Source organism: uncultured Flavobacterium sp., from assembly GCF_951805225.1.
In the GTDB taxonomy this organism is placed as follows: Bacteria; Bacteroidota; Bacteroidia; order Flavobacteriales; family Flavobacteriaceae; genus Flavobacterium.
Window position 1 is genome coordinate 5,421,113 of record NZ_OX638201.1, and the last position, 115,343, is coordinate 5,536,455.

Annotated in this window: 89 protein-coding genes, 2 tRNA genes and 1 riboswitch (1 of these 92 cut by a window edge); of the genes, 48 read left to right on the top strand and 43 right to left on the bottom strand. The window is 34.4% G+C overall.

Going from position 1 to position 115,343, the window contains the following annotated elements:
* Positions 1–232: 232 nt before the first annotated feature.
* Together WN975_RS22560 and WN975_RS22565 are read right to left on the bottom strand one after the other, a co-directional pair.
* Entirely contained in the window at positions 233–2,254 is a 2,022-nt protein-coding gene (locus tag WN975_RS22560; RefSeq protein WP_337968445.1) for a hypothetical protein, read from the bottom strand.
* Between the two features lie 296 nt (positions 2,255–2,550).
* Positions 2,551–2,769 (bottom strand): hypothetical protein, encoded by a 219-nt coding sequence (locus WN975_RS22565; RefSeq protein ID WP_233209723.1) that lies wholly within the window; start codon positions 2,767–2,769, stop codon positions 2,551–2,553.
* Between the two features lie 393 nt (positions 2,770–3,162).
* Between WN975_RS22565 and WN975_RS22570 the strand changes: the two genes are divergently transcribed.
* Positions 3,163–3,918: an NUDIX domain-containing protein gene (locus tag WN975_RS22570; protein ID WP_337968446.1), complete on the top strand. Its 756-nt coding sequence runs from the start codon at positions 3,163–3,165 to the stop codon at positions 3,916–3,918.
* Between the two features lie 64 nt (positions 3,919–3,982).
* The gene (locus WN975_RS22575) at positions 3,983–4,303 is read left to right on the top strand and encodes an MmcQ/YjbR family DNA-binding protein (RefSeq protein ID WP_337968447.1); all 321 of its coding nucleotides are present in this window, start codon (positions 3,983–3,985) and stop codon (positions 4,301–4,303) included.
* A 28-nt stretch (positions 4,304–4,331) separates the two neighbouring features.
* Here WN975_RS22575 and WN975_RS22580 read toward each other — a convergent pair whose 3' ends face one another.
* The 9 genes from WN975_RS22580 to ahcY form a co-directional block, all read right to left on the bottom strand.
* Positions 4,332–4,940, bottom strand: coding sequence for an alpha-ketoglutarate-dependent dioxygenase AlkB (locus WN975_RS22580; RefSeq protein WP_337968448.1), 609 nt, complete (start codon positions 4,938–4,940; stop codon positions 4,332–4,334).
* Positions 4,927–5,172: an Ada metal-binding domain-containing protein gene (locus WN975_RS22585; protein WP_099710682.1), complete on the bottom strand. Its 246-nt coding sequence runs from the start codon at positions 5,170–5,172 to the stop codon at positions 4,927–4,929. Before WN975_RS22585 ends, WN975_RS22580 begins: the two co-directional genes overlap by 14 nt.
* Positions 5,173–5,467: 295 nt before the next feature.
* The gene (locus WN975_RS22590) at positions 5,468–6,181 is read right to left on the bottom strand and encodes a 2OG-Fe(II) oxygenase (protein WP_337968449.1); all 714 of its coding nucleotides are present in this window, start codon (positions 6,179–6,181) and stop codon (positions 5,468–5,470) included.
* Positions 6,182–6,385: 204 nt separating this feature from the next.
* Positions 6,386–7,231 carry a methylated-DNA--[protein]-cysteine S-methyltransferase gene (locus tag WN975_RS22595; RefSeq protein ID WP_337968450.1) on the bottom strand — a complete coding sequence of 282 codons (846 nt, stop codon included), beginning with the start codon at positions 7,229–7,231 and terminating at the stop codon, positions 6,386–6,388.
* 143 nt (positions 7,232–7,374) lie between these two features.
* Positions 7,375–7,836: a GNAT family N-acetyltransferase gene (locus WN975_RS22600; protein ID WP_337968451.1), complete on the bottom strand. Its 462-nt coding sequence runs from the start codon at positions 7,834–7,836 to the stop codon at positions 7,375–7,377.
* Between the two features lie 17 nt (positions 7,837–7,853).
* Positions 7,854–8,186: a multidrug efflux SMR transporter gene (locus WN975_RS22605; RefSeq protein ID WP_337968452.1), complete on the bottom strand. Its 333-nt coding sequence runs from the start codon at positions 8,184–8,186 to the stop codon at positions 7,854–7,856.
* Between the two features lie 69 nt (positions 8,187–8,255).
* Complete coding sequence (locus tag WN975_RS22610) at positions 8,256–10,574, bottom strand: patatin-like phospholipase family protein (RefSeq protein ID WP_337968453.1); 2,319 nt, start codon at positions 10,572–10,574, stop codon at positions 8,256–8,258.
* Between the two features lie 168 nt (positions 10,575–10,742).
* The gene (locus WN975_RS22615; protein WP_337968454.1) at positions 10,743–11,240 is read right to left on the bottom strand and encodes a hypothetical protein; all 498 of its coding nucleotides are present in this window, start codon (positions 11,238–11,240) and stop codon (positions 10,743–10,745) included.
* A gap of 387 nt (positions 11,241–11,627) precedes the next feature.
* Complete coding sequence (gene ahcY, locus WN975_RS22620) at positions 11,628–12,944, bottom strand: adenosylhomocysteinase (protein ID WP_026983772.1); 1,317 nt, start codon at positions 12,942–12,944, stop codon at positions 11,628–11,630.
* Positions 12,945–13,373: 429 nt separating this feature from the next.
* Here ahcY and WN975_RS22625 point away from each other — a divergent pair, with 429 nt between their 5' ends.
* Entirely contained in the window at positions 13,374–14,036 is a 663-nt protein-coding gene (locus WN975_RS22625) for a 4'-phosphopantetheinyl transferase superfamily protein (protein WP_337968455.1), read from the top strand.
* Between the two features lie 207 nt (positions 14,037–14,243).
* Here the strand turns inward: WN975_RS22625 and WN975_RS22630 are convergent, their stop codons facing one another.
* The 3 genes from WN975_RS22630 to WN975_RS22640 form a co-directional block, all read right to left on the bottom strand.
* Positions 14,244–14,660: a group III truncated hemoglobin gene (locus WN975_RS22630; protein ID WP_337968456.1), complete on the bottom strand. Its 417-nt coding sequence runs from the start codon at positions 14,658–14,660 to the stop codon at positions 14,244–14,246.
* Complete coding sequence (locus tag WN975_RS22635) at positions 14,657–14,944, bottom strand: hypothetical protein (protein ID WP_337968457.1); 288 nt, start codon at positions 14,942–14,944, stop codon at positions 14,657–14,659. The genes WN975_RS22630 and WN975_RS22635 overlap by 4 nt, the downstream gene beginning before the upstream one ends.
* An 81-nt stretch (positions 14,945–15,025) precedes the next feature.
* A complete protein-coding gene (locus tag WN975_RS22640) occupies positions 15,026–15,622 on the bottom strand; it encodes a Crp/Fnr family transcriptional regulator (RefSeq protein WP_337968458.1) in 597 nt (198 codons plus the stop codon).
* A 93-nt stretch (positions 15,623–15,715) separates the two neighbouring features.
* Here WN975_RS22640 and WN975_RS22645 point away from each other — a divergent pair, with 93 nt between their 5' ends.
* The 5 genes from WN975_RS22645 (at position 15,716) to WN975_RS22665 (ending at position 22,074) form a co-directional block, all read left to right on the top strand.
* Positions 15,716–16,447 carry a geranylgeranylglyceryl/heptaprenylglyceryl phosphate synthase gene (locus WN975_RS22645; RefSeq protein ID WP_337968459.1) on the top strand — a complete coding sequence of 244 codons (732 nt, stop codon included), beginning with the start codon at positions 15,716–15,718 and terminating at the stop codon, positions 16,445–16,447.
* A 29-nt stretch (positions 16,448–16,476) separates the two neighbouring features.
* On the top strand, positions 16,477–17,100 hold the full coding sequence (gene pnuC / locus WN975_RS22650) for a nicotinamide riboside transporter PnuC (protein ID WP_337968460.1): 624 nt from the start codon (positions 16,477–16,479) through the stop codon (positions 17,098–17,100).
* Complete coding sequence (locus WN975_RS22655; protein ID WP_337968461.1) at positions 17,061–19,175, top strand: DUF4301 family protein; 2,115 nt, start codon at positions 17,061–17,063, stop codon at positions 19,173–19,175. Before pnuC ends, WN975_RS22655 begins: the two co-directional genes overlap by 40 nt.
* On the top strand, positions 19,176–19,580 hold the full coding sequence (gene arfB, locus WN975_RS22660) for an alternative ribosome rescue aminoacyl-tRNA hydrolase ArfB (protein ID WP_337968462.1): 405 nt from the start codon (positions 19,176–19,178) through the stop codon (positions 19,578–19,580).
* A gap of 304 nt (positions 19,581–19,884) precedes the next feature.
* Positions 19,885–22,074 (top strand): TonB-dependent receptor, encoded by a 2,190-nt coding sequence (locus tag WN975_RS22665; protein ID WP_337968463.1) that lies wholly within the window; start codon positions 19,885–19,887, stop codon positions 22,072–22,074.
* Positions 22,075–22,129: 55 nt separating this feature from the next.
* On the opposite strand, the gene WN975_RS22670 is transcribed toward WN975_RS22665, so the two are convergent.
* Complete coding sequence (locus tag WN975_RS22670; RefSeq protein ID WP_337968464.1) at positions 22,130–22,543, bottom strand: hypothetical protein; 414 nt, start codon at positions 22,541–22,543, stop codon at positions 22,130–22,132.
* A gap of 155 nt (positions 22,544–22,698) precedes the next feature.
* On the opposite strand from WN975_RS22670, the gene greA reads away from it, so the two are divergent.
* Both greA and WN975_RS22680 read left to right on the top strand, forming a co-directional pair.
* On the top strand, positions 22,699–23,175 hold the full coding sequence (gene greA, locus WN975_RS22675; RefSeq protein WP_065448058.1) for a transcription elongation factor GreA: 477 nt from the start codon (positions 22,699–22,701) through the stop codon (positions 23,173–23,175).
* 74 nt (positions 23,176–23,249) lie between these two features.
* The gene (locus tag WN975_RS22680; RefSeq protein WP_121326923.1) at positions 23,250–23,636 is read left to right on the top strand and encodes an HIT family protein; all 387 of its coding nucleotides are present in this window, start codon (positions 23,250–23,252) and stop codon (positions 23,634–23,636) included.
* A 61-nt stretch (positions 23,637–23,697) separates the two neighbouring features.
* Here the strand turns inward: WN975_RS22680 and WN975_RS22685 are convergent, their stop codons facing one another.
* Complete coding sequence (locus WN975_RS22685) at positions 23,698–24,846, bottom strand: HAMP domain-containing sensor histidine kinase (RefSeq protein ID WP_337968465.1); 1,149 nt, start codon at positions 24,844–24,846, stop codon at positions 23,698–23,700.
* 164 nt (positions 24,847–25,010) lie between these two features.
* On the opposite strand from WN975_RS22685, the gene WN975_RS22690 reads away from it, so the two are divergent.
* The 4 genes from WN975_RS22690 to WN975_RS22705 all read left to right on the top strand — a co-directional run bounded on the left by WN975_RS22690 (position 25,011) and on the right by WN975_RS22705 (position 28,020).
* The gene (locus tag WN975_RS22690; RefSeq protein ID WP_337968466.1) at positions 25,011–25,886 is read left to right on the top strand and encodes a flavin reductase family protein; all 876 of its coding nucleotides are present in this window, start codon (positions 25,011–25,013) and stop codon (positions 25,884–25,886) included.
* Between the two features lie 30 nt (positions 25,887–25,916).
* Positions 25,917–26,288 carry a DUF3127 domain-containing protein gene (locus WN975_RS22695; RefSeq protein WP_041516416.1) on the top strand — a complete coding sequence of 124 codons (372 nt, stop codon included), beginning with the start codon at positions 25,917–25,919 and terminating at the stop codon, positions 26,286–26,288.
* Positions 26,289–26,584: 296 nt separating this feature from the next.
* Positions 26,585–27,223, top strand: a complete 639-nt coding sequence (aat, locus tag WN975_RS22700) for a leucyl/phenylalanyl-tRNA--protein transferase (protein ID WP_337968467.1) — start codon at positions 26,585–26,587, stop codon at positions 27,221–27,223.
* A 2-nt stretch (positions 27,224–27,225) separates the two neighbouring features.
* The gene (locus WN975_RS22705) at positions 27,226–28,020 is read left to right on the top strand and encodes an MOSC domain-containing protein (protein ID WP_337968468.1); all 795 of its coding nucleotides are present in this window, start codon (positions 27,226–27,228) and stop codon (positions 28,018–28,020) included.
* On the opposite strand, the gene WN975_RS22710 is transcribed toward WN975_RS22705, so the two are convergent.
* From WN975_RS22710 to WN975_RS22760, 11 genes are all read right to left on the bottom strand, one after another.
* The gene (locus WN975_RS22710; protein ID WP_337968469.1) at positions 28,017–28,727 is read right to left on the bottom strand and encodes a HesA/MoeB/ThiF family protein; all 711 of its coding nucleotides are present in this window, start codon (positions 28,725–28,727) and stop codon (positions 28,017–28,019) included. The genes WN975_RS22705 and WN975_RS22710 overlap by 4 nt on opposite strands.
* Positions 28,728–28,808: 81 nt before the next feature.
* Complete coding sequence (gene thiH / locus WN975_RS22715; protein WP_337968470.1) at positions 28,809–29,945, bottom strand: 2-iminoacetate synthase ThiH; 1,137 nt, start codon at positions 29,943–29,945, stop codon at positions 28,809–28,811.
* 146 nt (positions 29,946–30,091) lie between these two features.
* Complete coding sequence (locus WN975_RS22720; RefSeq protein WP_337968471.1) at positions 30,092–30,871, bottom strand: thiazole synthase; 780 nt, start codon at positions 30,869–30,871, stop codon at positions 30,092–30,094.
* Positions 30,852–31,490, bottom strand: coding sequence for a thiamine phosphate synthase (locus tag WN975_RS22725; RefSeq protein WP_337968472.1), 639 nt, complete (start codon positions 31,488–31,490; stop codon positions 30,852–30,854). Before WN975_RS22725 ends, WN975_RS22720 begins: the two co-directional genes overlap by 20 nt.
* On the bottom strand, positions 31,480–32,235 hold the full coding sequence (locus WN975_RS22730) for a hydroxymethylpyrimidine/phosphomethylpyrimidine kinase (protein WP_337968473.1): 756 nt from the start codon (positions 32,233–32,235) through the stop codon (positions 31,480–31,482). Before WN975_RS22730 ends, WN975_RS22725 begins: the two co-directional genes overlap by 11 nt.
* On the bottom strand, positions 32,202–32,789 hold the full coding sequence (locus WN975_RS22735; protein WP_337968474.1) for a thiamine phosphate synthase: 588 nt from the start codon (positions 32,787–32,789) through the stop codon (positions 32,202–32,204). Before WN975_RS22735 ends, WN975_RS22730 begins: the two co-directional genes overlap by 34 nt.
* A 35-nt stretch (positions 32,790–32,824) precedes the next feature.
* Positions 32,825–34,648, bottom strand: a complete 1,824-nt coding sequence (thiC, locus tag WN975_RS22740) for a phosphomethylpyrimidine synthase ThiC (RefSeq protein ID WP_099710710.1) — start codon at positions 34,646–34,648, stop codon at positions 32,825–32,827.
* A 251-nt stretch (positions 34,649–34,899) separates the two neighbouring features.
* Positions 34,900–35,106: a sulfur carrier protein ThiS gene (thiS, locus tag WN975_RS22745; RefSeq protein WP_337968475.1), complete on the bottom strand. Its 207-nt coding sequence runs from the start codon at positions 35,104–35,106 to the stop codon at positions 34,900–34,902.
* Between the two features lie 64 nt (positions 35,107–35,170).
* Positions 35,171–35,268: riboswitch (TPP riboswitch) on the bottom strand.
* Between the two features lie 136 nt (positions 35,269–35,404).
* Positions 35,405–35,965: a DNA-3-methyladenine glycosylase I gene (locus WN975_RS22750; protein ID WP_337968476.1), complete on the bottom strand. Its 561-nt coding sequence runs from the start codon at positions 35,963–35,965 to the stop codon at positions 35,405–35,407.
* A 53-nt stretch (positions 35,966–36,018) separates the two neighbouring features.
* Positions 36,019–36,462, bottom strand: coding sequence for a lipocalin family protein (locus WN975_RS22755; RefSeq protein ID WP_337968477.1), 444 nt, complete (start codon positions 36,460–36,462; stop codon positions 36,019–36,021).
* 43 nt (positions 36,463–36,505) lie between these two features.
* Positions 36,506–37,186 carry a queuosine precursor transporter gene (locus tag WN975_RS22760; RefSeq protein WP_337968478.1) on the bottom strand — a complete coding sequence of 227 codons (681 nt, stop codon included), beginning with the start codon at positions 37,184–37,186 and terminating at the stop codon, positions 36,506–36,508.
* A 201-nt stretch (positions 37,187–37,387) separates the two neighbouring features.
* Between WN975_RS22760 and WN975_RS22765 the strand changes: the two genes are divergently transcribed.
* Entirely contained in the window at positions 37,388–39,475 is a 2,088-nt protein-coding gene (locus WN975_RS22765) for a M3 family metallopeptidase (RefSeq protein WP_337968479.1), read from the top strand.
* A 71-nt stretch (positions 39,476–39,546) separates the two neighbouring features.
* Here WN975_RS22765 and tsf read toward each other — a convergent pair whose 3' ends face one another.
* From tsf to WN975_RS22795, 6 genes are all read right to left on the bottom strand, one after another.
* Positions 39,547–40,509: a translation elongation factor Ts gene (gene tsf, locus WN975_RS22770; protein WP_083693452.1), complete on the bottom strand. Its 963-nt coding sequence runs from the start codon at positions 40,507–40,509 to the stop codon at positions 39,547–39,549.
* Positions 40,510–40,646: 137 nt separating this feature from the next.
* The gene (rpsB, locus tag WN975_RS22775) at positions 40,647–41,429 is read right to left on the bottom strand and encodes a 30S ribosomal protein S2 (RefSeq protein ID WP_121326891.1); all 783 of its coding nucleotides are present in this window, start codon (positions 41,427–41,429) and stop codon (positions 40,647–40,649) included.
* Between the two features lie 185 nt (positions 41,430–41,614).
* Positions 41,615–42,001 (bottom strand): 30S ribosomal protein S9, encoded by a 387-nt coding sequence (gene rpsI / locus WN975_RS22780; RefSeq protein WP_099710716.1) that lies wholly within the window; start codon positions 41,999–42,001, stop codon positions 41,615–41,617.
* Positions 42,001–42,456: a 50S ribosomal protein L13 gene (rplM, locus tag WN975_RS22785; protein WP_026983738.1), complete on the bottom strand. Its 456-nt coding sequence runs from the start codon at positions 42,454–42,456 to the stop codon at positions 42,001–42,003. The genes rpsI and rplM overlap by 1 nt, the downstream gene beginning before the upstream one ends.
* Before the next feature lie 194 nt (positions 42,457–42,650).
* Positions 42,651–43,463: a ferritin-like domain-containing protein gene (locus tag WN975_RS22790; RefSeq protein WP_337968480.1), complete on the bottom strand. Its 813-nt coding sequence runs from the start codon at positions 43,461–43,463 to the stop codon at positions 42,651–42,653.
* A 26-nt stretch (positions 43,464–43,489) separates the two neighbouring features.
* Positions 43,490–44,239, bottom strand: a complete 750-nt coding sequence (locus WN975_RS22795) for a ferritin-like domain-containing protein (RefSeq protein ID WP_337968481.1) — start codon at positions 44,237–44,239, stop codon at positions 43,490–43,492.
* Between the two features lie 523 nt (positions 44,240–44,762).
* Between WN975_RS22795 and WN975_RS22800 the strand changes: the two genes are divergently transcribed.
* Positions 44,763–45,788: a LacI family DNA-binding transcriptional regulator gene (locus WN975_RS22800; RefSeq protein WP_337968482.1), complete on the top strand. Its 1,026-nt coding sequence runs from the start codon at positions 44,763–44,765 to the stop codon at positions 45,786–45,788.
* Positions 45,789–45,840: 52 nt separating this feature from the next.
* Here the strand turns inward: WN975_RS22800 and WN975_RS22805 are convergent, their stop codons facing one another.
* Together WN975_RS22805 and polA are read right to left on the bottom strand one after the other, a co-directional pair.
* Positions 45,841–46,350 carry a hypothetical protein gene (locus WN975_RS22805; protein ID WP_263762728.1) on the bottom strand — a complete coding sequence of 170 codons (510 nt, stop codon included), beginning with the start codon at positions 46,348–46,350 and terminating at the stop codon, positions 45,841–45,843.
* Between the two features lie 60 nt (positions 46,351–46,410).
* Positions 46,411–49,257: a DNA polymerase I gene (gene polA, locus WN975_RS22810; protein ID WP_337968483.1), complete on the bottom strand. Its 2,847-nt coding sequence runs from the start codon at positions 49,255–49,257 to the stop codon at positions 46,411–46,413.
* 351 nt (positions 49,258–49,608) lie between these two features.
* Between polA and WN975_RS22815 the strand changes: the two genes are divergently transcribed.
* The 7 genes from WN975_RS22815 to WN975_RS22845 all read left to right on the top strand — a co-directional run bounded on the left by WN975_RS22815 (position 49,609) and on the right by WN975_RS22845 (position 54,374).
* The gene (locus WN975_RS22815; RefSeq protein ID WP_337968484.1) at positions 49,609–49,830 is read left to right on the top strand and encodes a hypothetical protein; all 222 of its coding nucleotides are present in this window, start codon (positions 49,609–49,611) and stop codon (positions 49,828–49,830) included.
* Positions 49,831–49,887: 57 nt separating this feature from the next.
* Complete coding sequence (locus tag WN975_RS22820; protein WP_099710723.1) at positions 49,888–50,079, top strand: hypothetical protein; 192 nt, start codon at positions 49,888–49,890, stop codon at positions 50,077–50,079.
* A 192-nt stretch (positions 50,080–50,271) separates the two neighbouring features.
* A complete protein-coding gene (locus WN975_RS22825; RefSeq protein WP_337968485.1) occupies positions 50,272–50,946 on the top strand; it encodes a response regulator transcription factor in 675 nt (224 codons plus the stop codon).
* A gap of 10 nt (positions 50,947–50,956) precedes the next feature.
* The gene (locus WN975_RS22830; RefSeq protein WP_337968486.1) at positions 50,957–52,294 is read left to right on the top strand and encodes a HAMP domain-containing sensor histidine kinase; all 1,338 of its coding nucleotides are present in this window, start codon (positions 50,957–50,959) and stop codon (positions 52,292–52,294) included.
* A gap of 105 nt (positions 52,295–52,399) precedes the next feature.
* On the top strand, positions 52,400–52,585 hold the full coding sequence (locus tag WN975_RS22835; protein WP_089353114.1) for a hypothetical protein: 186 nt from the start codon (positions 52,400–52,402) through the stop codon (positions 52,583–52,585).
* A 176-nt stretch (positions 52,586–52,761) separates the two neighbouring features.
* Positions 52,762–53,997: a metallophosphoesterase gene (locus tag WN975_RS22840; protein WP_337968487.1), complete on the top strand. Its 1,236-nt coding sequence runs from the start codon at positions 52,762–52,764 to the stop codon at positions 53,995–53,997.
* 74 nt (positions 53,998–54,071) lie between these two features.
* Complete coding sequence (locus WN975_RS22845; protein WP_068844990.1) at positions 54,072–54,374, top strand: thioredoxin family protein; 303 nt, start codon at positions 54,072–54,074, stop codon at positions 54,372–54,374.
* Between the two features lie 25 nt (positions 54,375–54,399).
* Here the strand turns inward: WN975_RS22845 and WN975_RS22850 are convergent, their stop codons facing one another.
* Both WN975_RS22850 and WN975_RS22855 read right to left on the bottom strand, forming a co-directional pair.
* Positions 54,400–55,035, bottom strand: a complete 636-nt coding sequence (locus WN975_RS22850; RefSeq protein ID WP_337968488.1) for a polysaccharide deacetylase family protein — start codon at positions 55,033–55,035, stop codon at positions 54,400–54,402.
* A gap of 92 nt (positions 55,036–55,127) precedes the next feature.
* Positions 55,128–58,406 (bottom strand): DUF2723 domain-containing protein, encoded by a 3,279-nt coding sequence (locus tag WN975_RS22855; RefSeq protein ID WP_337968489.1) that lies wholly within the window; start codon positions 58,404–58,406, stop codon positions 55,128–55,130.
* Positions 58,407–58,651: 245 nt separating this feature from the next.
* On the opposite strand from WN975_RS22855, the gene WN975_RS22860 reads away from it, so the two are divergent.
* Together WN975_RS22860 and WN975_RS22865 are read left to right on the top strand one after the other, a co-directional pair.
* Positions 58,652–58,722, top strand: a tRNA-Gln gene (locus tag WN975_RS22860).
* A gap of 95 nt (positions 58,723–58,817) precedes the next feature.
* A tRNA-Gln gene (locus tag WN975_RS22865) sits at positions 58,818–58,888 on the top strand.
* 227 nt (positions 58,889–59,115) lie between these two features.
* Here the strand turns inward: WN975_RS22865 and WN975_RS22870 are convergent.
* From WN975_RS22870 to WN975_RS22880, 3 genes are all read right to left on the bottom strand, one after another.
* Positions 59,116–59,922, bottom strand: a complete 807-nt coding sequence (locus WN975_RS22870) for an AraC family transcriptional regulator (protein ID WP_337968490.1) — start codon at positions 59,920–59,922, stop codon at positions 59,116–59,118.
* Between the two features lie 70 nt (positions 59,923–59,992).
* A complete protein-coding gene (locus tag WN975_RS22875; protein WP_337968491.1) occupies positions 59,993–61,408 on the bottom strand; it encodes an aldehyde dehydrogenase family protein in 1,416 nt (471 codons plus the stop codon).
* Between the two features lie 206 nt (positions 61,409–61,614).
* On the bottom strand, positions 61,615–62,439 hold the full coding sequence (locus tag WN975_RS22880; RefSeq protein WP_337968492.1) for a universal stress protein: 825 nt from the start codon (positions 62,437–62,439) through the stop codon (positions 61,615–61,617).
* A gap of 177 nt (positions 62,440–62,616) precedes the next feature.
* Here WN975_RS22880 and rimP point away from each other — a divergent pair, with 177 nt between their 5' ends.
* The 3 genes from rimP to infB are packed head-to-tail and all read left to right on the top strand — an operon-like array spanning position 62,617 to position 67,279.
* Complete coding sequence (gene rimP, locus WN975_RS22885) at positions 62,617–63,081, top strand: ribosome assembly cofactor RimP (RefSeq protein ID WP_337968493.1); 465 nt, start codon at positions 62,617–62,619, stop codon at positions 63,079–63,081.
* A gap of 13 nt (positions 63,082–63,094) precedes the next feature.
* Positions 63,095–64,342, top strand: a complete 1,248-nt coding sequence (nusA, locus tag WN975_RS22890; RefSeq protein ID WP_099710734.1) for a transcription termination factor NusA — start codon at positions 63,095–63,097, stop codon at positions 64,340–64,342.
* A 48-nt stretch (positions 64,343–64,390) separates the two neighbouring features.
* On the top strand, positions 64,391–67,279 hold the full coding sequence (gene infB / locus WN975_RS22895; RefSeq protein WP_337968494.1) for a translation initiation factor IF-2: 2,889 nt from the start codon (positions 64,391–64,393) through the stop codon (positions 67,277–67,279).
* A 117-nt stretch (positions 67,280–67,396) separates the two neighbouring features.
* On the opposite strand, the gene WN975_RS22900 is transcribed toward infB, so the two are convergent.
* Positions 67,397–68,197 carry a helix-turn-helix transcriptional regulator gene (locus tag WN975_RS22900; protein WP_337968495.1) on the bottom strand — a complete coding sequence of 267 codons (801 nt, stop codon included), beginning with the start codon at positions 68,195–68,197 and terminating at the stop codon, positions 67,397–67,399.
* 99 nt (positions 68,198–68,296) lie between these two features.
* Here WN975_RS22900 and WN975_RS22905 point away from each other — a divergent pair, with 99 nt between their 5' ends.
* Entirely contained in the window at positions 68,297–69,505 is a 1,209-nt protein-coding gene (locus WN975_RS22905; RefSeq protein WP_337968496.1) for an MFS transporter, read from the top strand.
* A gap of 118 nt (positions 69,506–69,623) precedes the next feature.
* On the opposite strand, the gene WN975_RS22910 is transcribed toward WN975_RS22905, so the two are convergent.
* A complete protein-coding gene (locus WN975_RS22910) occupies positions 69,624–70,013 on the bottom strand; it encodes an SPOR domain-containing protein (protein WP_099710738.1) in 390 nt (129 codons plus the stop codon).
* Positions 70,014–70,232: 219 nt separating this feature from the next.
* Here WN975_RS22910 and WN975_RS22915 point away from each other — a divergent pair, with 219 nt between their 5' ends.
* From WN975_RS22915 to WN975_RS22985, 15 genes are all read left to right on the top strand, one after another.
* On the top strand, positions 70,233–71,567 hold the full coding sequence (locus WN975_RS22915; RefSeq protein WP_337968497.1) for a c-type cytochrome: 1,335 nt from the start codon (positions 70,233–70,235) through the stop codon (positions 71,565–71,567).
* Between the two features lie 32 nt (positions 71,568–71,599).
* A complete protein-coding gene (locus WN975_RS22920; protein WP_337968498.1) occupies positions 71,600–74,653 on the top strand; it encodes a TAT-variant-translocated molybdopterin oxidoreductase in 3,054 nt (1,017 codons plus the stop codon).
* Between the two features lie 34 nt (positions 74,654–74,687).
* Positions 74,688–76,088: an NrfD/PsrC family molybdoenzyme membrane anchor subunit gene (gene nrfD / locus WN975_RS22925; protein ID WP_041516374.1), complete on the top strand. Its 1,401-nt coding sequence runs from the start codon at positions 74,688–74,690 to the stop codon at positions 76,086–76,088.
* Complete coding sequence (locus WN975_RS22930) at positions 76,081–76,605, top strand: DUF3341 domain-containing protein (protein WP_041516373.1); 525 nt, start codon at positions 76,081–76,083, stop codon at positions 76,603–76,605. Before nrfD ends, WN975_RS22930 begins: the two co-directional genes overlap by 8 nt.
* An 8-nt stretch (positions 76,606–76,613) precedes the next feature.
* On the top strand, positions 76,614–77,159 hold the full coding sequence (locus WN975_RS22935) for a cytochrome c (RefSeq protein WP_121326848.1): 546 nt from the start codon (positions 76,614–76,616) through the stop codon (positions 77,157–77,159).
* Between the two features lie 27 nt (positions 77,160–77,186).
* Positions 77,187–78,581 carry a quinol:cytochrome C oxidoreductase gene (locus tag WN975_RS22940; RefSeq protein WP_337968499.1) on the top strand — a complete coding sequence of 465 codons (1,395 nt, stop codon included), beginning with the start codon at positions 77,187–77,189 and terminating at the stop codon, positions 78,579–78,581.
* Between the two features lie 19 nt (positions 78,582–78,600).
* On the top strand, positions 78,601–79,791 hold the full coding sequence (locus WN975_RS22945; protein ID WP_337968500.1) for a cytochrome c oxidase subunit II: 1,191 nt from the start codon (positions 78,601–78,603) through the stop codon (positions 79,789–79,791).
* A 31-nt stretch (positions 79,792–79,822) separates the two neighbouring features.
* Positions 79,823–81,625, top strand: coding sequence for a cbb3-type cytochrome c oxidase subunit I (locus WN975_RS22950; RefSeq protein ID WP_337968501.1), 1,803 nt, complete (start codon positions 79,823–79,825; stop codon positions 81,623–81,625).
* Between the two features lie 133 nt (positions 81,626–81,758).
* Positions 81,759–82,781, top strand: coding sequence for a Holliday junction branch migration DNA helicase RuvB (ruvB, locus tag WN975_RS22955; RefSeq protein WP_337968502.1), 1,023 nt, complete (start codon positions 81,759–81,761; stop codon positions 82,779–82,781).
* Positions 82,782–82,790: 9 nt separating this feature from the next.
* The gene (locus WN975_RS22960) at positions 82,791–83,606 is read left to right on the top strand and encodes an alpha/beta hydrolase (RefSeq protein ID WP_337968503.1); all 816 of its coding nucleotides are present in this window, start codon (positions 82,791–82,793) and stop codon (positions 83,604–83,606) included.
* Between the two features lie 63 nt (positions 83,607–83,669).
* Positions 83,670–85,016: a cytochrome P450 gene (locus WN975_RS22965; RefSeq protein WP_337968504.1), complete on the top strand. Its 1,347-nt coding sequence runs from the start codon at positions 83,670–83,672 to the stop codon at positions 85,014–85,016.
* Complete coding sequence (queG, locus tag WN975_RS22970; RefSeq protein WP_337968505.1) at positions 85,013–85,939, top strand: tRNA epoxyqueuosine(34) reductase QueG; 927 nt, start codon at positions 85,013–85,015, stop codon at positions 85,937–85,939. Before WN975_RS22965 ends, queG begins: the two co-directional genes overlap by 4 nt.
* Before the next feature lie 745 nt (positions 85,940–86,684).
* The gene (locus WN975_RS22975; RefSeq protein ID WP_337968506.1) at positions 86,685–105,005 is read left to right on the top strand and encodes a tandem-95 repeat protein; all 18,321 of its coding nucleotides are present in this window, start codon (positions 86,685–86,687) and stop codon (positions 105,003–105,005) included.
* 52 nt (positions 105,006–105,057) lie between these two features.
* Complete coding sequence (locus WN975_RS22980) at positions 105,058–105,969, top strand: type IX secretion system membrane protein PorP/SprF (protein ID WP_337968507.1); 912 nt, start codon at positions 105,058–105,060, stop codon at positions 105,967–105,969.
* Positions 105,970–105,981: 12 nt separating this feature from the next.
* Positions 105,982–107,985: an OmpA family protein gene (locus WN975_RS22985; protein WP_337968508.1), complete on the top strand. Its 2,004-nt coding sequence runs from the start codon at positions 105,982–105,984 to the stop codon at positions 107,983–107,985.
* A gap of 245 nt (positions 107,986–108,230) precedes the next feature.
* Here the strand turns inward: WN975_RS22985 and WN975_RS22990 are convergent, their stop codons facing one another.
* Positions 108,231–108,566 (bottom strand): hypothetical protein, encoded by a 336-nt coding sequence (locus tag WN975_RS22990; protein WP_337968509.1) that lies wholly within the window; start codon positions 108,564–108,566, stop codon positions 108,231–108,233.
* 690 nt (positions 108,567–109,256) lie between these two features.
* Between WN975_RS22990 and WN975_RS22995 the strand changes: the two genes are divergently transcribed.
* From WN975_RS22995 to sprA, 4 genes are all read left to right on the top strand, one after another.
* Positions 109,257–109,682, top strand: a complete 426-nt coding sequence (locus WN975_RS22995; protein WP_099710752.1) for a CBS domain-containing protein — start codon at positions 109,257–109,259, stop codon at positions 109,680–109,682.
* A gap of 159 nt (positions 109,683–109,841) precedes the next feature.
* A complete protein-coding gene (locus WN975_RS23000) occupies positions 109,842–112,133 on the top strand; it encodes an NADP-dependent malic enzyme (protein ID WP_337968510.1) in 2,292 nt (763 codons plus the stop codon).
* 78 nt (positions 112,134–112,211) lie between these two features.
* A complete protein-coding gene (gene ruvA, locus WN975_RS23005) occupies positions 112,212–112,793 on the top strand; it encodes a Holliday junction branch migration protein RuvA (RefSeq protein ID WP_099710754.1) in 582 nt (193 codons plus the stop codon).
* Positions 112,794–112,817: 24 nt separating this feature from the next.
* Positions 112,818–115,343, top strand: partial view of a cell surface protein SprA gene (sprA, locus tag WN975_RS23010; protein ID WP_337968511.1) — the 5' end (the start) only. The gene runs 4,719 nt beyond the window's last position; 2,526 of the gene's 7,245 nt are visible here — the first part of the coding sequence; its start codon is at positions 112,818–112,820; the stop codon falls past the right edge of the window.

Below are 115,343 nucleotides of genomic sequence, written 5' to 3' on the forward strand. Positions count from 1 at the left end.
ACAGGTAAGGTATTAAATAAAAAACTCGATCTAAAAAAGTTCTTTAAAGTAAAAAGAGGTATTCAAGTAAGTTAAAATAAGCTCTGAGAATACTTTGTACGAAAGTGTTTTCTATTACCTCCGAGTATACCAAGAAAAAAGAGGTTGTTTTGCATTTAAAAACAACCTCTTTCGATAAACAGCTACTTTTTAAGTACTCTTCTATTTTAAATAAACGTTTTTTGGTCTACAATTATTTAACCAGTTTATTGAAATTAAACTTCATCAAATTCATAAAGCCTTGTTCTATAATATCAATTCCAATTCCAGAATTGCTATCAGCCACTTCGTGATGTGCATTTCTGAAATCTTCAAAATCCTTCTCCGGAATTTCTAAGTTAATCAAAGGTTTAAAATCTATCCAAATCGTTCCTCCGTTTTTGGTGATTTTTTTACGACTGCTATAATCAAAATAAGGATTGCTGATCGTACTTTCCTGAACCGTATATTTTTCGGTCGTATCTATTTTCTGATCCGTCAAAAGTTTGATTTCATATCTTTCACTGTCAAAATTATGCCAGAAAGCAATGTCTTTGTGCATAAAATCTCTTGCATTGTTTTTAGTAATATTAGGATCGAAATACATTAAAAAACGATTCTTTTTTTCATCAGTATAATACGCATTCTCAATTGTGGTTTTGTACTCAATTTTAAATTCGTTTAATTTTTTATCATCGCTTATAATTTCAATTGCAGCATCCTTAAATATATGTCTAAGGTCAGTTCCGTTTCTGTCGTTATTGTAGTTTAGCGTGTAAAACAGGAAATTATTCCAACTGTCAATAATTTCTCTTTTGTTCGTTTTCTTGAAATATCTACGCATACTATTCGCGCGATTTCCTTTGTAAATTGTTGTTAGTTTTAATTTACCAACATTATTTTCTACAATAACTTCTGATTTTTCATCAACAGCATAATAAGGAAAACGATGTGGCGGATTAATTTGTAATTCCAGATTTGGCTTCACTTCCAGATAATGCATGAAAAAGATAAAGCTACGATTTTCAATTAATCCAAATTCATCACGAAGCGTTACATCCGTAAAATAACTTTGGCCGTTGTAATTTATTTTTACAATTACATGGTTAAAAGTCAATAACGAAGGTAAATAATATTTCATGTAGAAATCAACATTGAAATTCACCAAAGCCATAGAAGAATCAACACCAATATAATCCAAAATCACTTTCAATAAAACAGATTTTGCTTTGCAATCTCCCTGTTTATTTTCATAAGTAACACCAGGTTCCTGAGGTTTATGACCATTCATTTCATCTGCATTGTAGATATAATTAATATGATTTTGCACATATTCTATCGCAAATTGCAGTTGCTCATCTTTGTTGTCGATTTTGTCAAGTTTAGCAACTAAATCCGGCGCAAATTCGGGAAGAGAAGATTTCTCAAAAATAGTATCATAAATTGGAGCGATATAATTTGATAATTCGTTCCAATTCGCATCCGTTGCAAAATCAATATATGCAGAAACTTCTCTATTTGAGTCTACAAAATTGATGTAGTTTTCCTCTTCGATTACATATTTTTCTCCTTTTTTCAAATAGTTGACTTCCGGTTCAAGAACATTTCCGTCCTCGTCTCTAAAAAAGGTTTTCTTGTAGGCAATTGTTCTTTCGCGATCGTTTTTAAAAGTAAACTTATATTTTCCATAAGCCCAATAAGTATCGGGACCAACCCAAACATATTTAGAAAACTCTTTACGTAAAAAATCACGTTCCGTAAAAACTTTAATTCTGGAATCCTCCATAATCAAAATGTCATAAAGACGAAGATCTTTTATCGTGATATTGACTTTTTTGTTGCTGCTAAGAACGCCGCCACTGCTTTGGTTTTCGCTGTCTAAAGTTTTGATTTTAGTGTCAGGAATTTTATCCACAAGAACGCCATCTCTTAAAACGCTGATTCTGTGTATAACATAAGTTTCGTTTTCTTCCAGAACAACATCAACCACAGAAGCCCTTTCTAAATTTGCAGGTTCATTTAGCGTGTATGCCAAACAAGCATATTCACTATTTTGATTGTCGTTTGTATAATATATTTTATCTAAAAAGTAGCAATAATCGCGTCCTTCATCTGCTTGTTTTTGAGAGAATTCAGATTCTTTGATATATTCAATAAGTTGAGCGTCATTGATATCGCTTGCCCAATTTTCTGGCTTTTGAATTTTATAATTTTCTGATTGAATGGCTTGTTCCATAGTAAGGCTTTTAATTGAAGTAGGTAAAATCTTTCGTATAAAACAAAAATATAGAATTTTGCCAATATCTGACAGTAGCAAAATGATTATTGAGATAAGTTTGGTTTTCTTACAATAAAGAATTTATTATCTGATTTAATAGAAGTTTAATCTTAGATAATTTAATAAAATCCCGAAAGAATTGAGAAAGTTGTAAAGAGTATTATTACTAAAAAGCCCCGTAATTAATGAGATGCAGTAACAATTGACGAAAAATAAAGGAGATAAAAATTAAGAAGTTTAATAAGAAATGAGAATTATTTCAAAACTGTATTTATAAAATCCATAGCGCCAATTCCTTTGTAAGAAGCATATAAAGCTTTATCAAAAGCTTCACGTTTTGCTTTCTTATCCTTAGCCTCAGTTTCAACAATCATCTGATTGAAAATTCGTTCCTGTTCTTCGCTATATTTTATAGAAGCTTCCAGAAGATCATTTTTTGATACTAATCCAAAAGAAGAGTATAGCTTTTTCATAAACTTCTTATTCAGTTTTTCTAGGTTTGGAATGCTCATATTTCAACCAGTTTTATTTTCTATATATAAGAGACGTAATATTTTAACATATGTTACAGAGTTTCAGTTAAAATCGTCAATTACATATTTTCTTCTCGTAATTACTTTTTTTTAATGCCTTTTTGTTGCAAAAACAACAAGTTAAATGCTATATGTGTTATTATGACGCAATGTACTTATTTTTTCAATTTGTTTTTTTATTTTTAAGTTAAAATTGTGATTTTAACACGTGTTTTTTAGGAGGATTCAGGATTAGAATTTAGCTGGAATTTCGAAAAAATCGCTTCGTTTTATAAAAATGAATTAAATTGCAGTACCAATCCAAACTGGAAAGTTGTATTTAATAAAAAGCAGATGCTAAAAGACATTATAGAAAATAATCAAAATTATCAACCTGGGCTTTCAATAGATTGTGTAATTTTTGGTTTTCATGATAATCAGCTTAAGGTTTTATTAATCAAGATTCCGCATCGAAATACATGGTCATTGCCCGGCGGATTTATCCCAATTGATCAGGATATCGATACAGCCGCGGTGACTGTTTTGAACGAAAGAACTGGAGTTGAAGGAATATTTTTGAGGCAATTTGCGACTTTTGGAAAAATAAAAAGAAACGACCAGCACTTTGGAAAAGAAGTTTTAGAATATTTAAAAATCGAAGAAGAAAAAGGGAAGTGGCTCACACAGCGTTTTGTGACAATTGGTTATTATGCTTTGGTTGATTTTTTAAAAACAATTCCGAGATCTGCCAATAAAGAACAAATTATAGAATGGATTGATCATAAAGAAGTGCCTGAACTTATTTTAGATCACAAAGAAATTCTAGATAAAGCATTAGATACATTGAGAATTGAGCTCAATTTAATGCCAGTTGGTTACAACTTATTACCAGAGAAATTTACGATTCCGGAGCTTCAGAAATTATACGAAACTATTTTGGATCGAAAACTTGACAGAAGAAACTTTCTAAGAAAAATAACCAATATTGGAATCCTGACCAAACTCGACGAAAAGAAAAGCAACGTAGCACATAAAGCGCCAAATTTATATTCGTTTGATAAAGATAAATACGAAGAAGTCCTTAAAAATGGATTAAATCAAGGTTGGTAAGATTATAGACAACAGAGACCCGACAGGTTTCAAAAACCTGTCGGGTCTAATAAATCAGTACTAAATGGTAAATATTGAAACCTTTAGAAAATTAGCTTTAGCGTTTGAAAATGCAACTGAAGAACCACATTTCGAGAAGATCTCATTTCGTGTCAACAAGAAAATATTTGCCAGTTTTGATGAAAAGAACAATCGGGCAGTTTTGAAATTTAACGAAATCGATCAATCTGTTTTTTGTGCGTCAAGCGAAATGATTTTTTATCCAATTCCGAATAAATGGGGCAAACAAGGCTGGACAATTGTAGAACTTTCAAAAGTGAGACCAGAAATGTTTGAAGATGCGTTAAAGCTTTCCTTTCAAAATGTTACTTCAAAAAAGAAATAATTTCGAGCTTATAAATCTAAAGTTTTACTTACTCAACAATCGTTCTGAAAGTCAAATTTACCCTCGGTTTTGATGTTGTTTTGGTTGGCGGTAAACGATGTAGCCAATGCGTTTGTGTTGTACCTTTCATTACCAATAAACTACCATGTTCTAAGATTAATGAAACCGTTTCTTTCGTTTCTTTATGCTTGAAAGCAAACTTTCTTTCAGCTCCAAAACTTACCGATCCAATCGCACCATTTTTCTTTAAATCTTTTTCGGCATCGCTGTGCCACGCCATTCCTTCATCGCCGGAATGATATAAATTGAGCAAACAAGAATTGAAAGTTTCGCCTGTTTCTTGTTCCATAATCGCTTTTAATTCCAGAAGTTCCTTCGTCCACGGAAGTGCTTTTTTTGTGGTATTCGAATACGTATATTCAAAACTCGAATCTCCGTACCAAGCTACTTTTCGTTTCGTAAGAATCAATTTCCCGAAGATAATAGCTTCGTCATTTTTCCATTCGATGGTATTCAAAAGCACATCCAGATAACGATTAGAATCTTCTCGGGAAAATAGTTTTCCATAATAATTTACAGTTCCGTCTTTAGGAAGTAAATTGGTCGTTTCGTCTGTATGCGGATTAAATAAGTCCATTTTTCCAGTTTTGATATTCGGTTTTCATGCAATGTCCGCAAGGTCTGAAACCATTTTGTTTGGCTTCATTTTCAGATAAAAAGAAAACCCGATTTTCACGTTTCATTCTTTTTCCTGACGAACATTTTAAAGTTCCGTAGATTTTTAGTTTTCGGTTTCCACCAAAGCAAATTTCCGCATTTTTAATTTTATTTCGTAGATCGCGGTCGAGAATTTTATTGTGTTCGATCATTTGTTTATTATTTTTTTTGTCACAGATTACAGGATTAAAATGATTTAAAAAATCTGCTCAATCTGCGTGAAAAAATTATCAGTTTTTATATTATAGAGGCGCACAGCAGTGCATCTAACGTTTTGAGATTTTCCGCCACGAATGCACGAATTAAATCAATTCTATTCGCATAGATTTTAAAAATAATTCGTGAATTCGTGGCAAAAGAACATGATTTCAGACGCACTGCTGTGCGCCTCTACAGATATGCGTGTGTTTAAGCCTTTGAACCTTTGTACCTCTGTCTCTTTGCACCTTAACTTAACGCATCATGAAAAATAATCCCCAATGTATGTCGTTCTCCAGAATGAATTTCGCTAACACCATGTTTTATATTTACACGATAATATCCTTTTGTGCCTTTTACAGGTCTGAAATTGGTTGTAAAAACTAAAATATCACCTTTTTTAGGTTTCAGGACAATAGCTTTAGATTGTGCTCTTGGAGTTTGTTGTGTCAAAACAAATTCGCCACCAGTAAAATCCTCGTCAGGTTCATTCAGAAAAAGCACAATTTGAATAGGAAAATAAACATCACCATATAAATCTTGATGTAAAGTATTGAAACCACTTTTGCCATATTTTAAAATCAAAACAGTTGCTTTTAGCTGATTATTAGCGTGACATTGCTCTAACAATTTTTCGTGCGTTTCTGGAAAAACAGTGTTTATATTTAGGACTTTCATCCAGGCATTTGCAATTGGAGCGAGTTTAGGATAAATACTAGTTCGAATACTTTGGATTAAATCCGGCAATGGATAATTGAAATATTTGTATTCGCCTAAACCAAATCGGTAACGTTCCATAACAACCGTTTTTCGATACAAAGTTGGATTATCATAATCGAATTTTAAATCTTCGCATTGATCATTATTGAGCACATTTGGAATAATAGCAAATCCATTTTCGTGCATAGATTCGGTGATGCTTTCCCAATTAAGAGAAGCAATTTTTGATTGTATATTTTGCATAATAATTTTAGATAGGATTAAATCGCCTGGATGAAATATTTGCGTATTTTTTATCGTAGAGGCGCACAGCAGTGCGTCTACGCAAAGATTATCGATAAAGAATTGGTAAACACGTAATGTCAGACGCACTGCAGTGCGCCTCTACGGATTTGCGTTGTGTTGAAAATATTATTATCAATCGTACAATTGATAATAATTTTAGAATTATGGATTTACCTGAACACCTTCCCAGCCAATAATAGCCGTTTTTCGAGTGTTTCCCCACATATAACCGCCAAATGTTCCTGAAGATTGAATCACGCGATGACACGGAATTAAAAAGGCAACAGGATTGCTGCCAATCGCAGTTCCAACTGCTCTTGAGGCGTTTGGTTTCTCGATTTGTTGTGCAATAGAACCATAAGTAGAAAGTTGTCCCATTGGAATTTTAAGCAATGTTTCCCAAACTTTCAATTGAAAGTCAGTTCCTTTTAAATGCAGTTTTATTTCAGATAATTTACTCCAATCGTTCTGAAAAATAAACAAAGCATTTTGTTGTACTAAATCTAATTTTCTAGTGAAACCTGCATTTGGAAATTTGTTTTTTAAATCATTAAAACCAGTTTCTTCATCTTCGGCGAAAGCCATAAAACAAACTCCTTTATTGGTCGAAGCAACGATGATATTCCCAAACGGACTTTCGGCAAAACTGAAATTAATTTCGAGGTTTTTACCGCCGTTTTTATATTCGGCAGGAGTCATTCCTTCGATTTTTACAAATAAATCATGAAGTCGGCTTGTTCCTGATAATCCGGTATCAAAAGCAGCATCAAATAAAGTGGCGTTATTATTTTCTTTGAGGATTTTTTTGGCGTGTTCAACACTAATATATTGCAAAAACTTCTTTGGACTTGTTCCTGCCCATTCCGTAAATAAGCGTTGAAAGTGAAATGGACTTAAATGCACTTTCTCGGCAACCTCGTCTAAGTTGGGTTGCTCTTTAAAGTTGACTTTGATATAATCGATCGCTTCGGCAATGCGATTATAATTGATGTTTTCCTGTGTGTTCATTTTCATTCAATTTTATAAGGCAAAGATCGATAGGTTTTTGCGGGTATAAAATCCGAAACTTGCGGAAGTGTTGTTGTTTGTTTTTTTGTTTAAAGTTTCAGGTTTCATGTTCTGTCGCAACTTGAAACTTGAAACAATTGATATTATAAATCCTTCTCCATTTTGTAATTGATCAATTCAACGCCTAATCGAATGTTTTTTTGTTCGGCTTTTACAACAAATCCTTTTTTTTCAAAGAATGGTTTTGCCGTTATGCTAATGTCTGATGTTATGATTTTTGAATGCTGTTTTTGTGCTTCCAATTCTAATTCAGCTAAGATTTTATCGGCAATTCCTTGTCTTTGAAAGTCTTTGTGAATGTAGAAGAAATCAATGTAATTTCCGTTTTTTAGAGTTCCAAAACCTACGATTTGATTTTGCATGATTGCTAATAAAACAAATTGTGTTTCGATAACTTCAGTCCAACGATTGATGTTTTTAACTCCGGAAATCCAAGCTTCAATTTGAACGGGATTATAATCATTTTTACAAACAGTTTGTATGGTTTCGATATACAATTGCTGCATTTCTTGTAAATCTGAAATAGTTGCTATTCTAAAATTCATTATAATAAAATTCGAAATTAATGCGCTGTGGTTTTAGAAAAAACATTGATTACAACAACTCCAATCATAATTAAGGCTAATCCAATTATGGCTGGTAAATCCGGAATTTGTTTGAAGAATACAGCGCCAATAATTGTAATTAAAACAATCCCAACTCCGGACCAAATCGCATAAGCAATCCCAACGGGAATGGTTCTAATAGCAAAACTCAAAAAGTAAAACGCAGCAAAATATCCCACAATCGTAACGATGGTGGGAATAAGTTGTGTAAACTGTTCTGATTTTTTTAATGCCGAAGTCGCAATGATTTCGAATATAATGGCAATTCCTAAAAAGAAGAAGTTTTTCATGTTTTACTTTTTTTACAAAGTTAGACTTTCTAATAGAAGTAAACTTAATTAAAATATTAGGCTGTTTTATTATGGATTAAGTGAAAGTCCAACACTAAAAAACAATCTCACTTTGTCGATATTATTAATCCACGAAGTATCAAAATGAATAGGACCTAAAATTGATTGATAAGAAATCGCTGCTCCTCCAGATATTACAAGGCTGGGATCAAAACCATCATCCCAATTTCCTTTTGGACTAAATGTCTTATCAATGTATTTATCAAAAGTTTGAAACCCCACAGTTGCCATGTTAAAATGAGGTGTTAGATAGATTTTTCCCATAAGATTTATCTGAGAAGCAAGTCTTAGTCCTATAAATTGTGAAACATTAAGTTCGTCTTCGTGTAGTCCGGCAAAAGAAAAACGATTACTGCCTGAACTTGGTATAATTCCGCCTAAGAAATATTTTGAAGTATAACCAAAATCCGTAATTGGAATTTGATTGTCTTTAAATTTATCCGCAAAAATAAAATAAGAATCAAACCCAATAATTCCTGTAATCTTCTTTTTTAATAGCGCTCTCTTTTCAAAAGTGAAACCAAATTTTGTATAACCATTGGTTTTACCAGATATAGTTGTTTGATCCGGATCGTTAAAAGAGGTGTAGACATCGGATAACAATGATCGAGTTATATTTGTTTTTATAATTGTTCCGTTTTCTGCAAAGAAAACTTTATCCATATCATTGTAAGCATAGTGTATGTTTATTTCTATAGTGTTTGAATGGTAATTAGAAATGTTTGGAGAGTTAGGATTGTATTCTCTATCGTATTTTGGTTTTAATGTGGAGTAATGATAGTTTATTCCATAACCGAAATAACTTTTTAGGGAGTTTAAATTTCGATTCATCTCATTATTAAATTCGAGAGAATTATAGAGTACATTATCTGAAGCTTTTCCGTTTAAATAAATCTCTTCTCTTAGTAAGGCTCCGTAAAGTTCAGATGACCACCACCAATCCCGGTTTTTTCCAAAATTTTTCTGATAATTAATTCGTGCTTTTGGTTGTTCTGCAATATCGACTGTAAAGAGAAGACGAGATGCTTTGGCAAGAATATTTCTGGCAGTGTAATTAAAAATGATTCCAACGCCTCTATAAGTGTCGTAATGTACAGATGTATTGAGTTGGTTTTTGGCACGTTCATGTCCAAATATTGTAACTCCAAGTTTATCGCCATCTTTGATGAAATAGTTGTATGTGATCTCATCAAAAAGATTAGTTCCCATTGCTCTGTTAATGCCTGCGATTAAATCTTTGGTGGTATATTTTACATGTGTTTTGAGATTTATTCTTCCTAATACCAGAGGAAGGTTGTCCGGACTGATATTTTTGTAAACAATCGTATCAAGAATAATTTCTGAAGACATTTGCGGTAATTCGTGAATTCGTTGTGGATACGCTTTTAATTTTTCGGATAATGCGATTAAAGCCGGAAGATTTTCGTTTGTTGCGATTTTACCGTCTTTATAGATTTCGCCGCTATCTGTAAAATCAGCAGTAGAATAACGCAAGTTAGGCAAGTGATCTACTAAAATATCACAGAGTTTTCGGTTTGCCGGGTTCTTAATATTACTCGGAAACATACTGGTTTGCGTCAATATAGTTATAACATTGTTCAGTTTTCCTATTGGTTCTAATCCGCCTCCAACATCACTGCCAATAATAATGTCGGCGCCCATTTGTTTGGCAACATCTGTGGGGAAATTATTTAGTACACCACCATCAACCAATACTGTTTTTTCATAAGACATAGGTTTGAAAATAGCAGGCAGCGACATACTTGCTCTCATAGCATAAGCTAAGCTTCCTTTGCTTAAAATAACCTCTTTTCCTTCGGACAAATCAGTAGCCATTGCTCTAAAAGGAATGGGAAGGCTGTCAAAATCTCTAATATTATATACAGGGTAGGTTAATACGGAAAGATATTCTCTTAAATTTTGATCATTTAAAAGGGAACCAATGCTGTTTAGTCTTTTGTCTTTAACTCCTATTCCAACTAAATATCTTTGAAATTCTCTTTTTTCTTCTACACTTACAGATTTTAAGGACTGGCCTCCGCCAAGTAATTTATCCCAATTTATGCTTTTAGTTAATTTTTCAATACTATCACCAGAATATCCCATTGCGTACAAACCGCCTATAACGCTTCCCATACTATTTCCAACAATAAGATCGGGGACAATGTGCAATGAATCGAGTTTTTGCAATAGCGGAATATGTGCAATTCCTTTTGCTCCACCGCCGCTTAATACTAATACGACTTTAGGTTTTTTTTCCTGAGAAAAAATAATCTGCGGGAGACTTAATAAAAATAAGAAGACGATTAAACAAGTTGTTTTTTTCAAGTTTGTACTGTTTAAGTGTTTGATAAATAGATTCTTATTTTGATTCTTAAATGTAAGTAGATATTTGTAATCGTGCAATTTTTTGAGAGAAATGTTTTTTTTAGCAGAAGTACAAAACCAACAAAACCTCGTATTTCTACAAGGTTTTGTTGGTAATATTATCTAGTTTTAGTCGTGTCTTGTATATTTTGCGTCGTCTATCGCTTTTTCGAGATCTTCAACTTTTTTTGATTCTAATTCGACTTCTATTTTTGCTTGATTTACTTTTTCCTGAGATTTAGCGATTTGTTTTTTTAATGCTTCAATTTTTTTTTGATGATCAGGATCATTACTGTTTTGTGAAGCATTTTCAAGAGTTTTTAATTGGTCTTGTTCTTTTTTTAAATCATCTTCTTTGTCCCAAGCTTTTCTTGCCATTTTTATTAGCTTTTGTTCTTCTCTTGCTAATTTGGCTTTTGCTTTTTCTACATGAGTTAGTGTAGCAATAGGTTTTACGGTTTCTAATTTTGGAGCCTCTGGGTGTTGTTGTATTGGTCTACCTGTAAGTGGATCAATTGGCGAACCAGTAACTAGATCTCGCACGGAGAATTGACTGCTATAACGGACTTGAGCATTTGCGAAAAGAGGAGTGATTATTACTATCAATACAATAAGTAGGTTTCTCATAATTTGGTTTTGGTGTCCAAAAATATGCTTATATTTTAAAAAGGTCAAAAAAGATCTGATTAATTTTAAGATTGCTGCAAAGTAAACCCGACAGGTTTTAAAACCTGTCGGGTTTCTACGAACGTGGGTTTGCGTGAGGGATAGGAGTATGCTACCGAAGTAGCGCGGATAGCCCGACAGTATTTAAGAAAAGACCTAATGAACGCAACGAAACATTAGGTCTTTTTTAAAATAGTGGCACGCCCAGATAATTATTTTAGATTTCTGAGTTTAGTCCCGAAGCTTCGGGATTAGATTAAAAAACAAAACCCGACAGATTTTTAAAATCTATCGGGTTTAAAGTATGTATTAGAAATCTAAGATCTACAATCTTAAATCTAAAATTTACTAGTATCTGTAGTATTCTGGTTTGAATGGACCTTCAACTGGAACACCAATGTAAGCAGCTTGATCGTCACGTAAAGTTTCCAATTCAACTCCTAATTTAGCTAAGTGCAAAGCAGCAACTTTTTCATCTAAATGTTTTGGTAACATGTAAACGTCATTGTTGTAAGCAGCGCTGTTTTTCCATAATTCGATTTGTGCCAAAGTTTGGTTTGTAAATGAGTTACTCATTACAAAACTTGGGTGACCTGTAGCACAACCAAGGTTAACTAAACGACCTTCAGCAAGAATGATGATATCTTTTCCAGCGATAGTATATTTGTCAACTTGTGGTTTGATTTCGATTTTAGATGCACCGTGGTTTTTGTTCAACCAAGCCATATCAATTTCGTTATCAAAGTGTCCGATGTTACAAACAACAGTTTTGTCTTTCATTTGCTCGAAGTGCTCTCCAAGAACGATATCTTTATTTCCTGTAGTTGTAATGATGATATCAGCATTAGCAATTACAGTGTTTAATTTTTTAACTTCGTAACCGTCCATTGCAGCTTGTAAAGCACAAATTGGGTCAATTTCAGTAACAGTTACAATAGATCCTGCACCTCTGAAAGAAGCAGCAGTTCCTTTTCCAACATCACCATATCCACAAACGATAACTCTTTTTCCAGCTAACATTAAGTCAGTTGCACGACGTACAGCATCTACAGCAGATTCTTTACAACCGTATTTGTTATCAAATTTAGATTTAGTAACAGAATCGTTAATGTTGATTGCTGGCATTGGTAAAGTTCCGGCTTTTACTCTTTCGTAAAGTCTGTGAACTCCAGTTGTAGTTTCTTCAGACAATCCTTTGATTCCAGGAACCAATTCTGGGAAACGGTCAATAACCATGTTAGTTAAATCCCCACCATCATCAAGAATCATGTTCAATGGTTTTCTGTCTTCACCAAAGAATAAAGTTTGCTCAATACACCAGTCAAATGATTGCTCATCAAGACCTTTCCAAGCATAAACCTGAATTCCAGCAGCAGCAATAGCAGCAGCAGCCTGATCCTGAGTAGAGAAAATGTTACAAGAAGACCAAGTAACCTCTGCACCAAGAGCAATTAAAGTTTCGATCAAAACAGCAGTTTGAATCGTCATGTGTAAACATCCTGCGATACGAGCACCTGCAAGAGGTTGTTCATCTTTATATTCAGCACGAAGCGCCATTAAACCTGGCATTTCAGCTTCAGCTAATTCAATTTCTTTTCTTCCCCAAGCCGCTAGAGAAATGTCTTTTACTTTGAAAGCCACATAAGGCGTAGTTGTAGTACTCATTTATAGTGTATATTTGTATATTGTAAAATTTTTGCAAATTTACGGAATAGGTTTTTAATTTAGACTACTTTCTCTAAGATTTGTGAAATGTTTAATTTCTTAATCTTTTGAACTTTAGCTAAATAATTTGCTTGTTTTAAGATCATTGTAAAAATTAGGAGCTATTTCCTGCTGTCCGCTATATCTTTTCCTGGCTAAAGAAGCCAGAAAAAGGATGCCGCTTCCATCAGGGCTAGAAAGACCAGACTTTATATTTGAAACATATAAGTGATATAAGTATTTAAAAAGATTTTTAATATTTTAAATTGCTTCTTTAAATACACTTAATTGCGTAAATTTATAATACCAATTTTCAATACGACCATATTAGATTTACTTATATCACTTATATGGTTTAAAAAACAACGCCATAATTCATAATTAAAAATAATGCCTTTATTTCAAACCATACAATTCAACGAAACTACCAAAATCTTAGTTTGGCAAATAACTGAATCTTTCGAAGAGTTATTGAGCAAGGTAGTTTTAAAAGAAAAAACACAACTTCGCCTAAACGGAATGAAGTCACAAATGCACCAGCGTGCTTTTTTGAGTGTTCGTATGTTGATACAGGAAATGGGTTTTACAGATCATGAATTGCATTATGACGAGTTTGGGAAACCTTATTTTGATTGTCATAATTATATTTCGATCACACATTCGCATGATTTTGCAGCGATTATAATAAGTGACGAAACCGTAGGAATCGACATGGAATTGCAACGCGAAAAAATTCTTAGAATCGCCGATAAATTTGTCGATACAGAAAATAGTTATTTATCCAAAAACTCCGAAACTCAAAATATAGCAGATTATATCAGAGAACTTACCGTAATCTGGGGCGCAAAAGAAGCGATCTTTAAAATCAGAAACGAAAAAGGAATCAGCTTTAAAGATCACATTCGGATCGATGCTTTTTCATTAGATGAAAAACAAACTGAAGCCAGTCTTCATTTTAATGATTTGGTAATAGAATTTGATGTGCATTATGAAGAAATAAAATCGAGTACTTCCGGACACGATTTTACATTGGTTTATGCCTTTGAGAAGTAGTTTTTTTGATTAAAATTCTAATATAAAAATTCCAAGGTTTGATCTGAATTTTGTCATTTACAGAAATGACAAGATTCAGATGATAAAATCCGTTTTAATCTGCGTTTTCGCAAAGCGAATCCGCGTCATCCGCGTTCTATATTGTCGCCAATCTTTGTCGAATTTTTAGTGTGATTTCTCCTCGCGTCGAAATGACAAAAAATAAGCTTAATTTAAATTTTCTAAAGAAGCTTCACTCATTTTCTTGCGATGTTCAAACATGCTCACAAATAAAAAAGTTCCCATTTTTCGGGCACGTCTTTTTAGTGTTTCTACATTTTCGCCTTCAAAATGCTCGTCCAAAGTCTGAGCCCAATAATTTAGCCAGATTCCAAATTCATTCGAAGTGATTTTACCTTCAAAATGAGCATCAACTTCATTGTGTACGGCATGCGGATTGCCTTTGTATTTTTTTACTGCAAACAAATTGGTTTCCCAAAAATCTGTTAGCTTTTCAAGATGCGCGTCCCAATCTTTAATCATGGTATTAAAATAAAAACCAATTTCTTCATCGGCTCTTATTTTAGCATAGAACTGATGCACTAAAAAAGAAACATCAGCTCTATTTTCTATTTGTTTTCTCATAATATAAAACTATTCAGAAATATTAGTAAAACACTTAATACAGCGCTTAAAATAATAAGGTTGAAAACGACTTTATGTTTCATTTGTGCTAGAATTGAAGTATTGGCAAAAACACAAGCCAAAACAATAATTGCTAATTGAATCATTTGACCAATAGAGGTTCCGTGAGAAAGAATATACATTGCAGCAGCGCCGCCTAAACAGCTTTGACCAATTACAGCCATTGCTGCAGAACCCATATAATTTTTATTGAAATTTTCGAATGTTGTTTGATATAGTGTCATGATATTGTGATTTTTATACTACAAAGGTACATTCACAATACAACTTCATTTTATGACTAAAATCATAAAACAAGAACTTTTTTATCGGTATACTTTCCTGTTTATAATCTTCAAAACGCCTTTTTTCTCCAAAGCTTTTATAGTTCTAATCACGGTTTCGACACGTAAACCAGTCAAATCGCCAATTTGCTGTCTCGTAAAACTGATGAGGTAACCATTTTCGTCTTTCTTAAAATTAAAATAAGCAATTCCGTGATCAATTAATTTCAAGACACGATGTTCAGGTTCTTGTGTAGACATTTCGGCTGCCATAACCGATTTATAATACAATCGCTGTGCTAAATTTTCGATTATTTTGAGGCTAATCGCCGAGTTTTCTTCCAATAATTTCATGAAACTATTTTTAGGAAGAAGAAGAACTTCAGAATCTTCAACCGCAATAGCATTTGCAGGATATTTTTGATTTAAGAACAAAGGCGGTTCGCCAAAAGATTGTTCTTTATAAAAGATTCCCTGAATAAACTCGCGGGCGTCATCATTATAATTACTCATTTTTACTTCACCGGAAATAATTTGATAATAATGCGTTGGAAGATTGCCTTCTTCAAAAATAGTTTCGCTTTTAGCGAAAAATTTCTTCAGCGCGCCATATTTTTCCAATAAATCAATTGCAATCATAATTTTATTTCTTGGTTATCAAAACACATAACACAAATATAATTATTCAAAATAGTTCTACTACATTAAAAAACTTTTACTTTTACGCCGATTATGCAGAAGAAATTACTCAATATACATCAGCAAATTTTAGAAGCTAAAAGAGATGGACAAAAATTATTGGCCATACTTTTGGATCCCGATAAAATTGTTTGGGAAAATTTAGAACATTTATTACAGAAGATAAATCAATCTCCTGCAACACATATTTTTGTTGGAGGAAGCATTGTTGAATCCACAATTTTAGAAGATTTAATTGCACAATTAAAACAAAACACAAATCTGCCCGTTGTGATATTTCCGGGAAATCCGTCGCAGATTTCACCTCAGGCCGATGCTATTTTGTTCTTGTCTTTATTGTCTGGACGTAATCCGGATTATCTAATAGAATATCAGGTTCAGGCAGCGCCAATTCTTAAAAAAACAAACCTTGAAGTAATTTCGACAGGTTACATTTTAATCGAAAGCGGAAATGAAACCGCCGTTGCACGTGTAAGTAAAACGAAACCATTAAATAGAGAAAACTTCGATTTGGCTTTGGCAACTGCACAAGCTGGCGAAATGTTAGGAAATAAATTAATCTATTTGGAAGCGGGAAGCGGAGCAAAGAATGCAGTTCCGCTGAAAATGATAGAGTTAATTACGCAAAACATTAAAATTCCTGTAATTGTTGGAGGAGGAATTGTAGATTTGCACGGAATTCAAAATGCGTACAACGCTGGTGCAGATTTAGTAGTTATTGGAACTGCTTTTGAAAACGACAGCCATTTTTTTGAATCAAAATAAACACCAGAAACGACCAAAACAAACCCAAAATGATTGATTTTTTTCTAGATAGTTATAAAAATGCTCCATTGTGGCACATTGCTTTAGAATTTTTGGTTTTTGTTTGTGGAATTTTAAGCGTTTGGTTTGCTAAAAAAGAAAATATCTGGGTATATCCTACAGGTTTAATCGCCACAGTAATCTCCGTATATCTCTTATATATTGCAGGTTATATTGGAGATATGATTATCAATGGATATTTCTCAATTATGAGTATTTATGGTTGGTATGTATGGGCAAAAGGCGGAACAACTGAGGATAATTTACCGATTACAAGAACGAATTTTAATGAAAAAATCATCGGAATATTACTTTTCTTTGTAACTATTTTCGTAGTTTTCGGGATTTACAAATACTTCGATTACGAAATCAAAAAAGATAATTATGTCGATATGATTTCGTCAGGAATATTTTTTGCAGGAATGTGGTACATGGCCAGGAAAAAGATCGAAAACTGGACACTTTGGATCATTGGCGACATTATTGTAGTGCCTCTTTATGCTTATCGTGGCTTAGGGATGTTGTCATTACAGTATTTAATTTTTACAATTTTGGCTATTTCAGCTTATTTAGAATGGAGAAAAATCTTAGACAGCAAAAAACAGCTATCATAAAAATTGCTTTATTTGGACCTGAAAGTACAGGAAAAACTACATTAGCAAAACAACTTGCAGAATATTATGAAACCGAATGGGTTCCTGAATTTGCACGTGACTATTTGCAGGAAAAATGGGAAGAGAATCAACATATTTGTGTTGCAGATGATATGTTGCCTATCGCATACGGACAAGTTGCATTAGAAAATGAAAAACTTGCATCAGCAAAAAAGTATTTGTTTTCTGATACTAATTTAATGGTTACCAAAGTCTTTTCTGAAATGTATTATGGTTTCTGTGATCCGCTTTTAAACGAAGCTGCATTAGAGCATGAATACGATTTGTTTTTTCTTACCGATATCGATGTTCCTTGGGAAAAAGACGATATTAGAGATACTGCAGATGGCAGGGAAACTGTTTTTTCAGTGTTCAAACAATCCTTAATTGATGCTAAAAAGCCTTTTATAACACTTTCCGGAAATAAAGAAAGTCGTTTGGCAAAAGCCATTGCGATTGTAGATGATTTATCGGTTGCAAAACAACATGGCGTTTCGTCTGATGATTTTGTTCAGATATACAATCATGAAATTCCTTTTGAGAAGATTTTACAGCAATTGAAGATTTTTAAAAACGGAATTCTAAAAAGTAACTTAATTAGTCCGGCTAAAATTAAAAACGGAATTCTAGGTTTATCAGAAGATGAGTTTAAAGAAAAAGCTGCTTTTTTTGATTTGAAAAAAGAAAACTTAAAATTAAAGAAATTTGTTCCAGCTTCGGGTGCGGCAAGTAGAATGTTTAAGTTTTTAAGTGCTTTTTTGAATGATTTTGACATTACAAGAGAAACTATAAATGCTTATATCAATAGAAAAAAAGACAGTGATTTGTCTATTTTTATTGTTGCAATGGATAAGTTTCCTTTTTTTGAAGCTCTGGATAAAAAACTTAGAGAAATTTATCCTGATTTTGAAGTATTAGATAGAGATTATAAAAATTACTATTTCATAAAAACATTATTGTCTTCTGATTATTTTGATTTTGCAAATAAACCAAAAGCGGTATTACCATTTCATCAATATAAAACACATATTGCAAATCCAATCGAGGAACATTTGAATGAATGCGTGTATTATGCTTCATCTAATGAGGTTTCGAATTTGCATTTTACAGTTTCAGAAGCACATCAGAATTTGTTTGAAAATGAAGTTAAAGTTCTCAAGGAAAAAGTAGAGAAAGATTCCGGAATTGAAATTAATATTAGTTATTCTTATCAAAATAAAAGTACTGATTCAATTACGGTAAATGATCAAAATGAATTTGTTAGGGATAAAAACAACAATTTAATTTTTAGACCAGGAGGACACGGAGCATTAATTGAAAATTTAAATGAACTTGATGCTGATGTTATCTTTGTAAAAAATATCGATAATGTAATTCAAAATCATATTGATAAAATTGCTTTATATAAAAAAGCTTTAGCGGGTGTTTTGATCAAAGTACAGCAAAAAGTTTTTGATTATTTAGATAAAATAGAAAAGCAAGAAATCAAAGAAAGTAATCTTGAAGAAATCGTTGCCTTTTTATCGAAGAAGTTAAACATCGAATTAGGGAATGATTTTAATAAATTTACTTTTGAAAATAAAGTCAATAAAATTAAAGATTTGTTAGACAGGCCAATTCGCGTTTGTGGAATGGTAAAAAATGAAGGAGAACCTGGAGGAGGACCATTCTGGGTAATGAATGATAAAGGATCAATTTCATTGCAAATTGTAGAAACTTCGCAAGTAGATTTAACGAATAAAAAGCAACAGGAAATTCTGGCTGCAGCAACTCATTTTAATCCGGTTGATTTAGTTTGCGGAATCAAAAATTATAAGAACGAAAAGTTTGATTTGCTAAAATTTGTAGATCCAAAAGCAGGTTTTATTGTCGAAAAAAGTGTTGACGGAAAATTAGTAAAAAGCTATGAATTGCCAGGATTATGGAATGGAGCAATGGCGAATTGGTTAACTATTTTTGTAGCAGTTCCATTAATTACATTTAATCCGGTAAAAACCGTAAACGATTTATTAAAACCAGCTCATCAGCCACAATAAATGGATATCGAAAAAATCATATCAGAGTTAACTTTTAAAGCTGTTAGAAGTAGTGGCGCAGGCGGGCAAAACGTGAATAAAGTATCATCGAAAGTAGTTTTGACTTTTGATTTGAATGCTTCACAAGCTTTGTCTGAAGAAGAGAAATTACTTTTATTAACTAATATTTCGTCTCGTTTAACAACTGAAAATATTCTGATTTTAAATTGTGATGAAGACAGAAGTCAACTTAAAAATAAAGATATTGTTGTAAAACGTTTTTTAGAAATCATCAAAAAAGGATTGTTTGTTCCTAAAGTTCGTAAAGCAACTAAGATTCCGAAATCTGTTATTAAAAAACGAATCAAAGACAAAAAGAATATTTCTGAAAGAAAGCAATCGCGCAGAAAACCAGATTTAGAATAAAATTCCAATTTATAAAAACCAAATTCCAATTGAAGCTTCAGTTGGAATTTGGTTTTTTTTTATTTAAAATTTCCAAAATTTGATTTTTGCAATTGCCATTGATTTTTGTAATTTTTAACACTACATTTGCACTGTCTCAAAGGGGTGCTCTAAATAACGAGCTGAGATCATACCCAAAGAACCTGAGCGAGTAATGTTGCTAAGGGAAAAACGACAAGTTTATCGTGCATACTATATTTTGTCGTGAAACATTTATTAATTTTAACAAAGAATAATTCCCCCTTTTATTCGTAATTCTTTACGAATGAAAACTATTTTTAAAGGTACTTTCAAAGGTACAAAGGTACAAAGACACAAAGGTTCAAAGCTGACTCAAAAGTCTATTTTCTTTCTTCTTTCTTCTATTTTATTTACACAATTCTCTTTCGCACAAGAACAAGATTCTACCAAAGTTAACAAGCTTGACGATGTATTAGTTTCGGCAGTTCGTGTTACCACAAAAACTCCGGTTACATTTAGTAACATGGATAAAAAAGAAATAAAATTTAGAAACTTAGGACAAGATATTCCAGTTTTAATGAATTATTTGCCATCTGTAGTTACAACTTCTGATGCAGGAGGCGGAATAGGTTACACCGGAATCAGAGTCCGCGGAAGCGATGCTACAAGAGTAAACGTAACCATCAACGGAATTCCTTATAATGATGCTGAAAGTCAGGGAACTTTTTGGGTTAACATGCCTGATTTTGCTTCGTCTGTAGAAAGTTTACAATTACAACGCGGCGTGGGAACTTCTACGAATGGTTCAGGAGCTTTTGGAGCGAGTTTAAACATGCTTACAGATAGCTATGCTTCAAAACCAACCGGAGAAATTTCGAGTTCTTACGGAAGTTTTAATTCCAATAAAAATACTGTAAAATTCAGTACAGGTTTATTAAACGATCATTTTGAACTTGCCGGACGTTTGTCTACAATTAAATCTGATGGTTATATAGATCGTGGTAGTTCAGATCTTAAATCGTATTTTCTTCAGGGAACTTATGTTGGAAAAACAACTTTAATCAAAGCGTTAGTTTTTGGTGGAACTGAAAAAACATACCAATCCTGGAACGGAATTGATGCTGAGACATTAAATTCAGACCGAACTTATAATTCTGCAGGAAAATATAAAGATGAAGCAGGAAATGTTCGTTTCTATGACAACGAAACGGATAATTATAATCAAAATCATTATCAATTGCATTGGAGTGAATCATGGTCTGATAAATGGAGCAGCAACTTAGCTGTTCATTATACTAAAGGATTGGGGTATTATGAAAATTATAAATATAATGAACCTATTGAAGGATATGGACCAATTAATCCGACTAAAATGGTTGAAAATGACTTAGGAGAATTAGTTCCGGGAACTGATTTAATTCGTCAGAAATGGTTGGATAATGATTTTTACGGAACAACTTTTTCAGCAAAATACAAAGAAGAAAAGTTAGATGTTATTATTGGCGGAGGCTGGAATAAATATGAAGGAGATCATTATGGTAAAGTAATTTGGGCGAGAAACTCTGGTCCGTCAGAATTAGGAGATCATTATTATGATGATTTCTCAACAAAAACAGATGGGAATATTTTCGCGAAAGCAAATTATCAATTTACGGAGAAATTAAGTTTCTATGGCGATTTGCAATACAGAAATGTAAAGTATAAAGCCAATTCGAAAGAAACGGGAGTAGTTGATGATAACTTCAATTTCTTTAACCCAAAAGCAGGATTGAACTACGAAATCAATCAAAAAAACACGCTTTATTTCTCTTATGCAAGAGCAAATCGTGAACCAAACAGAACAGATTACGAAGGTGGAAATGCAAAACCGGAAAAATTAAATGATTTTGAATTGGGTTGGAGATTCAATTCAGAGAAATTTCAATTGAATTCTAATTTCTATTATATGGCCTATAAAGATCAATTGATTTTAACCGGTAGATTAGATGATGTTGGAGCGCCAATTCGTGCAAATACCGAAAAAAGTTACCGTTTAGGTTTTGAAGTAGATGCGACAATCAAACTTTCGGAGAAATTTATTCTTAGACCAAACTTTACTTTAAGCAGCAATAAAAATGTTGATTTAGCGGTTGAAGGACAATATTACGGAACAACAGATATTGCTTATTCACCAAATGTTATTGCTGGGAATATCATTGTTTATAGCCCAATTCAAAGTTTGCATATTTCGTTATTACAAAAATATGTTGGAGAACAATACATGAACAATATCGAATTACCGGCAGCAAAATTGGCCGATTATTTTGTAAACGATTTGAATGTTTCTTATGAAATTAAACCTAAATCGATCTTTAAATCAATTATGATTACAGGTTTGGTAAATAATATTCTGGATAAGAAATATGTTTCAAACGGAGCAATGTGGGATATTTATCCGTATTATTATCCTCAGGCAGGAATTAATTTCCTTGCGGGATTGACTTTGAAATTCTAAAGGATTTCTAAAAATAAAAAAGCCTGAAAATTTAAAACTTTCAGGCTTTTTTATTTTAGTTGTAAACGTGAATTACAGTTCCGGAAACTTCAACTCTATATTGTTTCAAAGGATATTCTTTGCCTCCAAGTCCGGTAAATAAACTGTAAGAAGATTTATCGCAGGAACAAACAGCATTAATACCATTAATTGTCATCGCAGTACAAGCAGTTATGACTTGATTAGGGCATGCTGCGTCAAATGCATTATAGCCGCTTCCGGTATTAAAAACAATAATTCCTTTTGCTCCATAGTTAGGAACGATAACGGCATTACTCGCAAATTTAAGATTGGAGTAAGACGGAAGATTCATATCTATTGTTAAATTAACATTATAATTAGGGATATTAGGGTTTTTATTGCTTTTGTTATTATCACTACAAGAGAAGAATACAGAAACAAGGACGATTATAAGACAGATTTTTTTCATTATTTTAATAAGAATTAGTGAAACAAAAATAAATTATTTAGGTTTGAAATTTATATGATTAACATATAATTATGTACTATTAAAAATAATAGTATATTTGTAATACAAAATCCCGTTCCGATGGGATTTTTTGTATTTATATAAACGATGAAGTTATGAGTAAAGTATCTTATTATACCGCAGAAGGATTAAAAAAGTTGAAAGATGAGTTGGAGCATTTAAAAAGTGTAATGCGTCCTAAGGCATCTCAAGATATAGCAGAAGCAAGAGACAAAGGTGATTTATCTGAAAACGCCGAGTATGATGCAGCAAAAGAAGCACAAGGATTGTTGGAAATGAGAATTTCTAAATTGGAAGAAGTATATTCTAACGCAAGATTAATTGACGAATCACAATTAGATGTTTCAAAAGCATTGGTTCTTTCTAATGTAAAAATTAAGAATCAAGGCAACGGAATGGAAATGAAATATACGCTTGTTGCAGAAAGTGAAGCGGACTTGAAAACTGGAAAAATCTCAGTAACTTCTCCTATTGGAAAAGGTTTACTTGGAAAATCAGTTGGTGAAGTTGCAGAAATCACTGTGCCAAACGGAGTTTTGAAATTTGAAATATTAGAAATTACAAGAGACTAATTATAAAGTGTTTAATTGGTTAATCGTTTATTTGTTTAACCGATTTAACGAATGAACAAATAAACGAATAAACGATGTCAATATTTACCAAAATAGTAAACGGAGAAATTCCTGCATATAAAATTACTGAAGACGATAATTATTTGGCTTTTTTAGATGTAAATCCAAATGCTAAAGGACATACGCTTTGTATTCCAAAACAAGAAATCGATAAGATTTTTGAGATGGACGATGAATTGTATTTGGGATTAATGAAATTTTCTAAGAAAGTAGCAATTGCTTTAGAGAAAACGGTTCCATGCAAAAGAGTAGGAATGGCAGTTGTTGGTTTAGAAGTTCCACACGCTCACGTTCACTTGATTCCATTAAACGAAATGGATGAAATGCGTTTTCATAATAAAGTAAAACTTTCTAAAGAAGAATTTGAAGCTTTGGCCAAAAGTATTGCGGCAAATTTGTAAAGTATAAAAGGTTTCGACTTCGTTCAACCTGAAAAAACAAAGTGTAGTAAAGTAAATTTTACTACACTTTTTTATTTAGTGAAATCTGAAATGTAGTTCCCTTTCCAATTTCAGAATGTAAAACCTTTATTTTTCCACGATGATATTCTTCGACTATTCTTTTGGTAAGTGAAAGTCCCAATCCCCAACCGCGTTTTTTGGTGGTAAAACCAGGTTCGAAAATAGTTTTGAATTGATTTTTAGAAATTCCCGTTCCGGAATCTTTCACATTTATTTTTACATGATGTGCGTCCTGTTCAATCTGAAGATCTAGCGTTCCTTTGCCTTTCATGGCATCGATTGCATTTTTTACTAAGTTTTCGATAGTCCAACTATACAAAGTTGGGTTAAGCATCGTCAAAATAGGTTCTTCGGGAGCATAATAAGAAAATGCAACCTGTTTAGAAAAACGAGATTGCAAATATTTATAAGTACGCAGGGTTTCTGCGATAATATCATGTTCTTCTAAAACAGGAACAGATCCAATTTTAGAAAAACGATCCGTAATTGTTTGCAATCGGTCAATATCTTTTTCTATTTCTGATGTGATCGATTGGTCAATTTCCTCTGTTTTTAAGATTTCAACCCAACCTATTAACGAAGATAAAGGTGTCCCGATTTGGTGTGCAGTTTCCTTTGCCATTCCTGCCCAAAGCTTGTTTTGAGTAGCCATTTTAGTGCTTCGGTAGAAATTATAAATCAAAGCGCCAAACAAAAAGATAATCAATAATAAAGCAATCGGGTAGTATTTGAGTTTGTTTAGCAATGCCGAATTTCCATAATATACTTCCTGACGTCTTCCGGGAGCAAAATCAATAAAAATAGGTTCATTTTCGCTTTTTAAATTTTTCAAATAAGCCATTGATTTATTATCGTCAGCCAGAATTTCTTCGGGAACATTTACAGAACTAATAACTTTATCATACATCGTCAACATAACCGGAACAGTGGTATTGTTGTTCAAAATATCTAAAGGAAGATCTAAATCAGTATTTTCATTCGCATTAACTAATGTTTTTTGAGCATTTGCCCAAAGATTCATTTTAAGACGCTCCTCATTTTTGAAAATTTGGAAAAAAGTATAAGTATTCCAAAGAATCAAAGAAATGATTAAAAAGGAAATAGAAACAATGATCCAACGGGTTGTATTTCTTCTTTCGGAAAAAAGCATAAATTATTTTTTGAGGTATAAATATAACGAAATAAACACATTTAATATTTTATGATTCTTTAAAGATTTTTTTTGCTTTTATGTCCAAAAGTATTTCTTTGGGATAAACGATTTCTCTACTTTTGTAGTTGCCGAAACGAGATTCGGTTAAAAAGTGAAATTCTATGATTAGCATCGATCCAAAAGAAGTTACAACGGCAAAATTGCATGGTTATTTACAAAGTGCTGTCGGACCCAGACCAATTGCATTTGCAAGTACAATTAGTACAAAAGGAATCCCGAATTTGTCGCCTTTTAGTTTCTTTAATGTGTTCAGTGCCAATCCTCCAATTTTGGTTTTTTCTCCGGCACGTCGTGTACGCGATAATACCGTAAAACACACTTTGATTAATGCCGAAGCAACTCGTGAGGTAGTAATTAATGTAGTCAATTATGATTTGGTGCAACAAACATCATTAGCCAGCACTGAATATGCTGAAGGTGTAAACGAATTTATAAAAGCAGGATTAACGCAAATACCGTCAGATTTGGTAAAACCATATCGCGTGAAAGAGTCTCCGGTGCAGTTTGAATGCAAAATCACGCAGATAATTCCATTGGGAACAGAAGGCGGCGCAGGAAATTTGATTCTTTGTGAAGTGGTTAAAATGCATATTCATGAAGCTATTTTAGACGAAAACGGAGCGATCGATCAGCATAAAATAGATTTGGTTTCAAGATTGGGAAGTAATTGGTATTCAAGGTCAAATCAAGGACTTTTTGAAGTGCCAAAACCGCTTACAACTTTAGGAGTAGGCGTAGATGTGATTCCTAATTATATCAAGGAAAGCGCCGTATTTGACGGAAATGATCTTGGAAAATTAGGCAATATAGAAGCCTTGCCTACGACGGAAGAAGTTAGTATATTTGTGAAAGAAAATTTTTCAGTGAAAGGGGTTTTAAGCTCGGATGATCAGGAAAAAATACATTTAGAAGCTAAAAAATACCTGAATAAAGATGATATTTCATCGGCTTGGAAAGTGCTTTTAGCAAAGAAATAAGAAAAGAAACAATAATTAATATAGAAGAAGATGGAAGTTACAGGAAAAGTAAAAGTGGTTAACCCAGAGCAACAAGTTAGTGCTGCATTCAAAAAAAGAGAGTTGGTTGTTACCACAGATGAGCAGTATCCACAGCATATTTTGATCGAATTTACACAAGATAAATGCGATTTATTAAGTAGCTACAAACAAGGAGAGGCAGTAAAAGTTTCTATCAATTTAAGAGGAAGAGAATGGGTTAATCCACAAGGAGAAACCAGATATTTCAATAGTATTCAAGGTTGGAGAATCGAAAGATTAGCGCCAGAAGGTCCTGGACAAACGGCTCCAATGCCTGCAGCAGAAGCTTTTGCTCCGGCAACTAATTTAAACGAAGACGAACCAGACGATTTACCTTTCTAAGAAGTAAATTTTAAAGTTATAAATTCCAAATTCCAATTCATAAATATGTAATTGGGGTTTGGAATTTTGTTTTTATTTGTAATTTTTGTCATTTCGACGGAGGAGAAATCTTCGCGAGAAGCTCGACAAAGATTGGGTTTTCGTTGCGGAGTTTCTTACGGAGATTTCTCCTTCGTCGAAATGACAAGATCATGGATAAAACTAGCGTGTTGATCTTTGTCAAAGTTCAAAACTTTGACAAAGATTCTCTCTAAGTTTGGAATTTAGAATTTAAAAATTGGAATTTTATTTAAAAGATGCATTATATATTTGAAGAACTATTTTTTCCTCCGGTTTCAGAAGCTGACGAAGAAGGAATTCTGGCAGTTGGCGGCGATTTAAATCCGGAAAGATTAGAGTTGGCTTACAAAAGCGGAATTTTTCCTTGGTTTAATGAAGGCGAACCTATACTTTGGTGGGCACCGGATCCCAGAATGGTTTTGTTTTTGGATGAATTAATTATCTCCAAAAGCATGAGAAATGTATTGAATAGAAATCAGTTTAAAGTTACTCTTAATGCAAGTTTTAAAGATGTGATGTTGAATTGCCAAAAAATAGAACGCGAGGGTCAAAACGGAACATGGATTTCGGACGAAATGATTGAAGCTTATTGCAAATTGAACGAAAAAGGAATTGCAAAATCTATTGAAGTTTGGCAAGATGAGGTTTTAGTTGGAGGTTTGTATGGGATTGATTTAGGACACGTTTTTTGTGGCGAAAGTATGTTTTCAAAAGTATCAAATGCATCAAAAGTAGCTTTTATCGCTTTGGTTAATTATTTAGAAAAAAAGAATTACAAACTTTTAGATTGTCAGGTTTATAATTCGCATTTGGAGAGTTTAGGCTGTCGCGAAATTGATCGTGATGAATTTATGTCTATTTTAAAAAGTAAATAAAAATGAGTGCAGTTCATGTTGTAAAAGAAATCTATATCTATCCGATAAAAAGCTTAGCCGGAATTAGTTGTAAAAATGCTTTCGCCGAAGAAATGGGATTCGAAAATGATCGCAGATGGATGTTGATTGATGCAGATAATCAAATGCTAACGCAAAGAGAACATCGTATTATGAGTCAGTTTTATCCGCAAATTTCAGATGGAAAAATAAGTATTACTTTTCAGGATCAAAAACATGAATTCTCTATTGATGAACATTTAGAAGATTCAATAAAAGTTAACGTTTGGGATGATAAAAGTGAAGTTATAGAAGTGAATCAAACAACTTCTAAATGGTTCAGCGAACACTTAGGTTTTGAATGTAAATTGGTGAAAATAATCAAAAGCGGAGATCGTAAACATGAAAGTTCAAGGTTAAAAGAAACTTTCAATGTGAGTCTTGCCGATGGCTATCCGTATTTAATGATAGGCAGTCAAAGTTTAGATTTTCTAAATGAAAAACTAACAGATAAAATCACAGTTTTGAGATTTCGTCCAAATATTGTCATAAGTAGTGAAATACCTCATGAAGAAGATGATTTTGATACTTTTAAAATTGGAGAAGTTGATTTTAAAAACGTAAAACCCTGCGGAAGATGCATCATGGTAAATAATGATCCGGACAATGGTAAGTTAAAAAAAGAACCTCTTAAAACCTTAAGTAAATATCGAGTAGTAAATAATTCTGTTTTATTCGGGACTAATATTGTGAGTTTAAATTCAGGGATTATTAGCGTTGGAGATGAAATCGTATTTTAGAAATTCAGTTTTGTAAAGCTCCAGTTTATCGTATTAAAAAGTACTAATTCATTTTTTAAAGTAGGTAATTCCAGAATTAATTTTAAGGTTTCGTGTGCCATCATTGTACCAATAATTCCGGGCAAAGTCCCTAAAACTCCATTCAAATTACAATTCGGAACATCTTTTGGATCAGGCATTTCAGGAAATAGATCACGTAGATTTTTACTTCCATTATGGTTGAAAACCGCAACCTGACCTTCAAATTTTAAAATACTTCCGTAAACTAATGGTTTTTGTAAAGCAACGCAAGTATCATTTACCAAATAACGTGTTGCAAAATTGTCAGAACCATCAACTATAATATCATATTGCTGAATAATTTCACTTGCATTTTTTGATGTCAGTTTTTCGTTTATGGCTTTAACTTCAATTAAAGGATTTAGTTTTGAAACAACGTCTTTTGCAACAAGTGATTTGCTTTGACCAATTTCATTTTCGGTATATAAAATTTGTCTATGCAGATTATGAATTTCGATTGTATCAAAATCCATTATTCCAATAAAACCGACACCAGCCGTCGCAATATATTGTAAAATTGGACATCCCAAACCTCCGGCGCCAATAACTAAAACTTTTGCTTTTTTTAGTTTTTCCTGTCCTTCGTCACCAATTTCAGGTAATATAGTTTGTCTGTTATAACGAAGGAATTCTTGTATAATGCTCATTTAATTTAAGTCTTAAAGTTGTAAAGTCGAAGGTCAAAAGTCGAAATTGAAAGCTGGAATTGAAGTAAAAAGCATTTTACTTTAGACTTTAAGACTTTCCACTTTATGACTATATATTTTGTCCCAATCTTTCCAAACGGGTTCGTAACCTGAGTTTTTTATAATTTCAGCAATTTCTTTAGCGGAACGTTCATCGCTAATTTCAAATTGTTCCAATGATTGCGGATCAACGACATAACCACCGGGATTTGTTTTAGATCCCGCGCTCATACTTGTAACGCCAATTGGAATAATGTTGTTTCTGAATTTCTCATTTTCACGAGTCGAAATTGAGATTTCGAGATCTTCATTCCATAAACGATAAGCACAAATAAGTTGAGTCAAATCTTTATCATCCATAATAAAATTGGGCTCAATAATGCCTTCCGCAGGACGTAATCTCGGAAATGAAACGGAATATTTAGTCTGCCAATATTTTTTCTGAAGATAGTCGAGATGTAAAGCATTGAAAAAACTATCTGTTCTCCAATCTTCTAAACCTAACAAAACGCCTAAGCCAATTTTATGAATTCCGGCGGTTCCTATTCTATCCGGAGTTTCTAATCTATAATCGAAATTTGATTTTTTACCCTTTGTATGGTATTTTTTATAGACTTCCTGATGATAAGTTTCCTGATATACCAAAACGGAATATACTCCGGCTTCATGCAAACGTTCATAATCTTCGGTAGGAAGCGGTTGAACTTCAACGGAAATAATCGAAAATTGTTTTCGAATTAAAGTAATTGCGTTCAGGAAATAATTAATATTTACAGTATAATTTGCTTCGCCGGTTACTAATAAAACATGATCAAAACCAGTGTTTTTTAATGCTTCGACTTCAAGTTTAATTTCGGCATCAGAAAGTGTTTTTCGTTTGATTTTATTGTCTAAACTAAAACCACAATAGGTACAAATGTTCTGGCATTCATTGCTTAAATAAAGCGGAGCATACATTTGTATGGTTTTTCCAAAACGTTTTTTGGTGATTTCATGACATTGTTGCGCCATTTGCTCCAAATAATTTTGTGCAGCAGGAGAAATCAAAATCAAAAAGTCCTCAAGATTTCGTTTGGTTTTAGACAAAGAGCGTTCGACATCTTTTGATGAGGTTTGGTATATTTTAGATTGAATGGAATCCCAGTTATATTGTTTAAAAACTGATTTAAATGTTTTCATTGGATTGTGTTTTAACTGCGAGTATTTTTTTACCGCAGAGTACGCTAAGATTTACGCAAAGTTCGCTAAGCTTTGTGTTCTTTATGCTTGTCTAAAAGTTCGCAAAGCTTAGTGAACTTTGAGAAAAAACCTTGCGAACTTTGCGGTTAAATCTCATAAAGAAAAGACGTCAAAGGACTAGAAGCCACGGCATAATTTTGTTGGTTTGCGATTTTAGCTTCGAATGCTTTTCGACCTGCAATAACAGCTTCTTTAAAAGCTTCAGCCATTAGTTTTGGATTTCCGGCAACGGCAATTGCGGTATTTACTAAAACAGCATCGGCACCAATTTCCATTGCTTTTGCTGCATCTGATGGAGCGCCAATTCCGGCATCAACAATTACAGGAACATTACTTTGTTCGATAATAATTTCTAAGAAATCAATAGTTTTCAATCCTTTATTACTGCCAATTGGAGAACCTAAAGGCATAACGGCTGTTGTTCCTGCGCTTTCTAAATGCTTGCACAAAACGGGATCAGCATGAATATAAGGCAAAACGAAGAAGCCAAGTTTAGCAAGTTCTTCAGTTGCTTTTAAAGTTTCGATTGGATCCGGCATTAAGTATTTTGGATCAGGATGAATCTCTAATTTTATCCAATTTGTTTCTAAAGCTTCACGTGCTAATTGAGCCGCAAAAATAGCTTCTTTGGCATTTCTGGCGCCAGAAGTATTAGGCAATAAGTTGATGTTTGGATGTTTTAAATGTGATAAAATAACATCCGTTTCTGTCTCGAGATCGATACGTTTTAAGGCAACGGTAACCAATTCGCTTTCAGATGCCAGAATAGCTTCTTCCATTTCCAGGTTCGAACCAAATTTTCCCGTTCCTAAAAACAAACGAGATTTAAAGGTTTTATCTCCAATGTTAAACAATGACGTTTGCATATAACTTTTCGTTTAATTGTTGAATTAATTTTTTCTTTTCGTCGCTTTCCGTGATCATTCCGGAAACGGCAATTCCGTGAATTCCAGTTTCCATTAACGGACTTATATCTTTTAAATTGATTCCGCCAATGGCATAAACCGGAATTGAAATTTTGTTTTTTTTCATTTTTTGAAGAATCTCAAAATAACCCGATAAGCCTAAGATCGGACTTAATTTTTCTTTTGTAGCAGTAAATCTAAAAGGGCCTAAACCAATATAATCACAGCCATTTTTTACATGATTTTCAATATCTTCAAAAGTATTTGCGGTTCCTCCAATGATTTTTGTATTTCCCAGAATTGCTCTTGCTTCAGCTATATTCATGTCGGTCAAACCTAAATGTACTCCGTCTGCCGCAATTTGTTGGGCGAGATATAAGTTGTCGTTTACGATAAAATTGGCGAGATATTCTTCGCATAAAAATTTTACCGCTTCCGCTAAAGCAAAAGTGTCTTTGGCAGTTTGATCTTTGAAACGCATTTGCACCCAATCACATCCGGCATCGAGTGCGTGATGGATATTATACAATTGTTCTTCGATTGTTTTTCCTTGTGAGATATATTGCAATTTATTGTACATAATGATATCCGATTAAATGGTTAGTTGAACTCAGGTATTTTTCTATGTAGGTTTTAGCATTTTTACAAGCTTCTTCTGGAGTTTGATTCAATGCCAGATTTGCGGCGATTGCTGATGATAAAACACAGCCGGAACCATGTTTTTCAAAGCATTTTTTTTCTGAAGGCAATAAATCAATAATTTCATTTTTCAAGAACAAACGATCAGTCCCAATTTCAGCTGAATTATGTCCTCCTTTTAGCAAAATGTTAGTTGGCATTTCATTCTGTAACCAAAGTTTTTCTGAAAAAAAACCAGGGAATAAAATTTCTATTTCATTATAATTTGGCGTAATCAATTCGATTTTAGATAGAATTTTATTCAAGTCTAATCGATCTTCAATTTTTATGAATTCAAATTCTGTTGTTGATTTTAAAACAGGATCCCAAACAATTTGAGTAGTTGGAGATACTAATTTTATAGTCGAAAGAATTCGGTTTAAATAATGTAAAGAAGGTACGATTCCAATTTTTACCGTACTGATTTTATAATTTTGAAATAACGTTTCAATAGAACGAATTACAAAATTTATATTTGTCCATTCAATGTCAAAAAACTCATTTTCAGTCTGAATTGTGTTTGCAGTTGTAATCGCAAAACCAGTTACCTGATGCTGTTCAAATGTCTTGATATCTGCCAAAACACCAGCGCCGCCAGTTGGGTCAAAACCCGCTATAGTGAGTGCGAAAGGACGATTTTCTGACATAATTTGAATTGTTTTATTGGGTTTTCATGATTCCAAATGGTTCCTAAAATTGCTACATCATCAAAACCGTTTTCAAGTGTTTTTTTGATGTTTTCAGAATCAATTCCGCCCAAAGCGATGACTTTTGTTTTGTTATTTGTTCTTGATTTTAATGCTTCAAAAAGGTTTTCTTTCGGATGATAATCTTCCTTGGAAATACTTGTAAAAACAGGACTTAAAAAAGCGTAATCAAAATTTTCCAATGCATTGAAATCTTCAATTGAATGTGTTGATGTTGAAAATATTTTTTGATCCGGATTAATTAAAAAACTATTTTTTCTGTCCTTTTCAGAAAAATGAATTCTATTAATTCCCAAATCTTCTCCTAATTGAAGATGATTGTGTAATACCAATTTTGAGCGATATTCAGGTTTTATTTGATGAATAAATTGAGTCATTTCAATCTCAGAAAAATCAGATTTCCGAATGTGAAGTAAAGACAATCCTTCTTCAAATAAAGAATCAATTAAGCTGATTTCATTTGCAATAGCAGAAGGATTTGTAATTACAATCATAGTCTTTCTTCTATGTTCTTTCTTCTATTTTCTTACTAGATATAAATCTCTTTCCCTTGCTCAATAAACTCTTCGGATTTTTCCTGCATACCTTTTTCGGCTGCTGCAACATCACGAATTTCCTGAGATATTTTCATAGAACAGAATTTTGGTCCGCACATAGAACAGAAATGTGCCACTTTTGCACCGTCAGCAGGTAGTGTTTCATCGTGAAATTCTCTTGCCGTATCTGGATCTAATGATAAATTAAACTGATCTTCCCAACGGAATTCAAAACGTGCTTTACTTAAGGCATTGTCACGATATTGTGCTCCAGGATGACCTTTGGCTAAATCAGCGGCATGAGCAGAAATTTTATAAGTTATAACACCATCTTTTACATCTTTTTTATTAGGTAATCCAAGGTGCTCTTTTGGCGTTACATAACACAACATTGCGCAGCCATACCAACCAATCATCGCGGCTCCAATTGCTGATGTGATATGATCGTAACCAGGTGCAATATCAGTTGTTAAAGGGCCAAGAGTATAAAAAGGAGCTTCGCTGCAATGTTCTAATTGTTTGTCCATATTCTCTTTTATCATGTGCATTGGCACGTGACCCGGACCTTCAATAAAAACCTGTACATCGTGTTTCCACGCGATTTTTGTTAGCTCGCCCAAAGTTTCTAATTCGGCAAATTGAGCGGCGTCATTTGCATCAGCAATTGAACCCGGACGTAAACCATCGCCTAATGAAAATGCAACATCATATTGTTTCATGATTTCGCAGATTTCCTCGAAATGCGTGTATAAAAAGTTTTCTTTATGATGGAATAAACACCATTTCGCCATGATTGATCCACCACGAGAAACAATTCCGGTAACGCGATCTGCGGTTAAATGAATGTAACGCAATAAAACTCCGGCGTGAATCGTGAAATACGAAACTCCTTGTTCTGCTTGCTCGATTAAAGTATCGCGGAAAACTTCCCAAGTTAAATCTTCTGCAATTCCTTTTACTTTTTCTAATGCCTGATAAATCGGAACCGTACCAATTGGAACCGGTGAATTACGAATAATCCATTCTCTGGTTTCGTGAATATTTTTTCCTGTTGATAAATCCATGATAGTATCAGCACCCCAACGGCAAGCCCAAACTGCTTTTTCAACTTCTTCCTCAATGCTTGATGTTACAGCGCTGTTTCCGATATTGGCATTTATTTTTACCAAGAAATTGCGCCCAACAATCATAGGTTCACTCTCTGGATGATTGATGTTGTTAGGGATAATTGCTCTTCCGCAAGCTACTTCGCTTCGAACAAATTCGGGTGTTATTTTGCTTTTTGGAGTATTAGCTCCAAAACTATGTCCGGAATGCTGACATTGCATTGCTTTGGTTTGTTCGTTCAAAAGCTCGATTCGCTGATTTTCACGAATGGCAATATATTCCATTTCGGGAGTTATGATGCCTTGTTTTGCGTAGTATAATTGTGTTACGTTTGCGCCTTTTTTTGCTCTTTTTGGTTGGTGTAAATATTCAAAACGAAGATGATTTAGGCTTTCGTCTTTCAATCGGGTTTGTCCGTAATCAGAGGTGATTTCGTTTAGGATTTCGACATCATTTCGTTCTAATATCCAATTTTCGCGTAAGCGAGGTAATCCTTTTCGAATATCAATTTCGATGTTTGGATCAGTATAAGCTCCGGAAGTGTCGTAAATAGTCACAGGCGGATTTTTCTCAATTCCTCCATTTGAAAGTTTTGTGTCGCTTAAAATGACTTCGCGCATAGCGACTTTTATAGGGTGAATTTCTCCGTTTACATATATTTTTTTGGAGTTAGGAAAAGGAGTTCTGGAAATTTGTTCTTCTGTAGTCATAGTTTTTTTGTTTCAGGTTTCAAGTTTCAAGTTGATCTTGATTGTGTTTTTACGTTTATTTTTCCGTAGAGGCGCACTGCAGTGCGTCTTCTGTTGTATGTTTTTAATCTTGTTTTTTGAAAGATAAATTTCTTGTTACCGTTTCTGCTAGGGATAGAAGTGGAAAGCGACCAGCGGAAGCTTTGCTAAGACTATATTTTTTTGGTTGACGACTGCGGACTTGAAACGGATAGCCCGTTTAAGCAGCCATATTATCCGCCTTGTGTTGCTGAAATAATTAAAATTTCGTCGGTTTCTTGTATAAGATGTTGGTTCCAATTGAGTTTTGGAACGACAGTATTATTTACGGCAACAGCAATTCCGTTTTGTTTATTGGGAATTTCGAGATCGAGCAATGATTGAACGCTTAGCGATTCAACATTGAATTGTTTGATTTGTTGGTTGATTTTTAGTTCCATTCCTTTAAGTTTAGTATGTAGTTATACTTTAGGAATGGCTACAATTGCGCATAAAAATGCGCGCAGAAGTCATCTTACTTTTCCCTACGCTAGTATGAACTAGATCAGGTTCAGAGGGTAAAATCTCAGCCTACAAAGTTGTAGACACCCCTAAAGTGTGAAGCAAATATATGTAAAAATTGTTTTGTTGTTTAAAAAAGTTTCAAGTTTCAGGTTTCAAGTTGTATTGGTTCGGTAATTTTTGCGGATAGGGTACGTTGGTTAAGTAACGTGAAACCTGAAACCTGAAACAAAAAAACTATTTATTTCTTTTCCAGCAATCTTCGATGTGATCGTTGACCATTCCGGTGGCTTGCATGTGTGCGTAAATCACGGTGGAACCTACAAATTTAAATCCTCTTTTTTTTAAATCTTTACTGATTTCGTCTGAAAGTGGAGTAGTAGCCGGAACATCTTTTAAGGATTTTGGGGTGTTATTGATGGGTTTTCCGTTGGTGAATTTCCAGATATAATCAGAGAAACTTCCAAATTCGTCTTGAATTTTCATGAAAGCCTGAGCGTTTGAAACTGCTGATTTTACTTTAAGTTTATTGCGAATGATTCCGGTATTTTGTAATAATTCTTCAATTTTATCTTCGGAATAATTGGCTATTTTTTTATAATCGAAATGATCGAAAGCTGCTCTGAAATTTTCTCTTTTGTTTAAAATTGTGATCCAGCTTAAACCTGCCTGAAAGGTTTCCAGAATTAAAAATTCGAATAAAGTTGGATCGTCATAAACCGGAACGCCCCATTCTTCGTCATGGTATTTTTTGTATAAATCGCTTGCTGAACACCAGCCGCATCTTATTTGTTCCATTTTTTTATTTTAAATGTAGCTAAAATTCAAATCGAAAAAGCAAAGACGTTACGTTATTTTCTGCTATAAACGGATATAAGCACTATTGGGATTTCGCCAAATTGCATCGACTGCTTTAGTTTTAATGTTGATTTATTTAATTCCAGAATTTCAAGTGTAATTGGTCCGTCATCAAAATTAGCGTTTAATGTTTTGTCTTTTAAAGACCATGTTCCTTTCTTGTTATAAGAAACGCATTTGTTATCTTGAAATTCGTATCTGAGACTAGTAAAAGTTCCGTCTGACAAATACTCAAAAAGACCAGTGTCGCATTTTCCCGGATTAGGAATGTCTTGTAAAGATTCCTTCCCGCTTTCTACTATTGTTCCGGTTTGTGTGGGAATCCATTTTCCGATTAATAGATCTGTATTTGTTTCTTTATCGCTGCTATCACTATTGCAAGAGAAAAGCAGTCCTGATAATAATGCGAATAAAAATAAAATAATTGGTTTTTTCATGTTTGGTTTTGGCATTATTATAGGTTAGATGGTTTGGTATTAATTATTCAACAGGATTTTCATTGTCTTTATGGGAAGGATCATTTTCTAAATATTTTTTTATCAAATGATGTCCGGCATAAATCGCAGGGGTTAATACAACGGCAACGGTAAGTTTGAATATATATCCGGTTAAACCCGATGAAATAAAGGTGTCAAAATCGATTTTCCCAGGAAGCCAGAATGCAATTCCAAGTACTATAAAAGAATCAAATAATTGTGAGATTACTGTTGATCCGGTAGTTCTAAGCCATATTTTTCTTTCTCCGGTTCGTCTTTTGAAAAACCAAAATATCCAAACGTCAATTAATTGAGAAGCCATAAAAGCAATTAAACTTCCGACAATAATCCACATACTTTGTCCAAAAACGGCTTGAAATTGCTCGTCATTTACGGGGCTTATTCCTTTTGCAGCCGGAATAACTATTGCCATAAATAATATTAAAAAAGCGTAGGCAATTAAACAAGCGGTTATAAAAGAGAGTTTTTTTACTCCTTTTTCTCCAAAATATTCATTTATTAAATCTGTTGTAAGGAATACAATTGGCCAGGGTAAAATACCGATACTCATTACAAATGGTCCAATTTGGATTAGTTTTCCCCCAATAAGTTCGGCTACAACAGCATTGGTGATAAAGATTCCTGCTAGAATTACAAAGACAATTTCTCTTCTGGTTTTAAACATATTTTTGGCATAAATGATAATTCAAATTTAAGTTATTTCTTTTGAAGTTGAAGTATGTGTTTGCGAATTGTGTGTTGTGAGATTTATAAATATGGTTTGTTAAACTTTATTTTGATTTCTAATTTTTTGGGTACTTTTGGGTAAAGGAGAACTTGTTTTTCTTTTTTTAATTAACAACACAAAATAAATATCAATTATATCATGAGTGAGACTTCATTAACTGTTGATGAAAAAATAAATGCTAATAATCCATTGCTTCAAAAATGGAATGGTCCATATGGCGGAGTTCCGGCTTTTAACGAATATAAGGTTGCAGATTTTAAACCTGCAATTGAAATAGCAATTGAGGAAAATCTAAATGAATTTGATGCTATTGCAAATAATCTGGAGGCGCCAACATTTGAGAATACAATTGCTGCATTAGAGAATTCGGGGAAAAAGATTGCGCGAATTCATACTGCTTTTGGAATTTATAGTTCAAATATTTATACGTCTGAATTTGGAATTGTAGAAACAGAAATGTCTCCAAAACTGTCTGCTTTAAATGATAAAATGTATCAGAATAAAAAGCTTTTCTCTCGAATTGAGGCTTTATATAATTCGAAGGAAAAAGAGAAATTGAACAGCGAACAGCAACGTTTAATTTGGTTGTATTATACTGATTTTGTTCGTGAAGGAGCTGAATTGGATGATTTAAATAAAGAGAAAGTTGGGAAGATTAATCAGGAATTGGCAACGCTTTTTACAAGATTTAGTCAAAATTTATTAGCGGAAGAAAATAATCAGTTTATTGAACTGAAAGTTGAAGGTGATTTTGATGGTTTGCCTTTAGAAATAAAAAATGCAGCGATTGCTGAAGCAAAAAGCCGCAAGCTTGATGCTTTGGGATGTATCGTTAATACCCGTTCTTCGATAGAACCTTTTTTAACTTTTTCTGATCGTAGGGATTTACGAGAAAAAGCTTTTGAAATTTTTGTAAAACGTGGTGATAATGGTAATGAAAATGATACTAAGCATACGCTTATTACGATTTTGAAATTACGAAGTCAAAAAGCAAAGTTACTTGGTTTTCCTTCTTTTGCACATTGGAGTTTATCGAATAAAATGGCAAAAGATCCTGCAAAAACTTTAGAATTGATGGAATCCGTTTGGAAACCTGCTGTTGAAAAAGTGCATCAGGATGTTGCTGAAATGCAGAAAATAGTAGATGCTGAAGGCGGTAATTTTAAAATTGAACCGTGGGATTATCGTTATTATGCTGAGAAAGTAAGAAAAGCGAAATATAGTTTAGATCAAAATGAGATTAAGCAATACTTGCAGCTTGAGAATTTACGTGAAGGAATGTTTTGGGTTGCGGGAGAATTATTTGGTTTAGGTTTTGAGCAAATTACAAATGTTCCGGTATATCATGAAGATGTGCGTGTTTGGGAAGTTAGTGATAAGGTGTTGGGGAAAACAATTGGATTGTGGTATTTTGATCCTTATGCAAGAACAGGAAAGCGTTCAGGCGCGTGGATGAGTTCTTATCGTGATCAGCAAAAGTTAGAAAACACACTTCCGATTGTTTCTAATAATTGCAATTTTATAAAAGGCGATGCAAACGAATCGGTTTTGATTTCCTGGGACGATGCTACGACTTTGTTTCATGAATTCGGTCATGCTCTTCATGGATTATGTTCAAATGTTACGTATCCTAGTTTGTCTGGAACATCAGTAGCGAGAGATTATGTTGAATTTCCTTCACAGATTTTTGAGCATTGGCTGGCAACTCCGGAAGTGTTGAATAAGTTTGCGTTGCATTATAAAACAAATGAGCCATTACCACAATCAATGGTAGAGAAAATTGAAATGGCTGCGAATTTTAATGAAGGTTTTGCAACTGTAGAAACAATATCGAGTTCTTTTGTAGATATGGAGCTTCATTTGACAACTGAAACTATTGATCCTGATGAATTTGAAAAAGTAACTTTAAAGAAGTTAAATATGCCGTCAGAGATTGTAATGCGTCATCGTATTCCGCAATTTGCACATATTTTTTCGAGTGATGGTTATGCGGCCGGTTATTATAGTTATTTATGGGCAGATGTAATCAATGCAGATGCTTATGAGGCTTTTACGGAAGCAAACGGGCCTTATGATAAAGTAATTGCAAAAAGATTACATGACACTGTTTTTAGTGTTGGAAACACGATTGATAACGAAAAAGGATATGAAAATTTTAGAGGAAGAGCGCCAAAATCTGATGCTTTGATGCGTGCGAGAAATTTTCCGATTATAGAAAAGATTTAAGATTAAAATGTAAAAATAAAAAAGCCCGAATAAATAAATATTCGGGCTTTTTATATTGAAATAATAATATATTAACCTAAAGTAACTCTTTTGAAACCTGTGATTTCAACGTTGTATCCTTTTACGTAATCACCAACTTTTTTACTATCGTCTTTGATAAAGTTTTGATCTAACAAAGCTTTCTCTTGATCTAAAGTAGTGTTGTCAGAGATAAAACGTTGAACTTTTCCTGGGATAATTTTGTCCCAAATTTGCTCTGGTTTACCTTCAGCTTTTAATTCAGCTTTAGCATCTTCTTCAGCTTGTTTTAAAACTTCTTCAGTTAATTGAGAGAAAGAAATATATTTAGGAACATTTTTTAAAGTTTTTCCTAAACGTTTTGCTTCTTCATTATCTTTTTCGATTACAGCAATACGAGCAGCAAGTTCAGATTCAACGAAAGCAGGATCAAAATCTTTGTAAGATAATGTATCAGCTCCCATAGAAGCAACTTGCATAGAAACATCTTTAGTTAAAACGTCAGCGTTAGGAATTGCAGCAGAAATTGCAGTTAATGCAGCAATTTTGTTAACGTGAACATAAGATCCAACGAAAGCACCTTCTAAAATTTCAAAACCACCGATTTCGATTTTTTCTCCGATAACTCCAGTTTGCTCGATTAATTTTTCAGCAACAGTAATTCCGTTGAAATCTGAAGCTAAGAATTCTTCTTTATTAGAGAAGTTAATAGCTCTTTCTACTAATTCTTTAGCCAAAGTTACGAAAGCTTCATTTTTACCTACGAAATCAGTTTCGCAGTTTAAAGTGATGATAGCTCCTTTAGTATTGTCAGCATTGATAAAAGAAACAGCCGCTCCTTCAGAAGACTCACGGTCAGAACGGTTAGCAGCAACTTTTTGTCCTTTTTCTCTTAGGACTTGAATAGCTTTATCGAAATCTCCGTCAGCCTCAACTAAAGCTTTTTTACAGTCCATCATTCCGGCACCTGTAGATTGTCTTAATTTATTTACGTCTGCAGCAGTAATTGTTGCCATAATATTTTGAATTTTAATGTTAAAAGTAAAAATTCCATCTTCTAAATTCTAAACTCCAATTTTATTAAATTATCAACATAACGTTTTTAATTTGTGTTTTGGATTTTAGAATTTAAAATTTGGAATTTAAATTTGATTTATTCTTCAGTTGCAGGAGCAGCTTCAACAGCAGGAGCAGCAGCTTCAGCAGCAGGAGCTTCTTCTGTGAAAACTTCAGCTTCTTTGTCAGAACCTCTGTCAGAAAGACCTTCGATTACAGCAGCAGTTACTAAAGATAAAATTTTGTCAATTGATTTAGAAGCATCATCATTTGCAGGAATAACGTAATCAACCTCTCTTGGGTCAGAATTCGTATCAACCATTGCGAAAACTGGAATGTTTAATTTTTGTGCTTCTTTTATTGCGATGTGTTCAGCTTTGATATCTACTACGAACAATGCTGCAGGTAGTCTAGACATATCAGCAATTGAACCTAAGTTTTTCTCTAATTTAGCACGTAGACGATCAACTTGCAAACGCTCTTTTTTAGATAACGTCATGAAAGTACCATCTTTCTTCATTTTATCAATAGAAGACATTTTTTTAACTGCCTTTCTGATAGTTACAAAGTTAGTTAGCATTCCACCAGGCCATCTTTCAGTGATGTAAGGCATGTTTGCAGCTTTTGCTTTATCAGCAACGATGTCTTTAGCTTGTTTTTTGGTAGCTACGAATAAGATTTTTCTACCTGATGCAGCGATTTTTTTCAAAGCTTCGTTAGCTTCTTCGATTTTTGCTGCAGTTTTATATAGATTGATAATGTGAATACCATTACGCTCCATATAAATGTAAGGGGCCATGTTTGGATCCCATTTTCTAGTCATGTGTCCAAAGTGAACACCTGCTTCTAGTAAGTCTTTTACTTCTATTTTGTTTGCCATTTTTGTACTAGTTTACGTTCTGTTGATTAGCAATGTATAAATGGCGGTTTCTTTTGGATTCCTGGCTTTATACATTTAGATGCTAAACTATATCCTACCTCGATAGGAGAGCAACAACAACTGTGTTTTTTAATTTCAATAAATAATTGATAGTGTCTTGCACCATTTGCACAAGACAGGTAATATTAACGTTTAGAGAATTGGAATCTCTTACGAGCTTTCTTCTGACCGAATTTCTTACGTTCAACCATTCTTGGATCTCTTGTTAATAAACCTTCTGGTTTAAGGATTCCTCTGTTTTCAGCATTTACTTCACACATAACGCGTGCTAATGCCATTCTTACAGCTTCTGCCTGTCCAGTTGAACCACCTCCGTAAACGTTTACTTTTACATCAAAGTTGTTTACATTTTCTGTCATAGACAATGGTTGTAAAACTTTGTATTGTAAAGTTGCAGTTGGAAAGTAAGTTGCGAATTCTTTTTTGTTTACAGTGATTTTACCTGTTCCTTCAGAAACATATACACGTGCAACAGCGGTTTTTCTTCTACCGATTTTGTGAATAACTCCCATTACTTAAGATCGTTTAGGTTAACAGTTCTAGGTTTTTGAGCTCCGTGAGTATGCTCAGCACCTACAACAACATTTAGATTTCTAAAAAGTTCAGCTCCTAATTTGTTTTTAGGTAACATTCCTTTTACAGCTTTCTCTACTAATAATGCAGGGTTTTTAGATTGCAATACTTTAGCAGTTAAAGTTCTTTGTCCTCCTGGGTAACCTGTATGACGCATGTAAATTTTGTCATTCATTTTTGTACCTGTAAGGTTAATTTTTTCTGAGTTGATAACAATTACGTTATCTCCACAGTCAACGTGTGGTGTGTAACTTGGCTTGTACTTACCTCTTAAGATCATCGCAACCTTTGAAGCAAGACGACCTAAGTTATGACCTTCTGCATCAACAACAATCCACTCTTTTGTTACAGTGGCTTTGCTAGCTGAAATTGTCTTGTAGCTTAATGCGTCCATAATATTATTTTAATTAAACATTCCATCCCCAATAAAGGGGATGCAAAAGTACAATTAATTATTTTAAAACCAAATACCTGAAAAGAATATTTTATATGCTGAAAATCAAGGCATCAGTTTTATATTTAAAACAATAAAAAAAAACCACCTTCACAATAACGCGAAGGTGGTTCAATATTTAGAATTGTTTTTGTTTAAACAATAAATAAATTTGCAATATCTACAACTTGTTGTGTTGTAAGTGGCTCATCATAAGCTTCTGATCCTGCAGAAGCTCCAAATGCTGTCGCAGTATTAAATCCTGCCTGAAGAGTAACTCCTTCGCCATTATAAACGGCTTGCGTTGCAGATGGCATTCCTGCGCCTCTTTCATCATTAGAAATCCATCCTTTTAATCCGCGTAAGCGTCGAACTTCAGATGCATGACGTGCTTCTACTGAATGAATTTGTAATGCAGCAGTTAATAAGTCCGGTGCCGAAATTAAATTTGCAGCCTGACCTTTATATGCTCTTACACCTGTATCTTCAAATGCTTGCGCCAATGCCAGAAAGGTTGGGTAATCTCCAAAAGGATCAAATGCACCGCCAACAGTAAAATCAAATGTTGGTTTTGCGACAAAGTTTGCACTCATAGTTCCACCTAAACCTGCAATTAAAAATTTAACGTGATCAGATTCGTGTGCAGCTATTTGTTGAAAAACTTTTAAATCTCTTCCTCCATTTTCTGATGCAGGAATTACTCCAGAATCTAATGCCATTGCATAAAATTCGTTTTCAAGATATTCTAAAGTTAATGCAAATTGCAAAGCTCCAATAGGAGTTGCCGGTGTTGCAGTAATATCTTTTGCTAATGCTTTATTAGCGAAAGTGGATAATCCAAAAGGGATCGCTGCGATTGCCAGTGTTTTTCCAATATTTCCAAACTGATTAAAACTGTCTCTTCTTGATCCAGTGCTTCTCATTAAGCTATCATCAGTAAATGTTTCTATAAATTTTAAAATATTCATAATTTCTAAGTTTTAGCTAGTTAGGATTAAGGTAAATATTTGGCAGTAAATTTTGTAGTAATAAAACCTCCGGCAATTGGTAAAATTTTAGAAGGATCTTTCGCAACGTCTAAACCTGTAGAAGTATTTATGATATCATCACCAGCAAAATCACTTGAATTTGGATTGATTAAGCTTCGTATTGCTGAAGCGTGTCTTGCTTCAACTGAAACAATTTTCCCTGCCAATAAAAGATAGTCGGCACTTTTAATTAGTTTCCCAGCTCCATTATAAGCAGCAACTCCAGTATCTTCTAATGCTTTTGCTGTTGCAAGAACATCAGTACGGCTATTGAAGTTCAGAGCGCCATAATTAAAAGCTAATGTTGGAAGTAATTGTGCGCTTGGATTTGGAAGCGCTCCTGTTAAAGCAGCTTTAAAAAAGTCTCTGTGGATTACTTCGTGGTGATACAAATCAGTTAGAACCTGACGTTCGATATCATTAAAAGTGGTGTTAAAGCTTGAAGAATTTACAACTTTAGTATAAAAATCGGCTTCTAGTTGTTCAAGAGCATAAGCATAAGTTAAAACTCCAAAATCTCCGGAGCCTAAATCAAAAATACCATTTCTAACTCCTGGTAACGACGTATCTTCCGGTCCGTTGTCATTATCATCATTGTTGCTACAACCGGCTATTACCAAACCTGCGCCTGCTAATGCCAAGCCGCTGAGCTTTAAGAAGCTCCTTCTATTATTCAATGAGCGGTCAACTTCATGAATTTTAACTTCGTTTTTCATAATTTAATTCTTTAAAGTGTTATTAATAGTAATTATAATTATTCCGTAAATAGATATAAACGAGATTATGGAGGAAGTGGTTTTGGTTTTTTGCTTTTTTTTAAGATTATTTTTGCTTTTCTAATTAAAGATAAGTAATTACTTCATAATTAATTAAAATAACGAAGTAAAATTCTGCTAATAATTTGGTTTTGAGGATTTTATTAAAGATATTTTTTAATAAAAAAGCTTAATTGTCAAGGCTTGAGCCTTTGTAGGTAATTTTTTATTTTTTTTCAGGAAGAAAAGTAAAGGTAAGTAATTTCTTTAAAATTAATATAGCTATATGAGGTCTTTTATATAATATAATTTCGAATTCAGTCTTTTTTATGAATATTTAAGAGAATACTATATGAAGTAGAAATCGCACTATTTTGATTTTATTTTAAAAAGACCTTATGAATTCAAATACTGGTAGGTGTTTTTTGTTTTATTTTAGGTAATTCTACTATATTTGTATTAATTACATAAAAATTATTATTAAATGAAAGCTAAAGCAACTCTAAAGCAAATTGCGAAAGAACTAGGTGTTTCTGTTTCGACGGTATCTAAGGCATTAAACGATAGCCCGGAAATTAGTGAGCAAACGAAGGTGAAGATTAAGGAGTATGCCAAACTCAAAAATTATAAACCTAATGTTATTGGTCTTAATTTAAAGAATCGTAAGACGAAAACAATTGGTGTAATTATACCTAATATATTAAACTCCTTTTTTGCTAAGGTTTTTAGTGGTATCGAAAAAGTAGCCGATAAAAAAGGATATAATGTAATTACTTGTATTTCGAATGAATCTTTAGAAAAAGAAATTCATACACTTGAAATGTTGAGCAACGGAACAATTGACGGATTTATTCTTTCGGTTTCTGAAGAAGCTCAAAAATTACAAGATTACAGCCATTTTTCTGCAATTATTAATGATGGAACGCCAATCGTAATGTTTGATCGTATTGCTGATGAAGTAGAATGCGATAAAGTTGTAGTAGATGATTTTGATTCTGCTTTAAATTCAACACAGCATTTAATTGATTTAGGATGTAAAAATATTGCTTTGATTTCTTCTGTAGATAATTTAAGTGTTGGAAAATTAAGAGCTGATGGATATTTGAAAGCTTTAGCTGATAATAATATTCCGGTAAACGAAAAAATTATTCTTCGTACCGATTCAGAAGATGATATGAAAGCTAAAATTGATGTAATTTTCGACAATAAAATTGATGCGATTTTTGCTTTAGACGAAAATGATTCGGTTGCTGCTTTACGCGTAAGTTTGAAAAAAGGATATAAAGTTCCTGAAGATATTTCGATAATTGGTTTTGCTGACGGAATTTTAGCTTCAAGACGTTTATCGCCAAGTTTGACAACTGTAAGTCAACACGGAATCGAAATTGGAGAAGTTGCTGCTAAACAATTAATCAAACGTTTAGAAGAATCTGAAGAAGAAACTTCTGATTACGAAACTATTGTTATCAAAACAAAATTGAAAGAACGAGAATCGACAAGAAAAAAATAAGATTAAACAAAAAATCCATTCGCAATAACGAATGGATTTTTTTTATGATTTTTTAATTGGTTCCATCAAATTCATATGAACTTCCGTAGCCATTTTTACATTCTACAAAGATTTTTTTAGGCAGCCCATTTTTGAAACTTACTTTTGAAAAAATCTTTTTATCACACTCAGAATCGGTATTATTAAAAACTAAAATACCATTTTTAATTTCTTTTGGTAAATCACTCTCTGTTGAAATATAATAATTTCCTAAATATTGATTTTTACTATTGAATATTAAAATTCTGCTAGTAGACCTGTATGATAAACCCCAAGTCCAGACATACTTCATAATTTTATAAGTTTTTCCTTTGTCTGTTTTTAAGCTTCCTAGATAGGTTAAAGAGGTTTCTGTTCCGCCTTTCTCATTCCATTTTCCAAAAACAAATTCTTTTCCGACAACATTTTTATGAAGAACTTTTAATCTAATATTTTCATCATTTATTTGAGCATTACCAAATTCGGGAATTCCTAATATCATTAAAATAAAAAATATCTTAATTAAGATTTTTCTTTTCCTCATTAAAAGCCACAATTTAGTTTGTTTATAAATCTAAAATTAACACTCTAAAATCTAAAATTATTAATGCGCCGCTAACCAGTCTTTACCTAAGCCAAGTTCAACTTCTAAAGGAACGGCCATTGTAAAAGCATTTTCCATTTCGTGTTTAATCATTGGTTGAATTTTTTCCAGTTCATCATTATGCACATCAAACACAAGCTCATCATGAACCTGAAGTAACATTTTAGATTTCCAGTTTTCTTCTTTTAATTTTTTATGAATGTTGATCATCGCGATTTTAATCACATCGGCAGCACTTCCCTGAATTGGCGCGTTAACTGCATTTCGTTCAGCAGCACTTCTAACTACAGCATTTGCCGAGTTGATATCTTTTAAATAACGACGACGTCCCAGAATTGTTTGTACATATCCTTTTTCGCGTGCAAACTCAATTTGCTCATTAATATAAGATCTAAGTCTTGGATATGTTTTGTAATAAGCTTCGATCAAAGCAGCGCTTTCGCTGCGAGACAATGAAGTTTGATTGCTTAAACCAAAAGCAGAAACACCATATATAATACCAAAGTTTACCGTTTTGGCATTGCTTCTTTGTTCGCGGGAAACTTCGTCTAAAGGAACATCAAATACTTTTGCAGCTGTAGCTTTGTGAATGTCTTCTCCGTTCTGGAAAGCGGCAATCATATTTTCTTCTCCGCTTAAAGCGGCAATAATTCTTAATTCTATTTGCGAGTAATCGGCAGAGATTAAAGTATGGTTTTCATCGCGTGCAACAAAAGCTTTACGAATCTGACGACCTCTTTCTGTACGAATTGGAATGTTTTGCAAGTTAGGATTATTAGAACTCAAACGTCCAGTTGCAGCAACAGTTTGCATGTAATCTGTATGAACGCGTAAAGTTTTCTTGTCAACTTGTTCCGGCAAAGCCAAGATATAAGTACTTTGTAATTTTACCATTTGACGCCAATCCAGAATTTCTTTTACAATTGGATTATCATTGGCTAAGTATGTCAAAACTTCTTCGCCAGTCGCATATTGACCGGTTTTGGTTTTCTTTTGTTTTGCGCCGCCAATTTTCATTTTATCAAAAAGAATATCACCTAATTGTTTTGGAGAAGCAAGGTTGAATTTCTCGCCGGCAGTTTCGTATATTTTTTGTTCCAAAGATTTAATTTCAACATCCATTTCTTTAGACATCGCTTTTAGAAAATCAACGTCAAGACGAATTCCTTCGGTTTCCATTGCTGCCAAAACACTTACTAACGGGATTTCGATGTCGTCAAATAACTTTTTGGTTTCTGTTTTGTCTAATTCGGTTGTGAAAATTTCTTTTAATTGTAAAGTTACATCGGCATCTTCAGCGGCGTATTCTTTGATATCTTCAAGAACTACATCGCGCATCGTGATTTGATTTTTTCCTTTTTTACCAATTAATGTTTCAATTGATTTTGGAGAATATTTTAAATAGGTTTCGGCTAAAATATCCATATTATGACGCATATCCGGATTAATCAAATAATGCGCAATCATCGTGTCAAAAAGTTTTCCTTTTACAGTAACACCATAATTAGAAAGGATTTTTAAATCGTATTTTAAATTCTGACCAATTTTTTCGATATTATCATTTTCAAAAAATGGTTTGAATTTGTCTACTAAAACCTGAGCTTCTTCTTGATTTTCCGGAAACGGAACGTAAAATGCTTTTCCTTTTTCATAAGAGAAAGACATTCCTACTAATTCAGCATGTAAAGCATCTAAACCAGTTGTTTCAGTATCAAAACAAACAGAAGTTTGGTTTTGTAGATTCTGTAAAAGCAATTTTATTCCTAAATCGCCTTGAATAGCTTGGTAAGAATGTGGTGTATTTTCTAAAGTATTATAAAATGAAGTTCTTGCAGTTTCTGGATCTTCTTCTGCAGAACCACCTCCAAAAAGGTCAAATTGATCTTCATTTTTAGGTTGTGGTTTTTTATATAATTTAGGATCTGAAGCAGGAGCCGAAGCTGCTAATTCATTTCCTCCGCCAACTTTAAATAGATTATCAAATTGTTCTGCCATTCTTCTGAATTCTAATTCTTGGAAAATAGCATCTGTTTTTTCGATATCAGGACGTGTTAATTCGTAGTCGTTTTCATCAAAAGTTACCGGACAATCCAATAAGATAGTTGCTAGTTTTTTAGACAATAATCCTTTCTCTTTATTGGCTTCGATATTCTCTTTCATTTTTCCTTTTAGCTTATCAGTATTTGCTAAAAGGTTTTCCATGGTTCCGTATTCTTTCAGAAGTTTTTTGGCGGTTACTTCACCAACTCCCGGAAGTCCCGGAATATTATCGGCAGCGTCACCCATCATTCCAAGAAAATCAATTACTTGCTCCGGACGATCGATTTCGAATTTTGCCAAAACTTCAGGAACACCCCAAATTTCGATTCCGTTACCCATACGAGCCGGTTTGTACATAAAGATATTCTCAGAAACTAACTGTGCAAAATCCTTATCGGGAGTTACCATGAAAACTTTGTAATTTTCTTTTTCGGCTTGCTTTGCAATTGTTCCAATCAAATCGTCGGCCTCAAAACCGGCAACTTCAATAATCGGAATGTGCATTGCTTTTAATAATTCACATATATAAGGAACAGCAATTTTGATAGCTTCTGGTGTAACGTCACGATTTGCCTTGTATTCAGGGAATAATTCGTTACGCAATTGACTTCCGCCTTTATCAAAAGCTACTGCCAAATGATCTGGTTTTTCACGTTTAATAACATCCAAAAGTGAATTCATGAAACCCATGATCGCTGATGTATCCATTCCTTTAGAGTTAATTCGCGGATTTTTTATGAAGGCATAATAACCACGAAAAATTAAAGCGTAAGCATCGAGAAGAAAAAGACGTTTTTGAGTTGACATAAAAAAAAATATTAGTCTGTAAAAATAATCAATTGGGTTTTAAAAACTATTCGGTTCTGAAAATTTAATTTGTTTTGAACCATATAAGTTACATAAGTTCATTTTAGTAGAGGCGCACAGCAGTGCGTCTATGGTTTAGAAGGATTTTATTATGATAAGATTTTAAATTAATTTGTTTGTATTCTATAAAAAAAACGCACTGCTGTGCGTCTCTACATGGTAGAAAAACCCTTAAATAGTTAATGTCAAGTTAAAATATTTAGATGCGGGGTTTTCTTCATTTTGTCTTCATATTACAGGGGTAAATTTGATCTGTAAAATAAAAGGTATTAATATAAAAATTTAGAAATCATGAGAAATTTATTGATGTTACTAGTGGCAGTTTTAGGAACAAGTGTTATGGTAAATGCATTTCCTGCAAAAGGTGCTAAACCAGTTCATGCTAAAGAAGTAAAAGCAACTCCTGCAAAAGAAGTTAAAGCTACAAAAGAGCCGAAAAAAAAATCTGAGAAAAAAGCAAAATCAGAAAAAAGTGTAGCTCCAAAAGCAGAAGCTACTAAAGCAAAAAAATAAAAATAGAACAAAAGAGCATTAAAAAAATAAAAGGCAATTAATTTAAATTTAAAAGTTATGAAAAATCTAGTTATGTTACTCGTGGCAGTTTTAGGAACAAGTGCAATGGTTAGCGCACAAACAACTCCAACTCAGGCAGCTCCTGCAAAAGAGGTTAAAGCAACAAAGCATCACAAACACAATACTGATAAAAAAGCAAAATCAGCAAAAAGTGAGGCTCCAAAAGCAGATGCAACTAATATGAAATAATAGAAATTGTTTTTGTTTTGCTTTCGAAGAATTGTAAAGGAGGCAAAACAGAAGTAATGATTATGGAGAATGCGGTTGAGAAAAGCTGATAAAGAAATTTATCAGCTTTTTTTTGATTCGTTAATTTTTTAATAATGCGTAACACGGCCTTTTATAATTACTTAAATTTAGTTGCGCTTAAAAGCTGTTTTTATGAATATTTTGATTGTTGAAGATAATAAAGAACTCGCTGTCGAGGTTTACGATTTTTTGTGCAACGTAGGTTATGTGTGCAAGATAGCGCATAATTGCAGTGATGCTCTTGACGAAGTTAGTAGTAACGATTATGATGCAATGTTGTTGGATCTTGGTTTGCCTGATGGAGATGGTTTTGAGGTTTTGAAAACGGTTCGTAAAACCAAATCAAAAATGGCAGTAATTGTTCTGACAGCTCGAGGAGAATTAGACGACAGAATAAATGGTTTGCATTTGGGAGCAGATGATTATTTGACAAAACCATTTGCATTGACAGAACTTAGTGCACGATTATTTGCTGTAATTCGCAGGATTCATGGATTTACTTTGAATAATTTAAGCATTCATGGATTTTTACTGCAACTTCAGGATTATAAAGTGAGTTATGATGAAATTCCAATAAATCTTACCAAAAAAGAGTTTGATATTTTTCAATATTTGGTTTTGAATAAAAACAGAGTAATTACGAGATTACAATTAACAGAACATATTTGGGGAGATATTCTGGAGGTAAATTCAGATTCTAATTTTATAGATGTTCACGTTCGGAATCTGAGAAAAAAATTGGATAAACATACCGCAATTGATTGGTTTGAGACCGTGAGAAATGTTGGATATCGTATTAATGAATAAATAAAGAACTGTGAAAATAAAACATCAATTAGCCATTTTTAATGCTCTGACGCGATTGTTGGTTATTTTAATTTTATGGTTAATGTTGCCTATTTTGGTAGAAAATGTGGTTTATAGACACATCAATAATGGATTGCTGGAAAAGAAACATAAGTTTATCGAACATTTGGACAAAAATGAAATTGATGATTTTATCGAAAATCCAGACGATTCAACTGAGACTTATTCTCAGTTTTCTACGCTTCACAGTGAGTTTTTAGTGCTTTCGAGATCTCCGATAAAACCAAATCAAAAGAAAGCGGTTTTTAGTAATGATTTCAGAATTATTGAAGGCGAAGAAAATGAATACAGGATTCTACAGTATCATTTTACGTATGAAAATCAAGGATATCAACTCGAAATAGGAAGTAGTCTTAGTGAAGTAAATGATCTTACTTTTATTATTCGGTTTTTTATTATCATTGTTTTTGTTGTCATTCTGTTGATTACTTTTTTGGCAGATACTTTTTATATTGAATTTTTATTGAAGCCTTTTTATAAAATTATCGATACAAAAATAAGGCGTGTAAATGAACCGGAATCTTTTGATCATACACCAATAAAAGCGACTTCAAGAGATTTTAGAGAACTGGATTTTGTTTTAAATCAAATGATGGATCGTATTACGGAGCTTTTTAAAAAAGAAAAACAATTTATTTCGAATGTTTCTCATGAGCTTCTTACGCCAATTGCGCTACTTAAAAATAAGTTTGAGAATTTACTCCAAAATAGTTCTCTAGATGATAATGCTGTGGATAAAATTGCAGGTTCTCTAAGAACATTGGATATGCTGAAAAAAATCATCAATAACTTATTGCTGATTTCCCGAATTGAAAATAATCAGTATGAAGCAAACGAAGAAATTAATTTTCATGAAATAATTTCAGATCTGCAGGAAGATTTATTAGATCGAATTGAGGATCGTGAAATACAGTTTCTAAACCAGATGCAGCATGATTATATCTTTACAGGAAATAAAACCTTAATTCATATTCTGATTTATAATTTGGTGACCAATGCTATAAAATATAATAAACCAAAAGGAAGTATTGTAGTTGAAGATGGTTTCCTGGAACATCGATATTTTATTTCCATAACCGATTCAGGAATTGGAATGACTTCTTCTCAGCTGGAAAACATATTCAACAGATTTGCCAGAATTAGTTCAGATCAGGATGGTCAGGGTTTAGGGCTTGCTATTGCTGAGAGTATTGCGTCTTTTCATCATATTGAAATCAAAGTTACTTCGCAAATAAATGAAGAAACTACCTTTATGTTGTTGCTTCCGGAAGCGTTAAAACACAATTAAAAGTTAATTTTTTATGGTTGGTTCAATCTTCATTTAATCTTCATTTACTGATTATATCTTTGAGGTATAATAAATGAAATAATAACAATCATAAAACTTCAAATCATGAAAAAATTAGTAATGTTAGCAGTAGCTGTTTTAGGAACAACTGCAATGGTAAGCGCTCAAACAACTCCAGCTCAAACAACTCCGGCAAAAGAAGCTAAAGCTCCTAAAAAAGACAAAAAAGCTGATAAAAAAGCTAAAAAAGCAGAAGCTGCTAAGCCAGAAGCTGCAAAAGCTCAAAAATAAAACAACGTTGGTTTACCCTGTAAACCTGTTGTGGATTATTAAAGGTTTTGAAAAATTTGGTAGAGAAAAAGCTGGTAGAGTAATCTATCAGCTTTTTACATTTATTGAGTTAAATTTTTGATAATAAAAAGCTATAAAATTTTCATTATTTGTTACTTTGCTTAAAACTATAACTAATGATAATTCGTTTTGTAATTCTCTGCGCTCTTTTTTTGTTTATTGAGTTCTATTCTTATCAAGCCTTTCGTACTTTAATCAAATTAAGATGGGTTTTGGTTAGCTATCAAATTATAAGTTTACTACTTTTAATTTTTATCATTTACTCTTTTTCGCAAGTTGATCGTTCTGTTGGGCAAACTAAACAATTTATGTTTACTACAGGATTAATGCTGTTAGTTTATGTGCCTAAAATTGTAATGACACTTATTTTATTCGGAGAAGATATTTTTAGAATAGGAGCAAGTATTTTAAACTATTTCATCTATAATGCTCCAAGAAAAGAAATGATGCCGGATAGGCGAAAGTTTGTTAGTCAGATTGCTTTAGGTTTGGCGGCGGTTCCTTTTTTATCCTTAATTTACGGAATATTTGAAGGAAAATACAATTTTAAAGTCATCAAACAAACGGTTTTCTTTCCTGATTTGCCAGATGCTTTTGACGGTTTTAGAATTACTCAGATTTCAGATGTTCACAGCGGAAGTTTCGATAATCCTGAAAAAATAAATTATGCCATTGATTTGATTAATGAACAAGAGGCAGATATGATTTTATTTACTGGTGACATTGTAAATACTCATGCCAAAGAAATGCATCCGTGGTTGGATACTTTTAAGAGAATAAAGGATTATAAATATGGGAAGTTTTCAGTTTTAGGAAATCACGATTACGGAGAATATGTTACGTGGCCTTCTGAAAAAGCAAAAGACGAAAACTTCAAAGAAATTAAAAGTCTTTACGGTCAAATAGGATTTAATCTTTTGTTGAATGAACATACTTATATTCAAAAAGGAGATGACAAAATTGCATTAATTGGAGTAGAGAATTGGGGACAGAATTTCAAGAAAGCAGGAGATTTAAATAAAGCATCTCAAAATGTGCATCAGGATGATTTTAAGGTATTAATGAGTCATGATCCAAGTCATTGGGAATATGAAATTAAAAATCACCCAAAAAACTTTCATTTAACATTGGCAGGACATACGCATGGCATGCAATTTGGAATTGAAATTCCGGGATATTTTAAATGGAGTCTGGCGCAATACATCTATAAACAATGGGCTGGACTATATGAAAATGTAGGAAGATATGTTTATGTAAACCGAGGTTTTGGTTTTCATGCTTATCCGGGTAGAGTAGGTATTATGCCTGAAATAACTGTGATTGAACTAAAAAAAGGGAACAATGTGGCTTAATTCGTTAAAAATGCTACATTTGTATATAATTATCTCTTTTTAACAGAATAATAAAGAATTAAATTTTTGGTTTTATGTCAAAATTTGGAGAACTTATAAATGCTCAAGTTCCAGTGTTAATTGATTTTTACACGGATTGGAACGAATCATCTGTGTCTATGCATCCTGTTATTAAGGATGTTGCGGCTGCGCTTGGCGATAAAGCTAAGGTGATTAAAATTGATGTGGATAAAAATCAGGAATTGGCAGAAGCGCTGCGTATAAAAGGACTTCCTACTTTAATGATTTATAAAGAAGGGCAAATGATTTGGAGACAATCCGGAGAACTTGATGCAAATACAATTATTGGAATTGTCCAGGAACAATTTAACTTATAGAATACTACTTTTTAGTTGATATTATTTAGTGAATAATATCAAATTTATACCCATTTTCCTTTAAAAAATGTAAGGTTTTAGGTAGCGCAAATTTTAAATTCTGCGATGCTTTTATGCTGTCATGAAATACAATTACACTTCCTGATTTTACGTTTTTAGTAACGTTTTCAAGACATTTTTCAGGAGTAATGCTTTGGTCAAAATCGGCGCTCAAAACATCCCACATAATTATTTTGTAGCCTAGATTTCTTAGAATTTTAGATTGCGCTTTTTTAATCTTCCCGTAAGGAGGACGAAATATTAGATTGCATGTTTTTTCTTCTTCTAAAACAGCAGCACAGTTTTTTACATTCTCAATGTAATCATCAGTATGACTTTTCCAGCCATTAACATGGTTCATAGTGTGATTTCCTATTGCATGCCCGTCTGTTAGTAGTTTTTCAAATAAAGACAAATTGGCTTTAATGTTTTTTCCTATACAGAAAAAAGTAGCTTTTGCATCAAACTTTTTCAATTCAGACAAAACCCAATCTGTAACCTCTGGAGTTGGGCCATCATCAAACGTGAGGTATATTTTCTTTTCTTTGTTTGGAATGTCCCAACAATATTTAGAAAATACCCTTTTTATGAATGAATTTGTTTTTACCCAGTAAAAGCTCATTTTGGAAGGATTTAGTGATATGTAAATTTAAAAAATGCAGCGCTATTTATCAAACAGTGCTGCATTTTTTTAATTAGTATATTTTTCGTATATTATTCTTTTTCACGACCAAAACGTTCAAACACGTTTACATAAGTATTAAAAGTTACTTTGTGTTTTTCGTAGAATGCTTTGTCGTTGTTTTTCTTCATAACTTCCAATAAGCTTCTGTAACGCTCGATATCAGTAATGATGTCCATTGCTAAATCTGTTTGGTCGCCAGGAGTTAGAGTCGCATAATAGTTTAAGTTCTCTTTGTATTTTTGAACTAATTTATTAAGCAGATCATGTGCTTTTGCAGTTTCTCCAACTTTATAATATCCATTAGTAAAAGGCTCAACAAGAGAATAATAACCATATTTGTCCAATGGCATTTTTGTTATTGCTAAGTTGATAACATTTTTAGCTTTGTCAATTTTACCTTCTTCGATAAGTTGATCCATTAAACGCGATAGATTCGTGCGATACGTTATACTATTTCTTCTGGTTTCAGGATCATGATAAATATTACCATTGCTGTTCCCCCAATCCCATTTCATTACAATATCGTACATTTTATCGGCATCAATTTGTCCCATATCCATTGGTCCGCCATCTTTTGAAGGAACATTTTTAATAGGAACCAATTTGTAAACCATTCCGTCTAATTGTAAATAGTTTTTTAGCCAAAGATAATCTTCATCATCAAAAGCTCCTCCACTAAAGTAAATTGGTCTTTTCCAATTGTTGTTAGCGAGAATGTCCAACATCATTAAACGGTTTTTGTATAACGCTCTTCCTTTGATATCAATATCGATATAAGGTACAATAGAATCATTGTATTTTGGATCTACAACTTTGTTTTTAATGATCGTATTTTTGTCAACACTCAATCTTATTTTATTTGTTGGATAAAAGTGAATTGTTTGTCCGTTTTGTAATCCAACAGTAGATTTAGGGTTTTTGATGAAAGACATTAAATCTTTGATATCCCAACGAGTTTCAACTTTTTGAATGTATGCAACATAGTCTAGTTTATCTCCAACATATTCATCATGTGTAAATGATATTGGCAATGGATCAGATTCGTATGATTTCGCTTTCATTTGATCAATATACCAATCCGTCATAAATAAACTTGTATTTACGATTTTTACATCAGTTCTGATGTGTTCAATTTCTTGCGCATACCAGAGCGGGAAAGTGTCATTATCTCCAATAGTAAATAAAATAGCATCTTTATCACAGGAATTCAAATAAGCTTTTGCCATTGCAACCGCAGTGTATCTTTCTGATCTGTCATGATCATCCCAGTTTTGAGACGCCATTAAAACTGGAGCTGCTAAGAAAGTTGCTGCAATAATAACTGGTCCTGCAATTTTGGGAGCAATATATTTTTGTATACTTTCATATAGAGAATAAACTCCAAAACCAATCCAGATTGCAAAGACATAGAAGGATCCTACAAGTGCATAATCTCTTTCACGAGGTTCAAAAGGTCGCTCGTTTAAGTATATTTTTAATGCAATTCCGGTAAATAAGAATAATGCCAGAAGAACATAAAAACTTTTAAGATCTTTATTTGCATGGTACATTATTCCAATAAGACCTAAGATAAATGGTAAGAAAAAGTAAACGTTACGTCCTTTGTTGTTTAAAACATCAGTTGGTAAGTTGTCTTGAGATCCCAAGTGTAATGAGTCAAGCGCTTTGATTCCGCTGATCCAGTTTCCGTCAAGATTATCATATTTTCCCTGAACATCACTTTGACGACCAACAAAATTCCACATCAAATATCTCCAATACATATATCCAAATTGATATTCGAACATAAAACTGAAATTGTCTACAGCTGTTGGTTTTTCTATGATTAGATATTCGCCATAGCTATTTAAGAATTTAACGTAACCTTCGTTGTCGATTTGTTTTTGAGCGTAAGCTTTTCTGAATTCAGAAACTGTTTTTTCAACTTCATTACGCAATTGTGCAGTAGCTTTGTTGTATTCTTCTTCGCTTAATTGGCTGGCATCAATACCGTATTTTGCTAAATCTTCATCATAGCTATGATTTGGATCTATTTTGAAAGCAGGAGGATTTGTAAAGCTGATATAATTTTGGATGTGTCCGGTTTCGGTGCTCCACATTCTTGGCAAAATCGTTTTCTGATTGTCATCAGAATTTTGCTCTGCGTTTTTATAATTGTTGGTAATGATATATTTACCAGTTTTATAATCTCTTTCGTAGTTAGGTTTTTTGTCTAAGTAAGGAGTTTTTGCATCCAGTCCAGCAAAAAGTTCTGTGTATTGAGGTCCGTAAAATAATGGGTTTACACCATATTGTTCACGATTATAATATGCTAAAACTTCTGTAGCATCAGATGGTTTGTTTTCGTTAATTACAGTATTGGCGTTAGCACGAACCGGTAACATAATCCAGGTTGAGAAGCCAATAAGAATAAATAGAATACAAAGAATAATAGTGTTGTAGAAAACTAATCCTTTTTGTTTGGTGTATTTAAGGCCGAAATAAAAGAAAGCAATAAATAATAAAGCAACAAATATGGTTCCTGAGTTAAAAGGTAATCCCATGTCGTTTACCATGAAAATCTCAGTTTTACCAAAAAAAGCCATTGTTAATGGTAATAAAAGCTTGAAAATAAATAACAGAATTGCAATTACTACAGCATTAGCAATAATGAAGTTTTTTATAGTAACTTTTTCGTAGTGTTTGAAATAGTAAAGAAAACCAATTGCAGGAATAGTCAAAAGTGCCATGAAGTGAACACCAAATGAAAGTCCGACAACAAGAGAGATGATTAATAGCCATTTGTTTCCTTTTGGTTTGTCCATGTCTTGTTCCCAACGTAATCCGAGCCAAAAAAGTAATGCAATTAATAGAGATGCCATTGCGTAAACTTCGGCTTCAACGGCATTGAACCAGAAACTGTCAGAGAAAGTGTAAGCAAGAGCTCCAACAAAAGAGCTTCCTAATATAACAATTGAATTGTTTTGATCAATCTCAGCAAAACGAGCAACGATTTTTTTCAAAATCATTGACGAAGACCAGAACATAAATAGAATCGTGAATGCGCTTGAAAAAACAGACATCATGTTTACCATCACAGCAACATGTTGAGCGTCGATAGCAAACATAGCAAAAAAAGCACCCATCATCTGGAATAAAGGCGCCCCTGGAGGGTGACCAACTTCTAGTTTAGCTGCTGTTGCAATATATTCGCCACAATCCCAAAAGCTCATGGTGGGTTCAACAGTTAGTGTATAAGTAGTTAAAGCGATTGCAAATGCAAACCAACCAATAATTGTATTCCATTTATTGAAATTGAATTGTGCCATATTTAGGTGTTATATTTATGTATGTTTTCTATCCTACAAAGAAAATGTTTTTTTGTTTAAAGAGAAGAGCATTAACATAAAATTCTATAAAAGTATTTCATTGTATTAATGTATTGTTTGTTAAATGGTTGCGTGAACATTACGAGTTTGAAAGAAAAAAAATGAAAAAAAAACGAGTTTTTTTTATTAAAAAGTTTGCGCAAACTAAAAAAAGCTCTAAATTTGCACTCGCTTAACAGCAACGCTGGTCTATGGTGTAATGGTAACACAACTGTTTTTGGTGCAGTCTTTCAAGGTTCGAGTCCTTGTAGACCAACATAAAAAGCCTCTCAAACGAGAGGCTTTTTTATCTCAAAAGTGGTGTTTTAACTAAAAAAGCTGTAAATTTGCAGTCTGTATAAGTATTTTTATTGGTCTATGGTGTAATGGTAACACAACTGTTTTTGGTGCAGTCTTTCAAGGTTCGAGTCCTTGTAGACCAACAAAAAAAAGCCTCTCAATCGAGAGGCTTTTTTTATGGGATAAACTTAACAGTTTTAACCGCAAAGAGCGCTAAGTTTTTTGTTTTATTATTATGATTGCAAACGCAAAGTTCGCAAAGCTTTGTCAGTTATAGCTTTGCGAACTTTGCGTTTATATTAAATCTTAATAAGTGAAAAACCTTGCGTTCTTTGTGGTTGAATTTTAGGCTGGATTTTAAAAGGCAGTGTTATTTAGAAATTAAAGAAGATGGAACTACGCCGAATTTCTTCTTAAATGAAAATGAAAAATGCGAAAGATCTTCAAAACCAACGCCTATATAGACTTCAGATGGCGGTGTTCCTTGACTAATTAAATAATAAGCTTCCTGAAGTCTTTTGTTTAAGAGCCATTTTCCGGGTGTTTGTTGAAATACTTTTTCGAAATCTCTTTTAAAAGTGGCTAAGCTTCTTCCGGTTAAATATGCAAAACGATTAAGATGCACGTTAAAATGGAAATTTTTATTCATAAAAGCTTCTAGATCCATTTTGCCGGGTTCGCTAAAATCAAATAAAATATCTTTTAATTCCGGATTTACTTTAATTAATAGATGAACTGCTTCTTTTATTTTTAAGTTAAAAAGAGTTTCGTTGTCTTCTTGTTTTACTTCAAGATAAGATATAAGTGATTCCATGAAGGATTTGTATAGCGGATTTGGTGCTAATATAATCATGGTTTCAGAATTTGTTTTTTTGTTGATTTTGAAATCGTATTCTTTGCTTATTTCGCGAAGAATCTCCTGATCCAGAAAAAGAGATATTGTTTTGAATTCGCCTCCTTCAGGTGGAATTTTGGTGAATTTTGCTAGATTATTTCTTTTGCTGAAGCGAAAATCTCCCGCTTTTGTGAGATAGGTGTTTTTGCTATCTGAAGCGGTCATTTCTCCTGAAATCTGGTAGCTAAAGACGTGTTCTGGTATAAAATGCTCGCCTTCACGACTGCGTGCGTAATAGCAGGAGTAAAGTATTTGAGGTTTTGTATTTGTTTTTGCAGTCATAATTGTAAAGTTACAAAAAGATCCGGAAAATCTTTTTGTGTAAAGATATCCGGATCTGTAAGTTTTGTTTTTATTGAATTAATGCTCTTGGTTCAAGATATGCTTCAAGTCCAAGAACTCCGAATTCTCTGCCGATTCCTGATTGTTTAAATCCGCCAAAAGGAGCCATTGGATCATGTCCGATTCCGTTTATCTGAACGCGTCCTGCATTAATTTGTGAAGCAACTTTGTGAGCTCTTTCTTTGTTTGATGAGCTTACATAAGCTTGTAGTCCGTAAGTGGTGTCATTGGCTATTTCAATTGCTTCTTCTTCTGTTTTATAAGTGATAATAGATAAAACAGGGCCAAATATTTCTTCTCTTGCAATGCGCATTTGGTTGTTTACATGGATAAAAACGGTTGGTTTTACGAAATTTCCTTTTTCTAGTCCTTCAGGTTTTCCTAAGCCGCCAACAAGAATTTCTGCGCCTTCATTTATTCCTGTTTTGATGTAATCCTGAACGCGATCATATTGTTTGTTACTAACCATTGGTCCAACTGCTGTTGTTTCGTTTTTTGGGTCGCCAACAATTGTTTTTGAAACTATTTCTTTAACAAGGGTTTTGACTTCTTCAAGTTTATTTTCGGGAACTAATAATCTTGTTCCTGCAATGCAGGCTTGTCCGTTGTTCATGTAAGCGGCAATTATAGCTAACGGAATTGCTTCTGAAAAATTGGCGTCGTCCAAAATGATATTTGGCGATTTTCCACCAAGTTCAAGTGTAACACGTTTCATGGTATTAATGGCTTCTGTGGCAATAATTTTTCCGACAGTAGTTGATCCTGTGAAAGAAATTTTTGCAATATCCGGATTGCGACTTATTTCGGCTCCGACAACTTCGCCAAGTCCGTTTACGATATTAAAAACTCCTTTTGGAAGTTCTGCTTCATGAAGGCATTCTGTGATTAATTGGGTTTGTTGTGCGCTCATTTCGCTTGGTTTTATAACCGTTGTGCATCCTGCTACAATTGCAGTTGATAATTTACTGCATATGAATCCGTTACTTGAATTCCATGGAATAATAATTCCCACAACTCCCAGCGGCGCCATTTGAACTTCAGATTCTCCCATTTTTTTAGTAAAATCATAAGTGTTTAATAGGTTAATCGCAGAGTCAAAACCTTTCAGTATATATTCAAAGCTTATTGTTGAAAATTGCAATGTTCCTCCGTATTCTTCAACCATTACATTTATAAAGTCGGTTTTTCTTTTCTCGATAGCTATTTTTATGTTTTGCAAGTATTGAATTCTTTCTGCAACGGTAGTTTTTGAGAAGGTTTTGAAAGCTGCTTTGGCTGCATTTGTAGCATTTTGGGTATCTTCTTTGTTCCCTAAAAGGACTCTTCCTAGTTTTTCATTTGTTGTTGGGCTTATTAGGTCGAAATATTCTTGTCCTTGCGGAGTAACGAATTCTCCATTAATGTAGATTTTGTCTATTGTTTTCATGTTGTATTGTATTATGATTTTTATTTGACAAATTTCTATATTAATTAGCGCTTCTGTTTTGTTGAAAAGCTCAGATGTACTTTGTTAAAAAGCTCACGTAATTTTTTTTAAACGGAACAAGTGGATGATATTTATATATAAAAAAAGCCTTTCAAACGAAAGGCTTTTGGTGAGAATAAGAGATTTTGTCTTTGTAGAATATTTGCTTAAATCTTAAAAGTAACAACGGGTTTTATGGTATGATTTACTAATCCTTCGCTGATACTTCCGTTGAAAAAATGAGCAAAACCAGTTCTTCCGTGAGTACACATCCCGATAATATCAGCATTAATACTGTTGGCGAAATTGATGATTCCTTTTTCGATATTAGTGTCGTTATAGATGTGAGTGGTGTAATTTGTAAGATTAAATTCAGCTGTAAAATTATCCATAGCTTTTTGGATAACGTGAGTTGGTTTAAAGCTATTTGGAGTGCAAATTGTAACTAAATGAATTTTTGATTCAAAGAATTTAGTGAAGTTCAAAAGTTTTTCGAAAGGTTTTTTAGTTTCTTCAGAAAAATCAGAGGCAAAAACGATATTTCCAACTTTGAAATCTGTAATGTCTTTTTTGATTACCAAAACTGGAATATCAGAATTACGCACTACTTTTTCAGTATTTGAGCCTATTAAAAGTTCTTCAATTCCAGAAGAACCATGTGATCCCATTATGATTAAATCAACTTCATAATCTTTGCTTACCTGAGTAATTCCATGAATTGGCTTGTCCATTTTCACGATTTCAGTTACTTTTATTCCGTCAAGATAAGGTTTTGATGAAATTTCGTCCAGCATTTCGTTTGCCTTTTTCATGAAAAGCATGGTTTCTGGAATGCTCGCGCCGCCTAAAATTGCATCATTCATTTGATGTGGTAATTCAAGCATGTGTAAAATGATAATTTCCGAATCGTTTTTTTGGGCGATTTTTGCAGCAACTTTCAAGGCGTCTTCTGCATGTTCTGAGAAGTCGGTAGGTACTAGAATTCGTTTCATGATTCTTAAGGGGTTAAATAATGTGAAATTCCGTTATTTTAATGCTCTTATAAAGATAAGAAATATTTTTAGAGCAATCTATTTATTTTGATTTATAAAAAAAACACTATATTTGCACCGTTATTTATTAAAATCTAAATAATGAGGGGACTAAGTGTCCCCTCTTTTTATAAAATTATGACATTTAAAGAAAAAGTAAACGGATTAATTACAGAAGCTCTTCTGGAAAAACCATCAATCTTTTTGATTGATCTGGCTATTTCTGACTCTTTTAAAATTAGTGTTGGCTTAGACGGAGATAATGGAGTGGCGCTGCAGGATTGTATCGATATTAGTCGTGCAGTCGAGAATAATCTGGATCGTGAAGAACAGGATTTTTCGCTTGAAGTAGCATCGGTTGGAGTAGGATCACCATTGAAATTGATAAGACAATACAAGAAAAATATTGGTAGAACGTTGATTGTTACTACAAATAATGAAAAAATTGAGGCAGAATTAGTGGAAGCTAACGATGTTTTTATAATTTTGTCTTGGAAAGCAAGAGAACCGAAAAAAGTAGGAAAAGGAAAAGAAACAGTTCAAAAAGAGCAACAAATACCTTATACAGAAATTAAAGAGGCAATTGTTACAGTAACATTTTAATTAAAGAATTCGCATGGAAAATTTAGCATTAATCGATTCATTCTCAGAGTTTAAAGATAATAAACTTATTGATCGTGTAACGCTTATGGCAATTTTAGAGGACGTGTTTAGAAATGCATTGAAGAAAAAATACGGTTCTGATGATAACTTCGATATTATTATTAATCCTGATAAGGGAGATATGGAAATATGGAGAAGAAGAGTAATTGTTGCTGATGAAGATCTTGATTTTGAAAATGAAGAAATTACATTGACAGAAGCTAGAATGATCGAAGCGGATTTTGAAATTGGTGAAGAAGTTTCTGAAGAAGTTAAATTGATTGATTTAGGACGAAGAGCGATTTTAGCTTTACGTCAAAACTTAATATCTAAAATTCACGAACACGATAATACAAATCTTTACAAGCAATTTAAAGATATTATCGGTGATATTTATACTGCCGAAGTGCACCATGTTCGCCCTAGAGTTGTTATCTTAGTTGATGATGAAGGGAACGAAATTGTACTTCCGAAAGAAAAACAAATTCCGTCTGATTTTTTCCGTAAAGGAGATAATGTACGTGGAATCATTGAAAGCGTTGAATTAAAAGGAAACAAACCTCAAATTATTATGTCTAGAACTTCTGAGAAGTTTTTAGAGAAATTATTTGAACAAGAAATTCCTGAAGTTTTCGACGGATTAATTACTGTTAAAAATGTAGTTCGTATTCCTGGTGAAAAAGCAAAAGTAGCGGTAGATTCTTATGATGATAGAATCGATCCTGTTGGAGCTTGTGTTGGTATGAAGGGATCTCGTATTCACGGAATTGTTCGTGAGTTAGGAAACGAAAATATCGACGTTATCAACTATACAAACAACATTCAATTGTTTATTACAAGAGCATTAAGCCCTGCAAAAGTTTCTTCAATTAAAATTGATGAAGAAAACAAAAGAGCTGAAGTATTCTTGAAATTAGAAGAAGTATCTAAAGCAATTGGTAGAGGAGGTCACAATATTAAATTAGCAGGTCAGCTTACAGGCTATGAGCTGGATGTTATTAGAGAAGGTGATGTTGCTAGTGGTGAAGATGATGACGTTGAATTAACTGAGTTTTCAGATGAAATTGAAGGCTGGGTTATCGAAGAATTTGCAAAAATTGGTTTAGATACAGCTAGAAGTATCTTAAAACAAGAAGTAGAAGATTTAGTAAGAAGAACAGATTTAGAAGAGGAAACAATTCTTGATGTTATGAAAATACTAAAAGAAGAGTTTGATAGCTAGTTATCTGCTCTAACAACACAACGAAAAAGGTAATAATAAAAAGGTTATATGTCTGAAGAGAGAGTAATAAGAATAAACAAGGTTTTAAGGGAATTAAATATTTCGTTAGAAAGAGCTGTTGATTATCTAAAAGATAAGGGAATTGCTATTGATGCAAATCCAAATGCAAAAATTTCTGATAGCGAATTTAATATCCTACAAAGCCAATTTGCGGGCGATAAGGGGAATAAGGAAGCTTCTAAAGAGGTAGGAGAAGAGAAAAGAAAAGAAAAAGAAGCATTACGTGTTGAACGTGAGAAAGAAATTGAGGATAAACGCAGACAAGACGAGGAACGCCAAAAGCAACAAGAGGTTATAAAAGCGAGAGCTGTTGTAACTGGACCTGTTCAAGTTGGTAAAATTGATTTAAATCCAAAGAAACCTGCAGTTGTTTCTACTCCTCCTATTGTTGAGGAACCAGTTAAGGCTGAAGAACCAAAAGTAGTTGTTGCTCCAACTCAACCAGAAAAACCTGTTCAAAAAGAAGTTGTACAGCCTGAGCCGATAGTGGCTCCTGTAGTTTCTGAAGAGAAAAAGGTAGAAAAACCTATTATTACAGAGAAAAAAGAAGTAAAAGTGGAAGCTCCTAAAGTAGCACCAGAACCTGTTATTTCGACAGATCCTACAACTGCTGAGGAAACTATCACTACTCAATATCAAAAATTATCTGGAACTACTCTTACTGGGCAAACAATTGATTTATCTCAATTTAATAAGCCTAAGAAAAAGAAAGAAGATCCAAAGATAACTCCTAATAAACCGGGAGCTCCTGGGGCAAATAATAATAACGCTAATAAAAATAAGCGTAAGAGAATTGCTCCTAAGCCTGGAACTCCGGGTGCGCCAAAACCTGCAACAGGTAATGCGCCGGGAACTCCAAACCCAAATAAAATTACACCTAATACCGGTGGTGGTGGATTTAATGCTAACAGAAGTGCAAGACCTGGTTTTGTAAAAGGAAACCGTCCTGCAATTGTAGCTAAAGTTGAGCCTACTGAAGAGGAAGTAAAAAACCAAATTAGAGAGACTCTTGAAAAACTTCAAGGTAAAGGTGGAAAATCAAAAGCTGCTAAATACAGAAGAGATAAAAGAGATACGCACCGTCAGAAATCTGATGAAGAGCAAAGAGCACTTGACGAAGGAAGTAAAACTATTAAAGTTACTGAGTTTGTTACTGTAGGTGAAATTGCAATCATGATGGATGTGCCGATTACTAAAGTAATTGGAACTTGTATGTCTCTTGGTATCATGGTTACCATGAACCAACGTCTGGATGCTGAAACATTAACTATCGTTGCCGATGAATTTGGTTATGAAGTTGAGTTTATCACAGTTGATATTGAAGAAGCAATTGAAGTTGTTGAAGATAAAGAAGAAGACTTAGTAGTAAGAGCACCAATTGTTACTGTAATGGGTCACGTCGATCACGGTAAAACATCTTTACTGGATTATATCCGTAAAGAAAATGTTATCGCTGGTGAGTCTGGAGGTATTACACAGCACATTGGAGCATACGGAGTAACTTTGGATAATGGTCAAAAAATTGCATTTTTAGATACACCGGGTCACGAGGCGTTTACCGCGATGCGTGCACGTGGAGCTCAAGTTACAGATATCGCTATTATTGTTGTAGCGGCGGATGATGATATCATGCCACAAACAAAAGAGGCAATCTCTCACGCACAAGCTGCAGGAGTGCCAATTATATTTGCAATCAATAAAATTGATAAACCAAATGCGAATGTTGAGAAAATCAAAGAACGTTTGGCTAGTATGAATTTACTTGTTGAAGATTGGGGTGGAAAAATTCAGTCACATGATATTTCTGCAAAAGTTGGAACAGGAGTAAAAGAATTATTAGAAAAAGTTTTATTAGAAGCTGAAATTTTAGATTTAAAATCGAATCCAAATAAAGCGGCGCAGGGAACTGTAGTTGAGGCTTTCTTAGATAAAGGAAAAGGATATGTTTCTACAATCTTAGTTCAACACGGAACTTTAAGAGTTGGAGATTATATGTTGGCAGGAAAACATCATGGTAAAATTAAAGCTATGCATGATGAACGTGGACATATTGTTAAAGAAGCTGGTCCATCGACTCCTGTATCTGTTTTGGGTCTTGACGGAGCTGCAACTGCAGGTGATAAGTTTAATGTTTTTGAAGACGAAAAAGAAGCAAAACAAATTGCATCAAAACGTTCTCAATTAATGCGTGAACAATCTGTACGTACACAAAGACATATTACGCTTGACGAAATTGGTCGTCGTATTGCTCTTGGTCAGTTTAAAGAATTGAACGTAATCCTTAAAGGAGACGTTGATGGATCTGTTGAAGCATTATCAGATTCGTTCTCTAAACTTTCTACTGAAGAAATTCAAATTAATATTATCCATAAAGGTGTTGGAGCAATTACTGAAACTGATGTTATGTTGGCTTCTGCTTCTGATGCGATCATTATCGGATTTAACGTTCGTCCTGCTGGAAATGCGAGACAACTTGCAGATAAAGAAGAAATCGATATCCGTTACTATTCTATTATCTATGCTGCTATCGATGACTTGAAAGATGCGATGGAAGGAATGTTAGCTCCTGAGATGAAAGAAGAAATTTTAGGAACAGCTGAAATTCGTGAGATTTTCAAAATTTCTAAAGTTGGTTCTATTGCAGGATGTATGGTTATGGATGGTAAAATCATGAGATCTTCTAAAATTAGAGTTATTAGAGATGGAGTAGTGGTGCATACAGGAGAACTTGTTGCATTGAAACGTTTCAAAGACGATGTTAAAGAAGTTTCTAAGGGTTATGATTGTGGTATCCAGATTAAAGGTTACAATGACATTGAAGAAAGAGATGTTATTGAGGCGTACCATGAAGTTGCTATCAAGAAAAAATTGAAATAAAATTGAAATACTTTTCAAATAAAAAATCCCGAGCAATCGGGATTTTTTTGTTTATATGATTTTGGTTTTTTAAGAAGAATATGTGGTTTACGTAAAATTATTAGCAAGAGGAAGAAATTAGTATTCTGTTTTATTTTCCAAAATATAATTTGATGGGGTTTTGCCTAGATTTTTTTTGAACATAAAAATAAATGCACTGGTTGTTTCGTATCCTAAATCAAATGCAATTTCTTTTATGGATTGTTTTTCTCCTAGTCTTTTTATTGCCTCTAATAATTTTAATCTAATTCTCCAGTCGCTAAAACTCATACCTAGTTCTTTTATGAAAAGTCGGGATAAAGTTCGGCTGCTCATATAAGATAAATCAGCGAAATGTTCGATTGTTTCTTTATTTGCAACATCATTAATTAAAAGATCGATGATGTTTTTGAGTTTTGTGTGATTGCTTGTGGGTAAAAAAGTAGAACTTGGGTAAATTAGGGACAATTCATCCAGAAATACATCCATTATTCTTCTTTGTGTAGGAGTTATGTTTTCATGATCTTCAAAAGAAATAATTTTAAACATTAACTGTTTTAGAAAAACTGAAATATCAAAAGAGAAACTAGTTGATGGCAGATCGTTCGTGTATGCTGGATCGATAAAAACACTATAAAGGTTTACGTCCTTTTGAAAAGATACCTGATGTTCAACTCCGCCTGCAATCCATAATCCTTGTAGGGGATTTACAACCCAAATTTGATTTTCTACAACCACATTCATGACGCCACTTGTTGCATAAAGAAGTTGCGCTCGTGGATGCGAATGCAATGAGCAAATAGCATCTGTAATTGTTTCGGTATATCCCACAACCGGAAGAGATGGATTTATTTGAAATCCAAGGTCAACAACAAGATATGTCTGATAATCGTTATTCATTGTCCAAATGTAGTAATTCTGACAATACAATTTAATAGGATCTTTGTCAAAAATAAATTACTTATAATTTATTAGTGTTCAAAATTAAAATAACAACGTATGTCAAATGTTAAAACACAACCTGAGATAGTTCAAAAAACGATCTATTCTATACTTTTCATTATAAGCTTTTCTCACTTTATTAATGATTTATTGCAAGCAGTAATTCCTTCTGTTTATCCTTTATTTAAAGAAAAATTTGATTTGAGTTTTGCTCAGATTGGTATGATAACATTTACGTACCAACTTACTGCTTCTATTTTACAACCTTTTGTGGGTATGTATACAGATAAAAAATCAAAGCCGTATTCGTTAATTGTAGGAATGAGCTTTACGTTATTAGGACTGCTTTTTGTGTCCATTGCATCAAGTTTTACTTATTTGTTGCTAGCGGTTAGTTTGATAGGTATTGGTTCTTCTATTTTTCATCCGGAATCTTCAAGAGTGGCACATTTAGCGTCAGGAGGAAAAAGAGGATTGGCGCAATCTATTTTTCAACTGGGAGGGAATGCAGGTAGTGCAGTTGGTCCTTTATTGGCTGCTTTAATTGTTATTCCGTACGGACAATTCTATATAATTTGGTTTTGCCTGATTGCCTTAATTGGAATTTTTGTTTTATATAAAATAGCAATTTGGTACAGTGCACATTTAGAGTTAAAACGACAAAATAAAGGAGCATCACATGGAGTTTTTACGCATCAATTGTCTAAAAAAAGAGTAGTGTTTTCATTGATTATTCTATTAATCTTAATTTTTTCGAAATACTTTTATTTGGCAAGTATTACGAGTTATTACACATTTTTTCTGATTGATAAGTTTAATGTTTCGATTCAGGAGTCACAGATTTATTTATTTGCTTTTTTGGGGGCAGTTGCAGCCGGTACATTAGTCGGTGGACCTTTGGGAGATAGGTTTGGGAGAAAATATGTGATTTGGATTTCTATCTTAGGAGTTGCACCATTTACTCTTTTACTGCCATATGTGTCGTTATTCTGGGTTGGTATTTTGTCAGTAATAATTGGATTGATAATTTCCTCTGCATTTTCAGCTATTTTGGTTTACGCGACAGAATTATTGCCGGGTAAAGTTGGTTTGGTAGCTGGATTGTTTTTTGGTTTTGCTTTTGGAATGGGAGGTTTAGGATCGGCTATTTTAGGTAAATTAGCTGATTTAACCAGTATAGCTTATGTTTTTAAAATCTGCGCGTTTTTGCCTTTGATTGGTATTTTGACAGGTTTTTTGCCTAATATTGAGAGTAAAAAAGAATAATTCTATTTTTGAATTTTAATTGCTGTCGCATTCTTGTAATTTGATATGTATCGGTATAAAAAAAAGCATCAGTTGCGACTGATGCTTTTTTTGTTTTTAAGTGTTTTTCTGGAAGATTTTATTTGCTTGGTTTAATCAAAAATACACTTTTGTACTTTTTCTTGATTTCAGCTAAATTTCTTTCTGCTTCGATTCTTGTTTTAAAATTTCCAACGATTACTTTGTAGTTAGGTGTGTTGAAAATTATTGTACCGTCGATATCACTATTTTCTCTTTTGAAATCTGCTAGTGCTTTTTTTGCTTCCTCGCTTTTCCCGCTAAAAATTTGAATTTTATAAGTGTCGTTTGTGTTTATTGACGTGTTAATTTTGCGCTTGTCGTTTAATAATTGCTCAAATTTGGGATCTTGATTTAGTGTTAAATTTTGGTCTTGAGCATGAATGTTATATGCTAAAGTGAACATTGCTAGTGTTAAGAAAACTCTTTTTGAGTGGGTTAAAATTCTCATAATGTGATGGTTTTTATGCAAAAATAGTATTTAAAGTTTGTATGGAAAATTTTAATATTATTTAGAATTGATATAAATTGATATTTAAGAGTATTTTAAGGTTTTGAGAATAGTTCATAAGTCGTATTTTTGTGCAAGTTTTAAAAGAAGGTATTAGTTTTTTGTTGATTTACTACAGAAAAAATCATACCAAAAATTAGTAGATAATTATTATACTATATGAAAAAGGTGGGTAACCATAATTCGATCTCCAGAAAATTGCTGCTTAGCTTATCGCTAACGCTAATTTTCTCCCTAACTTCATTTGCTCAAGATGCTGCTGCTGCTCCGGCGGCGCCTGCTGCTGCCGCTCCGGCTGCAACTTCAGGTGGTGATCCAGTAAAAGGGAAAGAACTTTTTAATGCAAATTGCGCTGCATGTCACAAATTAGATGCTAAGTCAACAGGTCCTGCTTTAAGAGGAGTTGCTGCTAAGCACGAAATGGCTTGGATCTACAAGTGGGTTCACAACAGTTCTGAAGTAATTAAGTCAGGTGATGCTGTTGCTGTGAAATTATTTGAAGAAAACAATAAGTCTGTAATGACTTCTTTTCCTCAATTATCTACAGGTGATATTGATAATATTATCGCTTATACTTCTGAAGTAAAAGCTGAGCCTGTACCGGGTGCTCCTGGTTCTGCTGCGCCTCCGGGAACTGCTGTTGAAGGCGGTGGAATTTCAAATAATGTTATTTTAGGTGCTCTTGCACTTGTTATGGCTATTTTGGTTGTGATGTTGTTCATGGTGAACAAAGTATTGACTAAAGTTGCTAGTAATAACGGAATTGAAGTTGCTCCTAGAGAAGCAAGAACTCCAATCTGGAAAGCTTTTGCTAAAAACCAATTCCTGGTATTAGTTACTTCTATATTCTTGCTTTTGGCAAGTGGTTATTTTGTTTATGCTTTCTTAATGCAAGTAGGTGTTGATCAAAATTATGAGCCAATTCAGCCAATTCATTATTCTCATAAAATTCACGCAGGAGATAACGAGATCAATTGTAAATATTGTCACTCTGCTGCTCGTGTGAGTAAAAATGCAGGTATTCCATCTTTGAATGTTTGTATGAACTGTCATAAAAATATTTCTGAAGTTGCTGAGTCTACTGCTACTCCTGAGTACAGTAAGGCTTACTACGATGGTGAAATCCAGAAGTTGTATACTGCTGTTGGTTGGGATAAAGCCAAACAAGCATATACAGGAAAAACGCAGCCTGTAAAATGGGTTCGTATTCATAATCTTCCTGATTTTGTTTACTTCAACCACTCTCAACACGTAACTGTTGCAGGAGTTGAATGTCAAACTTGTCACGGTCCAGTGCAGGAATTTGAGATCATGAAGCAATATTCTAAATTAACAATGGGATGGTGTGTTGATTGCCATAGAAAAACTGATGTTAAGATGGAAGGAAATGCATATTATGATAAAATTCATGCTGAACTTTCTAAAAAATACGGTGTAGAGAAATTGACTGCAGCGCAAATGGGAGGTTTAGAATGCGGTAAATGCCACTATTAATCGAATTATTAAGATTTTAATATTTATATACAATGTCATCAAACAAAAAATACTGGAAAAGTGTTGAAGAACTAGAAAATAGTTCTATTGTTGAGGCGCTTAGAAATAACGAATTCGTTGAAGAAATTCCTACAGAAGAATTCTTAGGGAATGCAGATGCTTTAGCTCAATCTGGAACTTCACGTCGTGACTTTTTAAAGTACGTAGGATTTAGTACTGCAGCGGTAACTCTAGCTGCCTGCGAAGGTCCGGTTCACAAGTCTATCCCTTACGTGTTACAACCAGAACAAATCATTCCTGGTGTTGCAGATTATTATGCAACTACTGTTTTTGATGGTTTTGATTTTGCTAACTTATTAGTGAAAACTCGTGAAGGTCGTCCAATTAAAATTGATAACAATACTATTTCTGGAGCTAAGTTTTCAGCCAATGCTAGAATTCATGCATCTATCTTATCTTTATATGATAGCATGCGTTTGAAAGAACCTAAATTGGAAGGAAAAAATAGTAGCTGGTCTGCTGTTGATTTGAAAATAAAATCAAGTCTTGCTGATGCAAAAGCAAAAGGTGGACAAGTGGTATTGTTGACAAATACTTTAGCGAGTCCATCTACTGAGAAGTTAATAGGTGAATTTATTGCTAAAAACCCAAATGCAAAACACGTTGTTTATGACGCTGTTTCTTCTTCTGAAGCATTAGATGCATTTGAAACAGTTTACGGTGAAAGAGCTCTTGTTGATTACGATTTTTCAAAAGCTTCTTTAATTGTTTCTGTTGGAGCTGATTTCTTAGGAGATTGGCAAGGAGGTGGGTACGATGCAGGATATGCTCAGGGACGTATTCCGCAAAACGGAAAAATGTCTCGTCATTTTCAGTTCGAATCAAACATGACATTGTCTGGTGCTGCTGCTGATAAGCGTATTCCGATGACTCCAGCGGATCAAAAACAAGCATTAGTTTTGGTTTATAATATTATTGCAGGTGCTTCTGTTCCGGTTTCTTTGGATGCTAAATTTAAAACAGAAGTTACTAAAGCTGCTCAACAGTTAAAAGCTGCTGGTTCTAAAGGAGTTTTAGTATCTGGAATTGAAGATAAAAATGCTCAATTATTAGTTTTAGCTATCAATCAGGTATTGGCTAGTGAAGCTTTTAATACAGCTGGTACAAGACAAATTAGAAAAGGTTCTAATGCGGTTGTATCTCAATTAATAAAAGATATGAATGCTGGAAGTGTTCATACTTTAATCATGAGTGGTATTAATCCGGTTTATACATTAGCTGATTCAGCTTCTTTTGTATCTGGATTGAAAAAAGTAAAAACTTCAGTTGCTTTCTCTTTAAAAGAAGATGAAACTGCTTCAGTTACTACTATTGCTGCTCCGGCTCCTCATTATTTAGAATCTTGGGGTGATGTTGTGATTACTAAAGGAACTTATAGTTTAACTCAGCCAACTATTCGTCCTATTTTCAATACAAAACAATTTCAAGACGTTTTATTATCATTAAACGGAGTTACTGGAAATTTCTACGATTATCTTAAAGCTAGTTCAGCTGGGATTATTGCTGGTTCTTCTTGGAATAAAGTTTTACATGATGGTGTTTTTGTAATTGGTTCTACTGCTTTATCTGCAGGTTCTGTTGATTATGCTGCTGCTGCAAATGCGGTTTCAAAATCAAAAGCTGCAGGAGAATTTGAATTAGTATTGTATACTAAAACAGGTTTAGGAGATGGACAACAAGCAAACAACCCTTGGTTGCAAGAGTTTCCGGATCCAATCACAAGAGTTTCTTGGGATAACTATGTTACAGTTTCTAATGCTGATGCTAAAAAACTTGGTTTAACAAATGAGATTGTTGCTAACGGAGGTCTAAACGGAAGTTATGCTACAATTACTACTGCTGACGGTTTAAAATTAGAAAATGTTCCAGTTATTGTTCAACCAGGACAAGCTGTTGGAACAGTTGGTTTAGCAGTTGGTTATGGTCGTAAAGCGGCTTTAAAAGAAGAAATGGTTGTAGGTTTAAATGCTTACGCTTTATATAAAAATTTCAATAGTGTTCAATCTGTTTCTATTGCGAAAGCAAATGGAGTACATGAGTTTGCTTGTGTTCAAGGACAGAAAACATTAATGGGTAGAGGTGATATTATTAAAGAAACTACTCTTGAAATCTTTAATACTAAAGATGCTGAATTTTGGAACGAACAACCAATGGTATCTTTAGATCACGAAGAAGTAAAAGCTACTACTGTCGATTTATGGGAATCATTTGATCGTTCTACAGGACATCACTTTAACCTTTCGATTGACTTGAACGCTTGTACAGGATGTGGAGCATGTGTTATTGCTTGTCATGCTGAAAACAACGTTCCTGTTGTAGGAAAAGCTGAAGTAAGAAGAAGTCGTGATATGCACTGGTTGCGTATTGACAGATATTATTCTTCTGAAAGTACTTTTGAAGGAGATAACGAAAGAAAAGAGAATATTGCTGGTTTATCTAGTTCATTATCTACATTTAATGAAATGGAAAAAGCTGGAGATAATCCACAAGTTTCATTCCAGCCAGTTATGTGTCAGCACTGTAATCACGCGCCATGTGAGACAGTTTGTCCAGTTGCTGCAACATCTCATGGTCGTGAAGGTCAAAACCACATGGCATACAACAGATGTGTTGGTACTCGTTATTGTGCAAACAACTGTCCATATAAAGTACGTCGTTTCAACTGGTTCTTGTATAACAAAAACAGTGAATTCGATTATCATATGAATGACGATTTAGGTCGTATGGTGTTAAATCCAGACGTAAACGTTCGTTCTCGTGGTGTTATGGAAAAATGTTCAATGTGTATTCAAATGACACAAGCTACTAAATTAAAAGCTAAAAACGAAGGTCGCCCAGTTGCTGATGGCGAATTCCAAACAGCTTGTTCTAACGCTTGTTCTTCTGGAGCAATGATATTTGGTGATGTTAATGATAAAGAAAGTAAAGTTGCTAAATTAGCGGCTGATGAAAGATCATATCACTTATTAGAGCATGTAGGAACAAAACCTAATGTGGTTTACCATGTTAAAGTTAGAAATACTTAGAATAAATTATTAATTAAGAAACATATAAAGGATTATGTCGTCTCACTACGAAGCACCCATTAGAAAACCTTTAGTTATAGGTGATAAATCTTATCACGATGTAACTGTAGATGTAGCTGCACCTGTTGAAGGTCCTGCAAACAAACATTGGTGGATTGTATTTTCAATCGCATTAATAGCCTTCCTTTGGGGGTTAGGTTGTATAATTTACACCGTATCTACCGGTATTGGAACATGGGGATTAAATAAAACAGTTGGTTGGGCTTGGGATATCACGAACTTCGTTTGGTGGGTTGGTATTGGTCACGCCGGAACATTAATTTCTGCGGTATTATTACTTTTCCGTCAACGTTGGAGAATGGCGATTAACCGTTCTGCAGAAGCTATGACTATCTTCTCAGTAGTTCAAGCAGGTTTATTTCCAATTATTCACATGGGACGTCCATGGTTAGCATACTGGGTTTTACCTATTCCAAATCAATTTGGATCTTTATGGGTAAACTTTAACTCACCATTACTTTGGGACGTTTTCGCAATTTCAACGTATCTTTCAGTATCATTAGTTTTCTGGTGGACTGGTTTATTACCTGACTTTGCAATGCTACGTGATAGAGCGGTAACACCTTTTACAAAAAGAGTTTATTCTATCCTAAGTTTCGGATGGAGTGGAAGAGCTAAAGATTGGCAACGTTTTGAAGAAGTATCATTAGTATTAGCTGGTTTAGCTACACCTCTTGTACTTTCTGTACACACGATTGTATCTATGGACTTTGCTACTTCTGTAATTCCTGGATGGCATACAACAATTTTTCCTCCATACTTCGTTGCTGGAGCGGTATTCTCAGGATTTGCGATGGTAAATACATTGTTGATCGTTATGAGAAAAGTATCTAATCTTGAAGCTTATATTACATTACAACATATCGAATTAATGAACATTGTAATCATGATTACTGGTTCTATCGTTGGGGTTGCATATATCACTGAGTTATTTGTAGCTTGGTATTCAGGTGTAGAGTATGAGCAATATGCATTCTTGAACAGAGCTACCGGACCTTACTGGTGGGCATATTGGTCAATGATGACTTGTAACGTTTTCTCTCCACAGTTTATGTGGTTCAAGAAATTAAGAACAAGTATCATGTTCTCATTTATTATTTCAATTGTTGTAAACATCGGAATGTGGTTTGAAAGATTCGTAATTATTGTTACTTCTTTGCATAGAGATTACCTTCCATCTTCTTGGACAATGTTTTCACCAACATTTGTTGATATTGGAATTTTCATCGGAACGATTGGTTTCTTCTTCGTATTGTTTTTATTGTACTCTAGAACATTCCCTGTAATTGCTCAGGCAGAGGTTAAAACAATTTTGAAAGGAACAGGAGATAATTACATTAGAGAAAGAGCAAATAAAGATTCACATCATGAGTAATAAAGTAATATACGCCATTTATAATGACGATGATATTTTGATGGATGCAGTAAAGAAAACTAGAGCTGCTCATCATCATATTGAAGAGGTTTTTACTCCATTCCCAGTTCACGGATTGGATAAAGCTATGGGTTTAGCACCAACAAGATTAGCAATTTGTGCATTTTTATATGGATGTGTTGGTATTTCTGTTGCAACAACCATGATGAGTTATATCATGATTCATGATTGGCCACAGGATATTGGAGGTAAACCAAGTTTTAGCTTCATTCAAAATATGCCTGCATTTGTACCAATTATGTTTGAGATGACAGTATTTTTTGCTGCTCACTTAATGGTTATTACTTTTTATATGAGAAGTAGATTGTGGCCATTCAAAGAAGCTGAGAATCCTGATGTAAGAACAACAGATGACCATTTTTTAATGGAAGTTGCTGTAAATGATAACGAAGCAGAACTAGTTTCTTTTTTCGAAGGTACAGGAGCTGTTGAAGTTAAAGTAATTGAAAAGAATTAATTGTAGCTATGAAAAGGATATATAAAATAACACTTTTAGTTGGTATAACTATTTTAGTTTCATCTTGCCACAATAATTCGGCACCAAACTATCAGTATTTCCCTAATATGTATGAATCTGTAGGTTATGAAACCTATTCAGAAGCAAAAATATTCAAAGGTGGAAAAGAAGGACAACTTCCTGCAGAAGGAAGTATCAATAGAGGTTTTGAGCCTTATGAATATGAAAATTCAACTGCAGGTTATGAATTAGCAAAAGCTAATTTAAAATCTCCTTTGGATTCTATCGAAAGAAATTCCGGAAAAGGAAAAGAACTTTTCGAAATTTACTGTATTAGTTGTCATGGTGCAACTGGAAACGGTAAAGGTAAATTGGTTGAAAGAGAAAAATTTCTTGGAGTACCTAACTATAAAGACAGAGACATCACTGAAGGAAGTATCTTTCACGTTGAAACTTATGGTCTAAATGCAATGGGTTCGCATGCAAATCAATTAAGTGCCCACGAACGTTGGTTAGTTGCTGACTATGTTCTAAAACTAAGAAGCCAATTATAATTGTTGAACAAACTGATCGTAATAGATATGTATACATTTTCAAGTAAATTAAAAACTTTTTCTATCATCCTAATGGCCCTTGGTATATTAGGAATTGGATATGGTTTTTTAACTGCTCCTAAAGATATTCAAGAAGTTGAAAAAATTCTAGCTGCAGATGCACATGGATCTCATGGTGCTGCACATGAAGCAACAGCAGAAACATCACATCAAGAAGCTGGACATCACGAAGCTGCTGAAGCTTCACATGAATCACACAAAGGTGGTGAGCATGAAACAGTAAATGCTGCTGATGAGCACAAAGAACATTTAACGCATGTATTGCACCAATTGCAAAATAAGCCTTGGTCAGCTTTATATGTTGCTTGTATTTTCTTCTTACTACTTTCTATGGGAACTTTAGCATTTTATGCTATTCAACAAGTTGCTCAGGCAGGTTGGTCTCCGGTATTATTTAGAGTAATGCAAGGAATCACGGCTTACTTACCTGTAGGTTCAATTATTTTCTTTGTTATTTTAATTCTTTGCGGATTACACTTTAATCATATTTTTGTATGGTTAGGTGAAGGGGTTACAGATCCTGCTAGTGCAAATTATGATAAAATTATTGCTGGTAAAGCAGGTTATTTAAATTTCACTTTCTGGATTATTAGAGCAGCTATCTTTTTAATAGGATGGAACTTATACCGTTACCAATCTAGAAAAAATTGCTTAGCTCAAGATGACGCTAACGATGATCTATACTACAAAAAGAACTTTAAGTTAACTGCTGGTTTCTTAGTATTCTTTATCGTATCTGAGTCTATTATGTCTTGGGATTGGATTATGTCAATTGATCCACACTGGTTCAGTACTTTATTTGGATGGTATGTTTTCGCATCTTTCTTTGTAAGTGGTATCACTGCAATTGCATTAGTAACTGTTTACTTAAAATCTAAAGGATATTTAGAGTATGTAAATACAAGCCACATTCACGATTTAGCTAAATTTATGTTTGGTATTAGTGTTTTCTGGACTTATTTATGGTTCTCTCAATTCATGTTAATTTGGTATGCTAACATTCCGGAAGAGGTAACTTACTTCGTAACAAGAATTCAATTATACAATTTACCATTCTTTGGTGCTGTAGTTATGAACTTTGTGTTCCCATTATTAATATTAATCAACACAGACTTCAAACGTCTTAGCTGGGTTATTGTAATGGCAGGTACTGTTATCTTACTAGGTCACTATGTAGATTTCTTTAATATGATTATGCCTGGTACAGTTGGAGATAAATGGTTTATTGGAGTTCCTGAAATTGCATCTATACTTTTCTTCTTAGGTTTATTTATTTTTGTTGTATTTACTGCATTAACTAAAGCTCCTTTGTTAGCAAAAAGAAATCCTTTCATTGAAGAAAGTAAACATTTTCATTATTAATATTTAAAGAAGTAAACAGATGACAAGTTTGTTGGTAATTATAGTTTTAGTTTTATTAGCAGTTGCATTATGGCAATTGACCAAGATATTTGATCTTACTCAAGTAGGATCTTCTTCGGACGATTCTCAGGTTGCATCGGATAATGATAATAATATTCAAGGGTATATTATGTTTGGCTTCTTGGCATTCATATATATATTTACGATTTATGGTTTACTAAAATGGGGTGGTTTAGCACTTCATACTCCAGCTTCAGAGCATGGACTTTTAGTAGATAACTTAATGAATATTACTTGGGTTTTAATTTTTGTAGTTCAATTTATTACACAAGGATTATTATATTGGTTCTCTTTCAAAAATAGAGGTCATAAAGATAGAAAAGCATTATTCTTTGCTGATAGTAATAAATTAGAAGCAATTTGGAGTATTATTCCATCTGTAGTTTTGGCTTGTTTGATTCTTTACGGATTGTACGCTTGGAACAACATTATGTTCGTTGATAAAGATGAAGATGTAATCGAAATCGAATTATATGCTCAACAATTTAAATGGACTGCAAGATATGCTGGACAAGATAATGTTTTAGGAAAAGCTAACGTACGTTTAATTGAAGGTGTAAATACTTTAGGAGTTGATATGTCAGATCCTAATTCTCAAGATGATATCGTAGTTTCTGAATTACATATTCCAAAAGGTAAAAAAATACATTTCAAAATGCGTTCTCAAGACGTATTGCACTCAGCTTACATGCCTCACTTTAGAGCGCAAATGAACTGTGTTCCTGGAATGGTTACTGAGTTTGCTTTTATTCCAACTTACACAACTTCTGAATACAGAGAGTTACCATTCATGGTAGAAAAAGTTGCGAACATCAATAAACTTAGAGCTGAAAAAAGTGTTGAGTTAGTTGCTAAAGGTGGTACAGCTTTAGATCCTTATACATTTGATTATTTATTATTATGTAATAAAATTTGTGGAGCTTCTCATTACAACATGCAAATGAAAGTTGTTGTTGATACTCCTGAAGAGTATAAAAAATGGTTAAGCGAAAAAACTACTTTAGCTCAGGATATTAAAGCGGCTGAAGCTGCTAAGAAACCAGCTGAAGAAGCAGGAGCGAAAGCGACTACAGATAGTACTGCTAAAGATACTGTTAAAGCAGTTATAGATACTGTAAAAGCAGTTGTAGCTAAAGTTGCTATGAAATAATATTTATTAAGAAAATTTAAAGTACACATATATGTCAGCAGAAGCGCACGGTCACGATCACGGACACGATCACGAGCACGAACATCATCATAAAGACACGTTCATTACTAAATATATATTTAGTATTGATCACAAAATGATTGCTAAGCAATACTTAATTACCGGTATTATTATGGGAATTATTGGTATTGCAATGTCTTTGCTTTTCAGAATGCAATTAGCATGGCCAGAAGAGTCTTTCAAAATCTTTAATGTTTTATTAGGAGATAAATTTGCACCAGATGGTGTAATGGCTAATGATATTTATTTGGCCTTAGTTACAATTCACGGTACCATCATGGTATTCTTTGTACTGACGGCTGGTTTAAGTGGTACTTTTAGTAACTTACTTATTCCGCTTCAAATTGGAGCAAGAGATATGGCTTCTGGATTCATGAACATGATTTCATACTGGTTGTTTTTCTTGTCTGCTGTGATTATGTTGTCTTCTTTATTTGTTGAAGCTGGACCAGCTTCTGCAGGTTGGACAATTTATCCTCCATTAAGTGCATTGCCACAAGCAATTCCAGGTTCTGGAACAGGTATGACTTTATGGTTAGTTTCAATGGCAATCTTTATCGCATCTTCATTAATGGGATCTTTAAATTACATTGTTACAGTAATCAACTTAAGAACTAAAGGAATGTCTATGACTAGACTTCCACTTACAATCTGGACATTCTTCGTAACAGCTATTATTGGTGTTATTTCGTTTCCAGTATTATTATCTGCAGCATTATTATTGATTTTTGATAGAAGTTTTGGTACTTCATTCTTCTTATCTGATATTTATATCGCTGGAGAAGTTTTACATTACCAAGGTGGTTCTCCTGTATTGTTTGAACACTTATTCTGGTTCTTAGGACACCCTGAGGTTTATATCGTAATCTTACCTGCAATGGGTCTTGTTTCTGAAATTATGGCTACGAACTCTCGTAAACCAATCTTTGGATACAGAGCGATGATTATGTCGGTTCTTGCAATTGCATTTTTATCAACAATTGTTTGGGGTCACCATATGTTCATTTCAGGTATGAATCCTTTCTTAGGATCTGTATTTACCTTTACAACTTTATTGATTGCGATTCCGTCTGCTGTAAAAGCTTTTAACTGGATTACAACTTTATGGAAAGGTAACCTGCAATTTAACCCTGCAATGTTATTCTCTATCGGAATGGTTTCTACTTTCATCACTGGAGGTTTAACTGGAATCATCTTAGGAGATAGTACTTTAGATATTAACGTTCACGATACTTACTTTGTAATTGCTCACTTTCACTTAGTAATGGGTATTTCTGCACTTTACGGAATGTTTGCTGGTATTTACCACTGGTTCCCTAAAATGTATGGAAAAATGTTAAATAAAAACTTAGGTTATATCCACTTTTGGGTAACAGCAGTTTGTGCTTATGGAGTTTTCTTCCCAATGCACTTTATTGGATTAGCTGGTTTACCAAGACGTTATTATACAAACACAAACTTCCCATTATTTGATGATTTACAAAATGTGAATGTTTTAATTACAACATTTGCTCTTGTAGGAGGAGCGTTCCAATTAGTATTCTTGTACAACTTCTTTAGTAGTATTTTCTACGGTAAGAAAGCAGTTCAGAATCCATGGAAATCTACAACATTAGAATGGACAACTCCAGTAGAACATATTCACGGTAACTGGCCAGGTGAAATTCCTCACGTATACCGTTGGCCGTATGACTACAGTAACCCAAATCACGATGTAGATTTTGTACCGCAAAATGTACCAATGAAAGAAGGTGAAGAAGTTTTACACCACTAAAAATATTTTAAAAGACCATCTTTTCAGATGGTCTTTTTTGTTTTAACTAAAGTTAGAATTTGACTTTAAGTTTCAGCATTTTATTTGAGATTTATCTGTTTTACAAACTGATTACTTTGTCTATCTTTGTAAAATGAATGAGAACCTAGATCCCACTACAAATGGGTATAACCCAGAAGAATTAGATCTTGAAAAAAGATTACGTCCGCTGTCCTTTGATGATTTTGCCGGACAAGATCAAGTTTTAGAGAATTTGAAAGTTTTTGTTGCTGCTGCCAATCAGCGTGGTGAAGCTCTTGATCACACACTTTTTCACGGACCTCCCGGATTAGGAAAAACTACTTTGGCAAATATCCTTGCCAATGAACTTGAAGTTGGAATTAAAATTACATCTGGTCCTGTTTTGGATAAACCTGGCGATTTGGCTGGTTTATTGACTAATCTTGATGAAAGAGATGTTTTATTTATTGATGAAATTCATCGTTTAAGTCCAATTGTTGAAGAGTATTTATATTCGGCAATGGAGGATTTTAAGATTGATATCATGATTGAGTCAGGTCCAAATGCCAGAACTGTACAAATCAATTTAAATCCTTTTACTTTAATTGGTGCTACAACTCGTTCAGGATTATTAACGGCGCCTATGCGTGCTCGTTTTGGAATTTCATCTCGTCTTCAATATTATACTACAGAACTTTTAACAACTATTGTAGAAAGAAGTTCTTCTATTCTTAAAATGCCAATATCATTAGATGCTGCTATCGAAATAGCTGGTAGAAGTCGAGGAACACCTCGTATCGCAAATGCATTGTTACGAAGAGTTAGAGATTTTGCACAGATTAAAGGTAACGGAACCATAGATCTTGAAATTGCACGTTATGCTTTAAGAGCACTTAATGTCGATGCGCACGGACTGGATGAAATGGATAATAAAATCTTATTGACGATTATTAATAAGTTCAAAGGAGGACCAGTTGGTCTTTCAACTTTGGCAACTGCAGTTTCTGAAAGTAGTGAAACCATTGAAGAAGTATACGAACCATTCTTGATTCAGGAAGGTTTTATTATGCGTACTCCCCGTGGTCGTGAAGTTACGGACAAAGCCTATAAACATTTAGGAAAAATAAACACCAACATTCAAGGTGGATTGTTTTAAAAATTAATTATGAAGCACTTCCTTTTATTTTTGTTGTTTACTTTTTGCAGTTCTTTTGGGCAGGGCAAGTCTTTTTCGCATTTTGCTTATGGGAAATCATCTCAACAAGCTTTAGATCTATATATTCCTAATGGAGATTTAAAAGACGTACCTGTTGTTATATTGCTGCATGGAGGTGCGTGGTCAATGGGCGGACTTGAATATACAAGTAAACATGCTCAGGATATTTGCAATAAAGGATTTGTTGTGGCAAATGTTGATTATCGTTATGTATCGGAAGAAATTTCGGCAAAGGATTTATTAGCAGATATTCAAGCAGCTGTTAATTATGTTTCTGATGTTTCCGGTAAATACGGATATGCCAAAAAAGGATATCATATTGTAGGCATTAGCGCCGGAGCACATTTGGCATTATTATTTGGATATACCAAAAAGAATATGAAGTCGATAACCGCACTTTGTGCTCCTTCAAGATTAGATTCTGTTGAAGTATTAGAATTTCTTAAGAAGAGTGGTCTTTTGGATATTATCGAAAAATTAGCTGGAGCAAAATTTAATACATCGGGTAATAATCCTGCATTTATTGCAATAAGCCCTTTCAGAAATATTTCGAACACGCCAACATTGCTGATACATGGTGATGCTGATCCTCTGGTTAATGTTAGTCAATCTCAAAATCTTTATGCCGAATTAAAAAGCAAAAATGTTGAGACAAAATTACTAATTAGAGAAGGAAAAGGACATGACGTTGGTATGAATTCGCCTGATACCGAAGCTCAGAATATAAAAGATATTACCGATTGGATTGTCATACATAATAAGTAAATTTGATAAATAAGAAAAAATAAACACCAACATTCAGTGTAAGGTGTTTTAATTCTATTTAAAATGTCTGAGAACAGAAAATATAATTACCCGAGCAGACTTTCGATATTAAGATTTTTTCTAGATGCGGAAGGAGTGCGTAGAAATCCGATTCCATTTCATAAAAGATATTTTGAGCAATTTGGAGATTCTTTTTCTCTTAAAATTGGTCTTTCTAAGTATATCATTTTATCAAGAGATAATGAAATTGCACAGTATATTTTGCAAAAGAATCAAAAGAATTATCACAAGTCAAAATTTCAATCTGTATATCTTTCTAAGTATTTAGGAAAAGGACTTTTGACTGTTGACGGTGATTTTTGGCTAAAGCAAAGAAGGTTAATTCAGCCAGCTTTTCATAAGCAAAAGATGAATCAGTTGGTTGAAAATATGAATTTGACTATTGCTTCTGAATTAGATAATTTAGAAGAAGGAAAGACAATTGATCTTTTTCCTGTAATGAGTCAATTAGCCTTTAATGTTGTGGCTAAATCACTATTCCAACTTTCCATTTCAGAAGATAAACTAAATCGTATTAAATTTATTATTGAAGAGGTTCAGAATTTTTTAATTAAAGAAATTCGACTTCCACATAAAGCATGGTGGTTTTCGATTACAGGTCAAGTGAAAAAGCATCTTGAACTGGCAGAAGAAAATAATGCAATCATTCGAGAAATTATTGAGCAGAGACTGACTTCTAAAGAAGAAGTTAATGACTTATTGAATATGCTTTTAGAAACCCGATATGAAGATACGGGAGAAGGTATGTCAGTTAAGCAATTAGTTGATGAAATAAAAATTTTGTTTATAGCAGGTCATGAAACAACTGCCAATGCATTGACTTTTACACTTCATCTTTTAGGAAGAAATCCTGATGTGCAGCAAAAGGTTTTGGATGAGATTATCGAAATAGAATCTCAAAAACAGGACATTGTTGAGCAACTTCAAAAAATGACTTATACAAATGCTGTTCTAAATGAATCGATGCGTTTGTATCCACCAGCTTGGATTACGGACAGACAAAATGTTACTGATGATACGCTCGCAGGTTTTCATATTAAAAAGGAAACTCTTATTGGGGTTTCTTTCTACGAATTACATCGAAATCCGAAATATTGGGCAAATCCGGATGAATTTAATCCGGAACGATTTCTTGGAGAGCAGAAAAAACTTTCCATGCAATACTTTTATCCTTTTGGCGCCGGTCCCAGAATGTGTATAGGAGCTGGATTTGCTATTTATGAAATGTGTTTGACTATTGCTCAAATTGTAAAAAAATATGAGATTAAATCCAATACAGATGAAGTTCAGTTTAATCCTTTAATTACATTAAAACCAGTTGGTGTAGAAGTTTCATTCTCGAAAAGATGAGCATTAATGCAAAAGAGACATATTCGAAATTTATAAAATCAGAAGCAAAACGCCTCGGTTTTCTTTCTTGCGGAATATCTAAAGCTGGATTTCTTGAAGAGGAAGCGCCGCGTCTTGAAAAATGGCTCAATAATAACCATCATGGCCAAATGGCTTATATGGAAAACTATTTTGACAAACGCTTAGATCCAACTTTATTAGTTGATGATGCTAAAAGTGTTGTTTCGCTTTTACTAAATTATTATCCGGAAGAAACTCAAACTCAAGAAAGCTTTAAAATCTCAAAATATGCTTACGGTCAGGATTATCATTTTGTAATCAAAGAGAAATTAAAAGAATTTCTGCATTCGATTCAGGAAAATATCGGAGACGTTTCCGGACGTGCTTTTGTTGATTCTGCGCCTGTTTTAGACAGAGCTTGGGCAGCAAAAAGTGGTTTGGGCTGGATTGGTAAAAGTGGTAATCTGCTAACTCAAAAAGTTGGTTCTTTTTATTTTATTGCCGAGCTTATCCTTGATTTAGATTTAGAGTATGATCATGCTACTACAGATCATTGTGGCTCTTGTACGGCTTGTATTGACGCTTGTCCTACGCAAGCAATAGTTGCTCCTCATGTGGTTGACGGAAGCAAATGCATCTCTTATTATACCATCGAGCTTAAAGAAAATATTCCTTATGAAATGAAAGGAAAATTTGATGAATGGATGTTTGGTTGTGATACTTGTCAGGATGTTTGTCCTTGGAATCGGTTCTCAAAACCTCATTCAGAACCTTTATTTAATCCGAATCCCGAATTACTTTCTTTTTCTAAAAAAGACTGGATCGAAATTACAGAAGAAACTTTTCGTGCTGTTTTTAAAAATTCTCCTATTAAAAGAACCAAGTTTGATGGTTTGAAACGTAATATTACCTTTTTGGAATAGCTTAAAAAAGTCAATTTTTTCGAGAATTTGTATGTGCGTTTTTTGTAAGGATTATAGACTTTAAATAATTATTGTGAATGATCTTGTTTTTTTAACGTATGAGATTAATACCGTTAATTTTATCGGAAGTTATGCTTTAATTACAAGAAATATTGTCGCAGAAAGTGCAATTATTTTTTATAAAATAATTTATAAAACCTATTTAAATGAGGTCGTTAGTTTTATAGAATGTTTACATATTAATAAATAATGTAAAATGCTGTTTATCAGTATTAAAAGAAGAGGTGCGATATTATTGCCCCTCTTCTTTTTGTAAGATATTATTGCTTTTTTGTTGCATAATTAACTAAAAGCTAATTTTTCTATAAAAATTTAAGAAAATTCTGCTGTTTTATTATCAAATTGTTATGTTTTTTGAGCTTGCAGGTTAAATTTTATCGACAAAAAGTGTATTTCAACGTTTTTCCATGTAGTTTATCGACGAATGTAGCTAGTAATTAGGCGTTTGTATATTTTCGCTGCTCCAAAACTACTTAATTTAACCAAAAGACAAGTTTTTGTCTTGAACCTATTATATCTATGGCCCACACGGTACATTTTATGTATAAAGATCTTGAAAAGACTTTTTTCAGATTTTTGACATCCATTCCTTTCATTTTATCGTATCTGCTCTATGTGCTGAAGACCGCATCCGGTTGTTCAGCTTATTATATTTTTATTACCGCCATTAATACCAACACAGTCTATGCGTAACATTACTTTTAGAACCCCTAAGTTTTTTAGGTTAATTTTTATTGCTTCATTATTTTTACTAAATACCACTTTGTCTTTTGCACAAGTCTGTGGAACTCCCGGAGCAGATGGACCAATAAATGTTTCGACATCGATAAATACATATTATCCAATAACCGGAACACTGAATTTAGCAAAAGGAGCAAAAACAATTGCGTTAAGTGCAGTTCCAGCAACAGATAGTCATGGTAATAATTTTGGAGGAACTCAAATTTCATCAGGAGATTTGATTTTAATTATCCAAATGCAGGATGCAAGCATAGATTATAGTAATAATCCAAATTATGGTTCAGGAAGCTCAAGTTCAGGAATTGATAATTTGGGAGGTACCGGATTTACCAATTTAGGAAATACAGGGATCTATGAATATGTTATAGCAACGAGTAACGTACCTCTGGCTGGAGGAACTTTAACATTTATTGGAACTGGTACTGGAGGTGGTGCATTGAATGATTATTTTAATGCTGCTCCAACAACAACTAGCGGTAAAAAGACTTTTCAGATTATTCGTGTACCTCAATTTTCAAATTTAACTCTTAACTCTAATATTACAACGCCACCATTTAATGGTTTTGCGGGAGGAATTATTGCTTTTAATGTTTCTGGAACTTTTAACTTTAATGGATTCAATATTGACGGATCTGCCAGAGGTTTTAGAGGAGGTTACAGTCCTGTAGCGACAACAAATGCAAATAACTCAACGATTTATGTAGATAATTCAACGAATAGCGTAGTTTCAGGAAAAGGAGAAGGTATTGCCGGAACACCACGATATATGTGGGATGGTTTTAATCAGGTAAATAACGGAGTAGAAGGTATGCCAGGAGGATCTTCTGGTAGAGGAGCCCCAGCAAATGCTGGTGGTGGTGGAAATGATCACAACTCCGGAGGTGGAGGTGGTGGAAATGGTGGTTTAGGTGGTTTAGGTGGTTTAGGCTGGCAAGGTGGCGGAGGAGATGTTAGTCCCTTAAACGGAGGTGGCCGACCTGGATACACTTCATATCTAACTGCAACACCATTACTTACCCGTCTTGTTATGGGAGGTGGTGGTGGAGCCGGTGATGCCAATAACGCTGTAAATGGTGTAAAAGGTGGAGTTGGAGGAGCTATAATTTTGATTAATGCCGGTTCAATACAAGGATCAGGAAATATTTATGCAAATGGAGGTGTAGGAGCCGCCGGAACTTATTCAGGTGCTCCTGATGGAGCCGGAGGTGGTGGAGCCGGAGGAAGTGTTTTTCTAAATATTTCGAATAATAGTACCACCACAATTAATATTGAGGCAAAAGGTGGAAATGGGGGAAATACATTAAATGACGAAAATAATTCACACGGACCAGGTGGTGGTGGTGGTGGTGGAATAATTAGATATAATGTTCCGGGATCTGGAGTTACTATTAATACTTCTGTAATTAATGGAACTTCTGGAGTAACAGCCGATAATAAAAATCATGGTGCTCAACCAGGAACTGTTGGTTATGTGTCTACTTTTAGTTCAAGTGATATGCCTTCTGAATTGCAAATCAATTCAAATTGTTTAGCTTCACTTTCTACAAAAGTAAATTCAATAAATAAATCTGTATGTAATACAATTGATGCAACAGTCACTTACGAAATAGAAATAACAAATTTAGGAAGTGGAAATGCTGCACAAGTAAATTTAAATTATCTGTTCCCTACCGGAATAAATTTTGATTCTGCAACAGCAACTTATACATTGAATGCTTCTGGACCAACAGGTTCAATGGCAAACACAGGTACAGCAAATAGCCCTATTGTTGGAGGTTTCAACATTCCTTTGAATGGAGTCGTTAAAATTACGCTTATAGGAAAAGTTGCAGCTGCTATGACGCCAGGTACTACTTATAGCTCGAAAGCTCAAGCTTTATATTTAGATCCAACACGAACAATAGCAGATCCAACGAGAAGAATTACGCCATTGACAAATTCTTTTGGAACTGTTAATACAACTTATCAAACAGGAGGAGGATTAAATGTAGCAGGAACCAATTTTGATGGTACTTCAAAAACAGAAGATGATGTACTCGTAATAGCATCTCCTGGAACTCCATCAATTTCAGCAAGCGGTCCATTAACATTTTGTACGGGTGGAAGTGTTGTTTTGACTTCAACTGCTGGAACTGGTTACTTATGGTCAACAGGAGCTACAACTCAAGCCATAACAGTAACAACTTCTGGTACTTATACAGTTAAGGTGTCTAATGCTTCCGGATGTTATAGTGCATCTTCAGCAGGCACAACAGTTACCGTGAATCCATTACCAACAGCTTATAATGTTACGGGAGGCGGATCATATTGCGCTGGTGGAACAGGGGTTGCAGTTACATTAAGTAATTCTCAAACAGGAGTTAGTTATCAATTACAATTAGGAGGAGTTAATGATGGAACTGCAGTTGCGGGTACTGGTTCAGCAATCAGTTTTGGAACAAAAACTGCTGCAGGAACTTATACTGTAGTTGCAACTAATACCACAACAAGCTGTACTGCACCAATGACAGGTAGTAGAACAATAAGTATAAATCCATTACCAACAGCTTACACTGTTACCGGTGGCGGAACTTACTGCGCAGGCGGAACAGGATTTCCAGTTGGACTAAGTAATTCTCAAACAGGAGTTAGTTATCAATTACAATTAGGCGGGGTTAACAATGGAACAGCAGTTGCAGGAACTACTGGTTCAGCAATCAGTTTTGGAACAAAAACTGCTGCAGGAACTTATACCGTAGTTGCAACTAATACCACAACAAGCTGTACTGCATCAATGACTGGTAATGCTGTAATAACCGTAAATCCATTACCAACAGCTTATACAGTTACCGGAGGTGGATCATATTGTACAGGCGGAACAGGACTTGCAGTTGGATTAAGCAATTCGCAAACCGGAGTTAGTTATCAATTACAATTAGGCGGGGTTAACAATGGAACAGCAGTTGCAGGAACTACTGGTTCAGCTATAAACTTTGGAACAAAAACAGCTGCGGGAACTTATACCGTAGTTGCAACTAATACAACAACAAGCTGTACTGCACCAATGACAGGCAGCGTAACAATAACTATAAACCCATTACCTACAGCTTATGCAGTTACCGGAGGCGGAACTTATTGTGCTGGTGGAACAGGAGTTGTAGTTGGACTAAGCAACTCACAAACTGGAGTAAGCTATCAATTACAATTAGCTGGAGCTAATGACGGAGCTGCAGTTGCAGGAACTACAGGTTCAGCAATCAGTTTTGGAACAAGAACAGCGGCAGGAACTTATACTGTGGTTGCTACTAATACTACAACAAGCTGTACTGCACCAATGACAGGCAGCGCTACAATAACTATAAACCCATTACCAACAGCTTATACAGTTACCGGAGGTGGGGCTTATTGTGCTGGAGGAGCAGGCTTTCCAGTTGGATTAAGCAATTCTCAAACAGGAGTAAGTTATCAATTACAATTAGGAGGAGTTAATGACGGAACTGCAGTTGCAGGGACTACTGGTACTGCAATTAGCTTTGGAACAAAAACAGCTGCGGGAACTTATACCGTAGTTGCAACTAATACTACTACAAGTTGTACTGCACCAATGACAGGCAGCGCAACAATAACTATAAATCCGTTACCTACAGCTTATACAGTTACCGGAGGTGGCTCATATTGTACAGGTGGAACAGGAGTTGCAGTTGGACTAAGCAATTCTCAAACAGGAGTAAGCTATCAATTACAATTAGGAGGAGTGAATGATGGAACTGCAGTTGCAGGAACTACTGGTACTGCAATTAGCTTCGGAACAAAAACAGCTGCGGGAACTTATACTGTAGTTGCTACTAATACTACAACAAGCTGTACTGCACCAATGACAGGCAGTGCGACAATAACTATAAATCCATTACCTACAGCTTATACAGTTACTGGAGGCGGCTCATATTGTACAGGTGGAACAGGAGTTGCAGTTGGACTAAGCAATTCTCAAACAGGAGTTAGTTATCAATTACAATTAGGAGGAGTTAATGATGGAACTGCAGTTGCAGGAACTACGGGAACAGCAATTAGCTTTGGAACAAAAACAGCTGCGGGAACTTATACCGTAGTTGCAACTAATACCACAACAAGCTGTACTGCATCAATGACTGGTAATGCTGTAATAACCGTAAATCCATTACCAACAGCTTATAATGTTACCGGAGGTGGATCATATTGTACAGGCGGAACAGGAGTTGCAGTTGGACTAAGCAATTCTCAAACTGGCGTAAGCTATCAATTACAATTAGGAGGAGTTAATGACGGAACTGCAGTTGCAGGAACTACAGGAACAGCAATTAGCTTCGGAACAAAAACCGCTGCAGGAACTTATACTGTAGTTGCAACTAATACTACTACAAGTTGTACTGCACCAATGACAGGCAGCGCAACAATAACTATAAATCCATTACCTACAACTTATACTGTTACCGGAGGCGGATCATATTGTACAGGTGGAACAGGAGTTGCAGTTGGACTAAGCAATTCTCAAACAGGAGTAAGCTATCAATTACAATTAGGAGGAGTTAATGACGGAACTGCAGTTGCAGGAACTACTGGTACAGCAATCAGCTTTGGAACAAAAACAGCTGCAGGAACTTATACCGTAGTTGCAACTAATACTACTACAAGTTGTACTGCACCAATGACAGGCAGCGCTACAATAACAGTAAACCCATTACCAACAGCTTATAATGTTACCGGAGGCGGAGCATATTGCGCTGGCGGAACAGGAGTTGCAATTGGATTAAGCAATTCACAAACGGGAGTAAGCTATCAATTACAATTAGGAGGAGTTAATGACGGAACTGCAGTTGCAGGAACTACAGGAACAGCAATTAGCTTTGGAACAAAAACAGCTGCGGGAACTTATACTGTGGTTGCTACTAATACTACAACAAGCTGTACTGCACCAATGACAGGCAGCGTAACTATAACAGTAAATCCATTACCAACAGCTTATACTGTTACCGGAGGCGGAACTTATTGCGCTGGAGGAACAGGAGTTGCAATTGGATTAAGCAATTCACAAACAGGAGTAAGTTATCAATTACAATTAGGAGGAGTTAATGACGGAACTGCAGTTGCAGGAACTACAGGAACAGCAATTAGCTTTGGAACAAAAACTGCTGCGGGAACTTATACTGTAGTTGCAACTAATACTACAACAAGCTGTACTGCACCAATGACAGGCAGCGCAACAATAACTATAAATCCATTACCAACAGCTTATGCTGTTACCGGAGGTGGAACTTATTGCGCTGGAGGAGCAGGATTTTCAGTTGGATTAAGCAATTCTCAAACAGGAGTAAGTTATCAATTACAATTAGGAGGAGTTAATGACGGAACTGCAGTTGCAGGAACTACAGGAACAGCAATTAGCTTTGGAACAAAAACTGCTGCGGGAACTTATACTGTAGTTGCAACTAATACTACAACAAGCTGTACTGCACCAATGACAGGCAGCGCAACAATAACTATAAATCCATTACCTACAACTTATACTGTTACCGGAGGTGGCTCATATTGTACAGGTGGAACAGGAGTTGCAGTTGGATTAAGCAATTCTCAAACAGGAGTAAGCTATCAATTGCAATTAGGAGGAGTTAATGACGGAACTGCAGTTGCAGGAACTACAGGAACAGCAATTAGCTTCGGAACAAAAACAGCTGCGGGAACTTATACTGTAGTTGCAACTAATACTACAACAAGCTGTACTGCAGCAATGACAGGCAGCGCACCAATAACTATAAATCCGTTACCAACAGCTTATAATGTTACCGGAGGCGGAACTTATTGCGCTGGTGGAACAGGAGTTGCAGTTGGACTCAGCAATTCTCAAACTGGAGTAAGCTATCAATTACAATTAGCTGGAGCGAATGACGGAACTGCAGTTGCAGGAACTACTGGTTCAGCGATAAACTTCGGAACAAAAACAGCTGCGGGAACTTATACCGTAGTTGCAACTAATACCACAACAAGTTGTACTGCACCAATGACAGGCAGTGCAACAATAACTATAAATCCATTACCAACAGCTTATGCTGTTACTGGAGGTGGCTCATATTGTAGAGGTGGAACAGGAGTTGCAGTTGGACTAAGCAATTCTCAAACAGGAGTAAGCTATCAATTGCAATTAGGAGGAGTTAATGACGGAACTGAAGTTGCAGGAACTACTGGTTCAGCGATAAACTTCGGAACAAAAACTGCTGCAGGAACTTACACCGTAGTTGCAACTAATACCACAACAAGCTGTACTGCACCAATGACAGGCAGCGTAACTATAACAGTAAATCCATTACCTACAGCTTATACAGTTACCGGAGGCGGAGCATATTGTACAGGTGGAACAGGAGTTGCAGTTGGATTAAGCAATTCTCAAACTGGAGTAAGTTATCAATTACAATTAGGAGGAGTTAATGACGGGACTGCAGTTGCAGGAACTACAGGAACAGCAATCAGCTTTGGAACAAAAACTGCTGCAGGAACTTATACCGTAGTTGCAACTAATACTACAACAAGTTGTACTGCACCAATGACAGGCAGCGCAACAATAACTATAAATCCATTACCAACAGCTTATGCTGTTACCGGAGGTGGAACTTATTGCGCTGGAGGAGCAGGATTTTCAGTTGGATTAAGCAATTCTCAAACAGGAGTAAGTTATCAATTACAATTAGGAGGAGTTAATGACGGAACTGCAGTTGCAGGAACTACAGGAACAGCAATTAGCTTTGGAACAAAAACTGCTGCGGGAACTTATACTGTAGTTGCAACTAATACTACAACAAGCTGTACTGCACCAATGACAGGCAGCGCAACAATAACTATAAATCCATTACCTACAACTTATACTGTTACCGGAGGTGGCTCATATTGTACAGGTGGAACAGGAGTTGCAGTTGGATTAAGCAATTCTCAAACAGGAGTAAGCTATCAATTACAATTAGGAGGAGTTAATGACGGAACTGCAGTTGCAGGAACTACAGGAACAGCAATTAGCTTCGGAACAAAAACAGCTGCGGGAACTTATACTGTAGTTGCAACTAATACTACAACAAGCTGTACTGCAGCAATGACAGGCAGCGCACCAATAACTATAAATCCGTTACCAACAGCTTATAATGTTACCGGAGGCGGAACTTATTGCGCTGGTGGAACAGGAGTTGCAGTTGGACTCAGCAATTCTCAAACTGGAGTAAGCTATCAATTACAATTAGCTGGAGCGAATGACGGAACTGCAGTTGCAGGAACTACTGGTTCAGCGATAAACTTCGGAACAAAAACAGCTGCGGGAACTTATACCGTAGTTGCAACTAATACCACAACAAGTTGTACTGCACCAATGACAGGCAGTGCAACAATAACTATAAATCCATTACCAACAGCTTATGCTGTTACTGGAGGTGGCTCATATTGTAGAGGTGGAACAGGAGTTGCAGTTGGACTAAGCAATTCTCAAACAGGAGTAAGCTATCAATTGCAATTAGGAGGAGTTAATGACGGAACTGAAGTTGCAGGAACTACTGGTTCAGCGATAAACTTCGGAACAAAAACTGCTGCAGGAACTTACACCGTAGTTGCAACTAATACCACAACAAGCTGTACTGCACCAATGACAGGCAGCGTAACTATAACAGTAAATCCATTACCTACAGCTTATACAGTTACCGGAGGCGGAGCATATTGTACAGGTGGAACAGGAGTTGCAGTTGGATTAAGCAATTCTCAAACTGGAGTAAGTTATCAATTACAATTAGGAGGAGTTAATGACGGGACTGCAGTTGCAGGAACTACAGGAACAGCAATCAGCTTTGGAACAAAAACTGCTGCAGGAACTTATACCGTAGTTGCAACTAATACTACAACAAGTTGTACTGCACCAATGACAGGCAGCGCAACAATAACTATAAATCAATTACCAGCAATACCAGTTACTTCTGTGACACAACCTAATTGTAATACATTTACTGGTTCTATTACAGTTACAGTGCAAGATCCATTAGAAACTTATAGTTTTGATAATGGACAAAATTTTCAATCAGGTAATTCAAAATCAGGATTAGCACCAGGTAGTTATGATGTGATTATTAAGAATACATCTGGATGTAACTCACCAAAAAATACAGTTACTATTAATGTAAAACCAAATTGTCCTCCAGTAGCTGTTGACGATACAGCAACCGCTACAGAAGACACGCTTTACACCTCAACAGTAAGCCTTGTGGCGAATGATACAGATGTAGATTCAAGCCCGCTTACAGTAGTAGCAGGAACGTTCACAACAACTAAAGGCGGAACATTAACTTTAGCTTCAGACGGATCATATACTTATATACCGGCTCCAAATTTCAACGGAACTGACACAGTAGATTACACCGTAACTGACGGAAGTTTAACTGATATCGGAACATTAACGATCACAGTAAATGCGGTAAATGATGCTCCGGTAGCCACAGACGATACAGCAACCGCAACTGAAGACACACTTTACACTTCAACTGTAAGCCTTGTGGCTAACGATACTGATGTAGATTCAAGCCCACTTACAGTAGTAGCAGGAACGTATACAACAACTAAAGGCGGAACATTGACTTTAGCTTCAGACGGATCATATACTTATATGCCGGCTCCAAATTTCAACGGAACTGACACAGTAGATTATACGGTAACTGACGGAAGTTTAACAGATATTGGAACATTAACGATCACAGTAAACGCTGTAAATGATGCACCAATTGCTGTTGACGATACAGCCACAGCAACTGAAGACACACTTTACACATCAAGCATCTCTCTTGTGGCGAATGACACAGATGTAGATTCAAGCCCACTAACTGTAGTAGCAGGAACATTCACAACAACTAAAGGCGGAACCCTGACTTTAGCTGCAGACGGATCATACACTTACATGCCGGCTCCAAATTTCAACGGAACCGACACAGTAGATTATACTGTAACTGACGGAAGCCTAACAGATATTGGAACTCTAACGATTACAGTAAACGCTGTAAACGATGCGCCAATCGCTGTTGACGATACAGCCACTGCAACCGAAGACACACTTTACACTTCAACTGTAAGCCTTGTAGCGAATGATACAGATGTAGACTCAAGCCCACTAACAGTAGTAGCAGGAACGTATACTACAGCAAAAGGCGGAACCCTGACTTTAGCTGCAGACGGATCTTACACTTACATGCCGGCTCCAAATTTCAACGGAACTGACACAGTAGATTACACCGTAACAGACGGAAGTCTAACAGATATTGGAACATTAACGATTACAGTAAACGCTGTAAATGATGCGCCAATTGCTGTTGACGATACAGCAACCGCAACTGAAGACACGCTTTACACTTCAACAGTTAGCCTTGTGGTAAATGATACAGACGTAGACTCAAGCCCACTAACCGTGGTTGCAGGAACGTTCACAACAACTAAAGGCGGAACATTGACTTTAGCAGCAGACGGATCATATACTTATATGCCGGCACCGAACTTTAACGGAACCGACACAGTAGATTATACGGTAACAGACGGAAGTCTAACTGATATTGGAACTTTAACAATCACAGTAAACGCTGTAAACGATGCTCCGGTAGCCACAGACGATACAGCAACCGCTACAGAAGATACACTTTACACATCAACTGTAAGCCTTGTGGCGAATGATACAGATGTAGATTCAAGTCCATTAACAGTAGTAGCTGGAACATTCACAACAACTAAAGGCGGAACCTTAACTCTAGCAGCTGATGGATCGTATACTTATATGCCAGCTCCAAACTTTAACGGAACTGACACAGTAGATTACACGGTAACTGACGGAAGTTTAACCGATATTGGAACATTAACAATAACAGTAACGGCTGTAAACCACGCTCCGGTAGCTGTTGATAATTCAAATACAACAAATGAAGACACAACTTTGACAGTTGCTGTTGCTTCAAGCGCTAATTTATTGGCAAATGATACAGATGTAGATGGTGATACTTTAACAATTACACAATTCGTAATTGGAACAACAACTTATACAGTTGGAAGTACCGCTAACTTAGCTGAAGGAGATCTTACAATAAATGCTAATGGAAGTTATACTTTCGTTCCAAAACCAGATTACAATGGATCTGTACCAAAAGTAACGTATACTGTAACTGATGGAACAAGTACTGCGACAGCTAACTTATTTATCACGGTAACTCCTGTTAATGATGCACCAATTGCTGTTGACGACACTGCAACCGCAACAGAAGACACACTTTACACCTCAACTGTAAGCCTTGTGGCAAATGATACAGATGTAGATTCAAGCCCACTAACGGTGATCGCGGGAACCTACACAACAACTAAAGGCGGAACATTAACTTTAGCAGCAGACGGATCTTATACTTATATGCCAGCTCCAAATTTCAACGGAACTGACACAGTAGATTACACAGTTACTGACGGAAGTTTAACAGATATTGGAACTTTAACGATTACAGTAAATGCTGTAAACGATGCGCCAATAGCTGTTGACGATACTGCAACTGCAACCGAAGATACACTTTACACTTCAACGGTAAGCCTTGTGGCTAATGATACCGATGTAGATTCAAGCCCATTAACAGTAGTAGCAGGAACTTACACTACAGTGAAAGGCGGAACATTAACTTTAGCAGCAGACGGATCATATACTTATATGCCGGCTCCAAACTTTAATGGAACTGACACAGTAGATTACACAGTAACTGACGGAAGTTTAACAGATATTGGAACATTAACGATTACAGTAAACGCTGTAAACCATGCTCCAGTAGCTGTTGATAATTCAAATACAACAAATGAAGACACAACTTTGACAGTTGCTGTTGCTTCAAGCGCTAATTTATTGGCAAACGATACAGATGCAGATGGTGATACTTTAACAATTACCCAATTCGTAATTGGAACAACAACTTATACAGTTGGAAGCACCACTAATTTAGCCGAAGGTGATCTTACAATAAATGCTAATGGAAGTTATACTTTCGTTCCAAAACCAGATTACAATGGATCAGTACCAAAAGTGACTTACACTGTAACTGACGGAACAACTTCTACTACAGCAAATTTATTTATCACAGTAACTCCTGTAAACGATGCGCCAATTGCTGTTGACGATACAGCAACTGCTACCGAAGACACACTTTATACCTCAACGGTAAGCCTTGTGGCGAATGATACAGATGTAGATTCAAGCCCACTAACAGTAGTAGCGGGAACTTATACTACAACTAAAGGAGGAACATTAACTTTAGCTTCAGACGGATCATATACTTACATGCCGGCTCCAAATTTCAACGGAACCGACACGGTAGATTATATGGTAACAGACGGAAGTTTAACAGATATTGGAACATTGACAATCACAGTAAACGCTGTAAATGATGCGCCAATCGCTGTTGACGATACTGTAACCGCTACAGAAGACACACTTTACACTTCAACAGTAAGCCTTGTGGCGAATGATACAGATGTAGATTCAAGTCCATTAACAGTGATCGCTGGAACTTACACTACAGTGAAAGGCGGAACATTGACTTTAGCCGCAGACGGATCATATACCTATATGCCGGCTTCAAACTTTAACGGAACTGACACGGTAGATTATACGGTGACAGACGGAAGTTTAACAGATATCGGAACATTAACAATAACGGTAACAGCCGTAAACCATGCTCCAGTAGCTGTTGATAATTCAAATACAACAAATGAAGACACAACTTTAACAGTTGCTGTTAGTTCAAGCGCTAATTTATTGGCAAACGATACAGATGCAGATGGTGATACTTTGGCAATTACGCAATTCGTAATTGGAACAACAACTTATACAGTTGGAAGTACCGCTAATTTAGCTGAAGGAGATCTTACAATAAATGCAAACGGCAGTTATACTTTTGTTCCAAAACCAGATTACAATGGATCAGTACCAAAAGTGACTTACACTGTAACTGACGGAACAGCTTCTACCACAGCAAATTTATTTATCACGGTAACTCCGGTTAATGATGCACCAATCGCTGTTGACGATACAGCAACCGCAACAGAAGACACACTTTACACCTCAACTGTAAGCCTTGTGGCGAATGATACAGATGTAGATTCAAGCCCATTAACAGTAGTATCTGGAACGTTCACAACAACTAAAGGCGGAACATTAACTTTAGCAGCAGACGGATCATACACTTATATGCCGGCTCCAAACTTTAGCGGAATCGATACTGTAGATTATACAGTAACTGATGGAAGTTTAACAGATATTGGAACATTAACAATAACAGTAACGGCTGTAAACCACGCTCCGGTAGCTGTTGATAATTCAAATACAACAAATGAAGACACAACTTTAACAGTTGCTGTTGCTTCAAGCGCTAATTTATTGGCAAATGATACAGATGCAGATGGTGATACTTTAACAATTACACAATTTGTAATTGGAACAACAACTTATACAGTTGGAAGTACTGCTAACTTAGCAGAAGGAGATTTGACAATAAACGCTAATGGAAGTTACACTTTCGTTCCAAAAGCAGATTACAATGGATCAGTACCAAAAGTAACTTACACTGTAACTGATGGAACAAGTTCTGCAACAGCAAATTTATTTATCACGGTAACTCCGGTTAACGATGCTCCAATTGCTGTTGATGATACAGCAACCGCTACAGAAGACACGCTTTACACCTCAACTGTAAGCCTTGTGGCTAACGATACAGATGTAGACTCAAGCCCGTTAACAGTAGTAGCAGGAACCTACACAACAACTAAAGGCGGAACATTGACTTTAGCGGCTGATGGATCATATACCTATATGCCAGCTCCAAATTTCAACGGAACTGACACAGTAGATTACACCGTAACTGACGGAAGTTTAACTGATATTGGAACATTAACAATTACAGTAAACGCTGTAAATGATGCTCCAATTGCTGTTGATGATACAGCAACTGCGACAGAAGATACTTTATATACATCAACAATAAGCCTTGTGGCTAACGATACTGATGTAGATTCAAGTCCATTAACAGTAGTAGCAGGAATCTACACAACAACTAAAGGCGGAACATTAACTCTAGCTGCAGACGGATCTTATACTTACATGCCGGCTCCAAACTTTAACGGAACTGACTCAGTAGATTACACTGTAACGGACGGAAGTTTAACTGATATTGGAACATTAACAATTACAGTAACAGCCGTAAATCATGCTCCAGTAGCTGTTGATAATTCAAATACGACAAATGAAGACACAACTTTAACAGTTGCTGTTGCTTCAAGCGCTAATTTATTGGCAAATGATACAGATGTAGATGGTGATACTTTAACAATTACACAATTTGTAATTGGAACAACAACTTATACAGTTGGAAGCACCGCTAATTTAGCTGAAGGAGATCTTACAATAAATGCTAATGGAAGTTATACTTTCGTTCCAAAACCAGATTACAATGGATCAGTACCTAAAGTGACTTACACTGTAACTGATGGAACAACTTCTACTACAGCAAATTTATTTATCACAGTAACTCCGGTTAACGATGCTCCAATTGCTGTTGATGATACAGCAACCGCTACAGAAGACACACTTTACATCTCAACTGTAAGCCTTGTGGCAAATGATACCGATGTAGATTCAAGTCCATTAACGGTTATAGCAGGAACTTACACTACAGCAAAAGGCGGAACATTAACTCTAGCTGCAGACGGATCATATACTTATATGCCGGCTCCAAATTTCAACGGAACCGACACAGTAGATTACACCGTAACTGACGGAAGTCTAATTGATATTGGAACATTAACAATAACGGTAACAGCCGTAAACCACGCTCCAATAGCTGTTGATAATTCAAATACAACTAATGAAGACACAACTTTGACTGTTGATGTTACTTCTGGAAATAATTTATTGACAAATGATACCGATGCAGATGGAGATACTTTAACAATTACACAATTCGTAATTGGAACAACAACTTATACAGTTGGAAGTACTGCTAACTTAGCCGAAGGAGATCTTACAATAAATGCAAACGGTAGTTATACTTTTGTTCCAAAACCAGATTACAATGGATCTGTACCAAAAGTTATTTACACTGTAACTGATGGAACAAGTTCTGCAACAGCAAATTTATTTATCACGGTAACTCCGGTTAACGATGCACCAATAGCTGTTGATAATTCAAATACAACTAATGAAGACACAACTTTGACAGTTGATGTTACTTCAAGCGCTAACTTATTGGCAAACGATACAGATGTAGATGGTGATACTTTAACAATTACACAATTCGTAATTGGAACAACAACTTATACAGTTGGAAGTACCGCTAATTTAGCCGAAGGAGATCTTACAATAAATGCAAACGGTAGTTATACTTTTGTTCCAAAACCAGATTATAATGGATCGGTATCTAAAGTGACTTACACCGTAACTGATGGAACAACTTCTACGACAGCAAATTTATTTATCACAGTAATTCCGGTTAACGATGCGATTGTGATAAAAGATGACACAGCAAATTCAGTAGTAAGTACAAATCAGCCAAAAACGATTTTGAATGTTCTTGGAAATGATACTAAAAATGGATTGCCAATTGTATCAACAGATGTAACTATCAAAGAAACAGTTTCAGATCCAACAGGAAATATTAAATTAAATCCTGACGGAACAATTGTTCTAAAACCAAATGCGCCATCTGGAACTTATGAATTAACATACCAAGTTTGCGAATTAAACACAACAAACTGCGGAACAGCTACAGTAAAAATTACTGTTGTTGCACCAGTTATCGATGCAGTTTCTGAAACTACAACTCCAATAAATGGAAACATTGGAGGAACAACAATATCGCTTATTACAAACGATACCTTAAACGGAAGTTCAGTAGTTATTGGAAACCAAGTTGGCCAGGTTATTTTGACAGGAATAAATGTCCCAACAGGATTAACTTTAAATGCAGACGGAACAGTAACTGTAGCACCTGGAACTCCAAAAGGAGATTACCAAGTTAAATACAGAATCTGTGAGGCAAATGATCCAAACAATTGTGATACAGCAATAAGTATTATTCAGGTAACTGGAGCGGATTTAGTATTGAAAGATGATACTGCAGGTTCAGTTGTAAGTACAAATCAGCCAAAAACAATATTGAATGTTCTTGGAAATGATACTAAAAATGGACAACCAATTGTATCAACAGATGTAACTATTAAAGAAACAGTTTCAGATCCAACAGGAAACATTAAATTAAATCCTGACGGAACAATTGTTCTAAAACCAAATGCGCCATCTGGAACTTATGAATTAACATACCAAGTTTGCGAATTAAATACAACAAACTGCGGAACAGCTACAGTAAAAATTACTGTTGTTGCACCAGTTATCGATGCAGTTTCTGAAACTACAACTCCAATAAATGGAAACATTGGAGGAACAACAATATCGCTTATCACAAACGATACCTTAAACGGAGGTTCAGTAGTTATAGGAAACCAAGTTGGCCAGGTTATTTTAACAGGTATAAATGTACCAACAGGATTAACTTTAAATGCAGACGGAACAGTAACTGTAGCACCGGGAACTCCAAAAGGAGATTACCAAGTTGAATACAGAATCTGTGAGGCAAATGATCCAAACAATTGCGATACAGCAATAAGTATTATTCAGGTAACTGGAGCGGATTTAGTATTGAAAGATGATACTGTAGGTTCAGTTGTAAGTACAAATCAGCCAAAAACAATATTGAATGTTCTTGGAAATGATACTAAAAATGGACAACCAATTGTTTCAACAGATGTAATTATTAAAGAAACAGTTTCAGATCCAACCGGAAATATTAAATTAAATCCTGACGGAACAATTGTTCTAAAACCAAATGCGCCATCTGGAACTTATGAATTAACGTATCAAGTTTGTGAATTAAACACGACAAACTGTGGAACAGCTACAGTAAAAATTACTGTTGTTGCACCGGTTATCGATGCAGTTTCTGAAACTACAGCTCCAATAAATGGAAACATTGGAGGAACAACAATATCGCTTATCACAAACGATACCTTAAACGGAAGTTCAGTAGTTATAGGAAACCAAGTTGGTCAGGTTATTTTGACAGGAATAAATGTACCAACAGGATTAACTTTAAATGCAGATGGAACAGTAACTGTAGCACCAGGAACTCCAAAAGGAGATTACCAAGTTGAATACAGAATCTGCGAAGCAAATGATCCAAACAATTGTGATAGAGCAATAAGTATTATTCAGGTAACTGGAGCAGATTTAATCTTGAAAGACGATTCTGCAGGTTCAGTAGTTGGAGTTAATCATCCGGTAGATGTTTTAAATGTACTTGGAAATGATACTAAAAACGGACAACCAATTGTTGCAACAGATGTAACTATCAAAGAAACAGTTTCAGATCCAACCGGAAATATTAAATTAAATCCTGACGGAACAATTGTTTTAGGACCAAATGCGCCAGCTGGAACATATGAATTAACATATCAGGTTTGCGAATTAAACACGACAAATTGTGCGACAGCAACAGTAACAGTTACCGTTGTTGCTCCAACAATGACAATAACAGCAGATAGCTATTGTTCAAACGATGTTCCTTATGTTTCATATAATGTTAAGCCGGACAATTTTACGCCAAACAACTTATTGACAATAACATGGATCGACAGCGCGAATAATGTTGTTGCAACCCAAACCAACTTGCCATTAAGCGGAAACATTCTTTGGCCGGGAGCGACTGTTGACAGTAACGGAAACGGTTTAGATTGGCCAGGATGGGTATTCGCAAATGGACAATGGACACAAGGTGCCGACGGATTTGAAAATACAAGACCAAGCGTAACAATGGAATTTTCATTAAATCCAACCGTAAAAGTTGTAGTAAATTATCCTGTAGCAACAGCAGATTGTAATGCAAGACCAGCATTTATAATTAAAGCTAACGATGATGAAGCGGGACCAATCAATACAAATAAAGAGATAAGTACATCATTGAATATTTTTAATAATGATACTTTAAACGGAACAAAATTTAATGCATCGAATGTTGTTTTAACGACAATTATTCCGAATCCTAATTTAGTTTTAAACGCAGATGGTTCAGTAGATCTTGTGCCAAAAACACCTTCAGGAACGTATCACTTAACATACCAAATTTGTGATGCTGTAAATCCACGTAGTTGTAGTCAGGCAGTTGTTACTGTTACCGTATTAAATTCATTAGATCCGGATCCGCCAGTAGTAACACCACTTATTCTAACAAATGATAAAATAAATGTTGATGGAATAAATGGAGAATTAGAATTCATAAATGTCTTGGATAATGATTTATTAAATGGATTACCAATTAAGATCGCCGATGTTGTATTTACACCTACTACAAGTCCATATTTCGAATTTAATTCAGATGGAACAGTAAACGTGAAACCAAATACTCCAGGCGGAGATTATACATTGACTTATCAAGTTTGTGAAAAAGCAAATCCACAAAATTGTAAAACAGGAACATTAACTGTTTTCGTTGAAGTTCCGTCAATTGCAATTATTAAAACAGCTTCGTTTAACGACGAAAATGGAGATAAAGTTGCAGAAGCCGGAGAAAGTATTACCTATAAATTTAAAATAACAAATACAGGTAATGTCGCTTTAACGCAAGTTATGATTAAGGATCTTTTACCGGGAATTGTAATCTCTGGACAAGCAATTGATTTAGATCCAAATGAGTCTGATGAAACAAACTTTATCGCAGAATACAAAATAACACAAAATGATATAAACCACGGAAGTGTTACAAATCAGGCAAGTGTTGAAGGAAAAAGCGGAAAAGGGGTTGTAGTTGGAGATACATCTGATAAGGAAAATAATGCAGAAGACAGACCAACAGTTATTGCATTGAATGGATGTGAGATAAAAGTCTTCAATGCTTTTTCTCCAAACGGAGATGCAAAAAATGCAAGATTCTATATTCAGGGATTAGAATGTTATCCTGAAAATACAGTCGAGATATACAACCGTTGGGGAGTATTGGTTTTTGATATAGACCATTATAATAATGAAGACAGAGTGTTTGTTGGAATCTCAGAAGGACGTACAACTATAAAACAATCTGATGGTCTGCCGGTAGGAACCTATTTCTATATCTTGAAATATAAAGACAGCGGTTCAAACCAACATGAATTATCAGGATACTTATACATTAATAAATAAAAATAATAAACGGCTTAGTTAGGAGCTGAGCCGTTTTTTAAAAGATCATTAAATGAAAAAACTAGCTTTAATTTTTGTGTTTTTTTCCATTGTATGTAACGCACAACAAGACGCGCAGTTTACACAATATATGTACAATACCATTGCAATAAATCCCGCTTATGCAGGTTCGCGCGGAGCTTTGAGCGTTTTTGGTTTGTATCGTACACAATGGATTGGACTTGACGGAGCACCAGAAACAAGTACATTTTCAATCAATACACCTTTAAATAATAGTAATTTAGGATTGGGAGTTTCTTTGGTAAATGATAAAATTGGACCAACAAACGAAAATACATTGTCGGCAGATTTATCGTATAGTATTCCAACTTCAGAAAAATTTAAATTGTCTTTTGGATTAAAAGCTACAGCCAATCTTTTCAATTTGGATGTAACTAAATTAACTTATGAAAATCAAGGCGATCCACAATTTCAGGATTTAAATAATAAGTTTACACCAAATATTGGAGCCGGAGTTTATTGGCATTCAGATCAGGCTTATATTGGATTATCAGTACCAAATTTTATCCAAACCAACAGATATAATGATAACGATGTTGCTATTTTCAAAGACAAAATCAACTACTATTTTATGGCAGGTTACGTCTTTAATTTAGACCATTTAGAGTATATAAAATTCAAACCAGCCTTATTAACAAAAATGGTTGAAGGAGCGCCTTTGCAAGTAGATGTTTCAGGAAATTTTATGTTTAATGATAAATTTGTTGTAGGACTTGCTTATCGTTGGAGCGCTTCGGTAAGTGCGATGGCAGGTTTTCAGGTTTCAAAAGGAATGTATATAGGATACGGTTACGATCATGAAACCACCAACTTAAGAAGATACAATTCAGGATCACACGAGATTTTCCTTCGTTTTGAATTTTTCCATAATTACAGCAGACTTACATCACCAAGATTCTTTTAATTGATTTAAAATATGATGATTAAAAAACTATTATATTCCTTTTTGTTGTTTAGCATTTTTTTCGTGGCAAATGCCCAAACTGTCAGTATAGCAAATGCAGATAAAAAATACGACAATTACGCTTACGCGGATGCAATAAAAGCCTACGAAAAGTTAGTTGAAAAAGGAGTTAGAGACGAAAAAGTATTTCAAAGATTAGGGAACTCCTATTATCTTATTGGAGAATTACAAGAAGCTTTAAAATACTATCAGGAATTATATATCCTTAATGAAAATCAGGAACCAGAATATTTGTATAAATATGCTCAATGCTTGAAATCAGAAGGAAATTATACACAATCAGATGAGATTTTGGAAAAACTTATCCAGAAAGCACCATTAGACAAAAGAGGTATTTTATTCGCAAATAATAAAAATTATTTAGAAGATATTAAAGCAAATTCAGCCCGATTTGATATTGCAGATGCTGGAGTTAATTCAAAAGATTCAGATTACGGAAGTACTATTTTAGATAATAAATTAGTATTTACATCGGCAAGAGATACCGGTTCAATAGTCAAAAAGAGTTTTAAATGGACTAATAAAGCAATTTCAACTTTATATTCTGCCGAATTAAATCCTGACGGAAGTATTGGAAATTTAATGTTGTTTCACAAAGAAAATTTAAGAGTAAATTTCAATCAATCGACTCCGGTTTTTACAAAAGACGGAAGAACAATGTACTTTACCAGAAATAATTCTGTAGATGGAAAAAGAAAAGAGAACGAAAAGAAAATTACATTCTTAAAACTTTACAAAGCAACTTTTATTGATGGCGAATGGAAAGAAGTTCAGGAACTTCCTTTTAATAGTGACGAATACAGCGTTGCACATCCGGCTTTAAGCGTCGATGAAAAAACATTGTATTTTGCATCAGATATGCCGGGAACACTTGGATCTTCGGATATTTTTAAAGTAAGTATAGAAGCTGATGGAACTTTTGGAAAACCTGAAAATTTAGGTTCGGATATCAATACAGAAGGAAGAGAAACTTTTCCTTTTATTTCGGATGAAAATGAACTTTATTTTGCCAGCGACGGAAGACCAGGTTTAGGCGGACTTGATATTTATGTTTCGAAAATAACCAAAGAAGGTTCTTTTGATGAAGTTCAGAATATTGGAGAACCAATTAATAGTAAACAAGACGATTTTGCTTTTATAATTAACAGTAAAAACAGAAACGGTTTTTTCTCTTCAAATAGAACAGGCGGTCACGGATTGGACGATGTTTATCGCTTTACAGAAAACCGCAGATTAATTTGCGAACAGACGATATCAGGAACAATTACAGATCAGGAAACAAATGAAACACTTTCGAATGTTGCTTTAATTTTGTTTGACGAAGCAGGTAAATCTGCCGTTGAAGCAAAATCTGATGCTAACGGGAATTATGTTTTTTCGAATGTAAAATGCGGAAAGAAATACTTTATCAAAACATCAAAAGAAGACTATTTGTTTAAAGAAGTTTCTGTGACACTGAAAAAAGCAACAGGTTCAGTTTCTCTGCCAATAGCTTTAGAAAAGAAACCAAAACCAATAGTAGCAATTCCGGTTGTAATAAAAGCAACGAATTCTATTAAACCAGTTAAAGTCAATATTAGTATTGGAACCGATTTAGGAAAATTATTAAAAATTCCGATGAACTTTTTTGATTTAGGAAAAGCCACAATCAAGAAAACATCTGAACCTCAATTGCAGAAAATTGTTGATATGCTAAAACAATATCCAAGCATAAAATTAGATATTCGTTCGCATACAGACAGCCGTTCATCGACTGAAAGTAATCAGATTTTATCAGACAAAAGAGCAGAATCGACGAAGAATTGGCTGATCCAAAAAGGAATCGACGCAAGTAGATTAACAGCAAAAGGATACGGAGAAACACAATTAGTAAATAAATGTGCCGATGGTGTAAAATGTACCGAACAAGAACATCAGCAAAACAGACGAAGCGAATTTATAATTGTTAGTCTGTAATTTGATAAATATAAAAAAGACCTTTTCTAATCTTGAAAAGGTCTTTTTTTTGGAAATTGTAAACCTATATTCTAAACTGGACTAAAGTCCAGCTCTACAATATAATTTGTTCCTTCGGAACGTTATGCAGAGTAATAAATCAATGTGTGTTTTAGTCGAATAAAATATTTTGTTCTTTGAAAGCTCAAAAGAAAGAACCAAAGGTTCGATTTATATTGTAGGGCTGGACTTTAGTCCAGTTTACGTCAATCATTATAATTGGTTCCAACAAACATTTGGTTGATTTCATCTAATACATCAAATTCATTCGTAGGAAACATTTCTAAAACCATTTCTAAAACGAGCGCTACATTAATAGGTGAAGTTTTAATGGTTTCCGAAATTTTATGCGCTTCGTGATCCAACGCTACAATACATAATTTTAGGATTTCGGTAATAAGACAACCAAGCTCGGAATAATTTGAAAGCTTAATTTGAACGGTATAAGTTTCTGATTCATCATTAGAAGCTTTTAAGGTGTTGAAATATAAGGCAGATAATTTTTTTAGGCGTTCTAAATTTTTAGTTTCAATTGTTTCCATAATGATGTTTTTTTATTGTAAAATGTTCAGCATTTAAGCTTTTTTAATTTTTTGTAAGTTGAGATATCTAATTGTAATTTTTCACATACTATAATATGTATTTTAATTAATTTCTTACATTTTTTCAAAAATCAAATCTATTAAGCAGCGAAGAATAATAGAAGGACATATATGTCGTGTTGATATCTTTTTTAGATTTCATATATCCCTACAGGATATTTTTCCCGCGCGTCATATTTTTTTTCTACCAACCCATAACTCCTAGCGGAGTTTCTGTTAATGTTTAAATTTCGCAAATTACCCCATTAGGGGTAAATCGTCGGTAGCCACAGAATGGAGGCGATATGTGATTTGTCCTGTAGGGACAATTGTGGTCAAGTAAAATCGGATTAAAATCATTCATTCAGATATCCCTACAGGATATTTTTCCCACGCGTCATATTTTTTTCTACCAACCCATAACTCCTAGCGGAGTTTCTTCAAAATACCCCATTTGGGGTAAATGGTCGGTAACACTGCGCTTTTCGCAAAAAAGTCTTAAAATTCATTCATTTTTTTAGAATAAAATTTCTTTAGATTAAATTTTAACTTATTATGTTTAAAATGAGTTGATTAAGTCTTAAAAAATCGTTTTCGTTGTTTTTTATATTCATTTTTTTCTAACTTTATAGAACTTAAAATTTTTCAGATATGACTGTAAATCAAATACTAAACGCAAAAGGGAAAAATGTTTATTCTGTACTTTCAACAACAACAGTTTATGAAGCTTTGAAAGTAATGGGCGAAAAAAACATAGGGGCAATTCTGGTTATTGATGGAACCGATTTAAAAGGAATATTGTCTGAAAGGGATTATGCCCGAAAAATTGTTTTGAAAGACAAGTCATCAAAAGAAACCTTTGTACATGAGATTATGGAAAGCACTGTTTTCTCAGTAAATCTTTCTAATAATATCGAAGATTGCATGGAGTTGATGAGTACGAAAAGGATTAGACATTTACCAGTTTTGGAAGATGGAATTGTGGTAGGAATAATTTCGATCAGTGACGTTGTAAAAGCGATTATAGAAATTCAAAAAGATACTATAAATCATTTAAATTCATATATTTCTCAGTAATATAAAACATAAAAATATACTTTATAAAATAGTCCAAATTATTGTGGACTATTTTTTTTGGTGTTGCGAAAACGTTTTTTTCGGAAAAGAAAAACATAAAAAGACGCCATTTTAAACCAAGACTTATATCTTTGTAAGCTAGAATAAAAGCTAAAAATAATGAACAAAGAGAGTAAAAGAAGAGAAGCGTTACTGTACCATTCAGAACCAACTCCAGGAAAAATTCAGGTAGTTCCAACAAAAAAATATGCAACCCAAAGAGACTTATCTTTGGCTTATTCGCCGGGTGTTGCTGAGCCATGTTTAGAAATTGCAGCAAACGTAGACGACGTTTATAAATACACAGCAAAAGGAAATTTAGTTGCCGTTATCTCAAACGGTACAGCGGTTTTAGGACTTGGAGACATTGGTCCGGAAGCTTCTAAACCAGTTATGGAAGGAAAAGGTTTGTTGTTTAAAATCTTTTCGGATATTGATGTTTTTGATATAGAAATCGGAACTAAAGATATCGAAGAATTTATCCAGACGGTTAAAAATATTGCTCCAACTTTTGGAGGAATAAATCTTGAGGATATTAAAGCACCTGAATCTTTTGAAATCGAAAGAAGATTGGTAGAAGAATTGGATATTCCGGTAATGCACGATGATCAGCACGGAACGGCAATTATCTCTTCTGCGGCTTTAATCAACGCATTAGAATTAGCAGGAAAAAAAGCAGAAGATGTAAAAGTAGTAGTTTCTGGCGCAGGTTCGGCGGCAATAGCTTGTACTGATTTATATGTTTTGTTAGGAGTTAAGGTTGAAAATATCAAAATGTTTAATAGTAAAGGACTTTTAACAAAAGACAATCCTTCACTATCAGAATTACAATTGAAATATGCTGTTGATGGTGCTAAAATTGAATTAGCAGAAGCAGTAAAAGGAGCAGATGTTTTCATCGGATTGTCTTCAGGAGGTATTTTATCGGCTGAAATGTTGTTGACAATGAAAGAGAATCCGATTGTTTTTGCGATGGCAAATCCAAATCCGGAAATCGATTATAATTTAGCTACAGAAACTCGTAAAGATGTTATTATGGCTACAGGACGTTCAGACTTTCCTAACCAGGTTAATAATGTTTTAGGTTTTCCATATATTTTTAGAGGAGCGCTAGATGTTAGAGCGACTAAAATTAATGAAGCTATGAAAATGGCTGCTGTAAAAGCTTTGGCTATTTTGGCAAAAGAACCGGTTCCAGAACAAGTAAACGTGGCGTATGGCGCAACAAAACTTGGTTTTGGTAACGATTATATTATCCCTAAACCATTTGATCCAAGATTGATTACTGTAGTTGCTCCGGCAGTTGCAAGAGCAGCAATGGAATCTGGTGTTGCAAAAAATCCTATTACAGATTGGGCAGCTTACGAAGATCACCTTCGTGAACGTATGGGGAACGATAATAAAATGGTTCGTTTGATGACAAACCGTGCTAAAATGGATCCTAAAAGAATTGTATTTGCTGAGGCAGATCAATTAAATGTATTAAAAGCAGCACAAATTGTTCATGAAGACGGAATTGGTTTTCCAATTTTATTAGGAAATAAAGAAGCGATTTTAGAGCTTAAAGCTGAATTAGGTTTTGATGCAGAACTTGAAATCATCGATCCTAAAACAAATGAAGAAGAAGCAAGACGTAACAGATTTGCAAAATCATATTGGGAAACAAGAGAGAGAAGAGGCGTTTCGCTGCTTGATGCTCAGAAATATATGCGCGAAAGAAACTATTTTGCTGCAATGATGGTTAATGAAGGCGAAGCTGATGCATTAGTTACCGGTCATACAAGAAGTTATCCAACGGTTGTAAAACCAATGTTGCAATTGATCGAAAAAGCACCTGGAGCCTCACTTGTTGCAACTGCAAATATGATGTTGACTTCTCGCGGACCAATGTTCTTGTCTGATACTGCAATTAATATCAATCCTTCATCTGAAGATTTGATTAACATTGCAATTATGACTGCAAAAACTGCAAAAATGTTTGGTGTTGAGCCAGTTATTGCAATGGTTTCTTATTCAAATTTTGGATCTTCAACAAGCCAAAGTGCTTCAAAAGTAAGAGAAGCAGTAGCTTATTTGCATAAAAATCATCCTGATATGATCGTTGACGGAGAGATTCAGGCAGATTTTGCTTTGAACCAGGAAATGCTTGCAGAGAAATTTCCTTTCTCAAAATTAGCAGGAAAGAAGGTAAATACATTGATTTTCCCTAACTTAGAGTCGGCTAATATTACTTATAAGTTATTAAAAGAATTATATAAAGTAAATTCAATTGGTCCAATTATGATGGGAATGGGTAAACCGGTTCACATTTTTCAATTAGGAGCAAGCGTTGAAGAAATGGTTAATATGGCTGCAATTGCGGTTATTGATGCTCAGGAAAAAGAGAATAAAAAAAATAAATTAGCTAAATAGTAGAAATAATAGGGGTCGATGTAATAATGTCGTATTTTTATTGCATTTTTATTATATTTGACCCTTATAAATTATACTATGATAGCACATTTGCAAGGTAAATTAGTCGAGAAAAATCCTACAGATGTAGTGATTGATTGTGGAGGTGTTGGATATCAAGTACATATCTCTTTACACACCTTCTCATTAATTCCTAATGCAGAAAATATAAAATTGTATACGCATCTTCAAATTAAGGAAGATGCGCATACTTTATTTGGTTTCGCAGAAAAATCAGAACGAGAAATTTTTAGAATGTTGTTATCTGTTTCAGGAATTGGAGCAAATATTGCCAGAACAATGTTGTCTTCAATTGAGCCTCGACAAATAATAAATGCTATTGCCTCTGGCGATGTAGGTATTATTCAGTCAATTAAAGGAATTGGGAACAAAACAGCACAAAGAGTTATTCTTGATTTAAAAGAAAAAGTGTTAAAGTTGTACGATTTAGATGAAGTTTCTGTAGTACAAAACAATACAAATAGAGATGAAGCGTTATCTGCTTTGGAAGTTTTAGGTTTTGTTCGAAAAACATCCGAAAAAGTAGTCGAAAAGATCGTCAAAGAAGATCCGGAAGCTACTGTAGAATCAATCATCAAAAAAGCTTTAAAAAGCTTATAAACTCATTTTAAATAAAAGAATTGTATGCGTAAAATTTGTATTTTTTTGCTGGTTTTATTTTGCGGTAATGTTTTGCGTGCGCAAGTAAATCCGGCGGTCAAAGATACAACCAAGACTCAATTTTCTACAGGAAAAGTTGAGATTGAAGATCCACCAAGTATACTTTCTGCTTATAGATACGATCCTATTACAGACCGTTATATTTACACCAGTTCAGTTGATGGTTTCTCTATCAATTACCCTATTGTTTTAACGCCAAAAGAATACGAAGATTTAGTTTTGAAAGAATCCAGAAGAGATTATTTCAAAAAGAAATCAGATGCTATTGATGGTAAAAAAGCAGGTAGTGAAGCTAATAAAAAGAATTTATTACCAAGATATTATATTAACTCAAGTCTTTTTGAAAGCGTCTTTGGAAGTAATACAATTGATGTAAAGCCAACAGGATCAGTCGAAATGGATTTGGGTATTCGATATACCAAGCAAGATAATCCTTCGTTTTCGCCTAGAAACAGATCTAGTTTAACCTTTGATTTTGATCAGAGAATCAGCATGAGTTTAATGGGTAAAGTAGGAACGAGATTGGATGTAAATGCTAATTATGATACTCAGTCTACATTTGCATTTCAAAATTTATTTAAACTGGCGTATTCACCTTCTGAAGATGATATTATTCAAAAAGTTGAGGTTGGTAACGTTAGTATGCCTTTGAACAGTACGCTTATACGTGGGGCTCAAAGTTTATTTGGGGTTAAAACGCAGCTGCAATTTGGTAAGACAACAATCACCGGAGTTTTCTCAGAACAAAAGTCACAAACAAAGAGTATAGTTGCAGAAGGTGGCGGTACAGTTCAAAATTTTGATTTGTATGCTTTAGACTACGATAACGACAGACACTTCTTCTTATCACAATACTTTAGAAACAAATATGATGCTTCGTTACAAAAGTATCCATTTATTGATAGTCGTGTACAGGTAACGAGAATTGAAGTTTGGGTAACCAATAAACAAAACCGTGTAAGTACTACAAGTAATAACCTTCGTAATGTTATTGCGCTTCAGGATTTAGGAGAGGCACAGGCAACTGGTATTCCGGATAATCAGGTTGTGGTTGTAAATCCAACAACAGGTTTCTTTAATAATCCTGTTGATACTCCGGCAGAGAATGATAATAATAAATATGATCCTGCAGCTATTGGACAGCCAGGTTCATTTTTAAATTCAAATATTAGAGAAATTGTAACGGCAAAATCAGGATTTAATAATGCAAACGTAAGTGAAGGTTCTGATTATTCTGTTTTGGAAAACGCCAGAAAATTAAATGCAAACGAATTTACTTTTAACGCACAATTAGGATATATCTCTTTGCAGCAGCGTTTGGCAAATGATGAGATTTTGGCTGTTGCTTACGAATATACAATAGGAGGTAAAGTTTATCAGGTTGGAGAATTTGGTAGTGATGGAGTTGATGGAACAATTGTTACAGGAAACACTCCTTCGAATCAAGCTATTATTACACAAAGTTTAATCTTGAAAATGCTGAAAAGCAGTTTGACTAACGTACAAAATCCAGTTTGGAATTTGATGATGAAGAACGTTTATCAAATTCCTCAGGCGTATCAAATTAAGCAAGATGATTTTAGATTAAACATTCTTTATACAGATCCTTCGCCAATAAATTACATTACATCAGTTCAGGGAAGTTCTTTTCCAGCAAATCCTACACCGGATAATAAAGTTGATCAAACACCATTGTTGAATGTTTTTAATCTGGATAGATTGAACTACAACAATGATCCACAAACTGGAGGAGATGGTTTCTTCGATTATATTCCGGGAATAACGGTTGACGTTCAAAATGGGCGAATTATATTTACAACCAAAGAACCTTTTGGAAAACTTTTGTTTGATAAATTAAATACAGGTTCAGGAGAGAACTATAGCGATCCTTCTACGTATAATCCAAATCAAAAGAAATATGTGTTTAATAACATGTATAGAAATACACAATCTGGAGCATTACAGGATAGCGATAAAAATAAATTCTTATTAAGAGGAAAATATAAATCATCAGGAAGCAACGGAATACCAATTGGAGCGTTTAATGTTCCGCAAGGTTCTGTTGTAGTAATGGCTGCCGGAAGAAGATTAGTTGAAGGAATTGATTATAGTGTCGATTATCAATTAGGACGTGTGCAAATTTTGGATCCGTCACTTCAGGCTTCAAATACACCAATTGAAGTTTCATTGGAAAACAACTCAATTTTTGGACAACAAACCCGAAGATTCATGGGATTCAATATCGAACATAAAATTTCTGATAATTTTATTGTTGGAGGAACTTATTTAAAAATGACAGAAAGACCATTTACTCAAAAATCGAGTTATGGACAGGAATCTGTAAACAATACAATTTTTGGTTTTAACGGAACTTATTCAACAGAAGTTCCATTCTTAACAAGATTAGTAAATAAGTTACCAAATATTGATACAGATGTTCCTTCTAATCTTTCGATTCGTGGTGAAGTTGCTTTCTTAAGACCAGACGCT

Excerpts from the sequence above, each read along its gene's own strand:
- WN975_RS22560 (WP_337968445.1), bottom strand. The coding sequence starts at position 2,254 with ATGGAACAAGCCATTCAATCAGAAAATTATAAAATTCAAAAGCCAGAA.
- WN975_RS22565 (WP_233209723.1), bottom strand. The coding sequence starts at position 2,769 with ATGAAAAAGCTATACTCTTCTTTTGGATTAGTATCAAAAAATGATCTT.
- WN975_RS22570 (WP_337968446.1), top strand. The coding sequence starts at position 3,163 with ATGCTAAAAGACATTATAGAAAATAATCAAAATTATCAACCTGGGCTT.
- WN975_RS22575 (WP_337968447.1), top strand. The coding sequence starts at position 3,983 with ATGGTAAATATTGAAACCTTTAGAAAATTAGCTTTAGCGTTTGAAAAT.
- WN975_RS22580 (WP_337968448.1), bottom strand. The coding sequence starts at position 4,940 with ATGGACTTATTTAATCCGCATACAGACGAAACGACCAATTTACTTCCT.
- WN975_RS22585 (WP_099710682.1), bottom strand. The coding sequence starts at position 5,172 with ATGATCGAACACAATAAAATTCTCGACCGCGATCTACGAAATAAAATT.
- WN975_RS22590 (WP_337968449.1), bottom strand. The coding sequence starts at position 6,181 with ATGCAAAATATACAATCAAAAATTGCTTCTCTTAATTGGGAAAGCATC.
- WN975_RS22595 (WP_337968450.1), bottom strand. The coding sequence starts at position 7,231 with ATGAACACACAGGAAAACATCAATTATAATCGCATTGCCGAAGCGATC.
- WN975_RS22600 (WP_337968451.1), bottom strand. The coding sequence starts at position 7,836 with ATGAATTTTAGAATAGCAACTATTTCAGATTTACAAGAAATGCAGCAA.
- WN975_RS22605 (WP_337968452.1), bottom strand. The coding sequence starts at position 8,186 with ATGAAAAACTTCTTCTTTTTAGGAATTGCCATTATATTCGAAATCATT.
- WN975_RS22615 (WP_337968454.1), bottom strand. The coding sequence starts at position 11,240 with ATGAGAAACCTACTTATTGTATTGATAGTAATAATCACTCCTCTTTTC.
- ahcY (WP_026983772.1), bottom strand. The coding sequence starts at position 12,944 with ATGAGTACTACAACTACGCCTTATGTGGCTTTCAAAGTAAAAGACATT.
- WN975_RS22625 (WP_337968455.1), top strand. The coding sequence starts at position 13,374 with ATGCCTTTATTTCAAACCATACAATTCAACGAAACTACCAAAATCTTA.
- WN975_RS22630 (WP_337968456.1), bottom strand. The coding sequence starts at position 14,660 with ATGAGAAAACAAATAGAAAATAGAGCTGATGTTTCTTTTTTAGTGCAT.
- WN975_RS22635 (WP_337968457.1), bottom strand. The coding sequence starts at position 14,944 with ATGACACTATATCAAACAACATTCGAAAATTTCAATAAAAATTATATG.
- WN975_RS22640 (WP_337968458.1), bottom strand. The coding sequence starts at position 15,622 with ATGATTGCAATTGATTTATTGGAAAAATATGGCGCGCTGAAGAAATTT.
- WN975_RS22645 (WP_337968459.1), top strand. The coding sequence starts at position 15,716 with ATGCAGAAGAAATTACTCAATATACATCAGCAAATTTTAGAAGCTAAA.
- pnuC (WP_337968460.1), top strand. The coding sequence starts at position 16,477 with ATGATTGATTTTTTTCTAGATAGTTATAAAAATGCTCCATTGTGGCAC.
- WN975_RS22655 (WP_337968461.1), top strand. The coding sequence starts at position 17,061 with ATGGAGAAAAATCTTAGACAGCAAAAAACAGCTATCATAAAAATTGCT.
- arfB (WP_337968462.1), top strand. The coding sequence starts at position 19,176 with ATGGATATCGAAAAAATCATATCAGAGTTAACTTTTAAAGCTGTTAGA.
- WN975_RS22665 (WP_337968463.1), top strand. The coding sequence starts at position 19,885 with ATGAAAACTATTTTTAAAGGTACTTTCAAAGGTACAAAGGTACAAAGA.
- WN975_RS22670 (WP_337968464.1), bottom strand. The coding sequence starts at position 22,543 with ATGAAAAAAATCTGTCTTATAATCGTCCTTGTTTCTGTATTCTTCTCT.
- greA (WP_065448058.1), top strand. The coding sequence starts at position 22,699 with ATGAGTAAAGTATCTTATTATACCGCAGAAGGATTAAAAAAGTTGAAA.
- WN975_RS22680 (WP_121326923.1), top strand. The coding sequence starts at position 23,250 with ATGTCAATATTTACCAAAATAGTAAACGGAGAAATTCCTGCATATAAA.
- WN975_RS22685 (WP_337968465.1), bottom strand. The coding sequence starts at position 24,846 with ATGCTTTTTTCCGAAAGAAGAAATACAACCCGTTGGATCATTGTTTCT.
- WN975_RS22690 (WP_337968466.1), top strand. The coding sequence starts at position 25,011 with ATGATTAGCATCGATCCAAAAGAAGTTACAACGGCAAAATTGCATGGT.
- WN975_RS22695 (WP_041516416.1), top strand. The coding sequence starts at position 25,917 with ATGGAAGTTACAGGAAAAGTAAAAGTGGTTAACCCAGAGCAACAAGTT.
- aat (WP_337968467.1), top strand. The coding sequence starts at position 26,585 with ATGCATTATATATTTGAAGAACTATTTTTTCCTCCGGTTTCAGAAGCT.
- WN975_RS22705 (WP_337968468.1), top strand. The coding sequence starts at position 27,226 with ATGAGTGCAGTTCATGTTGTAAAAGAAATCTATATCTATCCGATAAAA.
- WN975_RS22710 (WP_337968469.1), bottom strand. The coding sequence starts at position 28,727 with ATGAGCATTATACAAGAATTCCTTCGTTATAACAGACAAACTATATTA.
- thiH (WP_337968470.1), bottom strand. The coding sequence starts at position 29,945 with ATGAAAACATTTAAATCAGTTTTTAAACAATATAACTGGGATTCCATT.
- WN975_RS22720 (WP_337968471.1), bottom strand. The coding sequence starts at position 30,871 with ATGCAAACGTCATTGTTTAACATTGGAGATAAAACCTTTAAATCTCGT.
- WN975_RS22725 (WP_337968472.1), bottom strand. The coding sequence starts at position 31,490 with ATGTACAATAAATTGCAATATATCTCACAAGGAAAAACAATCGAAGAA.
- WN975_RS22730 (WP_337968473.1), bottom strand. The coding sequence starts at position 32,235 with ATGTCAGAAAATCGTCCTTTCGCACTCACTATAGCGGGTTTTGACCCA.
- WN975_RS22735 (WP_337968474.1), bottom strand. The coding sequence starts at position 32,789 with ATGATTGTAATTACAAATCCTTCTGCTATTGCAAATGAAATCAGCTTA.
- thiC (WP_099710710.1), bottom strand. The coding sequence starts at position 34,648 with ATGACTACAGAAGAACAAATTTCCAGAACTCCTTTTCCTAACTCCAAA.
- thiS (WP_337968475.1), bottom strand. The coding sequence starts at position 35,106 with ATGGAACTAAAAATCAACCAACAAATCAAACAATTCAATGTTGAATCG.
- WN975_RS22750 (WP_337968476.1), bottom strand. The coding sequence starts at position 35,965 with ATGGAACAAATAAGATGCGGCTGGTGTTCAGCAAGCGATTTATACAAA.
- WN975_RS22755 (WP_337968477.1), bottom strand. The coding sequence starts at position 36,462 with ATGAAAAAACCAATTATTTTATTTTTATTCGCATTATTATCAGGACTG.
- WN975_RS22760 (WP_337968478.1), bottom strand. The coding sequence starts at position 37,186 with ATGTTTAAAACCAGAAGAGAAATTGTCTTTGTAATTCTAGCAGGAATC.
- WN975_RS22765 (WP_337968479.1), top strand. The coding sequence starts at position 37,388 with ATGAGTGAGACTTCATTAACTGTTGATGAAAAAATAAATGCTAATAAT.
- tsf (WP_083693452.1), bottom strand. The coding sequence starts at position 40,509 with ATGGCAACAATTACTGCTGCAGACGTAAATAAATTAAGACAATCTACA.
- rpsB (WP_121326891.1), bottom strand. The coding sequence starts at position 41,429 with ATGGCAAACAAAATAGAAGTAAAAGACTTACTAGAAGCAGGTGTTCAC.
- rpsI (WP_099710716.1), bottom strand. The coding sequence starts at position 42,001 with ATGGGAGTTATTCACAAAATCGGTAGAAGAAAAACCGCTGTTGCACGT.
- rplM (WP_026983738.1), bottom strand. The coding sequence starts at position 42,456 with ATGGACGCATTAAGCTACAAGACAATTTCAGCTAGCAAAGCCACTGTA.
- WN975_RS22790 (WP_337968480.1), bottom strand. The coding sequence starts at position 43,463 with ATGAATATTTTAAAATTTATAGAAACATTTACTGATGATAGCTTAATG.
- WN975_RS22795 (WP_337968481.1), bottom strand. The coding sequence starts at position 44,239 with ATGAAAAACGAAGTTAAAATTCATGAAGTTGACCGCTCATTGAATAAT.
- WN975_RS22800 (WP_337968482.1), top strand. The coding sequence starts at position 44,763 with ATGAAAGCTAAAGCAACTCTAAAGCAAATTGCGAAAGAACTAGGTGTT.
- WN975_RS22805 (WP_263762728.1), bottom strand. The coding sequence starts at position 46,350 with ATGAGGAAAAGAAAAATCTTAATTAAGATATTTTTTATTTTAATGATA.
- polA (WP_337968483.1), bottom strand. The coding sequence starts at position 49,257 with ATGTCAACTCAAAAACGTCTTTTTCTTCTCGATGCTTACGCTTTAATT.
- WN975_RS22815 (WP_337968484.1), top strand. The coding sequence starts at position 49,609 with ATGAGAAATTTATTGATGTTACTAGTGGCAGTTTTAGGAACAAGTGTT.
- WN975_RS22820 (WP_099710723.1), top strand. The coding sequence starts at position 49,888 with ATGAAAAATCTAGTTATGTTACTCGTGGCAGTTTTAGGAACAAGTGCA.
- WN975_RS22825 (WP_337968485.1), top strand. The coding sequence starts at position 50,272 with ATGAATATTTTGATTGTTGAAGATAATAAAGAACTCGCTGTCGAGGTT.
- WN975_RS22835 (WP_089353114.1), top strand. The coding sequence starts at position 52,400 with ATGAAAAAATTAGTAATGTTAGCAGTAGCTGTTTTAGGAACAACTGCA.
- WN975_RS22840 (WP_337968487.1), top strand. The coding sequence starts at position 52,762 with ATGATAATTCGTTTTGTAATTCTCTGCGCTCTTTTTTTGTTTATTGAG.
- WN975_RS22845 (WP_068844990.1), top strand. The coding sequence starts at position 54,072 with ATGTCAAAATTTGGAGAACTTATAAATGCTCAAGTTCCAGTGTTAATT.
- WN975_RS22850 (WP_337968488.1), bottom strand. The coding sequence starts at position 55,035 with ATGAGCTTTTACTGGGTAAAAACAAATTCATTCATAAAAAGGGTATTT.
- WN975_RS22855 (WP_337968489.1), bottom strand. The coding sequence starts at position 58,406 with ATGGCACAATTCAATTTCAATAAATGGAATACAATTATTGGTTGGTTT.
- WN975_RS22870 (WP_337968490.1), bottom strand. The coding sequence starts at position 59,922 with ATGACTGCAAAAACAAATACAAAACCTCAAATACTTTACTCCTGCTAT.
- WN975_RS22875 (WP_337968491.1), bottom strand. The coding sequence starts at position 61,408 with ATGAAAACAATAGACAAAATCTACATTAATGGAGAATTCGTTACTCCG.
- WN975_RS22880 (WP_337968492.1), bottom strand. The coding sequence starts at position 62,439 with ATGAAACGAATTCTAGTACCTACCGACTTCTCAGAACATGCAGAAGAC.
- rimP (WP_337968493.1), top strand. The coding sequence starts at position 62,617 with ATGACATTTAAAGAAAAAGTAAACGGATTAATTACAGAAGCTCTTCTG.
- nusA (WP_099710734.1), top strand. The coding sequence starts at position 63,095 with ATGGAAAATTTAGCATTAATCGATTCATTCTCAGAGTTTAAAGATAAT.
- infB (WP_337968494.1), top strand. The coding sequence starts at position 64,391 with ATGTCTGAAGAGAGAGTAATAAGAATAAACAAGGTTTTAAGGGAATTA.
- WN975_RS22900 (WP_337968495.1), bottom strand. The coding sequence starts at position 68,197 with ATGAATAACGATTATCAGACATATCTTGTTGTTGACCTTGGATTTCAA.
- WN975_RS22905 (WP_337968496.1), top strand. The coding sequence starts at position 68,297 with ATGTCAAATGTTAAAACACAACCTGAGATAGTTCAAAAAACGATCTAT.
- WN975_RS22910 (WP_099710738.1), bottom strand. The coding sequence starts at position 70,013 with ATGAGAATTTTAACCCACTCAAAAAGAGTTTTCTTAACACTAGCAATG.
- WN975_RS22915 (WP_337968497.1), top strand. The coding sequence starts at position 70,233 with ATGAAAAAGGTGGGTAACCATAATTCGATCTCCAGAAAATTGCTGCTT.
- WN975_RS22920 (WP_337968498.1), top strand. The coding sequence starts at position 71,600 with ATGTCATCAAACAAAAAATACTGGAAAAGTGTTGAAGAACTAGAAAAT.
- nrfD (WP_041516374.1), top strand. The coding sequence starts at position 74,688 with ATGTCGTCTCACTACGAAGCACCCATTAGAAAACCTTTAGTTATAGGT.
- WN975_RS22930 (WP_041516373.1), top strand. The coding sequence starts at position 76,081 with ATGAGTAATAAAGTAATATACGCCATTTATAATGACGATGATATTTTG.
- WN975_RS22935 (WP_121326848.1), top strand. The coding sequence starts at position 76,614 with ATGAAAAGGATATATAAAATAACACTTTTAGTTGGTATAACTATTTTA.
- WN975_RS22940 (WP_337968499.1), top strand. The coding sequence starts at position 77,187 with ATGTATACATTTTCAAGTAAATTAAAAACTTTTTCTATCATCCTAATG.
- WN975_RS22945 (WP_337968500.1), top strand. The coding sequence starts at position 78,601 with ATGACAAGTTTGTTGGTAATTATAGTTTTAGTTTTATTAGCAGTTGCA.
- WN975_RS22950 (WP_337968501.1), top strand. The coding sequence starts at position 79,823 with ATGTCAGCAGAAGCGCACGGTCACGATCACGGACACGATCACGAGCAC.
- ruvB (WP_337968502.1), top strand. The coding sequence starts at position 81,759 with ATGAATGAGAACCTAGATCCCACTACAAATGGGTATAACCCAGAAGAA.
- WN975_RS22960 (WP_337968503.1), top strand. The coding sequence starts at position 82,791 with ATGAAGCACTTCCTTTTATTTTTGTTGTTTACTTTTTGCAGTTCTTTT.
- WN975_RS22965 (WP_337968504.1), top strand. The coding sequence starts at position 83,670 with ATGTCTGAGAACAGAAAATATAATTACCCGAGCAGACTTTCGATATTA.
- queG (WP_337968505.1), top strand. The coding sequence starts at position 85,013 with ATGAGCATTAATGCAAAAGAGACATATTCGAAATTTATAAAATCAGAA.
- WN975_RS22975 (WP_337968506.1), top strand. The coding sequence starts at position 86,685 with ATGCGTAACATTACTTTTAGAACCCCTAAGTTTTTTAGGTTAATTTTT.
- WN975_RS22980 (WP_337968507.1), top strand. The coding sequence starts at position 105,058 with ATGAAAAAACTAGCTTTAATTTTTGTGTTTTTTTCCATTGTATGTAAC.
- WN975_RS22985 (WP_337968508.1), top strand. The coding sequence starts at position 105,982 with ATGATGATTAAAAAACTATTATATTCCTTTTTGTTGTTTAGCATTTTT.
- WN975_RS22990 (WP_337968509.1), bottom strand. The coding sequence starts at position 108,566 with ATGGAAACAATTGAAACTAAAAATTTAGAACGCCTAAAAAAATTATCT.
- WN975_RS22995 (WP_099710752.1), top strand. The coding sequence starts at position 109,257 with ATGACTGTAAATCAAATACTAAACGCAAAAGGGAAAAATGTTTATTCT.
- WN975_RS23000 (WP_337968510.1), top strand. The coding sequence starts at position 109,842 with ATGAACAAAGAGAGTAAAAGAAGAGAAGCGTTACTGTACCATTCAGAA.
- ruvA (WP_099710754.1), top strand. The coding sequence starts at position 112,212 with ATGATAGCACATTTGCAAGGTAAATTAGTCGAGAAAAATCCTACAGAT.